Below are 111714 nucleotides of genomic sequence, written 5' to 3'. Positions count from 1 at the left end.
ATCTCACCGTCAACCGCATCGGCTTCGGCGCGATGCGGCTGACGGGCAGCGCGGCCTTCCACCACGGCACGCCGAGCGACCGGCAACGCTCGATCGCCGTACTGCGCAAGGCCATTGAGCTCGGCGTCAACCACGTCGACACGGCGGCCTTCTACTTCTCCTCGCTGCGCTCCGCCAACGAGATCATCAACAGCGCGCTGTCCCCGTACCCGGACGACTTGGTCATCGCGGCCAAGGTCGGGCCCTTCCGGGACTACACGGGGGAGTGGGGTACCTCTGCCCGGCCCGAGGACCTGCGCGGTCACGTCGAGGAGAACCTCCGCCAGCTCGGCCGCGACCACCTCGACCTGGTGTACCTCCGCCGGATGCGCCAGGAATCGGTCGCCGAGCACTTCGGCGCCCTGGCCGAACTGCGCGACAAGGGCCTGATCCGGCACCTCGGCATCTCCGACGTCGAGCCCCGGCACCTCGCCGAGGCGCAGGCCATCGCGCCGGTGGTGTCCGTGCAGAACCGTTTCGGGCTCGACTCCCGCAACCGGGTCACCGACGAGATGCTGCGGATCTGCGGCGAACAGGGCATCGCCTTCGTGCCGTTCTACGCGATCGCCGGGGACGCCGGACCCGAGGGCGCCACCACCGCCCACGACGAGGCGGTGCTCGCCGTCGCGCGGGCGCACGGCGCGACTCCCGCCCAGGTCCGGCTCGCCTGGACCCTCGCCCAGGGCCCGCACATCCTGGCGATCCCCGGCACCGGCAACCCCGACCACCTCGTCGAGAACATCGCGGCGGGCGCGCTGAGGCTCACGGACGACGAGCTGGACACCCTGAACTCACTGCATCAGAAGGCTGGTTGAGAGGTCATACGGCCCACACGCCGTCCTTCATGACGTGCCGTCCGCGCATCTCGTGCACGCCGTTGAGGGCCTGCACGGCGCGCGGACGCACCTGGAAGAAGGCGTAGGAGGCGCTGTCCTCACGTGGATCCCAGCCCGTCTTCGCCCGGAAAGTCTCGATCCCCGCGACCGGTACCTCCTTTCCGTCGTACGTCCGCACCTCCCCGTCGACGAGCACGACGTCCTGGGTGTCCCCGAACGCCAGCCGGACGCGTCCGCCGTCGCGCAGATTGCGGCCCGTGGGATTGGTGATCCGCGTGGACAGCCAGACGGACTCGCCGTCCCAGGCGAACCACAGCGCGACGAGACACGGCAGCCCGCCGGCGTCCGCCGTGGCCACCCAGACGTCCGTCTCGCGCTCCAGCCGGGCCAGTACATCGCGCTTGCGTTGCTCGAGGGTGCGGCCCTCGGTGATCGTCATGGCCGGGACGCTACCGGCCGCCACGCCCCGCCGCCTCGGTCCACGGCCCTACGACCGCGGACCGAGGCGCCGCCAACACCCGACCGTCGCGGTCCTGGTGAAGCAGATTCCCCGCCGCATCACGGTCACGGCCGGGCCGGCTAGTCCGGGGTGGCGCGCCGCGCAGCGGTCGACGGTCCGGTCGGTCACCTTGGGGCTGGACGTGCCGGACCTGGCAGGCTCCCGCAGCCTCTGTGGTCGGCCCGGTGGGTCATCGGGAGGCGCGGGGCTGGCCGTGCTCCGGAGGCCCCGGCTGCATTGTCGTCACGGCCGGGCCCGGCAGTCGGGGTCGCCCGCCGCGCAGCGGTCGACGGTCCGGCCCGCCGCCCTGCCGGAGGCGCGAGCCCGAGGTGGCTCCGATGGCCCGGCCGCATTGTCGTCATGGCAGGCCCGGCAGCTCCTGGTCGCCCACCGCGCACGGGTTGGCGGGCCGGCCCCGTCACCTCGCGGCTCGGTGTGCCGGACTCCGCAGGCGCCACCCGCGTGGTCCGCGCGGTGGACCATGCAGAAGGGGGCCCGACCGTCCTGACGGGCATGGCCGGATTGTCGTCACCGCTGAACCCGGCAGTTCAGGGCCGCCCGCCGCCGAGCGGTCGAAGCGCGGCCACCGCCACCTTGAGGCTGGGCCTCGGACTCCGCAGGCACCTCCAAGCCTCTGTGGTCCGCCTGGTGGACCATGCTGGGCACGTTCGGCACGACAGGACACCGTTGCTGCAACCGGCCCGATCCGCCGCAAGGTACCCCGCCTCACAGCCGGCCCGATCCAAAGGGCAGGCCCTACCCCAGCCGCTCGTGCAGGAACGGCACCGTCCTCTCCCAGGCGCGGGTGGCGGACTCGGGGTCGTGCGTCTGGCCCCCGTTGTTGAAGAAGGCGTGGTTCGCCGGGTAGAGACGCAGGTCCGGGGTGACCCCGGACTGGTCGCGGATCGCTTCGCGCAGAGCGTCGAGGCTCTCCGCCGGGATCGTCCGGTCGAGCTCGCCGTAGTGGCCCAGGATCTCCGCCTTCAGGCCCGAGAAATCGGGCAGCTCTCCCTGGATCACGCCGTAGAACGGTACCGCGGCGCTCACCCGCGGGTCCGCCGCCGCCAGGTACAGGACGAATCCGCCGCCCATGCAGAAGCCGACCGCGCCGACGGTGTCCGAGGTGACCTCGTCCAGCGACAGCAGGTGGTCGACCGCTCCGGAGAGCAGCTGCACGCCCCGCGAGACCGGCAGCTCCCGCATCATCCGCAGGGCCTCGGCGTTGTCATGGGCGACATTGCCGCCGTACAGGTCGGGCGCGAGGGCCACGAAGCCCTCCGCCGCCAGCTGGTCGGCGACGTCGGCGATGTGGTCGGTCAGACCCCACCACTCCTGGATGACGATGACACCCGGCCCGCTCCCGGACGGCGGCAGCGCCAGATAGCCGTGCGCGGTGGTGCCGCCGCTCGGGAAGGTGACGTTCTGGTGAGCGGGGGCTCCGGTCGACTTCGGAAGTTCGGTCATGGTGCGCCACTCCTGTGCGGCAGTCCGGTGAGGGGCGCCGGAGCCGTGACCCCGGCGTTGATCACCAGCCTGCCACGCGCCGTACGGCCCGCCCGCGGGACCCCCGCCAGAGCGGACTGGCGCCCCCCAGGTTTTACGTATAACCTCTCCCGTCAACCACCCGTCCCGAGAGGTTCCGATGAGACGCGTCGCCCTGGTCACCCTCGTCGTCGACGACTACGACGAGGCGATCCGCTTCTACACCGAGGCCCTCGGCTTCCGGCTCGTCGAGGACACCCCCCGCCCGGACGGCTCCCGCTGGGTCGTCGTACGGCCGGACGAACGCGAAGGCGGCACCGACCTGCTGCTCGCCCGCGCGAAGGGCGAGGCGCAGCAGGGCCGGGTGGGGAACCAGACCGGCGGGCGCGTCGGCTTCTTCCTGCACACCGACGACTTCGCCCGCGACCACGCCCACATGCTCGCCGCGGGCGTGACCTTCCTGGAGGAGCCCCGCCACGAGCCCTACGGCTCGGTCGCCGTCTTCCAGGACCTCTACGGAAACCGCTGGGACCTGCTCCAGCCCGCTGACTGATCCTCCCGCCGCCCCGTTCGACGTTCGAAGAAAGACCCCGCCATGACCGCTACGCGCGTAGACGCCGACCTGATCCGCCGCCTCCCCAAGGCCGTCCTGCACGACCACCTCGACGGCGGCCTGCGCCCCGCCACCCTGGTGGAACTCGCGGCGGAGGTCGGCCACACCCTGCCCACCACCGACCCGGACGAGCTCGCAGCCTGGTACTTCGAGGCCGCCGACTCCGGCGACCTGGTGCGCTACATAGCCACCTTCGCGCACACCCTCGCCGTCATGCAGACCCGCGAGGGCCTGCTGCGCACGGCCGAGGAGTACGTCCTCGACCTGGCCGCCGACGGGGTCGTGTACGGCGAGGTGCGCTACGCCCCCGAGCTGAACACCAACGGCGGGCTGGCCATGGCCGAGGTCGTCGAGACCGTCCAGGAGGGCCTGGCCGCCGGTATGGCGAAGGCCGCCGCGGCGGGCACCCCGGTGCGGGTCGGCACCCTGCTGTGCGGGATGCGGATGTTCGACCGGGTGCGCGAGGCCGCCGACCTGGCTGTGGCCTTCCGGGACGCCGGTGTCGTCGGCTTCGACATCGCGGGCGCCGAGGACGGCTTCCCGGCCGCCGACCACCTGGACGCCTTCGAGCACCTGCGCCGCGAGAACGTGCCGTTCACCATCCACGCCGGTGAGGCCCACGGTCTGCCCAGCATCCACCAGGCCGTGCAGGTGTGCGGCGCCCAGCGGCTCGGCCACGGCGTGCGGATCACCGAGGACATCCCCGACCTCGCGGGCGGCAAGCTCGGCCGGCTGGCGGGCTGGGTCCGGGACCGCCGTATCGCCCTGGAGATGTGCCCGACGTCCAACCTCCAGACCGGCGCGGCCACCTCGATCGCCGAGCACCCGATCACGGCTCTCAAGGACCTGGGCTTCCGGGTCACCCTCAACACCGACAACCGTCTCGTCTCCGGTACGACGATGACCCGCGAGATGTCCCTGCTGGTCGAGGAGGCGGGCTGGACGGTCGAGGACCTTCGCACGGTCACGGTGAACGCGCTCAAGAGCGCCTTCATCCCGTTCGACGAGCGCAAGGCCCTCATCGACGACGTCGTCCTGCCGGGCTACGCGCTCTGAAGGAGCCCCCGCAGGTAGGCGGCCTGTCCGACGTGCTGGAGATCGTCGGACAGGACGCTGACCAGCCGCACCGCCAGGGTGACCGGCGGATCCCAGTTCTCGTCCACGACGCGGTCCAGGTCCTCGGCGCTCAGCCCGCGCAGGGCTTCGAGACTCTGGGCGTGCACGGCGTCGTAGTAACCGGTCAGCAGGTCCGCGGAGTCGACCCGCACCTTGGCGACCTGCGCGGAGGTGTGCCCGTAGCCGATGTCCCGGGGCTTCAGATCGAGGCCGAACCGCTTCTCCCAGTCCTGCGTCAGCCACACCTGGTCGAGGCCGAGGGCGCCGGCCACGTGGTCGTCCTGGACGCGGGTGAGGTGCCAGACCAGCCAGGCCAGGGAGTTGGCGTCGGGGCCGGGACGGTGGTTGAGGTCGTCGGGGCCCAGGCCCTCGACGGCGGCGTGGACTTCTTCCTGGATGCGGCTGTAACCGTCGATGAGGATGTCCTTTGCATGCATGCCACCCACCATCGCGCATCACGCCGCGTCACGCGTCGGAATCCGGCCCTCGCGTCGGGCGCCGGACTCTGGCCCCCGGGTCAGGCGCCTGACTGCGGCCCCCGGCCCACGCGCCGGACTGCGGCCCTCGCGCCACGCGCCGGACTCCGGCCCCGGGCCACGCGCCGGACTCCGGCCCCGGACCACGCGTCAGGCGTCGGGAATCCAGCTCCCGTGGAAGCCGAGCGGCACCCGTCCCGGCAGATGGATCCGGGCCACCGGCTCGGCCGTGAAGTCCTGGGCCGCGAGGATCACCAGGTCGGAGGCCCCGCGATCGGGGTTGTGCACATACGCGATCGCATAGCCGTCGTCCTCGGCCGCCCTCCCGTCGCAGGGGTCGGACGGCACGAACAGCGCCTCGCTCGCCGCCGCGTCCCGCGGCAGCCGGTGCACCTGTGAGGTGCCGCGCAGCAGGTCGTGCTTGATGAGCGCGTTGCTGAACGCCCGGTCGGGCGGCGGGTTGCCGTCGACCGCCTGATAGGCCACCGCCATCTCCGCGGAGGCCGCCGAATAGCCGTAGCGGTGCCGGCGGGACACCAACGCCTCGTTGACGCGCGGGAATTCCTGGGGGCGGTCATCGAGGGTCCGCACCCGCACCCGCCCCTGACGCAGGTCGACCGTCCAGCGGTCCAGCCGCGGGGTACCCGCCGTGTACGGGCCTCCCGACCCGTTGCCCGCCACGAGGAAGGGTCCGTCGAAGTTGGTCGTGTCGATGACCAGGTTCGAGCCCTCCTCGTACGCGTTGAGGGTGTGCGAGTAGTACACCGGGTCGACCTCGAACCAGCGGACCGCACCTCCCTCGCGCGGCAGCACACCGATCCGGGCCGGATGCCGGTCGTTCCAGACGTAGGGCACGATGTCGCCGCGCTCGGCGCCCGCCGGATCGAAGGTGACCGGCATGTCGAGGATGATCACGTAGTGCTCGGTGAGCGCGAAGTCGTGGATCATCGGCGCGTCCGCCACCGGGATCCGTGTGCTGCGCGAGACGCGTCCCGCCGGGTCCACGACCAGGTGCCGGACGTGGTCCCAGGTCGGGTAGTAGGCGATCGCGTGCAGCTCACCGGCGTGGACGTCGAACTTGGTATGTGCGGTGAACGCGCCCTCCACGGTGCCCCGGAAGTCGTACGTGCCGACGGTGTTCAGCTCCTCGTCGAGCTCGTACGGCAGCGGCCCGCTCTCCTGGAGCGCGAGGATCCGCCCCCGGTACGGGATCACATGGGTGTTGCACGGGAAGTCGTCCGGCGGCACCGGACCCGGGTAGGGCTCGCCGAGCTTCTTCGCCACCTGGGAAGAGCGCACCCAGCGGTTGCGGTACCACTCGGCGCGGCCCTCGCGCAGCCGCACGCCGTGCACCATGCCGTCGCCGAGCATCCAGTGGTGGGCGCGCGGGTCCTCCAGGCCCAGGACGTTGGGGCCGTTGCGCAGATACCGGCCGTTCAGCTCGTGGGGGATGCGGCCGGTGACCGGCAGGTCGAAGGCCGTCAGCTCCTCGGTGACCGGCTTGAACGCGCCCTCCAGGAACGGGAAATGGCGTGCCGTCCCGGGCGCCGCCACGGCGGGCGAGGCACCTGCTCCGGAGCCGACGAGTGCGCCGGCCGCCGTGATCGCCGCCGCGCCGCGCAGTACGTTCCGTCGTGTGGGGTCCGTCATCTTCCCTACTCCTGACCGTGGTTGTCCTCGGGAACGGTCATGAGTCTGGTGCGCGGGACGGATCAGGTCACGAGGCGTGGGCCCCGTCCTGAGGTGTACTCAAGCCCCCTGTTTCCAGCAGGGACATCAGTGCCCGGGCCGCCGGGCTAGTGGCCTGTGAGGGGGGAAGCAGCGCGACCGTCTCGTACACGGTCTCGCCGGTGCCCTTGACCGGGAGCGCGGTCAGTGACTCCCGCTTGTGCCGGAAGTGGCGTGGTACGACGGCCACGCCGAGGTTCTCGTCCACCAGGTCGAGGAGGCTGTGCACGTCGTTGACCTCAAGGGCGACGTTCCGGCGCAGACCCGCGTCGGCGAAGGCGGCGTCGGTGGTGCGGCGCGGCCCCCAGTCCGGATGGAAGTCCACGAAGACCTCGCCGTCCAGGTCCTCGGGCGTCACGGCCGCGCCGATGGCCGCGAGCCGGTGGCTCGGATGGCACAGCACGGTCATGGGCTCGCTCGACAGCGGTACGACCCGCAGCTGGTCGGTGTCCTCCTGCGCCGCCCGCACGGCGAAGGCCAGGTCCAGGCGCCCGGCCGCCACCTCCTCCGCGAGCGCGGCCGACCCCGCCTGGCGCAGACAGATCTCCACGTCCGGATGCTGTCGGCGGAACGCGGCGAGCAGCCCCGCCACGTGCAGCCCGGCGATGCACTGCTCGGACCCGATCGCGAGCATCCCGCGCAGTACGCCCTGCACCGCGGCCACCGCCTCGTGCGCCGAGCGCACCTGCGCCAGGATCCGCTCGGCCTCGCCGAGCAGGGCCCGCCCGGCCGGGGTGAGGGTCACCCGGCGGGTGGTCCGCACGAACAGCGGTGTCTGCAGCTCGCGCTCCAGCGCCCGGATGGACGCGGACAGCCCCGACTGGGACACCAGGAGCCGCTCGGCGGCCCGGGTGAAGTGCTGGTCCTCGGCGACCGCCACGAAGTGCTGGAGATGGCGTAGTTCCATGATTGAGAAGCCTATCCGCTGAATTCCATCGGATTCTTCTGTTGGACCGATGCCCCCAGGTCGCGAAAGAGTGGACACAGGTCCAAGACCCTGGTTCCACCGTGCCAACCCCTCTGGAGTCGCGTTGTACACCGCACACCCCGACCGCTACGCGGAGATGCCCTACCGGCGCACCGGACGCAGCGGCCTGAAGCTTCCCGCGATCTCGCTCGGCCTGTGGCACAACTTCGGCCCGGCGGACCGTACCGTCGAGACCCAGCGGGCCATCCTGCGCCGCGCCTTCGACCTCGGCGTCACCCACTTCGACCTCGCGAACAACTACGGCCCGCCGCCCGGCGCCGCCGAGTCCGCCTTCGGTGAGGCGCTGAAGTCCGACCTCGCGGCGTACCGCGACGAGCTGATCATCTCCACCAAGGCCGGCTATCTGATGTGGCCCGGCCCGTACGGCGAGTGGGGCTCCCGCAAGTACCTGCTGTCCTCGCTGGACCAGAGCCTGACCCGGATGGGCCTGGACTACGTCGACGTCTTCTACTCGCACCGCCCCGACCCGGACACCCCCCTGGAGGAGACGATGGGGGCCCTGCACACCGCGGTCCAGCAGGGCAAGGCGCTCTACGTCGGCATCTCCAACTACTCCGCCGAGCAGACCCGCGAGGCCGCCCGCATCCTCGGCGAGCTCGGCACCCCGCTGCTCATCCACCAGCCGCGCTACTCGATGCTGGACCGGCGCCCCGAGGATGGCGGCCTGCTGGACGCGCTGGACGAGCTCCAGGTCGGTTCCATCGTCTTCTCCCCGCTGGAGCAGGGCCTGCTGACCGGCCGCTACCTCGACGGCATCCCCGAGGACTCCCGGGCCGCGAGCGACAGCCCCTTCCTGAACTCGGACGCGGTCACCGAGGACCTGGTCCAGAAGCTCCGTGAGCTCAACGACATCGCCAAGGGCCGGGGCCAGACCCTCGCCCAGCTGGCCCTGGCCTGGGTCCTGCGCGGTGGCCGCGTCACCTCGGCCCTCGTCGGCGCCAGCAGCCCGAAGCAGATCGAGGACAGCGTGGGCACGATCGCCAACCTGGACTTCGACACGGAGGAACTGGCGAGGATCGACGCGATCGTCAAGGCGTGACCGACCCGACCGCGACGACCGCGGCCAGCTGAACGAACCGGGCACCGGCTTCAGGCCGGTGCCCGGTCCCCGTCACCTCGGCGTCCCCACCACCACAGGGCGAAGGCGCATCCCGCACCTGCGCCTGCCGTGGGAGAGCTGGGGTACGACCCGATGGGACGGCCGCCGCCAGGCGGCCAGTGTCCGACGCGGTCGGACACGCAGGCCTGATCAACCGGTCCGCTCCTCGATGCGCACGGTCACCGTGTCGCCCGCCTCCTTGCCGATGGCCTTCCTCACCTCGGCCTTCACGGGCAGCATGTGGGTGCCGTCCCCGAGGGCCATGAAGGAGCCCCGGAAGGGGTGTCCGTCGATCGTCCCGCGGACCTTCACCAGTCCGCGGGTGCCGAAGAACTCGACGGAGGCGGGCCAGCGGACACAGGTCCAGCTGCCCTTCTCGGGGTTCCTGCTGAGGACCGCGGTGAACTCCGCGTCGACTTCTCCGGTCGTGGCCATGATGTTCTCCCTCGCCGACGGCTTCCTCTTCACGAGACCACCGGCGAGGGCAGAACTCATCGCGGACGTCCCTCAGGAACCGGTGGGCACCCGGTCCAGGAACCCCTGCACGGTCCTGATCCGGCCGTCCCCGGCCAGCGTGATCACGTCGGATCCGGCGACGGGTGCCGATCCGTCGGCCTCGCTCACGAGCTCCCAGGAGAAGCGCGCGGTGTCGTGATGCCCGTCGACGGCGCCGGTGATCCGGAAGGTGAAACCCGGGAACTGCTCGTGAGCCGCCGCGATCACCGCGGCGATCTCGTCGTGGCCGACCACGTCGGCCAGCGGGTCGGTGTACCCGCCGCCCACCGCCCAGGCGGCCGCCACGGCCTTCGTGCGTGCCTCGGGCTCACGCGCGTTCCAGGCTTCGAAGTAGCGGGCGACGGCAGTCTCATAACGGTCGGTGTTCGCGGGCATGGGAAATCAGCCTCCATCGAGGTCGTCTGTGCTGGTGGGACCTGGTGAGACAACCTTGCCCGCGGCGCCCGGAACCGTCGATTACCTCTCGGGTCATGACGTTTGAACGTGTACCCGTCAGATTTCGGCCAGGAGGGAGGGTGAATATGCCAAGAGACTGGCCAAAAAGACGTGGTGACAGTGTTTCAGTAGTGAACATACTCGACTGACAGGCCCTTCACATCGAGCGAGGTGCCCGTCACGTACAGCAGCAAGAACCGCGTACCGCACATGAGCCGCACGGAAAGCGAGGCCCTGCCGGCAGGCGAACGGAGCAAGCGGGGGAGTGGATCGTGCACGACGAATTCCTGTGCCATGTCACGGGGTACGGCATCTGCGACGGGCGGCGCATCGGCGTGCCCCTCGGAACCTACCGCGCGCCCACCCTCGCCCTCGCCCTGTGGTGGTTACGCGACCGGGCCTCGTGGATCGCCGACCGTTTAGACCCCCAGCCCGAGGCCGAGTACTTCCCGGCGGGCGCCCTCGCCCCCGTCGGCGACACCGTGCTCGACGTACCCGCCGTGATGCGGGCCTGGTGCGCCGATCTGTACCAACAGGAGCTGGTCGCCGACGAGTTGGCGGCCGGCCGGCTGGTCCGGATCGCCGCGAGCGACGACACCACGGAGTACGAACTGCTCGCCGAGTCCGTGGACGCCGTGAGAATGCACCGAATGGCCTCAGCACTCTTCACCCCGGTGGCGTGAGCCGCCTGCCGCTCCGCGTTCGGCGGCCTGGGTCGAGTCGCCCGTCCTGGCTCGGCTTGGCTGGACCGCGTTGCCGACCTGGCCCGGTGTGGGTCCGGGTTGAGTCGCATCCTTGCTCGCGTGGCGTGAGCCGCCTGCCACTCCGCGCTCGGCGGCCTGGGTCGAGTCGCCCGTCCTGGCTCGGCTTGGCTGGACCGCGTTGCCGACCTGGCCCGGCGTGGGTCCGGGTTGAGCCGCATCCTTGCTGGCGTGAGCCGCCTGCCGCTCCGCGCTCGGGGGGCTCGGACCGAGTCGTCGTAGTGACTCGGCGTGGCCTGGCTCGAGTCGCGTCCTCGCTCGAGTGGCCTGAGCCGACCACCACGCCGCACTCGCGTGCCCTGGCCCGAGTCGCCGTCCCGACTCGCCGTGGCCCGAGCCGAACCCACGTCCCCTGGACCCGGTCGCCGCCCCAACCCAGCGTGGCCCGAGCCGAACCCCCGTCCTCGCTCCCGTCCCCTGGACCTGGTCGTCGTCCCGACCGGCGTGGCCCGGGCCAGGCCGCGGCCCGTGGCCGCCCGAGCCGCCGCCCCCACTCCGGTGCGCCCCGCAGCACTCTCCGCCGCTCAGCCATGCCGTATCGCGTCACTCTCCGTTGTCCGATCCCGGTCGCCGGGCGGGCAAAGGGGTGAATCGGTAGAATTCTGGCATGGTGGAACGGCCGGTCGCACCGACGGCGCCCGAGCTCGTCCTGGAGACCGACACCGGCTCCACGGTGATGAGCCCGGGCCACGATTACCACGTGGGGCGCGACCCCTTGAGCGACATCGTCATCGACGATGCCCGGGTCTCCTGGCATCACGCGGTGCTGCGACCCGATGACGACCATTGGACCCTCGAGGACGAGAACAGCACCAACGGCACCTATGCCGACGGCCGCCGCGTCCACGAGTGGGACGTCGGCCCCGGCAGCGTGATCCGCTTCGGCAGCCCCTCCGACGGCCCCTGCGCGGTCCTGCTGGGCCTCCCCGCCCCCGAGCGCCCCTCCGCGGTCTCGATGCCGGGCCTGACCGGCACCTTCCGCGCGCCCACCGCGGTACGCCCGCTGCCCACCCGCACGGTCCGTATCGGCCGCGCCGAAGACAACGACCTCGTCATCGACGACCTGATCGTCTCCCGTCACCACGCCGAGCTGCGCGCCCTGCCCGACGGCTCGTACGAGATCGTCGACCTCGGCAGTCACAACCGCACCTACCTCAACGGCCTGCCCGTCACGAGCGCCCCCCTCGGGCCCGGGGACATCGTCGGCATCGGCCACTCGGCGTTCTGCCTGGTCGGTGAAACGCTCCAGGAGTACGTCGACACGGGCGAGGTCTCCCTCGACGTCCAGGACCTCACGGTCGCCGTCGACCGCGGCCGCAAGACCCTGCTCGACCAGGTGTCCTTCCCGGTGGGGGAGAAGTGCCTCCTCGCGGTCGTCGGCCCGAGCGGCGCCGGGAAGTCCACGCTCCTGAACGCCCTCACCGGTCAGCGGCCCGCCGACCACGGCACCGTCCTGTACGACGGCCGCGACCTCTACCGCGACTACGCCGAACTGCGCCAGCGCATCGGCCTGGTCCCGCAGGACGACATCCTGCACGCCCAGCTGACCGTCCGCAGCGCCCTGTCCTACGCCGCCGAACTGCGCTTCCCGCAGGACACGGCGAAGGCCGAACGCCGCGAACGGGTCGACGAGGTCATCCGCGAGCTGGGACTGGAGCAGCGCGCCCGGCAGCCCGTGCACAGCCTCTCGGGCGGACAGCGCAAGCGGGTCAGCGTGGCCCTGGAACTGCTGACCAAGCCCTCCCTGCTCTTCCTGGACGAACCGACCTCCGGCCTGGATCCCGGGATGGACCGCTCGGTGATGCACATGCTGCGCGGCCTCGCCGACGACGGCCGCACGGTCATCGTCGTCACCCACAGCGTCCTGAGCCTCGACGTCTGCGACCGCCTGCTCGTCCTCGCGCCCGGTGGGCGGATCGCCTACTACGGGCCGCCCGAGGACGCCCTCGCCTACTTCGGCTTCACCCAGTGGCCCGAGGCGTTCGAAGCCTTCGAACGCGACCAGGACCGCGACTGGGCGGGCGACTTCCGCTCCTCGGCCTTCCACCACCAGTACGTCGCCGAGGCCACCGCGCAGCCCCCGATGCCCCGCTCCGAGCCGGTCATCATCACGCCCCCGCCGAGGCCCCGCAGCCGCGGCGCCCAGCTCGGCACCCTGATCCGCCGCTACACCGCCGCCCTCGTCGCGGACCGCACCTTCCTCGCCATCATGATCGCGCTCCCCTTCGTCATGGGCGCCATGGCCCGGGCCCTCGCGGGCAGCCGGCTCACCCAGGACTCCGCGATGAACGCCCTGCTCATCCTGTGCGTCGGCGGCGTGCTCACCGGCGCCGCGAACGCGGTGCGCGAGCTGGTGAAGGAACGGGTCATCTACCAGCGGGAACGGGCCGTCGGCCTGTCCAGATCGGCGTACCTGATGTCGAAGGTGGTCGTCCTCGGCTCGATCACCGTCGTGCAGGCGGTCGTGCTGACCCTCGTGGCCCTCCTCGGCGTCGACCTCAACGCACCGGGCGGCGAAGGCGTGTTGATGCCGCCCCTTGCCGAGATCACGATCGCCGTCGCCCTGCTGGCGTTCACGGCGATGATGCTCGGTCTGCTCGTGTCCGCGCTGGTGCGCAAGGAGGAGGTGACGATGCCGCTGCTCGTGCTTCTCGCCATCGTCCAGGTCGTCTTCTGCGGCGCCCTGCTGAAGCTCGACGGCGTGCCCGGCCTGGAACAGCTGTCCTGGCTGGTGCCCTCGCGCTGGGCGCTCGGCGCGATGGCCGGCACCATCGGCCTCGCCCGGATCGTGCCCGGCGACCTCACCGGTGATCCGCTGTTCAAGCACTCGGCGGGTGTGTGGCTGCTGAACATCGGCATGCTCGTCGTCTTGTCGGTGTTCTTCGGATTCGTCGTCTCCCGGCTGCTGCGCCGCCACGAACCCGCGGTCATGCGGAAGTAGGCCGCCGATGACGACCCCCGGCTTCCGGCCCACCCATGTCGTCCCCGGGTACGGCATGCCCGCCTGGGAGGCCCCCGACCCCGCCCGCCCCACCGTGCCCCTCGACCCCCTCCTCCCCGTCCAGCTCGCCGAGCGGCGCGGCGACTGGGCGTACGTCCTGTGCGCCAACGGCTGGTCGGCCTGGGTCGACGGCCGCCTCCTGGTCGCCGTACCGCAGGACCCGCCCGCCCCCGAGAGCCCGCTCACCCGCGCCGCCGACCCGCGCCCCCTGCTGGCCCGCGCCGACGAGACCCTCGCCGGCTACCGGGCCGCGGTCGAGGAGCTGGCCCGCGGCGGCCTGGACGGGGAGACCTTCCGCGGCCGCACCCGGGGACTGCGGATCGGGGTGGTCGTCGACGGGGAGCACGTGTGGCTGTACGACGCCCAGCACGGACGCTGGGTCTACGCGGACGGGACCCGGCTCAGCACCTACGCCACCGACGATGCGCCCCGTGCGGCCGCCGACAGCCCCGGACACGCCCCCACCCAGGTGGTGACCCCCGATGGCCCATGAGACCAGCCTTTTCTCGGGACGCCCCTCCGAACTGGTCGGCCGCCAGGTCGCGACCTACCGCATCGAACAGGAGATCGGCCGCGGTGGCATGGCCGTCGTCTACCGGGCCCGGGACCTGCGCCTGGACCGCACGGTGGCGCTGAAGCTGCTGGCCCCCGAGCTCGCCCGCAACGACACCTTCCGCAACCGCTTCAGCCACGAGTCCCGGGTGGCGGCCGCGATCGACCACCCGCACATCGTCCCGGTCTTCGAGGCCGGCGAGACGGACGGCGTGCTGTACATCGCCATGCGGTACGTCGCCGGCAGCGATCTGCGCCATCTGCTGGACCGCCAGGGCCCGTTGCCGCTGCCGACCGCGCTGCGGATCGCCGCCCAGGTGGCCTCCGCGCTCGACGCGGCCCACGAGCACGGCCTGGTCCACCGGGACGTGAAGCCCGGCAACATCCTGGTCTCCCGCGGTACCGACAGCGACCATCCCGAGCACGTCTACCTCACCGACTTCGGCCTCACGAAGAAGTCCCTGTCGCTGACCGGGTTCACGACGGTCGGCCAGTTCGTCGGCACCCTCGACTACGTGGCCCCCGAGCAGATCTCCGGCCGCCCGGTCGACGGCCGCTGCGACGTCTACGGCTTCGCCTGTGTGGTCTACGAGTCCCTCACGGGCCACCCGCCCTTCCGCCGCGACGACGACATGGCCCTGCTGTGGGCCCACCAGTACGACGCCCCGCCCGCCCTCTCCGAGTCCCGCCCCGGCCTGCCCGCAGCGCTCGACGCGGTGTTCGCCAGGGCCCTCGCCAAGATCCCCGACGACCGCCACGACTCCTGCCTCGACTTCGTCGCCGACCTCCGCTCGACGGCGACGGGCGGCCACCCGCCGACGGAGGTCGCCCTCCGCACCGTAGAACCGCCGGAAACCCGCCCGAAGCCTCCACCGCGCTGGGCGGAGCCGGTGGTCCGGGGACGGTAGTCAGCCCTGGCCCAGGCCGTTCAACGGCAGCTTCCGCGCCAGCACCCTGCGGCGGCTGATCCGCCACTGCGCGCCGACGCGGACCACGGTGTCCTCGTAGGTGACCGAGCCGCACGAGCCGTCCGCAATGACGGCGAGACCCTTGGAACGGGCACGGCCCCGGTCGTCGGTGATCTCCTCGACGAACACGTTCGTGACGTGGTGGGCCAAGGGGTTCCCGGCGCCGAGCGCCAGAGCCGCCTCCCTGATCGCGGCGAGTCCGGTGAGTTCACCGTGGCCGAAGTCGGACACGTCGTAGACCACCTCCGCGGTGAAGACCTCGTGCAACCGGTCCAGCGCACCGGAGTCCACCAGATGGCCGTGCAGCGCGATCAACTCCGTGACGGCGAGCCGGTCTTCGAGAGCCGATGCCATGTGCAGCCCTTTCCTCGACTGAGCGCACTCTGTCATGCGCCGCGTCACCCGTCAGCCGGTTCGATCTCTCCTTTGCGCCGTACCGGTCGTGCCAGCAGTGCGCCCAGGAAACCGGTGACCAGGCCCCACAGGACGCCGAGGCCGACCGCGGACCACAGTTGCGGTGTGAGGAACAGCTTGCCGCCCAGGCCGCCGCCGAGGTCGCCGATGCCGAGTACCGACAGGCCGTAGTGGGCGGAGACACGGCCCATGAGGCAGATCATGAGGACCGTCAGGGCGAGGGCGAGCGCCAGGCGGACGGCGTGCTGCCAGGCGCGGACGCGGGCGGGGGAGCGGGCCGCCATCAGGAACGCGACCGAGAGCAGCAGGACCGCGTCGACGACCACCAGCCACCAGACCCGGCCGTCGTGCTCGGCGAGGGTGTGCAGATTGAGCGTGGCGGTGTCCTTGGAGCGCAGGACCTCGTCCAGGACGTGCGGCATGGGCAGTCCGAAGGGGCCCTCCACGCGGCCGTGCCAGGTGGCGCCGAGGCCGATGGTCAGGGTGAGCCAGACCAGGTTGGGCAGGCCCAGCAGGATCACCGCGAGGGTCTCGGGCGCATGCCCCCGGGTCACGGCGACCACCAGGGCGATGAGCGCGCCCAGGACGACGTAGGCGAGGAGGAGCACGACCATGGCGTGCGCCGCGGGCCGTACCGACTCCTGGAGGCGCAGCAGGTGCCCCGGCAGCGGAGCCCGGCGCGAGACCAGCAGGGCCAGCACCAGGACGCCGGCCATCCACAGGACGCCGAAGAAAAGGGTCTGCGGTACGTCCGTGGTGAAGCCGACCTCGGGGGAGACACCGAAGAGGTCGCCCAGGTCGCTCAGCGTGTCGTCACCGAGCGAGAGCTTGAACGTCTGACGGGCGGCTAAGGCCAGGGCGAGGAGCGCGAGGAACCACAGGACGGCGATCCGGGCGGCCCATCCGGCGAGTTCGCGGCCGCCGGCGACGGCCCGGTGCCGCAGCGGCCGCAGGAATCCCGCGCCGAGCATCAGCGCACCGGTCAGGGTCACGGAGAGGGGGATCACGGTGAGTCCGGCCTTGCTGCCGGCGAGCCCTCCCGCGCTTCCCGACAGCTTGACCGTGCCGCCGACGGCTGTGACGACGCTCGCCGCGACGACCCGGGGGAACGCGTGGTCCGGAAGGCCGGACGCGCCCGCCGCCCACAGCCCCAGCGCGGCCACCACCCCCATGGCGATCAGCGCGACCAGGACGGTGGCCAGGGCCTGAACCCAGCCGTGGCGAGCGACGACCGCCTGGTGGAAGGGGGTTTGCGGGTTCACCCTGCCACGCTAAGCAGCCCGGGGACGGCGCGCCTGCCGGGAGGTCCGTCCGCGTCCGCTTGCGGGCGGCACTCGACCGGAGCAGACAATAGGAGTGTCGCGGAAAATGCGGCTCAATCGGGGCAATCGGATCACGCGCCGCAGGAATCCCGCGTCGGGAAGAAGAACTCGTGAGCGTCGGACCGCCCTCGTCGGGCCGCCCCACCGGGCCGCCCTCCGGCCCGCTGTCGGGCCCCTCGCAGCCGCCTTCGGGCCCGCCCTCGCAGCCCCCGGGCAGCAGCGGTGGAGCACCCGAGCCGGAACCCCGCCGCCCCTGGTGGAGATCCGCGCCCCGGGTCGCGATCATCGCCGCCGCGGTCGTCGCCGCCGTGGTCCTCGCGGTCGTGTTCACCCGCTCCGACGGCGGCTCACCCTCGGCAGGCGGCAACGGCGAGGTCTTCTTGCAGGCCGCCGCCAAGACGGGCCCCGACCCCTTCACCGAGTCGACCGCGAAGGACAGCTCCGTGCCGCCGGTCTCCGCCTCCCCGACCGGCTCCTCCGAGCCCGCCAACGCCGTACGCGGCGTGGACGGCGCCGCTCCCGGTCTCTACGGCGGCACCCGCAACGTCTCCAGCTGCGACGTCGAGAAGCAGGTCAAGGCCCTTCAGGCGGACCCCGCGAAGAACAGGGTCTTCGCCTCGGTCGCCGGCGTCCAGCCGTCCGGGGTCCCCGCCTTCCTGCGCTCGCTCACACCCGTCCAGCTGCGCATGGACACCCGCGTCACCAACCATGGCTACCGTGACGGCGCCGCCACCAGCTACCAGGCCGTCCTCCAGGCCGGCACCGCCGTGCTCGTCGACGACCACGGGGTGCCCCGCACCCGCTGCGCCTGCGGCAACCCGCTGACCCCACCCATCGCGCAGCAGAGCACGCCGAAGACCACCGGCGACACCTGGGCGTCGTACAGCCCCTCGAACGTGGTCGTGGTCGCGCCCTCGACGACGGTCATCAACATCTTCGTGATCTACGACCCCGACCACCACGACTGGATCGCCCGGCACCGCGGCGACACCGGAGGCAAGGACCACAAGACCCACCCGCCGACCAGGCCCTCACCGCCGGTGAGCGTGTCCCCGACGGCACCGAGCACACCCCCGACCTCCGCGTCGCCCTGCGTCTCCACGTCGGCCGGAGCCACCGCATCCCCCTCGGGATCGGCGAGGCCGTGCCCGCCGGCCCCGATCTCCCCGTCCTCACCGGCCCCGAGCTCGCCCTCGCAGCAGCCGCCCAGCAGCGAGTCCTCGAGTGACGAGCCCGTCACACCCGGCTCCTCGGCACCGCCGCCACCCCTCACCTCCGGCACCACGCCGGAGACGACATAGTCGGCTTCCCTGTACGGCGTTCCGGTGTCCTGGACGGTGTGACGCGTCACCTGGAGTGCGAATCGCGGCTCGGGGTACGAGCACTGGTGCAGCAGCGTCCGGCCAGTCCGGCTTCCGAGAGAGAACGCATGATCGATCACCTGGACGGGGCAGTGATACCGACTGGTTTCGACGTGCCCGTGGAACCCCTACGGCAGGCGGCGCACTACACCGGCGAACCGGGATGCATCGCCGAGGCACGGTCGTTCGCCGCGGACTTCCTCGGCAAGCTCAGAACCGAGTGGTGTGCGTCCATCGGCGACCGTACCGAGGGCGAGGTGCTCCTCGTGGTGAGCGAACTCGTCACCAACGCCGACCGGCACAGCAACGGGCCGTACATCCTCGAGCTGGAGGGCACCGACGCCGCGGTCGTCGTCACGGTCTACGACAGCAGCGTGGCCCTGCCCCGCAGGTTCCCGCGGGATCCCGAGCGCGTCGGCCGGCACGGCCTGGAGATCGTGCACGTCCTGGCGCGGGAGGTCGCGGCGGAACGCGTACCGGTCGGCAAGCGCGTGAGGGCGGTGCTGGGCTTCGGCGGCAAGGAGTGAGGCGGCGCGGAGGGAGCGCACGCCGCGCCTGAACGTCTTCCTTCGGCCTGTCTTCATTCGACAGCTTCGTGTGAGCCCACCGGATCGCGAAAGCGGGTGCCGTCCACCAGGGACGACACCCGCTTATTTCGCTGTCCGTATGTGTCAGGCGCAGCCCAGCTCGCCCAGCATGCCCTCACGCAGCCGCGTGATGATCCGCTTGATCAGCCGGGACACGTGCATCTGCGAGCAGCCGAGCCGCTCACCGATCTCCGACTGGGTGGCCTCCTCCACGAACCGCATATGGATGATCTGCCGGTCGCGGTCGCTGAGCTCGGCCATCAGCGGGGCGAGTGACTGGAAGTCCTCGACGAGCCGCAGGCCCTCCTCCTCCACGCCGATGAAGTCGGCGAGCACCGCTTCGCCGCCCTCGGGGCCGTCGCCGGTCAGGGCGGCGTCCAGGGACGAGGAGTTGTAGCCGTTCGAGGCGATCTGCGCCTCGATCACCTCGCTCTCGGAGATGTTCATCAGGGTGGCGAGTTCGGCCACCGTCGGGTCGCGGTCCAGTCGGCTGCCGAGTTCCTCACGGGCCTTGGCCAGCTCGACACGCAGCTCCTGAAGGCGCCGCGGGACGTGCACGGCCCAGGTGGTGTCACGGAAGAACCGCTTGATCTCTCCGACGATGTAGGGCAGGGCGAAGGACGTGAACTCCACCTCGCGGGACACCTCGAACCGGTCGATGGCCTTGATCAGGCCGATCATGCCGGTCTGGACGATGTCCTCCATGTCGTCGCCGCGGCCGCGGAACCTTCCGGCCGCGAAGCGTACGAGCGACATGTTCATCTCGATGAGGGTGTTACGCGCGTACTGGTACTCGTGCGTCCCCTCTTCGAGCTCGGTCAGGCGCTGGAAGAACTGGCGGGACAGCTCTCGTGCGTCCCGCGGGGCGACGGACCGCGGTTCCTCGACTCCCGGCAGGGGTGTCTGACCCGTCCTGGTCCCGCTGGCGTGCTCGGCGACCTGTGCCTCCGAACGATTCACGGCGGTGACGGCGGTATGCATTACCTCTCCCACGAAAGTCACGGCTCGACGTCTGCCTCTTCGGCCTGGGTTGTCTCGGGTCCTGCGTGGCGTGCAGCCTGCCGTGTACCCGGAACGCGCTGACATATGCGTCCCTGGACCACCGGCCGACCGAACCGCCCGCAGCTCCCTCGCACTGCGCGTACCCGGGGAGTGACAACGCATGCCCACCAAGTTGACAGGTGGCGCGAAATCGTCGTTCCTCAGGGGGTGACGCGGGTCGCGATGATCAGTTCGTGCAGGTAGCGCTTGGTGACGCGGCCGCCGTGGCCGGACTCGATCAGGTCCCGGACACAGGCCAGCAGGCCCTCGCGGCGGGTGCTGTCGAGGGCCCGATGACCCGAATAGGTGAGGAGTACGTCGATGTACTGGTCGGCGGTGTGGGGGATGTCCTGTTCGAACCGGGTCACCGTGACGTCGCCGAGGCGCGGACAGTTCCGGAACTCCTCCAGGTCCGAGGGGATCTCGGAGGACGGCCGGAGCCGCAGCCCGGGCGGTGTGGCCGGATCCCAGCGTTCGTAGCAGTCCTGGGCCCGGGCGAAGAAGTCGGTCGTGCCGCCCGCCACATGGTGGGTGACGACGACCGCGAGGCGTCCTCCGACCCGGAGCGCGTCCGCCGCCTTCTCCACTCGGACGGCCGGGTCGATCCAGTGGAAGGCGGTGGCGCAGGCGACCAGGTCGAAGGGTGCCGCCGGCAGCGGCCAGCGCTCGAACTCCGCGTGCCGCACGTCGACCCGGGGAAACCCGGCGAGCCGCCGCCGGGCCACCGAGGCCATCGCGTCGCCCAGCTCCACCGCGGTGATGTGGCAGCCGAACCCGGCCAGAGCGTGGGTGAGCTGGCCGGTGCCGGGACCTATCTCCAGGACCCGGCTCTCAGGTCCGAGGCACGCCACCCGGGCCAACTCCCCGACCAGCGCAGGTGGATAACTCGGACGAGCCCTGTCGTACAGCTCCGCCGCTTCGTTGAACGTGTCGCGCAGCACCGGGCCCGCACCTTCCCGTCGTCGATTCCACCCAGGGCAGAATGCCGGACCCTTCCCATGGCGGCCATGGAATTTAGGCTGATCCGGTGAGCAACGAAGCGCCGAACCAAGCCCGCGTGATCCCCCTGCGCCCGCAGTCCGCGCGCCCGGGGTCCGTCCGCCCGGTGTCCGAACGCCCCGCCCCGACACCGCCGGGAAATCCCGCCGCCAGGGAGACAAGGGAACCCCTGTGGCGTGACCTCGTCGGAGACGTCCTGCGCCGTGAGCGCCTCGCCCAGGAGCGCACGCTCAAGGACGTGGCCGACGCGGCCCGGATCTCGATGCCCTACCTCTCCGAGGTCGAGCGCGGCCGCAAGGAGGCGTCCTCGGAGGTCCTCGCGGCCGCCGCCCAGGCCCTCGGTCTCGGCCTCGGTGATCTCCTCTCCCTGGCCCAGGGCGAACTCACCCGGCACTCCGCGCGCAGCCGTCGCGCGGTGCCGGGATCGCCGTACAACGGGATGTGCCTGGCGGCCTGAGGGGCGCGGCCGGCGCCTCAGACCGTCACCAGGCGCCGGCTCACCACCTCGTCGGCCAGCCCGTAGGCCACCGCCTCCTGTGCGGTGAACACCTTGTCGCGGTCCATGTCCGCGCGCAGGGTCGCGATGTCGTGGTGGGTGTGGCGGGCCAGTACCTCCTCGACCTGGGAGCGGATGCGGACCATCTCCTTGGCCTGCAGGGCGAGATCGGAGATCGCCCCGCGGCTGCCACCGGAGGCGGGCTGGCCGAGCAGCACGCGCGCGTGCTCCAGCACGAGCCGTCGCCCGGGATCCCCTCCGGCCAGCAGGACGGCCGCGGTGGAGGCGGCCTGCCCCACACAGAGGGTCGAGATCGGCGCCTGCACGTAGGTCATCGTGTCGTAGATCGCCATCAGTGAGGTGAACGAGCCGCCGGGGGAGTTGATGTAGATCGAGATCTCGTTCTCCGGCGCCGCCGACTCCAGATGCAGGAGCTGCGCGATCACCACGTTGGCCACCCCGTCGTCGATTTCGGTGCCCAGGAAGATGATCCGCTCGGAGAGCAGGCGGCTGAACACGTCGGAGGAGCGCTCGCCGTGCGCGGTGCGCTCGACGACGTAGGGAATCGTGTAGTTCGCCATGTCACAGCCCCATCCGTTGCCTGGAGGCGGCCGGGCGGACGTCCGCGAGGGACTCCAGGACCCGGTCCACCATGCCGTACTGCCTGGCCTCCTCGGCCGTGAACCAGCGGTCGCGGTCGCCGTCGTGCGCGATGGTCTCCGGCGTCTGGCCCGTGTTCTCGGCGAGGAGCCGCTCCATCGTCTGCTTGCTGTGGTCCAGGTTCTCCGCCTGGATCTCGATGTCGGCGGTGGTCCCGCCGATGCCCGCGGACCCCTGGTGCATCATGATCCGCGCGTTCGGCAGGGCGTACCGCTTGCCGTGGGTGCCGCCGCAGAGCAGGAACTGGCCCATGCTGGCCGCGAATCCCATGGCGAGTGTCGACACGTCGTTGGGGATCAGCCGCATCGTGTCGTAGATGGCGAGGCCCGCATACACGGAGCCGCCCGGGCTGTTGATGTACAGGCTGATGTCGGTGCGCGGGTCCTCCGCGGACAGGACCAGCAGCTGGGAGCAGACCCGGTTGGCGGACACCTCGTCGACCTGGGTGCCCAGCAGCACGATGCGCTGGGCGAGGAGCTGGGCGGCCAGTTGGTCGTCGAAGCGGGTGGGAGGGGTGTCGCCCTCCTCGGCCCGGATGGAAGTCATGGGCTGTCCTCGTGGTCGTAGGGGATGCCGTCGACTCCACTGTTGACCTCGGACGACGCCCCGAAGCGGTTTCTCTGCCGGTGGCAGATTCGCCACCGGCAGAGCGGGACCCGGCCGGTTGCTCAGCCCTCCGCGCGGAGTTGCCGGAAGAACGCCCGCACGTCGTCCACCAGCAGGTCCGGTTCCTCCATCGCCGCGAAGTGGCCGCCCCGGTCGAACTCGGTCCAGCGCACGATGTTGTCGGTGCGTTCCGCCTTGTGCCGCAGCGGGAGCTGGATCTCCGCCGGGAAGACGGCGAGAGCGGTCGGCGCGGTCGACGGTTCGGTGGGCCGGGCCGCCCGCCCGCCCGTGGCATGCGCCCGCTCGTAGTAGATTCGGGCGGCCGAACCCGCCGTCCCGGTCAGCCAGTACAGCATCACGTTGGTCAGCAGCCGGTCCCGGTCGACGGCCTCCTCGGGCAGTTCGGCGGAGTCGGTCCACTCCTGGAACTTCTCCACGATCCAGGCGAGTTGGCCGACCGGCGAGTCGGTGAGCGCGTAGGCCAGGGTCTGCGGCCGGGTCGAGTGCAGCACGGCGTACCCGGTGCCCTCGCCCGACCAGGCGCTCCACCGGCGCCACGACTCGACGGCCCGCTCCCGCTCCTCTGGCCCGAGCGCGGCGAGCTCCTCCTCGGTCGGTTCACGGGTGGCCTGTGCACCCGGCAGCAGGTTGAGGTGGACGCCGATGATCCGCTCGGGATGGGCGCGGCCCAGCTCCCGGGAGATCGCCGAGCCCCAGTCCCCGCCCTGGGCGCCGAACCGGTCGTAGCCGAGCCGCGTCATCAGCTCGGCCCACGCGTCGGCGATCCGGCCCGCCTCCCAGCCCGTGTCCGCGGGCGGCCCCGACAGCCCGAATCCGGGGATGCTCGGTACGACGACATGGAAGGCGTCGGCCGGGTCGCCGCCGTGGGCCGCCGGATCGGTCAACGGGCCCACCACGTCCAGGAATTCGACGATCGAGCCCGGCCAGCCGTGTGTGATGACCAGCGGGGTGGCATCCGGCTCGGGGGAGCGGATGTGGGCGAAGTGCACGGTGGTCCCGTCGATGACGGTCGTGAACTGCAGCCACTCGTTCAGCCGGGCCTCGGCCGCGCGCCAGTCGTAGGTGTGCCGCCAGTGGTGCGCCAGCTCGCGCAGATACCCGGCCGGTACGCCGTACGCCCAGCCCGTGGCCGAGAGGTCGTCGGGCCAGCGGGTGCGGTCGAGCCGGTCGTGCAGGCCGTCGAGGTCGCTCTGCGGAATGTCGAGGCGGAAGGGCCGGACGAGGTCCGTGTGCTCTGGGGGCGCAGACGTCATGCCCGGATGCTAGTTCGCACGGGTGTATCGGCCACCTGGATCAATCGGCCGTCCGACCGATGAGTTCCGTGGCGAGGATCGGTCGACACACACGACAGCGTTTCCACGCTCAGGAGGTAGGCATGGCCACCGACGGTTTCACCACGTGTCTCTGGTTCGACGGGCAGGCGGAGGACGCCGCCCACTTCTACGTCTCCGTCTTCAAGAACTCGAGCATCGGCGAGGTCGCCCGTTATCCCGAGGGCGCGCCCCAGCCCGCCGGCAGTGTGCTGACCGTCGAGTTCACGGCGAACGGCCACCGGTTCCTCGCGCTGAACGGCGGCCCCGAGTTCAAGTTCACCGAGGCGGTCTCCTTCATGGTCTTCTGCGAGAACCAGGAGGAGATCGACTACTACTGGAGCAAGCTCACCGAGGGCGGCGGTGAGCCCGGTCCCTGCGGCTGGCTCAAGGACCGGTACGGCCTGTCCTGGCAGGTGGTGCCGGACCGGCTCCAGGCCATGGTCACCGACCCGGACCCCGCGAAGTCGGCTCGGGTGATGAAGGCGTTCATGGCGATGAGCAAGTTCGACCTCGCCGCCCTGGACAAGGCCTACGCGGGCGAGTGAGGGCCCCGGGACCACGTGCTCCTCAGGACGAACCGACCACCCGCGTGATCTCCCGGGCGATCCGCAGGATTCCGGGGGAGCGGACCGGGCACGGCCTGGGCGTGGCCGTCGTGGGCGCCAGACAGAAGTGCAGATAGTCCTTGTCGAGGTGCAGGGCGGTGCGGTCGCGGTCCGGCTGGGTGCAGTAGTCGTGATGCTCGTGTTCGTAGGCGGTGCACGGCAGGTACTGCACCCAGGTGTAGCGGGATCCGGCGGGTGCCACCGTCGCGCCCGCGTCGGCGACGACGTCGCCCGAGGCGGCGGCCTGCTCCTCGTACAGCTCGTTCACGCGCCGGACCCGGTCGGGGGTGATCGGGTCCGGGCCCTGTGCCACCCACACGATCCGCGGCCGCCGTGCACCGCCCGCCGCCGCGATCTGGCCGGTCAGCCTTTTCAGGTCCGCCCGGTACCTGCTGAAGTACTTCTGCGGCGAGGTCGCATGACTGATCCCGTCCATGCACCACGTGTAGTACCACGCGTTGCCCCAGAACTGCAGCACCACGACGTCCGGGTGCAACGACCGGACCAGTGCCGCCGCCTTGTCCCGGTCGGGTACCAGCGACTTCTTCCCGGTGCCCTCCAGGTAGTCGCACGGTGTGGTCCCCGAGTACGGGGCGCTCGTGTAGGTCGCGCGCAGGTCGCGGCGCAGCTCCTGACCGAGGACCTGCTGGGCCTCCATGGCCAGCGAGTCGCCGAGATACAGCACATGCGGGGCGACGACGGCCGGGGAGGCGCTCGGGGAGGTCTGGGCGCGCTGGTGTGTCGTGGCCGCACGGGAGACGTCGGGGGTCGGTGGAGCCGTCTCCGGCCCGTCCGACGGGTCGGTGCAGGCACCGAGCAGCAGGACTGCGGTCAATAACCCCACGATCCACGGTTTCCGCATGCGCGACTCCCGCCCCGGTCGCCGAAAAACGGTTCCCCAGGCAAGCACAGCCGGTCCCAGGGGGGAAGACGCGCGGCATGGTTCGGTCGCCGCGAGACCGCCGAGGCCCCCTGGTCGGGAGTGCCCCTTCTGCCCGGATGGAGCGGAATCGTCCGTTCGGCGCGCGGTGGGGCGCACGCGTGGCTAGCGTGTGGAGACGAACCGACCACCGATTCGGGAAAGGCCGCGATCATGGCCGTACAACCTGAGGGAACCCCCTGTTGGGCCGATGCGATGTTCAGCGACGTCGAGGGAGCGAAGAGCTTCTACGGCGACGTCCTCGGCTGGACCTTCGGCGAGTCGTCGTCGGAGTACGGCAACTACACGCAGGCCTACGTGGACGGCAAGGCCGTCGCCGCGGTCGTGCCGCCGATGTCCGGTCAGGAGGGCCACTCGCAGTGGTGCCTGTACCTCGCGTCGCCGGACGCGGCAGCCACCGCCGGCAAGATCCGTGACAACGGCGGCGACGTGCTCATGGAGCCGATGCAGGTCGGCGACTTCGGCACGATGTGCCTGGGGCGCGACCCGAGCGGCGTCGTCTTCGGCGTGTGGCAGGGCGGCACCCACGAGGGTTTCGAGGCGCGGCCCGGGCAGGCCGGCGCGTACTGCTGGGCCGAGATCTACACCCGTGATCCCGAGAAGTCCGACGCGTTCTTCCCCGCCGTCTTCGGCTACAGCGCCAAGCAGATGCAGGACGACGCCATCGACTTCCGCATGTTCAACCTCGGCGACGACACCGTCCTCGGCCGTATGAAGATGACCGACGACTTCCCGCCTGAGGTGCCGGCGTACATCAACGTCTACTTCACGGTCCCCGACTGCGACGACGCCGTGGCCCGCGCCACCAAGCTGGGCGCCGTCCTGCGGTTCGGGCCGATGGACTCGCCTTTCGGCCGGTTCGCGGCCCTCAGCGACCCGCAGGGCGCGAGTTTCTCGGTCATCGACGTGACGACCACTCAGGGCGACATGCCCCAGATCTCCGACGTGCCCTAGATCGAGCCTCCCAGGCCGCCTGTCCGTGGACGCCGCGAGACAGAGGCGCGTAGGCGTCCGGTCGGACGGCACGCCGGGCAGCGCTGCCGTCGTCGGCGACCTCGCCGCAGAGCGCGAACCGGGGTGGTCCCGGCCGGCGTCGGCGTAGGCATGCTCGCCCCAGGCTGTTCGGGGCCCGCAGCTGCTCCTCGCCGACGTGGAGGACACGGCACCCGGTTCAGCGCTGCCGGACCTGCGACCGCGGCCACCAACGTCGTCGGCGACCTCGCCACCGCTCTGACCGACCTCTTCGGGACGATCGCTCTGCGGCGCCGGCGGAGGCCACGGCGATGGTGGCCGGCTGTCTCGTCGCCGAGCGCGAACCGGGGTGGTCCCGGCCGCCGTAGGCGTGGGGCAACGCACCTGCTCTTCGCCCACGTGGAGGACAAGGCACCCGGTGGCGAGGAGGTCCGCCAGGCCGTGGCCCCGGTCGTCGCGGTGGGGTGAACGGGCGCCCGTCCGCTCATGGCATGATCGAGCGCATGCGTGAACGACTGGTGGCCGCGTGCGACGGGGCTTCGAAGGGAAATCCTGGACCCGCGGCCTGGGCCTGGGTCATCGCGGACGAGTCGGAGACGCCGGACCGCTGGGAGGCCGGCCCGCTCGGCAAGGCCACCAACAACGTCGCCGAACTCACCGCACTGGAGCGGCTGCTCGCCGCCACCGACCCGGATGTGCCGCTGGAGATCCGGATGGACTCCCAGTACGCCATGAAGGCCGTCACCACCTGGCTGCCCGGCTGGAAGCGCAACGGCTGGAAGACCTCCGCGGGCAAGCCGGTCGCCAACCAGGACCTCGTCGTGCGCATCGACGAACTGCTCGACGGGCGCACGGTCGAGTTCCGTTACGTGCCCGCCCACCAGGTCGACGGTGACCCGCTCAACGACTTCGCCGACCGCGCGGCCAGCCAGGCGGCGATCGTCCAGGAGCCCGCGAGCAGCGAACTGGGTTCCCCGCAGCCGCCGCCGTCGCCGGACACCCCGAAAAAGACCGACCGCCCCGCCCGGGCCAAGTCGCCCAAGCGGAGCGGTGGTTCGTCTTCCCGTACGATCAAGGCCAAGTTCCCCGGCCGGTGTCTGTGCGGACGTCCCTACGCGGCGGGCGAGCCGATCGCGAAGAACGCCCAGGGCTGGGGGCACCCGGAGTGCCGTACGGAAACGGCCGGTTAGCGACCGGTCCGGGCGCGTCGGTCAGATGACCGCCCCGCGCCACTCGCCGGTCTCCTGACCGCGCTCCTCGATGAACGTCTTGAAGCGCTCCAGGTCGCCCTTGGTCTGCCGCTTCACGAACCCGAGCTTGTCGCCCACCTTCTCGGTGATGCTGTCCGGATGGAAGTCCATCTGCAGCATCACCTTGGTGTGGCCCTCGTCGAGCCGGTGGAAGGTCACCGCGCCGGCCTGCTTGGCCTCGCCGGCGATCGTGGTCCACGCGACCCGCTCGTCCGGGATCTGCTCGGTGATCTCCGCGTCGAACTCCCTGTGCACCCCGTTGACGTTGGTCACCCAGTGCGTGAGCGTGTCGGTACGCTGTTCGATGCGCTCGACCCCGCTCATGAACTCGGGGAACGTCTCGAACTGTGTCCACTGGTTGTAGGCGGTGTGCACCGGCACGCCGACCTCGATGGACTCCTCGACCTGCGACACGGGTGAATCCCTCCTTCGTCTTCTCGGTGTGTGCGGCGCGAGTACCGCGTGGCCCGCAGAGCAAACCGGCGCGAGACGACTCCTATTCGGTGTCGAAGGTGTAGTGACGGGTGTGGTCCAGCAGATCCGCGGGGCGTACGTCGTTCCACGGCTTCATGGTCTCGTCGAGATCGACGACCTCGGGCGTCCCGGCCGGCGGGACGTAGCGGGAGTCCGGATGCCGCCGCTGCCACCGGGCCCACAGCTTGTCCACGTAGGCGTGGTGGAGCCAGAACACCGGATCGTTGGGGGAGACCCCGGTCGCCATCTGCCCGCCCACCCAGACATGGACGCGGTTGTGCAGGTTGACCCCGCGCCAGCCCTCCAGATGGTTGCGGAAACCGTCCGACGCGCTGTTCCAGGGAGCCATGTCGTACGTCGCCATGGACAGCACCGACTCCACCTCGCCCGGGGTCGGCAACTCCCGTACGCCGCTCCCGAGCGAGCGGCGCAGATACGTACGGCCGTCGACCCGCACGGTGACCGGCCAGTTGCCGCTGTCCGCGGCGAACGGGCCGTCCATCACCCGCCCGTCCCGGCCGCGCCCGGTGCCACCGAGGAAGTCGGGTCCCCACAGTGAGGCACGCGGGGTGCGGTCGGTGCTCCAGTCCCAGTAGGGCAGTGCCACCGAGGCGTCCACCGACTGGAGGGCGCGCTCGAAGTCGAGCAGGAATCTGCGGTGCCAGGGCAGGAAGGAGGGCGAACGGTGGCCGGTGCGCTCGCCGTTGTCGGTGTCGGCCATGATGAAACCGTTGTGCGTGGTGACGAACGCGTCGTAGCGGCCGCTGCGCTTCAGCTCCAGGACGGCGGCGACGAACCGCCGTTTCTCGTCGGCGGTCAGGGTTGCCTGGTTCTTCCGGACGGTCATGTGCGGATGCTCCAAAGAGACGTACGGGGCGGTCAGTTGGCGGGGAACGGCAGCAGCTGTGCGCCCTGGAGCTCGTCGACGGCGGCCCGCGCGGCGGCACGCGGGGCGGGCACCGGGTCGTAGTGGCTGACGACGCTGATCCAGCTGCCGTCGGCGTTGCGCATCACGTGCAGCTCCACGCCGTCGACCGTCACCCGGTAGCCGCCGTGGTGGCCGCCGGCGGACCTGCCCTGTATCCGGCGGCCTTTGTAGACCTCGTCGAAGGGCTCCGGTGACCCGTGGTGGTGCTCCTCGGCTGAGGCGCGCGGGGCGGCGACGGCCCCTGCGGCGAGGGCGGCCGTCGCGGTGAGCGCGGTACGGCGGGTGAGTTCCGGCATGCGGTGTGCCTCCTGAGTCGACGGACTCCGCATGCCTATCCGCCGTGCCCGGAGGGGGAGAAATCGCTCGTGACCGGTTGGCTCTGATCCAGACAATTGCCCACATGTCGTACAGCGTTGAACAAAGATGATCTTGCTGTAGAGAGGGCTTTCCGGAACCCGGACGGAGGAATTCCTTCTCGCGCCGGCCGCGAATCCGATGATCCTTTGCGGGTGGACGTGCTGGCCGTGGCCCGTCTCACGCGCGGAAGGTGACCTGATGTGAAGCGAGGCCCCGCACTCCGGCTGCTACTCTGCGTTGCCAATTGACAGCTTTGGGTAATTTCTAGGGGTGCGTGTGAAGGTCGCCTGCGTCGGCGGCGGGCCCGCCGGCCTGTATCTCTCGATCCTGCTGAAACGGCAGGACCCGTCCCACGACATCACTGTCCACGAGCGCGACCCGGAGGGCTCGACCTACGGCTGGGGCGTCACCTACTGGCGCGGACTGCTCGACAAACTCCACGCCCACGATCCCGAGTCGGCCCGCGCCATCGAGGACGCCTCGGTCACCTGGCACGAGGGCGAGGCCCGGGTGCGCGACCTGGTCACCCGGCGCCCCAGCGACGAGGGCTTCGGCATCGGCCGCCACCGCCTGCTGGAGATCCTCGCCGCCCGGGCCCGTTCCCTGGGTGTGCGGCTGGAGTTCGAGCACGAGATCACCGAGAAAAACCTTCCCGCGGCCGACCTCGTCGTGGCCGCCGACGGCGTGCGCAGCGCCCTGCGGACCGGGCACGCCGAGCACTTCGGCGCCGCGACCGAAGAGGGCCGCAACCGCTACATCTGGCTCGGCACCAGCAAGGTCTTCGACTCCTTCACCTTCGCCTTCGTCGAGACCGACCACGGCTGGATCTGGTGCTACGGCTACGCCTTCAGCCCCGAGCGCAGCACCGTAGTCGTCGAGTGCGCACCGCGGACCTGGACCGGCCTCGGCCTCGACGGCGCCGACGAGGCCGACGGACTTGTCCTGCTGGAGAAGCTGTTCGCGGACATCCTCGACGGCCACCCGCTGATCGGCCGCTCCACCGGTTCGGGCAGCGCCCAGTGGCTGAACTTCCGCACCCTCACCAACCGCACCTGGCACAACGGCAACCTCGTCCTCCTCGGCGACGCCGCCCACACCACCCACTACTCCATCGGCGCCGGCACCACCCTCGCCCTGGAGGACGCCATCGCCCTGGCCGGCGCCCTGCACACGCACACCGGGCTTCCGCAGGCCCTCGCCCGCTACGAGCGGCAGCGCAAGTCGGAGCTGCTCTCCGTCCAGAGCGCGGCCCGCTACAGCGCTCAGTGGTACGAGAACCTGCCGCGCTACATCGACCTGCCCCCGGAGCAGATGTTCGCCCTGCTCGGCCAGCGCCACTCGCCACTGCTGCCCTATGTCCCACCCCAGCTGTACTACCGGATCGACAAGGCCGCCGGGCGTCTTGAGGCGCTGCGCAGGTTCAAGCGCTGGCTCGGGCCGAAGGTGGCGCGCGGTGTGCACGCGCGGGAGCTGGCTTCGCGCAAGTAGCCCCCGGGCCTCGGAAGCTGTTGGGTGAATGGCGATTCACCGCTAAAGTGAATTGTCATTCACCCACCGTTTTCCGTAGTGAATCCGGAGCACCGATGGATCAGCAGGGCCCGATATCCCCGCCACGCGGAAGTCTGCGGACCCGGCTCACCGTGCCGGTGCTGGCGATGTGCGGCACGCTCATGGCCGTCATGCAGACCGTGGTCGTCCCCCTGCTGCCGGACCTGCCCCGTCTGACCCACTCCTCGCCCGGCGCCGTGTCCTGGATGGTCACGGCGACCCTGCTGGCCGGAGCGGTCCTCACCCCGGTGCTCGGCCGCGCCGGCGACATGTACGGCAAGCGCAAGGTGCTGACGGCGTCCCTGGTCCTGATGACGGCCGGCTCGGTGATGTGCGCCCTGTCGTCCGACATCACCGTGCTCATCACGGCCCGCGCCCTGCAGGGGGCCGCCGCCTCCGTGGTGCCGCTGTCGATCAGCATCCTGCGTGACGAACTGCCGCCCGAGCGCCGGGGTTCCGCGGTCGCGATGATGAGCTCCACGGTCGGCATCGGCGCCGCGCTCGGCCTGCCGCTGGCCGCCATGGTCGTCCAGTACGCCGACTGGCACACCATGTTCTGGATGACCAGCGCCCTCGGCGCCCTCGGGGTCACGGCCGTGTCGTGGGCGGTGCGCGAATCGACGGTGCGCCAGCCGGGCCGCTTCGACGTGCCGGGCGCCCTGGGACTGGCCGTGGGCCTGGTCAGCCTGCTGCTCGGGGTGTCCCAGGGCGGGCAGTGGGGCTGGGGCAGCCCCCGGGTGCTGGGCTTGTTCCTGGTGTCCGTCGCCGTCCTGACCCTGTGGTGGTGGCGCCAACTGCGCACCGAGCAGCCCCTGGTCGACCTGCGGCTCGTCACCCGCCCGCGGGTGGGCCTGTCCCACGTGGCCGCCCTGCTCACCGGCTTCGCGTTCTACGCCAACTCCCTGGTGACGGCCCAGCTGGTCCAGGCGCCGAAGGCCACCGGCTACGGACTCGGCCTGTCGATCGTGGCCACCGGCCTGTGCCTGCTGCCGGGCGGCGTGACCATGCTCCTGTTCTCGCCTCTGTCGGCCCGGATCTCCGCGTCCCGCGGCCCGCGCATCACACTCGCCCTCGGCGCCGCGGTCATCGCCTGCGGCTACGCCGTACGTATCGCGGACAGCCGCGATCTGTGGATGGTCATCGTGGGCGCGACCGTGGTGGCCACCGGCACCACCCTCGCCTACTCGGCCCTGCCCACCCTGATCCTGCGCGCCGTCCCGGCCGAGCAGACGGCCTCCGCCAACGGCGTCAACGTCCTGATGCGCACCATCGGCCAGGCCACCTCCAGCGCTGCGGTCGCGGCGGTCCTGGTCCACCACACCAGCCTCGTCGGCGGCACGCCCATGCCCACCCTGCACGGCTACCTGCTGGCCTTCGCCATGGCGGGCGCCATCGCCCTCGCGGCCTGCGCGGCAGCGCTCACCATCCCCGGTGACTCCGCCCCCGAGGGAACCCGCCGGGCCAAGGGCCGCACCCGGGGCGCGCGGGACGAGGCGATGGAGGGAGCATGAGTGCTGTGAGCGCGATGCGCCCGCTCTCGGGTTGCGGGGGTGGTCGGGGTCGCCTGTCTCGGGGCGCGGTGCCGGCTGTCCCGGGCGCCTTCGTCTCCGAGGGGTCGCGCCGGGACCGGGGGCGTACCCGGGGGGCGCGGGACGAGGTGCTGGAGGGAGCATGAGTGCTGTGAGTGCGATGCGCCCGCTCTCGGGTTGCGGGGGTGGTCGGGGTCGCCTGTCTCGGGGCGCGGTGCGGGCCGTCTCGGGCGCTTTCGCCTCCGTGGGGCCGTGCCGGGACCGGGGGCGTACCCGGGGGGCGCGGGACGAGGCGATGGAGGGAGCATGAGTGTCGTGAGCACCACGCCCCCCACCGCCACGCCCGCCCGCCGGGACGCCGAGACGACGAAAGCCGCCATCCTGAAGGCGGCCCGCTACCTCCTGGCCCGCACCCCCCACGCCGACATCACCCTCAAGGCGGTCGCCGAACGCGCAGGCGTCAGCCCGCCGTTGATCGTGAAGTACTTCGGCAACAAGGACGCCCTCCTCGCCCGCGTCATGTCCTTCGAGTCCGATGCGGCGGCCCTGCTCGACGCCCCTCTGGACGAACTGGGCCGCCACATGGTCCGGCACGTCCTCACCGGCCAGATCGAACGCGGCGCCGACCCCCTGCTCCGGATCGCCTTCGCCCCCGTCCAGGGCGAACACGGCGACATCCTGCGCGTCAACTTCCGTGCCCAGGTGGTCGATCGCCTCGCGGAGCGCCTGCCGGGCTCCGACCCCGGCCTGCGCGCCGAACTGGCGGTGGGCACCCTCCTGGGCCTGGGCGTGATGTACGGCATCGCCCGCGCCACCGACCTGAGGGCGACCGCCGTGGAGGACCTGGTGGACCGCTACGCCCCCACGGTGCAGGCCCACTTGACGCCCTAACGGAAGAGGCGGTCCAGGAAGGCGTTGCCGAACACGCCGTGCGGATCGAGCCGGTCCAGCACGCCGGCCGCCTGCCCCCACACCGCCTCACCGAAGGACCCGGGGATCGTCGTCCCCAGCACCTCCTCGTCCGCCCACACGGCATCGTCCGTGTAGGCCCAGCCCTTGGACCACTCGACGCGCGTGCCCTCGTAGCCGTCGAACAGGAACCGCTCGATCTCCCGCAGGAAGGCCTCCGCGTACGGCGTCCCCGGCAGCGTCAGGATGTCCAGCCACACCGCGGTGTCCCGCTCGGGACGCGCCGGATCCGCCCGCAGCGCCGAAAGGAGCGGGGCCCGCGCCCCGGCCACCTCGGCCTCGGCCGGGTCGTCGAGCCCGGTCACCCTGATCTCCACCGTCCCGTTGACCGGGAACTTCCCCTGAGCGGTGTACGCGGCCAGCCGCTCCCGGTAGAAGTCCGTGAACTCGGAGACCACCCGCTGCACCTGGTCCCGGCTCGTCAGTACTGCGTAGCCGTTCGCGGTCACGCGCAGTGTCGTCGGCTTGATGTACAGCAGCGTGTTCTTGGACGGCCCCCAGATGTCTGCCGACAGCGTCGCCGTGAGCCCCACCGTCGCCACGTCGAGCTGCGTGTTCCCGAGCACCGGCGCCAGATACCAGGCCGCGTCCGACACCATCCGCCCGGCCAGATCCGCCACCACGGTCGGGACGTTGTCGGAGAAGGGGTAGTTGTACGGCGAGGTCACGCGCCGCGAGGTCAGCGGCTTGGTCGGCGCCACACTCCACACCTTCAGCCACGGGAACTCCGTGTAGGCGAACCAGATCGCCTCGACCCGCCCGGCCTCCTCCAGGAAGCTCGCGAAGGTCCGCCCGTCACCGCCGGGCGCCGCGAAGAGCTCGGCCGCCGGAATGTCGACCCGGCTGACACACCGCAGATTGCTGTCGGCGCCCACCCGCAGCACGACCTCGGTGACGAAGGTCCGCCCGAGATGGGTGAGCAGGGCCGCGCTGTCGGCCTCGGCGCGGCCGAAAGTGCGCAGGACATACGCCCCGCTGTCCTCGTCCCACACCACCGCCGTCAGCGACAGGATGCGATTGCTGAGCGAGCCGTACGTCTGTCCCGGCAGCCGCTTCTCCCCGTCGGCCGGTACGGCGGTGCCGTGCGCGTCGATCGCCAGGGCGCCGCCCAGGGTGAGGTCACCGGGCGCGGGCGCGGCGGTGACCCCGAGTCCGTGCCCCTCCAGATAGGTGAGCAGCGCCTCCAGCGTGACGCCGGTACTGGCCCGCACGGCGGAGGCGGAGTCCAGGGACAGGCCGGTGAGGTGGGAGGCGGTGTCGACGAGGAGGACGGGTGCGTCCGACGCGGTGCCCTCGGTGATCGTGAGGGGCGACCAGCCGTGCGAGGAGCCCCGCGCGCGGACCCGCCAGCCGTGCCGCCAGGCCCAGTTGACGACGTCGACCACCTGGTCCGGTCCGGTGGGCGCACAGGCCCACAGCCCGTCGGCGGTGATCTCGCCGACCCAGTTCCGGTAGGCCGAGCGGTGCAGGGCCACGTCCGCCGGGAAGCCGGGCAGCTCCTCGGCGGCGGCCGCCGGATCGGCCGGCAGCAGAATCGGTACGGCGGCGAGGCCGGCGGCGCTGAGGAGGAAGCCGCGACGGGACCAGGACGAGTCTTCCCGGGGATGGTTGCTCAAAGAACGATCAGTCACGGTGTCACGCTAGGCGGATGTTGACACGTGCATGCCCTACGTCGAAACGTGTCACCCATGTGAGTGAACAATTCACAGGCCCCGCCCCGGAGCCACCCGTTCCGCGCGGCTCGGCGACTGATGACAGACTGACGCCATGGACGAGCGCACATTCGGCAGGTCGCAGCAGCACGCATCCGTCGTCGGACTCGGCACCTGGCAGCTGGGGGCCGACTGGGGAGACGTCGACGACAAGGAAGCCCTCTCGGTGCTGGAGGCGGCGGCCGAGTCCGGGGTCACCTTCTTCGACACGGCCGACGTGTACGGCGACGGACGCAGCGAGCAGACCATCGCCACGTTCCTGAGCGGCAGGCCCGACCTGCATGTGCTGGTCGCGACGAAGATGGGCCGCCGCGTCGACCAGATCCCCGAGAACTACGTCCTCGACAACTTCCGTGCCTGGAACGACCGTTCCCGCCGCAACCTCGGCGTCGACCGCATCGACCTGGTCCAGCTGCACTGCCCGCCGACGCCCGTGTACTCCACGGACGAGGTGTTCGACGCCCTCGACACCCTGGTCGAGGAAGAGCGCATCGCCCATTACGGCGTCAGCGTGGAGACCGCCGAGGAAGCGCTGACCGCGATCGCCCGGCCGGGCGTGGCGAGCGTGCAGATCATCCTCAACGCCTTCCGCATGAAGCCGCTGCGCGAGGTGCTGCCCGCCGCACAGGAGGCGGGCGTCGGCATCATCGCCCGGGTCCCGCTGGCCTCGGGTCTGCTGTCCGGCAAGTACACCAAGGACACGGTCTTCCCGGAGAACGACCACCGCGCCTACAACCGGCACGGCGAGGCCTTCGACGTCGGCGAGACCTTCTCCGGCGTCGACTACACGACCGGCGTCGAGGCCGCCGCGGAGTTCTCCGCACTGGCGCCCGAGGGCTACACCCCGGCCCAGCTCGCCCTGCGCTGGATCATCGAGCAGCCCGGCGTCACCACCGTCATCCCCGGCGCCCGCAACCCCGAACAGGCCCGCGCCAACGCGGCCGCGGCCAAGCTGCCCCCACTGTCCGAGGACACCCTCGCGGCGATCCGCGACCTCTACGACCGTCGCATCAAGGATCAGGTCGAGAACCGCTGGTGAGGTCCGCAGGGCTCCGCGAGCGGCCGTCCGACCGCCCCCGGAGCCCTGCTGTTTGAACGATCAGGCACCGGATACACGGACCGCATGGTGGATACGGTGAGACGGACGGGCCGCGACGAGACCGAGGAAGAGCGCGCGGACCGCATGTGGGGCGAACTCATCCAGGAGATCCGCGTCGCACAGACAGGTGTGCAGATCCTGTTCGGCTTCCTGCTGACCGTGGTGTTCACCCCGAAGTACGCCCACCTGGCCCACACCGACCAGGTCATCTACATCGTGACCGTCGTCCTCGGCTCCTGCGCCACCGGAGCACTCATAGGACCGGTCTCCCTGCACCGTCTCGTCTCCGGGCGGCGCATCAAACCCCAGGCGGTGCGGATCGCCTCCCGCCTGACCTTCGTGGGCCTCGTCCTCCTGCTGACGACGATGACGGCGGCCCTGCTGCTGATCCTGCGGGTCGCGACCCACGACGCCTGGGTGCCCTGGCTCGTCACGGCAGTAGTGGCCTGGTACCTGCTGTGCTGGTTCGTCCTGCCTCTGTGGACCCGGCGCCGCTATACGACGCAGTGACGCCCGTCCCGTCCAGCTGCCGGTCGTGCAGGCGGCTCATGACCAGGACGGACACCGTGGCACCGATCAGCGCGCAGAACATGTCCCACTGGGTGTCCCACACATCGCCCTGCGTGGCAAGGAACGCGTCCGCCGCCTGACCCCCGGTCACCGCGGCCGCCCACTCCAGCATCTCGAAGACGGCGCTGAAGGCCAGGCACGCGCACACCGTCAGCGGCGCCAGCCAGCGACTGCCCCGCAGCGGTGAGGTACGGCTGAGCAGCTCCCGTACGAGAACCGCCGGCACGAAGCCCTGCATGAGGTGGCCGAAACGGTCGTACGGATTGCGCTCGAGCCCGAAGGTGTCCCGCACCCAGTCGCCGAGCGGGACCTGCGCGTAGGTGTAGTGACCGCCCACGATCAGCACGAGCGCGTGGACCGCCAGCAGACAGCACAGCAGGTCGGTCAGTGGGAAGCGGCGCCACGTCAGCACGATCAGCGGCAGCCCGACCAGGACCCACACGGTCTCCAGGAACCACGTGGTGCGGTCGCGCGGGCCCCAGGCGGACAGGGCCAGCGCTGCGACCACCGCCCAGGCGAGCAGGACCGGCAGGGGCCGTCGCACAGCGGTCATGAGGTGCTCCTTGTCGTAGGAGCCCTCATCGTCGGACAGGCAGGCGACGGCGGCATGAGTACGGCTACTCAGGCCGCGTACGCGCAAGCCCCTGTCTCAGCCGCCCGCGATGACCGAGGCGAGGAAGTCGTCCACCCTGACCTCTTCCCGCCCCGGCGGCACGATGTCGCGGGTCTCGCGCAGGAAGGACGCCAGCGCCGGGGCCCACGCGAAGACCACGGCGTGCTGTCGGCCCCCGTCGGAGCGGGCGTCGCCGAAGAACTCCATGCGCAGTTCCTCCCAGACACCGGTCGAGACGGGGCTGAGCCGCACGTCCCCGATCCCGACCGGACCGCGCAGGCCCTCGGCGAGCATCTCCCGGTCCAGCCGCCAGCGCGCCAGCACCCGGCCGTCATGGCTGAACACCGCGGTGACGGCGAAGGGGTCCGCCGCGTCGTAGCCCAGGTGGGCGAGCACGGGGCACCGGCCCGTGCCGCCCGCCTGGAGTTGCACGACCAGAGTCTTGTGCGCGGTTCTGGGGACGAAGGAGTTCACCTGGGGGCCTCCGGGAAGAACGACGTAGAGCCCTCTAGTACCCCTTCCACGGCCAAGATGCTCAGCCGACCGGGTGATTCCCCTTCGCGGTGCGCAAGGCCGTGATGCACGAGGCGATCGCCTGCTGGAGTTCCTCCAGCTGCTGGACCATGTCGTCCTCGTAGAAGTCCTGGGCGTCGTCGAAGGTCAGCTCCTCGAACACCTTGGTCGCCCTCTGGAGGCTGTTGTAGAACTTCGTCCGCCGTTCCTGGACCCGCAGTTCGGGGTCGGCCTCCACGGCCTCGGCGACCAGGGACTTCATCGTGTCGAACGCCTCGGCCGCCCACTCGCCGGTGTCCTCGTCCTCCTCCAGTTCCTCAAGAAGGGACAGGTGCCGCTCGGCCTCCTGCCGCAGGTCCACAGGCGCGTCGATCGTCTGCCCGGCCGGGGTCTTCACCTGCCCGGACTCGGCGATCTGACGGACGTATCCGATCCGGTCGGCCGCCCTGCTCTCGGTGGCCACGGCCTTCTTCAGGTCGTCCGTGCGCACCACGTCCCGGGCCAGCGAGGCCTGCAGCTCCGGGTCCTCCTTGATCCGGTCGAGCAGTGCGCTGCGCGCGGCCCGGGCGGTGGAGGGGTCGGCGAGGATCGCGGCGCGCAGCGCGGTCGGGTTCTCGGCGACCTCCAGGGCCTTTGTCGGCCGGATGCCCTCGGCCTCCGCGGCCTCGGCGATGGCGGTGCCGCGCTCGGAGGTCGCGCTGTTGCGCGAGACGTAGTAGTCGAGCCACACGTCCGCGTCCGGCAGCTCCACCTCCTGGCCCGGTGCCAGCGCCTCGAAGTGCGGGACCATGCCGTCGTCGGCGGCCCGGTCCCAGGCCTTGTAGTAGCGCATGACGCGCTCGGGCGAACAGCCGGCGAGCTCGGCGAACTCCTTCGCGGACACCTTCGGCGTCTCGTCCGCGCTCTGGCCGCCGGGCCGCACGCTGCGCGCCACCATCAGGCCGAAGGCCCAGCCGCCGGTCCGCGCGTACACCCCGAACTCGCGGGCGTCCCGCGCGACGAGGTCGGACAGGGGCGCGCCGGACGTCTTGGCCGGGGCCTCGGAGGTCGTGTCGGACTGGTCGATCGCTAGAGTCACGGGTGCTTCTCCTGGGCAGGCTCGGTCGGACCGCACGCTGTGCGGCTCGGAAGCCTATTGCACCCCCGGGTGCCGCCCCGGCACCTGGCCCGCTCAGGCGAACGCGTCGCGCAGCGCGGGCAGCAGCGTCTTCTCCGACCAGTCCAGGAACCCGGGTTGGGACTCGCCGCCGATCTGCACCAGCGCGATCTCGGTGAAGCCGGCCTCCGCGTACGGACGTACGGCTTCGACGAAGGCGTCGGGGTCGTCGCCGCACGGGATCGACGCCGCCACGTCGTCGGGGGTGACGAACTGGGTGGCCGACTCGAACGCGTCGGGGTGCGGCAGCTCGGAGTTGACCTTCCAGCCGTTGCCGAACCAGCGGAACTGGGAGTGCGCCCGCTTGATCGCCGTGTCCCGGTCGGGGTCGTAGCAGACGGGCAGCTGCCCGACCCGCGGCTTGCCCTCGCCGCCGTTGCGGTCGAACGCCTCGAGCAGGCCCGCCTTGGGCTCCGTGGCGATGACGAGGTCGGCGAGGCGGCCCGCCAGCGCGCACGACTGCTCGCCGGAGACGGCCAGTCCGATCTGCGGGGGCTCGTCCGGGAGGTCCCACAGCCGGGCCGACTCCACGTCGAAGTGGGTTCCGCGGTGGTTCACATGACCGCCCTCGAAGAGCGCGCGGATGATCTCCACCGCCTCTTCCAGCATCTCGTGCCGGACGTCGGCCGACGGCCAGCCGCCGCCCACCACATGCTCGTTGAGGTTCTCGCCCGAGCCCAGTCCCAGCCGGAAGCGGCCCTCGGAGAGCAGCTGCATGGTCGCCGCCTTCTGGGCCACCACCGCCGGGTGGTAGCGGAAGGACGGACAGGTCACGTACGTCATCAGCGGAATGCGCGAGGTCGCCTGGGCGGCCGCCCCGAGCACGCTCCACGCGTACGGCGAGTGTCCCTGCGAGCGCAGCCACGGGAAGTAGTGGTCCGAGGTCACCGAGAAGTCGTAACCCACCTCCTCGGCCCGCACCACATGGCCCACCAGCTCACGGGGCCCGGCCTGCTCGGTCATCATCGTGTATCCGATTTGCACCATGGGGTCCGGGTCCCCGGTGACCGGAGGGGAAAACGGGCTTCCCAGACCCTCTCGATCAAGACCGGCGAACGGGGGAGGATGCGCGTATGAGTTCCCTGCCCACGAGCACCCCCGCCGCCCAGGGCGTCGACGCGGCCGGCATCCGGGCCTTCCTCGACGCCCTCCAAGCCGAACCGCACCTCGAGCCGCACAGCCTGATGCTGCTGCGCCACGGCCAGGTCGTGGCCTCGGGCTGGTGGGCCCCGTACGCCCCGGACCGGCCCCAGCTGCTCTACTCGCTCAGCAAGAGCTTCACGGCCACGGCCGCCGGGTTCGCCGTCGCCGAGGGGCTGATCCGGCTGGACGACCCGGTGATCTCGTACTTCCCGGAGTTCGAGGCCGACATCACCGACCCGCGCAGCCGCGCGATGCTCGTCCGGCATGTGGCGTCCATGGCCAGCGGTCATGCGGAGGAGACGCTGGACCGGGCGCGCGCCCAGGACCGCGACGAACTCGTCCGGGGCTTCCTGCTGGTCCCGCCGGACCGGGACCCCGGCACCGTCTTCGCCTACAACCAGCCCGCCACCTACACCCTCGCCGCGATCGTCCAGCGCGTCACGGGCCAGAAACTCACCGAGTACCTGCGGCCCCGGCTGTTCGACCCGCTCGGCATCGGCGAGGTGGCCTGGATCCCCGACCGCGGAGGCCGCGAGCTCGGCTTCAGCGGGCTGCACGCCACGACCGACGCGATCGCCCGGCTCGGCCTGCTGTATCTGCGGGGCGGGGTGTGGGAGGGCGAGCGGCTGTTGCCCGAGTCGTGGGTGGCCGAGGCGACGCGGGTCCAGATCGCGCACGAGACACCGCCGCTGGGCGACTGGCCGGACTGGCAGCAGGGCTACGGCTTCCAGTTCTGGATCGCCCGGCACGGCTACCGCGGGGACGGGGCCTACGGGCAGTTCTGCGTGGTGCTGCCCGAGCAGGACGCGGTGCTCGCGATCACCTCGGAGACCGTGGACATGCAGAAGGTCCTGGACCTGGCCTGGAAGCATCTGCTGCCCGCCTTCGGCGCCGACCCGCTGCCCGGCGGTGCGGCGGCGGACGCGGCCCTGGCCGACCGCCTGGCGGGGCTCGCCGTGCCGCCCGCGGAGGGCAAGCCCGCTCCCGCGGACCGGGCGGAGGACTGGAGCACCGCCGCATTCACGCCCCAGGGCGGTACGTGCTCCGGCCAGCCGACCCTGACCGCGATCGAGGTGGATCCGGGCGGCCGGGTGACCCTGGTCGACGACGGCGACCGGCTGGAACTGGGGTTCGGTACCGGGGAGGGGGGCTGGACGGTTATCGACGAGCCCCTGCCCGTCGCGGTGAGCGGCGGCTGGACCGACGCGGCGACCCTCGTCGTCGACCTGGCGTTCCTGGAGACCCCGCACCACCTGCTGGTGACATGCTCGCTCGAGGACCGGACGTTCACCGCGCGCTGGCGCACCCAGCCCCTGCACGCCGGCCCGCTGCGGCGGATGCGGGCGCCGCGCTCAGTCTGACGGCACGCGCAGGGTGCTGAAGAAGGTGTCCAGGGCCTGCCGGTTGGCGGCGTCGTTCCAGTCGGCCGCCGGGGTCGTCCAGCGCAGTGAGTAGCCGCGGCCCCCGCCGATGAGGAAGCCGCGGCCGAAGGTGCGCACCCGGGTGCCGTCGACGTCCTCGACCCACTGCATGTCGGCGGCCTCGCGGCCCTGGTAGGTCGTCGCGCGGATGTCACCGAGGCGCTCGTAGCCCGGGTGGTCCTTCAGTTCCGGTTCCACGTCGTCGCGCCACACGGCCACGGCGTCGGTGCCGACGGCCTTGCTGTAGGTGACGGCGAGCGTGCGCGGGTCGCCGGAGGCGCCGAAGGTGACGCGGTACGCGAGGCCGGCCTGGCGGGAGGTCTCCAGCGGCTTCCAGCCCTTGGGGAGGGCGAGGGAGAAGCCCTCGGGGGAGCGGTACCCGGCGTATCCGGGCGGCAGCCCCGTGCCCGCGGTGGGGGTGGCCGTCCTGCTCGGCGTGGGTGTGGGGGCCGGCGTCGGGGGCGCGCCGGAGCTCTCGTCGGTGCGGCTGCCGGGGGCGGAGACCGACGGGGTGGGGGCCGGCGGCGCCGGGGCGGGCGCGGAGGCGGAGGCCGACGCGGACGGAACGGGCGCCTCACCGGTCGCCGAACTGTCGCCGTCGGGCAGCGCCTTGGTGACCGTGAGGACGGCGGCGGCCACCGTGACGACGGCCAGGGCGGTCCCCGCGATGAGCAGCCGGCTGCCGCGGCCCGGGGCCACGCCGGGCAGGACGCGCAGCCGGGACCTGTGCTCCTCCGGCGGGGCCGCGCCGGGATCCTCGTCGAGGACGCGGAGGAGCGCGGTGCGCACGGCCGTGCGGCTCAGCCGTTCCTGGGAGCTCTTGCGCAGCAGCCCCTGCACGGTCGGGGTGAGAGGTCCGGCCCGCACCGGCGCCCGCAGCGGGAGCCGGTCGACCCCCTTCAGGGTGGCCGCGGGACGGTCGCGGTCACGGAACGGCGGACGTCCCTCGACCAGCGTGTAGAGGATCGCGCCGAGTGCCCACAGGTCGGCGGCCGGCCCGATGCGCTCGTCCCGGGCCTGTTCGGGGGAGGCGTACGACGGTGCCGACAGCCGTGGGGCGAGGGTCGCGCCGGCCAGGCCCCAGCCGGTGACGACGACCGAGCCCCGGTGGTGCACGAAGACCTGGCCGGGACTCAGCTCGCCGTGGGTGATGCCCTCGCCGTGCGCCGCCTCCAGCACCTCCAGCAGCTCCAGGCCGATGCGGGCCGCCCGCACATGGTCGAACGTCCCCTGCCGGCCGAGGAGTTCGCCCAGCGGGATGCCGTCGACCGGCTCGGTGACGGTCCACAGCGTGCCTTCCTGCGCCACGGCGTCCACGACCGCGGCGATCCGGCCGGGGGAGAGCAGCCGCATCGTCTTGGACATTCGGACGACTCCCGCGGCGGTGCGCAGTGAGGTCTCCTCGTCCGTGCCGGCGGGCAGACCGATCTCGGTGAGCAGGCAGGGGCGTTCGGTCGAGGCGTCCTCGCCGTACCAGCAGGTCCGGTTGGTCTCGCGGTGCAGGACGTCCAGGGGCCGGTACCGTCCGGCGATCCACTCGTGTGTGGAGACGTGCGCCTTGACCATGTCATCCCTCGCTGAACCCCTGGCTCTCACCTTTCACAGAGGTACGGCGGGTGCGGCGGGGTGTGTTCAATCAAAACGGCAACCGATGGAATCCGCTTTCTGATTGTTCATTTTCTGACTCAGGAGTCAGTAGAACGAGCGGAGTCGGCCACCTCTCTCACCGCAGCCCGAACCGCCCGGCCCAGGCCATGACGTCGGCGGTGGTCGCGTTGCCGCCGCACACGACGAGGCCCAGCCGGCAGTCGTCGCCGACCCGCTCCAGCACCGTCCGGGCGGCGGGCAGGAGACATCCGGCCGCGGGTTCGCCCCACACCTTGGCGTGGTCGGCGAGGTCGAGGCAGCCCCGCACGGCCTCCCGGTCGGGGACCACGAGGACCTCGGTGACCAGAGCCGCCACATGGTCGTAGGTCAACTGCGCGACGGACGGGGCGCTCAGCGTGGACACGACGGAGGACAGCGGGACCGGCACCGGTCCGCCCGCGGCGAGCGCCCGGGACATGGCCTCGGCACCCTCGGTCTCCACACCCCAGACCCGGACACCGGGACGACGCGCGCGCAGCGCCGCCGCGACCCCGGCGATCAGGCCACCGCCCCCGACGCTGACGAGGACGTCGGTGAGGTCGCCCGCGTCGTCGGCGAACTCCAGCCCGACCGTCCCCTGGCCCGCGATCACCAGGGGGTCGTCGAAGGGGTGGACCAGTGTCAGCCCCTCGTCCCGCAAGCGGTTCACGAGCGAGAAGGCACCGTCCATGTCGTCCGTCAGCCGCAGCGACGCCCCGGCCGCCGTCACGATCTCCACCGACCGGGCGGGCGCCGAGCGGGGCATCACGACCGTCGCCTTGATGTCGAGGGCCGCCGCCATGTGGGCGAGAGCGATCCCGTGGTTACCGCCGCTGACCGCCACGACCCCGGCCGCCCGCTCCGCCTCGCTCAGCGACAGCAGCTTGGCCGTCGCCCCGCGCGCCTTGAACGAGCCGGTGCGCTGGAGGAGTTCGAGCTTGACGGTGACGGGCGCACCGAGCAGCGCGGACAGACCGGGGCTGGGCAGGGTCGGGGTGCGTACGACGTGTCCGGCGATCAGCCCGGCCTGTTGCTCGATGTCCGTGATCCCGATCAAGACGGTTCCTTCCGGCGAGGAGAGCTCCTGTCGACCCTGTCCCCGCGGACCGTGCAGGTCAACTCGGTATCAGAGATCGCGCCGCAGGAGGTAGTCCAGCAACGGCCGCAGCTCGTACGCCGTCTCCGCGGACGCGAGGTGACGGCGTGACTCGGCGAGCGCGGCCGATCTGCCGCCGCACTCCTCGACCAGGGCCGCGATCTCCTGTGGGGCCCCGTCGGACTCCAGGAGCCGTGCCAGGCGCCCCGCCGCGGGAGTCGGCGAGTCGAGCGCGGCGAGTACCGGGAACGTCTTCTTCCGCTCCCGCAGATCGCCGTGCACGGGTTTGCCCGTGACCAGGGGATCGCCCCAGATGCCGAGGACGTCGTCGACGATCTGAAACGCGACCCCCAGATGCCGTCCGGCCCGGTCCAGCGCGGCCACCGTGGCCGGGGGCGCCCCGCCGAGCAGAGCGCCCAGCGCCGCCGCGCAGCCCAGCAGCGCCCCGGTCTTGTGCTCGGCCATGGCCCGGTACTCGTCCGGCCGCACCCGTTCCGGTCCCGTCCAGGGGCGCGTGGCGAACAGCAGGTCGTCCGCCTGCCCCCGCACCAGCTCGGACAGGGCCGCGGACAGGAGCCGTACGGCGTCGGCGCCGGCGTCGGCCAGGGTCTCGACGGCGAGGGCGAACAGGGCGTCGCCCGCGAGAACGGCCGGCCCGGTGCCGTACGCCTTCCACACGGTGGGGCGGCCGCGCCGGGCCGGGTCGCCGTCCATGATGTCGTCGTGGAGCAGCGAGAAGACGTGTACCAGCTCCACCGCGACCGCCGCGGGCACCCCGGCCCGCCCGGGCGCACCGGCCGCCTCGGCACCCAGCACGGCGAGCGCCTGCCGCACCCCCTTGCCGCCGGACGCGACGGCCGGAGCGCCGCCCACTTCGCACCAGCCGAAGGAGTAGGCGGCCATCTCGCTCACCCAGGGGTGCAGTCCGCTGACGGCCTCCTGGAGGGCCGGCTGGACCAACTCGCAGCTGCGAACGAGGACTTCGGGAGCGACAAGGGTGGTCACCGTACCGCCTCCGCCCGCACACCCAACTCCTCCTGGGCCCGGGTCACCATCTCCCGTGCGTGCCGCAGCCCGGTCCGCTCCAACACGCGCGCCAGATCGTCCAGTTCGGCCGCGGTCTCGGCGCGGTCGCGGCCCAGGCGGGCCAGTGCCTTGGCGAGCCCGAGCCGGGCCAGGGCCTCACCGCGCGGTTCGCTCATGGCGCGAAACTCGGCGAGCGCCTGCTCGTACAGGTCACGGGCCTCGGAGTAACGCCCGGCCCGGTAGAGGACGTTGCCGCGCATCTTGTGGTTGTAGGCCAGCGCGCTGGACAGGTTCATCTCCCGACACGTGGTCTCCGCCTCGGAGAGCAGGGCGAGGGCCCGTTCGGTGTCGCCGTCGCGCACGGAGGCGAGGTCGGCCAGCCCGCGCAGCGCCCAGGCGTGACCGCGCCGGTCGTCGGCGCCCGCGGCGATCTGGGCCGCCTCCTCGAACATCGCGAACGCGGTGTCGTAGGACCCGGTGTTGCGGTGCATCTGCGCGATGCCCGACAGCGCCCACACCGTGTGCCGTGCCTCACCGCGCCGCCTGGCCTCGGCCAGCAACTGTTCGTGCAGCCGGCCGACGGCCTCGTAGTCCCCCTGGATACGGCCGGTCTCGGCCAGCCCCGCCAGTGAGTAACCGCGCACCACGACATCCCCGCCACGCTCACCGAGCTCGGCCGCGAGCCTCAACAGCCGTCGGGCCAGAGCGAATCCGCCGCGCTGGCGGGCCAGCGTCCCGCCGCTCCACAGCGCCCAGGCCATGCCCGCGGTGTCCCCGGCCCGGCGGGCGGCCCGGTAACTCGCCTTCCAGGCCCGGTCGGCGTCGGCGACCCGGCCGAGCCTGCGCTGCGCCTCGGCGACCGCGAGTCCGGAGCGCGCGGCCTCCTCGTGCCGTCCGGCCCGCTCGGCCGCCCTCAACTGCTCGGTGCCGGCGGCCAGTACGTCGTCCAGCGAGGAGTTCACGGAGAGATCGGTGAGCGCGCCCTGGTACTCCGGGGCGAATGCCTTGCCGTACATGTATGCCTTTCCGTCCGTATACACCTCATCTATACGTGCTGTGTATACATGGCGTGCATAGTGCCTCGAAAATGAGCCCCGGCCCGGAGGCCGGGGCGTCATCCGTTGCCGGTCAAGACGAGGACGGAGCCGGACGGGTTGCCTGTGAGGCGCAGATCACTGCCCGGGGTGTCAGTGCTGCTGAGCCTTCTGCGGGGTCACCTCGCTCGGCCGTACGACGACGAATCCCGAGCCCTGCAGCATCAGCTGCACCGCCTCCCCGGAACCGCCGCGCAGCATCGACCCGATGGACTGCGAACGGTGCAGCGAGGTGCCCAGGCCCGCCGTCCAGCCGACGACCGCGTCCGTGTCGACGAACACCGGGAACTCCGGCGAGACCGGGATCACCAGCGGGTTGCCCTCGCACACCAGGCCGAGCCTGCCGTGGCCCGTGAAGACACTGTTGAACAGACCGCCGCCGGCGATGCCCGCGCCTTTCACGGTCGATATGCGGTAGGCCAGCGAGGCGTCGAAACACAGGACGTTGCGGCCGTTGACCGTGAACTCGTCACCCGGTTCGACGTCGACGATGAAACAGTTCTGGGCCTCGTGCGCGAACCAGGCCTCACCCTGTCCGCGCACCGCCATCAGCGGCAGTCCCTCGCCGGTGACGGCCCGCTTGAGCATGCCACCGACGCCCTGGCCCTTGCGCTCGAACTGGAGACTGCCGCGGTAGGCGACCATCGCCCCCTGGCGGGCGAGCATCTCGCCGTGCACCGCGTACCTGATGCACTTGGAGTTCTCGACCGTCATGCCCGGCTGCGTGGCCGGCTGCACCATGTGCTCACTGGAAAAGAGGTCACCCTTCATGGGGGCATCCTGGCCCGGAGGGATTCCCTCCGCCAAGATCGCGGACCGACTTGCGTCGGTGGGGCCGGTCTCAGGCCCCGAACAGCTGTGTCCAGTACGTGCCCGCCGGGCCGCCGCCCGCGAACCCGATCCCGATGTGGGTGAAGTCGGGCTTGAGGATATTGGCGCGGTGCCCGGGGCTGTTCATCCAGCCCTCGACGACCTCGTCCGCGGAGCGCTGGCCGCACGCGATGTTTTCCCCGATCGAGCGGCGGGTGGAGCCCGCGGCGGCGGCCCGGTCCCAGGGCTGGGTGCCCTCCGGCGAGGTGTGGGAGTAGAAGGCGCGGACCGCCATGTCGGTGCTGTACGCCTGCGCGGCACGGGCCAGGAGCGGGTCGACGCCCAGGGGTGCCAGGCCCGCCCGGACGCGCTCGCGGTTGGTGAGGCCGACGACCTCGTCGGCGGTCCGTGTCAGGTCCGCGGGCGTGAGCGGCCGGGCCCACAGAGCCGTCCAGTACGTGTCGCCGGAGCGGCCTTTCGTGGCGTGTGCCAGTCCGACGTGACTGAAGGCCGGGGCGTGCAGGGTGCGCCGGGGCTGCTCGGTGCGCAGACAGTACTCGACGAGCTCGGACGGGTTGCGCGGGCCGGAGACGAGGTGCTCGCCGACGGTGACATACGCGTATCCGGTGGCCGTGAGCCGCTGGAAGACGGAGACGCCGTCCGGCCCCTCCACACCGAGCCGGCCCGCGGAGGCCATGGCCGAGGCGTGAGCGCGGGCAGCGTCGGTGAGCCGGGGGTCGAGCGCGACCGGGGGTGAACCGGCCGTGGAACGAGCCGAGTTGACCAAGGTGAGGAAGCCGGCCAGGTCGGGGGAGGGGGTCGACGCGGGGCTGGTGCGGGGTATGGGGGCGGGGCGGCTCGGAGGCGGCGGGTGGGCGGGGGAGTATGCCGCGGGTGTCCGCGCGGCGGGAGGAGTGGCAGGGGGTGTCCCGGGTGTCGTGGGTGTCCGGGCTGTGGGGGGAGCCGCAGGGGGTGTCCCCAGTGCCGTGGGTGTCCGCGTGGCGGGAGGAGTGGCAGGGCGCGTTCTCGGCCCCATGGGTGTCCGGACGGTGGGGGGAGCTGCAGGGGGCGTCTCCGGTGGCGTCGGTGTCCGCGTGGCGGGAGGAGTGGCAGGGCGCGTTCTCGGCCCCATGGGTGTCCGGACAGTGGGAGGAGCCGCCGGGGGTGTCCCCGGTGGCGTCGGCGTCCGGACAGTGGGAGCGGCCGCGGGGCGCTCACCCGCTGCCGTGGGCGTCCGGACCGGGGGAGCAGCGGCCCGACGTGTCCCCGGTGCCGTGAGCGACGCGGAAGGCGCCGCGGGCGTCGGCGTGTCGTCCACGACGTCCACCCCGAAGTCCCGTGCCAGCCCCGCGAGTCCGTCCGCGTACCCCTGCCCGAGCGCCCGCAGCTTCCAGCCGTCGCCGCGCCGGTAGATCTCCGCGAGCAGCAGCACCGTCTCCTGCCGGATCGGAGGTGGCGTGAACCGGGCCAGCATGCGACCGCCCGCACCCGTGACCTGAAGGACCGGGGCGGGCAGTCGGCCCAGGGGGGTGCCGGGGTCGGCAGGGGTGACGACCACCGTGACCCTGGTGGCGCCCGCGCGCAGTCGCCGGGGGTCGACGGTCAGCGTGTCGCCGGAGAGGCGGGCGCCGGAGGCGGAGGGCTGGTTGTAGAACACGAAGTCCGCGTCGCCCCGGACCTTGCCGCCGTCGTCCGTGACGAGGGCGGACACGTCGAAGGGGCCGGGCACCCGCACGGCGACGGCCCCTGCGGGGAGGGGAACATTGCCCCCGGGAACCAACTCGCTCATCGTGCCGCCCTGATGTCGTCGTTCGCCCGGAAAACGCACACCGGGGCGCAGGGGTTCCCGGCGTGCGCTCAGTCCAGCGTGAGCGCCGGAGCCACGTCCTCGTGCCGCTCCATGGGAGCCTTGCCGCGCGGAGCCCTGACCGCCTTGACCGCCTTGCCGCAGAACGCGGAGTCCAGGGTGCGCAGCATCGTGTTGAGGACCGTGCCGTTGTTGGACGTGTTGGCGACCGCCGCGAGCGCGCGTTTGCCGTCCTTCGAGGCGAACGCGTAGGTGTAGAAGCCCTGTACGGCACCGGTGTGGCCGTACACCGAGATCCCGCACGACAGATCGCGGCGGCGCAGCCCGAGGCCGTACGCCTGGCCGCTGCCCGACGCCGGCATCCACCGTTCCATCTGCGCCAGTTGCGCGGCCGAGGTGAGCCGGCCGCCGAGCAGGGCGGACAGGAAAGTGTTCAGGTCCCGAGTGCTGGAGATGAGCGCACCCGCGCTCTGCGCCCACGACACGGTCTGTTCGGTCGCGTCGACGAGCGGGGCGCCGGCCTGGTCCGGGGTGAGATAGCCACGGGCGTGCGGGCCGGGGATCTTCATGTCCGGGTGCACATAGAACGTGTCGCGCAGCTTCAGCGGCTCGATGATCCGGTTCTGGTACTCGGTCCGCACCGGGTTCCCGGTCAGCTTCTCGATGAGCATTCCGGCGACCACGAAGTTGGTGTTCGAGTACGAGTACACCGCGCCCGGCGCGTTCGTGCGCGGTCGGCCGAGGGAGCGCTTCACCAGTTCCCGGGGCGTGAAGACCTGCTTGCGGACCGCCTCGAACCCCGGAACCGTCTTGGCGAACATGTCGTTCGTGTAGTCGTACAGGCCGCTCCGGTGGCTCAGGACGTGCCGCACCGTGATCCGGTCGTCCGGCAGGAGCCCGGGCAGATAGCGGTTGACCGGCGCGTCCAGCTCCAGCTTCTTCTCGTCCACCAGTTGGAGCAGGACGACGGCGGTGAAAGTCTTGCTGACGCTGCCGATACGGAACCGGTCGGCGTCGCCCATGGCCCGCCCGCTCCCGCGGTCCGCGACGCCGGCCGCGGCCCGGTACACCGTGCGCCCGTCGTCGATCCGGGCCATGGCCCCCGGCGCGCCCTGCGCCAGCGCGGAGCGCAACACACCGCGCAGACCTGCGAGATCCACCGCGGGGGCGGTGGGCGAATCGGCGTGGGCGGGGACCGCGAGAAGGGGCAGCAGGACCGCTGCGGCCACCGTCCCGACCACCACTCGTGCTGATGCCATCCGGCTGATCTCCTGTCACTTCGTCAGTTCCGGTACGAATGCGGAGAGTATGGCCATGAAGAGCATCAAAAGTGATGATTGACCGCCCCGGTCGGCACAGAAGTCTCTTCAGGAACGCACAGCCGATGCTGCTTCTTTTATTGACGAAGGAAAAGAATCCCTCTAAGTTCCCGGCCATGCGCCCCACCCCTCGCGCCGAGACGTTTCCCGCCAACACACCCGCCGCCTCCCAGGTGTTCACCACCGTCCTGTCCCAGGGCCCCCTGCCCCGCCTGGAGGTGGCCCGGCGCGTGGGCCTGTCCCCGGCCGCCGTCACCAAGGCGGTCCGGCCGCTCATCGAGGCCGGTTACCTGATGGAGGGTCTGGACGAGGAGGCCCGCCCGGCGCTCGGCCGGCCCGCGAACCTCGTGCGGGTCGACGGCGGGCGGGCCCTGTTCATCGGCGTCAAGGTCACCGGCGACGAGATCATCGGGGTCCTCACCGATCTGTGCTGCCGTATCCGCGTCGCCCGCCATCTGCCGCTGCCCGGCCGGGACCCGAGAACGGTGCTCGCGAGCATCACGGAACTCGTCCAGCGGCTCCTCGCCGAGGCGGACGACTCCACGGCCGCCGTGCTGGGACTGGGCATCGCGGTCTCCGGCGATGTCGACCGGGCCGAGGGCACCGTCCGCTACTCGCCGTTCCTGGAGTGGCGCGACGTCCCGCTCGCCGAACTCGCCACCATGACCACGGGGTTGCCGGTCACCGTCGACAACGACGTACGCGCCCTGACGGTCGCCGAGCAGTGGTTCGGCGCCGGGGTGGGCCTGTCCGACTTCGCCGTGGTCACCGTGGGCGCCGGCATCGGCTGCGGCCTGGTGGTGCACGGCCGTGTGGTCGCCGGGGCGCACGGAGTGGCCGGGGAGATCGGCCATGTGACCGTCGATCCCACCGGCCCGCCCTGCCACTGCGGCAACCGCGGCTGCGTCGAGGCCATCGCGGGGGAGGCCGCCATCGTCCGGCAGATCCGCGAGGCCACCGGCGTCGAACTCCCCGACGCCGAAGCGGCCCTGGCCCTGGCCCGGGGAGGCGTCGCCGGGGCCCGGGACGTGTACGCGCGCGCGGGGGAGGCGATCGGCCGGGGCATCGCCACCGTCGCCAACCTCCTAGGACCCGAACGCGTGATCATCTCCGGCGAGGGACTCGCCGCCTACGACCTGTTCGCCGAGCAGATCCGTGACGCCTTCGTCGCGGCCGCCTTCGGCTCCGCCGCACAGTGCGACGTCCGCACCCACCCGCTGCCCTTCGACGAGTGGGCTCGCGGAGCCGCCGCCACAGCCATCCAGTCCTTCATCGCCCCGGACACGAGCCGATAGAACCCGCACCCCACCCGCACCCCATTGGAGGTACGACCCATGCGGTCATCCTCGTACTTCGCCATGCCCGCCAGAACCCTGCTGGTGCTCGCCCTCACCGCGGTCGCCGCCCCCACCGCCCACGCCGCCGACACCCCGGCACCCGCCCTCGCCGCCAAGCCCTACATGGGCTGGTCGAGTTGGAGCATGCAGTCCTCCAAGTACCCCGGCCTCAACCCGGACGGCGACTACAGCTACCTCACCGAGGCCAACGTCCTCAAGCAGACCGACGCCCTGGCCGCCAAGCTGAAGAAGTACGGCTATGAGTACGTCAACATCGACGCGGGCTGGTGGATGGACAAGACCTGGAAGTCCGGGTTCGACCAGTACGGCCGCCAGAAGCCCGACCCGGTCCGCTTCCCCAGCGGCATGAAGGCCGTCGCCGACCGCATCCACGCGAAGGGCCTCAGGGCCGGCATCTACCTCCCGGCCGGCCTGGAGAAAGGGGCGTACGGCCAGGGGAAGACGCCGGTCTGGAACGCCGACGGCTGCGCCACCGCCGACATCGTCTACGACGACCTGCGCACCACCAACGGCTGGGACAGCGCGTACAAGCTCGACTTCTCCAAGCCCTGCACCAGCAAGTACATCGATTCCCAGGCCCAGTTGATCGCCGGCTGGGGCTACGACTTCCTCAAGCTCGACGGCGTCGGTCCCGGTTCCGGCAAGAGCGGCGACCAGTACGACAACGTTGCCGACGTGGCCGCCTGGAACAGGGCCATAGCTGCGACGGGCCGCCCGATCCACCTCGAAGTCTCCTGGTCCCTCGACATCGGGCACGCCGCCGACTGGAAGAAGTACTCGCAGGGCTGGCGCATCGACACCGACGTCGAGTGCTACTGCAACACCCTCGTCAGCTGGGAGAACTCGGTCGACGACCGCTGGGACGACACCCCTGCCTGGACCCGGCACGCCGGACCCGGCGGCTGGAACGACCTCGACTCACTCGACGTCGGCAACGGACAGATGGACGGCCTCACCAAGGCCGAACGGCAGAGTTACGCCACCCTGTGGGCCATCGCCAAGTCCCCGCTGTACACCGGCGACGACCTCACCCGCCTCGACTCCTACGGCCTCTCCCTGCTGACCAACCGCGAGGTCATCGCGATCGACCAGGGCCCCAACCCGCCCGCACAGCCGGTCACCCCGTCCGACCCGCAGCAGGTCTGGGCCGCGAAGAACGCCGACGGCACCTACACCGTCGCCCTGTTCAACCTCGCCGACGCTCCCGCCGCCGTCACCGCCGACTGGACCACCCTCGGCTTCAACGGCAACGCGTCCGTCCGTGACCTGTGGAACCACGAGAACCTCGGCACCTACAAGAACAAGGTCACCCAGGCCCTGCCCGCCCACGGCTCCCGCCTGTTCACGGTCACCCCGCGCGGCACCGCGCTCACCTACAGCGGCTACGAGGCCGAGTCCGCCACGAACACCCTCGGCGGCAACGCCTCCGTCGCCGGCTGCTCCGCCTGCTCCGACGGAAAGAAGGTCGGCAACTTGTACCTCGGCGGCAAGCTCACCTTCAACGACGTCGTCGTCGCGAAGGCCGGCACCTACCAGATCAAGGTCTCCTACATCAGCGGTGATGCCCGCTCGGTGGACATCACGGCCAACGGCGGCGGCGCCACCCGCCACAAGCTCCCCGCCACCGGCGACTGGTCCACCGTGGCCAGCGTGTACGTGCCCGTGACACTCAAGGCCGGCGCCAACACGATCACCTTCGACAGCGGCACCGGCTACGCGCCGGACATCGACCGGATCGACGTACCGAAGTCCTGACCGAGCCTCCAGGAGCCGCCATGACCCCCGCCACCCCCTCCAGACGCGGTGTCCTCGCGCTGACCGCCGCGCTCGCCGCCCTGCCCACGTTCACGGCGATCGCAGCACCGCAAAGACCCGCTGACTCACCCGCGCTCGACACCGACGCACGCCATCAGCTGTGGTGGCAGGCCCCCGCCGACGAGCACTCGATGATCGAACAGGGCCTGCCCGTCGGCAACGGCCGTCTCGGCGCCCTCGCGTCCAACGACCCCGGCCGTGAACTCCTCCTCGTCACCGACGCCACGATGTGGACCGGCGGCCTGAACGACACCCTCGACGCCGACGGCCAGTTCCCGTACGGCCGAGCGGACTTCGGCTCCTTCACCCTGCTGGCCCGGCTCACCGTGGACATCCCCGACCACGACCTGTCCGCCGTCTCCGGCTACCGCCGCACCCTCGACCTCGACCGGGGCGTGAACACCACGTCCTACGTCCGCTCCGGCGTGACCTACCGACGGGAGATCTTCGCCAGCCACCCCGACGACGTCATCGTCCTCCACTTCACCCAGAGCGGGGGAGGCCGGTACACCGGCACCATCACATTGGAGGGGACGCATGGCGAGGAGCCCGCGGTCTCCTTCGGAGCCACCCTGCCGAACGGTCTGCGATACGGGGCCGCGGTCACGGCGTACGGCTCCGGCGGCAGCGTCAGCGTCGACGGCCCGCACATCGGCTTCAGCGGGTGCAGGGAACTCACCGTCGTCCTGAGCGGCGGCACCAACTACACGCCTGACGCCGCCGCCCGCTTCCGCGACCCGTCCCTCGACCCGCCGAAGCTCGCGCGCACCAAGGTCCGCGCGGCCGCCCGTCACTCGGCGAACACCCTGCTCCGCACGCACACCGCCGACCATCACGCCCTGTTCGGGCAGGTGGACGTCTCGCTCGGCACCTCCTCCGCCGGGCAGCGCTCCCTCGACACCTGGGAGCGGATCCGCGCACGCGCCAGGGACGGGGCACCCGACCCCGAACTGGAGTCCCAGTACCTCCAGTTCGGCCGCTACCTGATGATCGCGGGCTCCCGCGGCAGCCTGCCGCTGGGCCTGCAGGGGCTGTGGCTCGACGGCAACGACCCCGACTGGATGGGCGACTACCACACCGACATCAACATCCAGATGAACTACTGGGCGGCCGACCGCGCGGGTCTGTCCCAGTGCTTCGACGCCTTCACGGACTACTGCGTCGACCAGCTCCCGTCCTGGACCGACCTCACCCGCAGGCTGTTCAACGATCCCCGCAACCGCTACCGCAACTCCACGGGCAGGAACGCCGGCTGGACAGTCGCCATCTCCACCAACCCCTTCGGTGGAGGCGGCTGGTGGTGGCATCCGGCGGGCAACGCCTGGCTGTGCAACTCCCTCTGGGAGCACTACGAGTTCACCACGTCACGGACCCATCTGGAGAAGATCTACCCGCTTCTCAAGGGCGCGTGCGAGTTCTGGGAAGCACGCCTGCTGACCATGACCCTCCCGGGCACCTCACGGGAGGTCCTCGTCGCCGACAGTGACTGGTCGCCCGAGCACGGCCCCCTCGACGCCAAGGGCATCACCTACGCCCAGGAACTCGTGTGGGCCCTGTTCGGCAACTACTGCACGGCCGCGGCCGAGTTGAAGAAGGACACCGGCTTCGCCGCCACGATCGCCGGCCTCCGCAAACGCCTCTACCTCCCGCAGGTCAGCCCCACCACCGGCTGGCTGGAGGAGTGGATGTCCCCCGACAACCTCGGCGAGACCACCCACCGCCACCTGTCCCCCCTCGTCGGCCTCTTCCCCGGCGACCGCATCCGCCCAGACGGCTCCACCCCGGCCGAGATCGTCAAGGGCGCCACCGCCCTGCTCACCGCACGCGGCATGGAGAGCTTCGGCTGGGCCAACGCCTGGCGCGCCCTGTGCTGGGCCCGCCTCAAGAACGCCGACAACGCCTACCAGCTCGTGGTCAACAACCTCCGCCCCTCCGACGGAGGCAGCAACGGCACCGCCTTCAATTTCTTCGACATCTACCAGGTGGAAAAAGGCCGCGGAATCTTTCAGATAGACGCGAATCTGGGTACCCCTGCGGCGATGATCGAGATGCTGCTCTATTCCCGCCCCGGCCACCTGGAACTCCTGCCCGCCCTGCCCGACGCCTGGGCCGCCTCCGGATCGCTCAGCGGAGCGAACGCCCGCGGCGGCTTCGTCGTCGACCTACGCTGGCGGGATGGGAAACCGACCGAAGCGCGGATCCGCAGCGTCGGCGGCCGCACCACGACGGTCGCCCACGCCGGAAGCGCGCGCACGGTGACACTGAAGCCGGGAGCCACGGTCACCCTGAAGGGCTTCGGCCGATGAGGCGCCGGACCGCCCGCCGGGCCCGGCTGCTCGCGGTCACGGTCGTGGCCGCGGCCCTCCAGGCCACGCCCGCACCGGCCGCCGTCAGCCCTCCCGACGGGGTGATCACCTGGGGCGCGAGCGCCTACCCCATCGGCGACTCGGCCGCCGACCGCGGCTACCGCATGGTCGTCCACACCAGCGTCGGCGGGCGCGACGCCCGCGTCCGGCTCTCCAACGCGTTCGGCCACCAGCCGGTCACCTTCGACAGCGTCTACGCCGGCCTCCAGCTCAAGGACGCGGCGCTGGTGCGCGGCACCAACCGGCGGCTCACCTTCGACGGCTCCTCCTCCGTCACCGTGGAACCCGGCGCCACGGCGTACAGCGACCCGCTGCCCGGCACGCTGGCCGCCGGATCGAACCTGGTCGTCAGCCTCCACACCCCGGACGCGGCGGGGCCGGTCACCGGCCACTGGATGGCCCTGCAGACGTCGTACGCCACCCAGGGCGACCACACCGCCGAGGAGAGCGGCGCCCACTGGGCCGAGAGCATCGGATCGTGGTTCTACCTCGACGCGGTCTCGGTGCGCACGCCCGCGGCCACCGGTGCCGTGGTGGCGCTCGGTGACTCCATCACCGACGGGTGGCAGTCCACCAGCGACCACAACCGCCGCTGGCCCGACTACCTCGCCCGCCGCCTGCAGAAGGTGCACACCACGGTCAAGGGGGTGGCGAACGAGGGGATCTCGGGCAACAAGGTGCTGGCCGACGGCGCCGGTCCGAGCGCCCTGAACCGGCTGGACCGGGACGTGCTCTCCCAGCCGGGCGTGCGCACCGTGTTCCTCCTCGAAGGGGTCAACGACCTCAAGGCCCACAGCGGTGTCACGGCACCGGACCTGATCTCCGGCTACCGCGAGATCGTCGACCGGGCCCACGAGGCGGCCAAGTGCGTGGTCGTGTCCACCATCGCCCCCTTCAAGGGCTGGCCCGAATGGGATCCGGCCGCCGAGGCCGTGCGACAGGAAATCAACGACTTCATCAGAAGCCACGGCGACGAGTTCGACGCGGTCACCGACTTCGACCGCGTCCTGCGCAGCCCCTACGACCAGGAGCGGATGCTGCCCGTCTTCGACGGCGGGGACCACATCCACCCCAACGACAAGGGCATGCAGGCCATGGCGGACTCCGTCGACCTGAACAGCCTGGACTGCGCCCGCCACTGACAGGGCGTCAGCTGTGGGCCGTCGTCTCCGGGGTGATCAGCCCCTCGCGGTAGGCGACGGCCACGGCCTCGGTGCGGCTCGCCGCGCCCAGCTTGGCCAGGATGTTGGAGACGTGCACGCTGGCCGTCTTGCCGGTGATGAACAGCTCCTCGCCGATCTGCCGGTTGCTGCGCCCGCGCGCGAGCAGCCGCAGCACGTCCTGCTCGCGGGCCGTGAGCGGCGACGCGGTGGGCGGGGCCTCGGCCAGCCGGCCGCGCCGGATCAGCTCGTCCGTCCGCTCCAGCAGCACCGTGGCCCCCAGCCGGGCGAACACCTCACGCGCCGCCCGCGCCTCGGTCGCGGCCTCCTCACGCCGGTCGGCGGCGAGCAGTGCCTCGGCGTACCGCAGGCGGCAGCGCGCCGGTTCGTACACGTCACCGAAGTCGAACGCGGCGACCGCCTTCGCCCAGGCCTCGGCGTCCGGCCCCGACACGGCCCGGGTCCACTCCGCCTCGGCCCGGGCCAGCCAGGCCTGTCCTTCGGGGCCCTGCGGCACTCCGCCGTGCACGGCGAGGGCCCTGGCCGGCGCCAGCAGCTCGGTCGCGGTCTCCGCCCACCGACGGGCTCCCTCCTGGTCTCCTCCGAGACGCAGATCGGTGGCCCGGTCGGCGACCGCGGACAACGCGAGGGCGGCCAGCCGGACCGTGACGTCGGGAGGCGTGCCGGTGTCGTCGGTGAGGAGCGTGACGGTGGACCGCATCCGCTCCACGGCCGCCTCCGCATCACCCCGCAGGACCGCCGCCTCGGTCAGCGCGATGCCCGCGACGAGCGTGGCCATCCAGTCGAACGGCCCCTCCAGCAGCGTCCGGGCCCGGTCGGCGGCACTGAAGTCACCGCGCGCGAGCGCCACGTAGAGCGCGGGCGCGACCCGGTACCCACCGGCCACGGGCAGCACCTCGGCATCGGTGCTCGCCGTCCGGACACACTCGTCCCAGCGGCCCAGGGTGTACAGCACCAGCAGATGGAGATAGCGCATCTCCATCGGATACGGCGACGACAGCAGCCCGGCCCTGCGGGCGCGGTCCAGTCCCTCCGTGATCCAGGGCAGACAGTCGTCCAGGTGCCCGGACTCGAAGGTGCCGATGGCGAGATTGAACAGCGCGCGCATCTCCACCGGCGCGTTGCCCGAACTGCGGGCCAGCTCCCGCGCCCGCCGCAACCGCCCCCGGCCCGCCACCGACCGGCGGCCGCCGCCCTCGACCACGGCGAGGGAGATCAGCAGGTCCGCCTGGGCGTCGGTCACGCCCAGCTCCTCCGCCGTGTCCAGGGCCTGGCGCGCGACCCGCAGCGCGGTCTCGTTCTCCCCGACGTGGCGGGCCGCCAGCACATGTGTCGCCGCGGCCCACACCCAGGTACGGGACGGGGGATCCGCGGGGATCATGTCGAGGGCCTCGCTGCTGTAGGCGAAGGCCGCGGTGAGGTTGTCGACGGTCATCAGGTTCCCGGCGAGTGTGTAGCGCACCCGGGCGGCGAGCTCGGAGTCCGCCTCCTGGCCCACACCGGCGAGCGCCGCGCGCGTGAGGGAGACCGCCCGGTGCAGTTCGCCGGTGTGCGCGGCCGCCGACGAGGCCCGCAGCATCAGCCGTACCCGGTCGGCCCCCTCGCCCGAGGGCCGCGCGGAGGGCTCGACCGCCGACCACAGGTCGAGGGCCGCTTCCAGGTGCCGTAGCTCCTCGGCGGGCGCCCCCACCCGTTCGGCGTGGTCCGCGGCCTCCAGGGAGGCGGCGAGCGCGGAGGCGAGGTCATGGCTCTCGCGGTAGTGATGGGCCCGCTCCGCCGCGCTCTCCGCGCGATGTCCCCGCCCGTCGAGCAGCCGGGCGAACGCCCCGTGCAGCCGCGCCCGCTCGCCGGGGAGCAGATCGGCGTACACGGCCTCACGGGCGAGGGCGTGCCGGAACGCGTACGTGTCCCCCTGACCGGGCACCAGAAGCTGCCGCCCGATGGCCTCGCGCAGGGCGGTTTCCAGCTCCTCCTCGGGCAGTCGTACGGCCTCCCGCAGCAGCTCGTGCTCGACGCGCCGCCCGGCCACGGCGGCGGTGCGCAGCACCTGCTGGGCGGTGTCGGACAGCTGCTCGAACCGGATCAGCAGCACATCGGCGAGCCCGCTGGGCACCCCGCCCTCCCCGCTCCCGGTGGCGGCGAGCAGTTCCTCGGCGTAGAACGCGTTGCCCTCGGCCCGCTCGACGATCCGCCGCACGGTGGTGTCCGGCAGCGGCCCCTCGCGCAGGGCCCGCACCAGCCGGGCCACCTCGGCGTCGGCCATCGGCCGCAGCTCCAGCCGCTCCACGGCGGGCAGCCGCACGAGTTCGGCGAGCAGCGGCCGCAGCGGATGACGCCGGTGCAGGTCGTCCGCCCGGTACGAGGCGAGGACGGCCAGCCGGTGCGTGGGCGCCCCGCCCGCCGACCGCTGGAGGATCCCCCGGCTGAGCAGGAACCTCAGCAGATCCCGGGACGACTGATCGGCCCAGTGCAGATCCTCCAGGACGAGCAGCAGGGGAGCGATGTCCGAGAGATCGGCGAGCAGTCCGGCGATCCCCTCGAACAACCGGAGCCGCCCACCGGAGTCACCGGCGGAGCCGCCGCCCAACAACCGCTCCACCACCGGATAGGCGGCGAGGGTACCGGTGAACCGCTCGTCCTGCGCGAGCGCCCCGAGCACCTCGGTGAACGGCAGGTACGGCAACCCGACGTCACCGAGATCGACACAGTGCCCGGTGAGCACGGTCATCCCGGCCGCCGCGGCCCGCCCTGTGACTTCTTCCAGCACCCGCGTCTTGCCGACGCCGGCGTCTCCGGCGACGAGCACGGCCCGAGCTTCCCCGCCCCGGGCCCGCCCCAGCACCCCGGAAAGCCGGGCAAGCTCGTCGTCCCGCCCGATGATCGGCGTACTGATGGAGATCTGCGACACGACTACCCCAGGGGCGCGGGGAACTGCGCGATCAACCACAGACGGCCCGCATCCGCCGGCAGACGGACCGCACCGAGCTCCTGGGCGCTCAACGCCGCAACACCCGCGCCCAGTCGGAAGGCACCCGCCCCTCAGGACCCGGCGCCGGCTGGCCCGCGGGATGACTTCCCGGCCCCGCCAGCTCCGGCCCCGCCTCGAACATCTCGTTCGTCTCGAAGTTCCAGAACCACTCCTCACCCGGCTCGAAGCTCTGCACCAGAGGATGTCCCGAGTCCCGGAAATGCCCCGTCGCGTGCTGCCCGGGTGAGGAGTCGCAGCACCCCACGTGCCCGCACTGCGCGCACCGCCGCAGATGGAACCACCAGCCACCCGCGGCGTCGCACTCCGCGCACCCGTCCCCGCTGGGCGGCACGCTCGGGTCGATGCCCTTGATGTCGGTCATTCCGGCTCCTCGGTCGAGTTGTCCACGGCGGTCAGCGGAAGCAGCACCTGGAAGCGGGTGTCGCCCGGCGAGGACTCCACCTGGAGCGTCCCGTGGTGCTTGTTGACCACGATCCGCCAGGAGATGTCGAGTCCGAGCCCCGTCCCCTCGCCCACGGGCTTGGTGGTGAAGAAGGGATCGAAGATCCGCCCGCGGATGTCCGGCGGCACCCCGGGCCCGGTGTCCCGGAACTCCACCAGCAGCCGGTCGTGGTCGAGCGCGGTCCGGACGGTCAACGTCCCTTCCTCACCTACGCTGTTGATGGCCTGCACCGCGTTGTCGATCAGGTTGGTCCACACCTGGTTGAGCTCGGCGGGGTAGGCAGGGATCCTTGGCAGCGTCCGGTCGTAGTCCTTGACGACCTTGATCTGCTGCCCGATCTTCCCCGACAGCATCAGCAGCGTGCTGTCGAGGAGTTCGTGCACGTCGGCCACCTGATAGGGCGCCCGGTCCAGCTGGGAGTACTGCTTGGCCGCGTCGACGAGGTGCGAGATCCGGGCCGTGGAGTCGTTGATCTCGTCCATCAACAGCTCGGTCTCGACGGTGTAGTTGAGCCAGCCGATCGCGTTCGGCAGGATCTCCTCGCCCACGGTCGCCGCGACCTGGTCGAGCCAGTCCTCGTCGAGGCCGCCCTGCACGAAGGTCGGCGCGATCCGCCAGCCGTCCTGGATGCCGTGGTCGTCGAGCCAGTCGCTGAGCAGGTCCTCCCGGTCGGAGGCCTCCAGCGGGCTCAACGCGGGTGCCTTGGCGACGCGTTCGGCCGTGCGCTCCTGCATGTCGATCAGGTTGGCCATCACCTCGGGGCTGTAGGAGCCCTGGGCGATGACGGCGAGCTTGTGCCGCATCTTGCCGACCCGCTCCCGCAGCGTCGCCGTGGCCCGTACGGCCGCCGCGGCCGGGTTGTTGAGCTCGTGCGTGAGACCGGCCGACAACGAGCCGAGCGCCAGCAGTCGCTCCCGCTGCCCGATGGCCCGCTGGGTGTTCTTCGAACCGAAGAAGAGCCCTTCCAGCAGATGGACCGCCATCGGGAACCATTCCTGCATGAAGGCCGCGAACGTCTCCGAGGGCAGGACGAAGAACCGCGAGGGTTCCGTGACCCGCATGGAGCCGTTGTAGGTCTGCTGCACCCGGTCACCGAGGTACGCCTGCATGGACCCGGCGTACACGCCGCGCTGCGAGGTGCGGTTGATCTCCACGTCGTCGCCGCCGACCCGGCGGGAGAGCACCACCGTGCCTTCCAGCATGACGTAGAAGCAGGTGGCGGGTTCACCCTCGGTGTAGACGGGCCCGGGCTCGAACCGCTCCACCCGGCCCGCGCTGCACAACTGCCCGAGCTGCTCGGGGGAGAGCTTCTCGAACAGGAACAGCGAACCGATCTCCCCAGGACTGCACGGCATCGGCTGCCCGCTCACGACTGCTCCAGATACCGGTGGACGAGCATCACTGCCATGGCTCCCTCTCCGACGGCGGACGCGACCCGCTTCGCGGACTCGGCACGCGCGTCGCCCGCGACGAACACGCCCGGAACGTTGGTCTCCAGGTGGTACGGCGGCCGGTCCAGCTCCCAGTCCGCCGGCGGCCGCCCGTCGGGGGTGAGGTCGGGCCCGGCCAGGATGAACCCGTGCTCGTCCCGCAGCACCGTGCCGTCCAGCCAGCCGGTCAGCGGGGCCGCGCCGATGAACACGAACAGCCACTGCGCGTCGACGAGTTCGGTCTCCCCGGTGTCGACGTCGCGCAGGGTCAGCTGCTCCAGGTGGTCGGAGCCGTGCGCGGCCTCGACGACGGTACGCGCGCGGACCGAGATGTTGGGAGCTTCCTCGATCTGCTGGATCAGGTAGTGCGACATCGACGCGGACAGGTCCGGACCGCGCACCAGCAGGGTCACCGACTTGGCTCCCCGGGACAGGTACATGGCGGCTTGCCCGGCCGAGTTGGCGCCGCCGACGATGTAGATGTCCTGCCCCTGGCAGCCGGCAGCCTCGGTCAGCGCCGAGCCGTAAAACACCCCGCACCCGGTCAGGTCCTTGCAGCCCGGCGCGTCCAGCTGCCGGTACGACACACCGGTCGCCAGGATCACGCTGTGCGCGGCCACCGCCGACCCGTCCGAGAAGCGCACGGTGCGGGCCGCGCCGTTGACCTCCAGACCCGCCACCTCACGGGCGGTGAGGATCTCCGCCCCGAACTTCGTCGCCTGCCGACGGGCCCGGTCGGTGAGCTGGCCGCCGGACACACCGTCGGGGAAGCCCAGGTAGTTCTCGATCCGCGAACTCTGCCCTGCCTGCCCGCCGGTCGCCGAGCGCTCCACGAGCACGGTCCGCAGCCCCTCCGAGGCCCCGTACACCGCGGCGCCGAGCCCTGCCGGACCGCCGCCGATGACGACGAGGTCGTAGAAGTCGGCGGTCGGGGTGGTGGCGAGGCCCACGTGGGCGGCCAGGTCGGGTGCCTCCGGCTCGACCAGCGGTTCGCCGTCCGGGGTGATCACCACCGGTAGCCGCTGCCCGTCCTGCCCCGCCGCGGCCAGCAGCCGCTGCCCCTCGGGCTCGTCCCTGGAGTACCAGCGGTACGGCACCTGGTTGCGGGCCAGGAACTCCCGCACGTCCGAAGATCGCGCCGACCAGCGGTGTCCGATCACCTTCGTGGCGGGCACCGGCCGGTAGTCGCTGCACCGCCACGCCTCCAGCAGGTCGTCCAGGACCGGGTAGAGCTTCTCCTCGGGCGGGTCCCACGGCTTGAGGAGGTAGTGGTCGAGGTCGACGACGTTGATCGCGTCGATCGCCGCGCTGGTGTCCGCGTACGCCGTCAGCAGCACGCGGCGGGCGCCCGGATACACGTCCAGGGCCTGTTCCAGGAACTCGATGCCGTTCATCTGCGGCATGCGGTAGTCGGCCAGGATCACCGCCACGAGGTCGCCGCGCAGCTTCAGCTCCCGCAGCGCCTCCAACGCGGACTCACCGGACTCCGCACGCACGATCCGGTACGACTCGCCGTAGCGCCGCCGCAGATCGCGGGCGACGGCACGGGACACCCCCGGGTCGTCGTCCACGGTCAGGATGACGGTCCGCGCCGATTCGGCGGCCTGTGCCATGCGTCTCCCCACCCGGGCGGTCGGTCGGGGCACGGCGCCCCCCGTGGTCACCGGCCCGGTCCCGCCCATCGTATGTTCGATCGCCCGGCTACGCGCAGGTATGGCTGACCCTGCCGGGGTCAGGCTCGGCGCTCGCCCAGCACGCAGAACTCGTTGCCCTCGGGATCCATGAGCGTCACCCACGGCTGCTCGCCCTGGCCCACGTCCGCGTGCCGAGCGCCCAGGGCGAGGAGACGGGTGACCTCGGCGTGCTGGTCGTCCGGACGGAAGTCGAGGTGGAGCCGGTTCTTGACGCTCTTCGGCTCGGGCACCGGCACGAAGAGTAGCCCCGGCGTGCGGTCCTTCTCGGGGCGGATCTCGAACTCGTCCGGGGCGTCCCCGACCACCACCCAGCCCAGCGCCTCGGCCCACCAGCGTCCGAGGGCGGCGGGATCCGCCGAGTCCACGATGACTTGCTCCCATTCCAAGGCCATGGAACCAGCGTAGTGAAGACTGGACCTCACGCACGTGACCGCGAACAGGGAGGCCACCGCATGACCCGCCCGATCACCGCAGGGATCGACGGAACCGAGGAGAGCCTCGCCGCGCTGGGCCGCGCGGGAGGCGGTCCGGCGAGGCGTGGCGCTACGGGTGGTGCACGCGTGGCGGTTCCAGCCGTACGAGGGGATCGACGCGGGGGACCGGGACACCCAGGAGGGCTGGGCGCGGGACGCCATGGCCGAGGCGGTCCGGGCCGTCACCGGGCTGCACACCGGGCTCGACGTGGACACCGACCTGGTGGAGGGCGGCAGTGTGGACGTGCTGCTCGCCGCCGCGGACGACGCCGGACTGCTGGTCCTGGGTTCCCGCGGGTACGGCCCGGTGGTCGGCTTCCTGCTGGGCTCGGTGGGCCAGCAGGTGATCGCCGAGGCGACGCGGCCCGTGGTCCTGGTGCGGGCCGGTGACCAGGCCACCGCGGAGGTCTCGGGGCGCGAGATCGTCGTGGGCCAGGAGGGTGACCCGCAGGACAGCGCCGAGGTGCTGCGGTTCGCCTTCGAGACGGCGGCGGCACGGGGAGCGGCCGTGCGTGCCGTACGGGCCTGGACGCTGCCGCCGGTGTTCGCCTACAGCCCGGGCTCGCTCAAGCTCCTCGACGAGGCCGGAGGGCTGGAGCCGTACGAGAAGAGGGCCCTGGCCGCGGCGCTCCAGCCGTGGCGGGACCGGTTCCCCGACGTGCCGGTCGTCGAGCACGTGGAGATGGGCAGCGCGGGCCAGGTGCTGCTGTCGGTGACCGCGCGGGCCCAGCTGATGGTCGTCGGCCGCCGGGCCCGCCGTACCGCGGTGGGGGCCCGGATCGGGTCGGTCGCGCACGGGGTGCTGCACCACGCGGACTGCCCGGTGGCCGTGGTGCCGCCCGCCTGAGTCAGTCCGCCGTGGCGGGGGTCGGCTGGAGCGTCTCCCTGGCCTTGGGAAGGATGTTGGTGATGTAGTCGTCGACCGCCGTGTCGATCCCGATGTCGTGCTGGGCCCGCTCGGACAGGTACCAGCGGTGCTCCAGGAGCTCGTGGTAGATCTCGGCCGGGTCCATCGACCCGCGCATCTCGAGCGGCACGGCCCGCACGGTGGGCCGGAAGACGTCCCGCACCCAGCGGTGGGCGAGGACCTCCGGGCGGGCGCCGAGCGGGTCGCCCGGGGCGTAGTCGTCCTGGGTGGCCATCCAGCTCTCCAGGTCGTTCAGCAGCCGCCGGGCCTGGTTCTCCTCGGTGTCCAGGCCCGTCAGGCGCAGGAGCTGGCGCTGGTGGTGACCCGCGTCCACGACCTTCGGCACGAAGGTGACCGTGTCGCCGTTCGGCGCGTGCTCGATCTGCATCTCGGCCACGTCGAAGCCGAGTTCGTTGAGCCGGCGGATCCGGCGCTCGATGAAGTGGTACTTGCCCGCCGGATACACCGACCTGCGGGTCAGCTCCTCCCACAGGCTGCCGTAGCGCGAGCAGATCTCCATGCCGAACTCGATCGCGTCCACCGAGGGGTGCAGCGCCCCGGAGGCCTCCAGGTCGAGCAGTTCGCCGCTGATGTTCACCCGGGCGAGGTCCAGGTCGTAGTCCCGCTGCCCGGGGCTGAGCTGCGGGTGCAGGTCACCGGTCTCGGCGTCCACCAGGTAGGCGGCGTAGGCGCCCGCGTCGCGCCGGAACAGGGTGTTGGACAGGGAGCAGTCGCCCCAGGCGAACCCGGCCAGGTGCAGCCGCACCAGGAGGACGGCCAGCGCGTCCATCAGGCGGTGCATGGTGGCGGGCCGCATGGTCGTCTCGAACATCGAGCGGTACGGCATCGAGCCGCCCAGATGCCGGGTGACCAGCACCGACTCCAGCGGGGCGTCCTCGGCGTCGGTGCGCCCGGTGACCACGGCGAGCGGGTCGACGGCGGGTATGGCGAGCCGGTCGAGGTCCCGCAGCAGCTCGTACTCGCGCAGCGCCGGGCGCTCGGCGAGCTCCTTCACGGCGATGACCTCGTCGCCGGCGCGGGCGTAGCGCACCACGTGGCGGGATATACCGCGCGGCAGCGGAACCAGGACCTCTTCCGGCCACTGCTCCAGCGGCAGATGCCACGGCAGTTCGAGCAGGAGCGCGGGGTGCTCCGGGTTCGTCGCGCTGATCTGCAGGGCCATGGCTGGTCTGTCCTTGTCTCGCCGGTGATCGTCACCTCACCTTAGAGCGCGCGGTCCCTGGCCTGAAGTGCCGCTTCACGGACTGGACCGCGGTGCACCGGTCCGTGCCCCGGCAGCAGCACATCGCCCTCCAGCTCCGCGAACACGTCCAGCGACGCCACGGCACGCGCGCGTTCGTGGTGGAACATGTCCGGAAGCAGCTGGGGCCCCTTGATCCGCGAGGTGGGGTGACCGCTCACCAGGCCGTCGCCGGAGATCACCACGCCGCGTTCGGGGAGGTGGAAGGCGCAGTGCCCGTCGGTGTGACCCGGTGTGTACACGGGGACCGGGCGGCCCGGCAGATCGAGGGCGCCGTCCGCCGGGAAGGGCTGCGGGGAGACGACCGGAACGTGGGCCGTGCCGCCCACGCGGATCGCGTGCACCGCCCACGGCAGCACACCGGGGCGCCAGCCGTTCTTCAGGACCGTCCCGACGGAGACCTGGTGCAGGAACTCCCGCCGTGCGTGCGGCACTTCGGCCTCGTGCAGGTAGACCGGCGTGCCGTAGGCGGCGCGCAGGTACTCGGCGGACCCCAGGTGGTCGTTGTGGGCGTGCGTGATGAGGACCGCGGTGAGTGCCTCCGGCGAACTCCCCACCTCCGCGAGGGAGGCAAGCAACTGCTCCCGGTCGCCCGGGTAGCCGGTGTCGACCAGCGTGGCGGAGCTTCCCTCGGTCAGGATCACCCAGTTGGTGTTGCTGCCGTGCACCAGATAGGTGCCGTCCGCGACTTGCTGCACGCCCGCGCTCATGATCGCCCCGCCCGCTGAGTCCCTGCCCGACGGCACACAGCAAAGCAGACGCTCAGACGATCCGGAGCGGCGGGTACCGGTCTTCCAACGGTCAACTTCCAGCGGCCAGTTCAAGCGCTCGACCACCATGGTGACGGGGCTGCCTCCGGCACCGTCCGCGTGGCTGCCGTGCCTGGCGCGCGGCACGGTAGGTGAGGGGGAGGCGTCTTTCGTCAGCCGTACTGACACCACGCGGCTTTTCGCCGATTCTCCCCGTCCGACCCCCGGGGGGACGGGGCTGCCTCCGGCACCGTCCGCCGGAGGCAGCCCCCGCGCGCGGCCGAAGCAGCCGCCTCTCTGCCTCAGCGCACGCCGTGCGGGCGGAATTGGATGCTGATGCGCGGCCCCGTCGCGCGCGTGGACTTCGGCACGCAGTGCTCCCAGGTGCGTTGGCAGGAGCCGCCCATCACGATCAGGTCGCCGTGGCCCAGCGGCCGCCGCAGGGTCTCCCCGCCGCCGCGAGCGGGCCGCAGCAGCAGATCGCGCGGCGCGCCCACGGAGAGGATCGCGACCATGGTGTCCTGGCCGGCGCCCCTGCCGCCCCGGTCGCCGTGCCAGGCGACGCTGTCCCGGCCGTCGCGGTAGTAGCAGAGCCCGGCCGTGGTGAACGGCTCGCCGAGCTCGTCGGCGTAGTGCGCGGTGAGCGCCTCGCGGGCCTCGGTGAGCACGGGATGCGGCAGTTTGTCGTCCACGCCGTAGAACGAGAGCAGCCGTGGTACGTCGACGACGTGGTCGTACATCGTGCGGCGCTCCGCGCGCCACGGCACCTCGGCGGCCAGCTGTTCGAACAGAGCGTCCGAGCCGCCGAGCCATCCGGGCAGGACGTCGATCCAGGCGCCGTGGGCGAGCCCGGTACGGCGGATTCCGTCGAGCGGGCCGAGCCGGAGCTGGTCGGTCTGGTCGAACAGGGAGCCCTGGAGGTGCGCGGTCATGGATCCAGCCTACTCCTGATTCGAAAATCTGTTCCCATGAAGTGCGCCGAGGTGTTCGACCCTTTCGATACATCGATGTATCGGATACATTCCTGTATCGAACGGAGGGCCGGAGGTGACGGTGGAGAACACGACCAGGCGTGTGACCAGGCGTCGGGTCCGCACGCGTGCCAATCTCCTGGACGCGGCCTTCGCGGTGTTCGCCGCCAAGGGCTTCGGCCGGGTGTCGATCGAGGAGGTCTGCGAGGCCGCCGGATACAGCCGCGGTGCCTTCTACTCGAACTTCGACAGCCTCGACGAACTCTTCTTCGCGCTCTACCAGCAGCGCGCCGACCTCATCGCCGACCAGGTCTCCGGGGCCCTCGCTCTCGACGGGCCCGGCCTCGACGTGCCGGCCGCCGTCGACCGGGTCACCGACGTGCTGCTCCTGGACCGGGACTGGCTCCTGGTGAAGACCGACTTCCTGGTACACGCCGCCCGCGCCCCCGAGGTCGCCCGGACCCTGCTCGAACACCGGGCCCGGCTCAGGCGGGCGATCGCCGACCGACTGGCACGCACGCGTGGGCACGCCGAACTGCCCGCCGTCCTGGGCGACGTCGACAGTGCCGCCCACGCCGTGGTCGCCGCCTACGACGGGGTCACCGTCCAACTGCTGCTGGACGCGGACGTGGAGCGGGCCCGCGTCTGGCTGAAGCAACTGCTCACCGCGCTGCTCACCGACGGCAGCGACACCACCGTATGAGGGAAGGGACGGTCGCCATGGATGCCGACGTCATCGTCGTCGGAGCGGGGCTCGCGGGCCTGGTCGCCGCGCACGAGCTCACCAGCCGCGGCAGGAGGGTCGCGCTGGTCGACCAGGAGAACGCCGCCAACCTCGGCGGCCAGGCGTTCTGGTCGTTCGGCGGGCTCTTCCTCGTCGACTCCCCGGAGCAGCGGCGCCTGGGCATCAAGGACTCCTTCGACCTCGCCTGGAGCGACTGGCAGGGCAGCGCCAAGTTCGACCGCCTCGACGACGAGGACTCCTGGGCGGTGCGCTGGGCGCGTGCCTACGTCGAGTTCGCGGCGGGGGAGAAGCGGTCCTGGCTGGAGGGGCACGGCATCAAGTTCCTGCCCACCGTCGGCTGGGCCGAGCGCGGCGACCTCACGGCCCACGGCCACGGCAACTCCGTGCCCCGCTTCCACGTCACCTGGGGCACCGGCACCGGAGTGGTCGAGCCGTTCGTCGACCACGCCAAACAGGCCGCGCGCGACGGATTGCTGACCTTCTACCACCGCCACCAGGTCGACGAGCTCGTCGTCGAGGAGGGCGCCGCCCGCGGCGTGCGCGGCACGGTCCTCGCCGAGGACAACTCCGCGCGCGGGGTCGCCTCCAACCGCGACCGCGTCGGCGACTTCGAACTCACCGCCCGGGCCGTCGTCGTCACCACCGGCGGCATCGGCGCCAACCACGACATCGTCCGCCGCTACTGGCCCGAACGGCTCGGCACTCCGCCCGCCGAGATGGTCACCGGCGTCCCCGCCTATGTCGACGGCCGGATGCTCGACATCAGCGCGGGCGCGGGCGTCCGCCTGGTCAACCGCGACCGCATGTGGCACTACACCGAGGGCATCCAGAACTGGGACCCGATCTGGCCCGGCCACGGCATCCGTATCCTCCCCGGCCCCTCCTCGATGTGGTTCGACGCCCTGGGCCGCCGACTGCCCGAGCCGTACCTGCCCGGCTACGACACCCTCGGCACCCTCAAGCACCTGCGCACCACCGAGGACATCGCGGAGCACGACCACTCCTGGTTCATCCTCACCCAGAAGATCATCGAGAAGGAGTTCGCGCTCTCGGGCTCCGAGCAGAACCCCGACATCACCGCCAAGGACCGCGCGGGCTTCCTCAAGGAGCGCATCCTCGGCAAGGGCGCGCCGGGACCGGTGGACGCGTTCCTGCGCAAGGGCGCGGACTTCGTGACCGCCCCCGACCTGGAGCAGCTCGTCGAGAAGATGAACGGCCTGACGGACAAGGCGCTTCTGGACGCCGCCTCGATCCGCCGCCAGATCGAGGCCCGCGACCTGCAGATCGCGAACTCCTACAGCAAGGACGCCCAGGTCCAGGGCATCCGCAACGCCCGCCGCTACATCGGCGACCGCCTGGGCCGGGTCGCCACCCCGCACCGCATCCTCGACCCGGCCGCCGGTCCCCTGATCGGCGTCAAGCTGCACATCCTCACCCGCAAGACGCTCGGCGGCATCCAGACCGACCTCGACTCCCGCGCCCTGGGCACCGACGGCAAGCCCCTCGACGGTCTGTACGCGGCGGGCGAGGTCGCCGGCTTCGGCGGTGGCGGTGTCCACGGCTACAACGCGCTGGAGGGCACCTTCCTCGGCGGCTGCCTCTTCTCCGGGCGCGCGGCGGGGCGGGCGGCGGCGAAGCAGGTCGGCTAGGGCCTGTCCGGCGGATCATGCCGGCGTCGCGGGGCCGGGCACGCCCGTCTGCCGCGTTGTCGTCACTCGCCGACGCTCCGCGTCGACTCCCTCCTCCGCCTTGCAGCCAGACGCACCCAGCCCCGCTCACCTGCACCGAGCAGCACCGTTTCTTGCAGCCGGCCTGATCCGCCGGACAGACCCTAGGGCGTGTCCGGCCACAGGTCCTGAGCCGCCGCCACGGCTGTCACCAGCACGGCCACCGTTGGATGATCCGGTAGCGCGGCTCCCACGGCGGCGCGGACCGCCCGGGCCACGTCCAGGGCCCGGCGGTCCGTGCCCACCGCCAGTTCGACGCGGACATGGCGGCGCGGCAACGAGCCGTCCCCGGTCGCACGGTCCGAGATGTGCACCGGCGGCCCCAGCAGACCGGTCAGCCGGCCCACCCCGGGCACCGCCAGCGCGGCGACGGCGGCGAGGGCCTCGTTGCCGTGCTCCGTCTCCGCGGGACGCGGCGGCTCGGGCGCCGGTACGGGGGAGGGCGCCGCGTCCTCGTCCAGCAGGGCCGTCACGCGCAGGTCCACCTCGCCGAGTTCCAGCCCCAGCGCCCCGGCCGCCGCCCCGGCGAGCGCCGTGCGCAGCCGCTCGGCCGTCACCGGCAGCGGTTCCGCGGGCGTGGCCCCGAACTCCGCCGCGAGCCGCAGCGGGCCCGGCGGCAGTGCGCCGGGAGGCGGCGGGACGGCGGGCTCGTGCGTGTCCTGCGGATCGGCGAGCCCGATGCGCACCGTGTCCAGCCGTACGCCCCGAAGACCCGCGGCGGCATTCCACAGCACCGCCCGGGCCGCCTCCTCGGAGATCCACGCGCCGTCACGCGGCCCGCCCAGGGGCAGCAGTCTGCCCAGCCCCAGCTGATGCCGCACGCTCCGTGCCCATTGCTCCGCCGTCATTACTCCAGCCTGCCGCATCTCCGGCGCGCGATCGCGCAACCGCGCTTACGGTGGTCGAAGGAGGACGAGCGAAAGGGGTGACGGCGATGACCGACATGACGCAGGGCACCGAGGTGGACCCGCAGGCACAGGTCCGGAAGACCACCAGGCGCGGCGGCGGCGACCCGGCGACCCGCGGGCGTACCACCATCGCCGACGGGGTCGTCGAGAAGATCGCCGGACTCGCGGCCCGCGACGTCCTCGGTGTCCACGCCATGGGCAGCGGACTGAGCCGCACCTTCGGGGCGGTGCGGGACCGGGTGCCCGGCGGTTCCAAGTCCGCCACACGCGGGGTCAAGGTGGAGGTCGGCGAGGTCCAGACGGCGCTCGACCTGGAGATCGTCGTCGACTACGGCGTCTCGATCTCCGACGTGGCCAAGGCGGTGCGGGAGAACGTCATCGCCGCGGTGGAGCGGATGACCGGCCTGGAGGTCGTCGAGGTCAATGTCGCGGTGAGCGATGTGAAGCTGCCCGACGAGGAGGACGAGGAGCCGGAGTCCCGGCTCCAGTAGCCGCACCACATCTGAAGGACCTTTAGGGAGCGCACGATGAGCATGGCCGTGGTCGGCATGATCGCCGGCATGGCGCTGGGCTTCGCAGGGTATTTCGGCGGGTTCGGCGCCTTCCTGCTGGTGGCGGCGCTGGGCGCCATCGGCTTCGTCGTCGGCCGGTTCCTGGAGGGGGACCTGGAGATCGGCGACTTCTTCCGTACCCGTGACGACCGCCGCGACCGGCGGCCATGACGTCCGTGAGCAGTGAGAACGGCAGAGCGGTCGAGCTCCGCGGGCCCCTGACCGCGACCGCCGTCGCGCCCGGGGACCGAGGGGCGACGAGGATCGCCGACCGGGTGGTCGCGAAGGTCGCGGGACAGGCGGCCCGCGAGGCGCTCGGAGAACTCCCCACCGAGGCCGAGCCTCCCTACGCCACCGTCGTCGTCCTTCCCCACTCTCGGCTTCGCTCTAGCGGGGGGACCCCCACCGAAGTGGCGCGCGTCCGCATGCACCTCGAACTCGACTACCCCTGCGACATCGGAGCGCGTTGCCGAGAGGTGCGTCAGCAAGTGGTCGAGCGGGTAGTCGCGTTGGTGGGCATGGAGGTGTCGGAGGTGACGGTCCAGGTGGAGCGGCTGCATCCGGCACAGGCGCACGGCGCGGCACAGGGGAGGACGCGATGAGCGAGCCCCAGGGCTCCGAAGGCACCACACAACGACTGCCGGTCATCGAGAAAGAGGCGGAACCGGACCAGCGCGACCAGTCCGCGTCGGCGGCCGCGTACGGGCCACCACCCGTCCCCGAGGACGGGGCCGGCGGCGGCGAACGCCGTTTCTGGTCGGCGCGCCGGGTCCCGGCCGGCATCGTCGCCCTGCTGCTCCTGCTCGTCGCGGCGATCTTCCTGTACGACATCGCGGCCGTCCGGGCCCACCGGCCGGCCATGCACTGGCGCCGCGAACTCTCCCGGCAGCTCGCCGAACGCCCCCTGGACGACACCTGGGTCCTGATCGGCGCCGGCGTCGCCGCGGCCCTGGGCCTGTGGCTGCTCGTCCTGGCCATCACGCCGGGACTGCGCAGCCTTCTCCCGATGCGCCGCACCCACCCCGACGTCCGCGCCGGTCTCCACCGGGACGCGGCCGCCATGGTGCTGCGCGACCGGGCCATGGAGGTGGCCGGCGTCCAGGCCGCACGCGCACGGGTGAGCCGGAAGAAGGCCGACGTCCGCGCGGTGTCCCACTTCCGTGAACTGGACGACGTACGCGCCGACCTGGACGTGACCCTCACCGAGGCGATCAGGGGACTGGGCCTGGCCCGGCCCCCCGCCCTGTCGGTGCATGTGGCGCGGGCGACCCGGAAGAAGGGCTGAGGCCGATGCTCAGGACCGTCAACCGCGTACTGATCGGCCTGGTGGGGCTGGTACTGCTTCTCGTCGGCGGCTCGGTGCTCGCCGTGGGCCTCGGCCTGAACCCGCCGTCCTGGTGGATCCACGACGGCCAGCACGACGTCCTCCTCAGCGACGCGGAGCGCACCCGCTGGGACGGTGAGGGCTGGTGGTGGCCGGCGGTCATCGCCGCACTGGCACTCGTGGTGCTCCTGACCCTGTGGTGGCTGACGGCCGTACTGCGCAGGCGCCGGCTCACGGAGGTACGCGTCAACACCGGCGACGGTGAGGGCGCGCTGCTGCGGGGCCGGGCGCTGGAGGGCGTACTCGAAGGCGAGGCAGCCGAGTTGGACGGCGTCCACCGGGCCCACGCCCACCTGACCGGTCGCCCGGACGCCCCCGGGACCCGCGTGCGACTCCTGCTGGAACCCCACGTGGACCCGGGAACGGCCCTGAACCACCTGACGACAGCGGCGTTGACCCACGCCCGCAACTCGGCAGGCCTCGACTCACTGCCGGCGGAGGTCCGCATGACCGGCGTCAAGCACAAGGCGGAAAGGGTCAGTTGAGGAACCCGGCTAGAAGCCGTGCCTCATACCCCCGTCGACCGGCAGCATGACCCCGGTCAGATAGGAAGCAGCCGGCGACAACAAGAACGCCGCCACCCGCCCGAACTCCTCGGGCGCCCCGTACCGCCGCAACGGAATCCGGGACTCGTTCGCCGCCCGCGTGGCCTCAGGATCGGCCGACATCCCGTCCAGCTCGCGCACGCGATCCGTGTCGATACGGGAGGGCAGCAACCCGACGACCCGGATCCCCCGCGGCCCCAACTCGTCCGACAGTGACTTCGCGAACCCGGCGAGCCCGGGCCGCAGCCCGTTGGAGATCGTCAGCCCCGGGATCGGCTCATGCACCGACCCCGACAGCACGAACCCGATCACGCCCCCGGCCTCCAACTCCGCCGCGGCCGCCCGAGCCAGCCGGACCGCCCCGAGGAACACGGACTCGAACGCGGACTGCCACTGCTCGTCCGTGTTGTCCGCGACGAAGCCGGGCGCAGGGCCGCCCACGCTGATCAGTACGCCGTCGAAGCCGCCGAAGTTCTCCCGCGCGGCGGCGATCAACCGCTCCGCCGTCGACGGATCGGCGTTGTCGACGCCCACGCCCACCGCGTTCGGCCCCAACTCCGCCGCCGCGGCCAGCGCACGCGTCTCGTCCCGCCCGGTCACCACGACCTTCGCCCCGTCCGCGACCAGCGAACGCGCGGCCGCGTTGCCTAGCCCGCGGGTCGCTCCGGTGACGACGTACACCCGGTCCTTCAGTCCAAGATCCATGGCCCCTATCCTGCCTCCTCGCCCCCGAACAGAGTGAGGGCGGTGTTCACCAGACCGATGTGGCTGAACGCCTGCGGGAAGTTGCCGAGCTGCGCGCCGGCCACGGGGTCGTACTCCTCGGACAGCAGGCCCACGTCGTTGGCCAGCCCCAGCAGCCGTTCGAAGAGGTCCCGGGCCTCCTTCGTACGGCCCGTCATGTGGAGCGCGTCGGCGAGCCAGAACGAGCACACCAGGAAGGTGCCCTCGCCGCCGGGCAGCCCGTCGACGGGGGTCTCGTCGGCGCTGTACCGCCGTACCAGTCCGTCGTGGTCCAGCTCCGCGCGGATCGCGTCGATGGTGCCGACGACACGGGGATCGTCGGGCGGCAGGAAGCCGGTGCGCGGGATCAGCAGCAGGGAAGCGTCGAGTTCGCGCGAGCCGTAGTACTGGGTGAAGGTGTTGCGTTCGGGGTCGTAGCCCTTCTCGCAGACCTCGCGGTGGACCTCCTCGCGCAGCGCGCGCCAGCCGTCGAGGTCGCCGCTCAGATCCGGGAAGGTCTCCAGGGAGCGTACGGCGCGGTCGGCGGCGACCCACGCCATGACCTTCGAGTGGACGAAGTGGCGGCGGCCGCCGCGCACCTCCCAGATCCCCTCGTCCGGCTGCCGCCAGGAGGACCGCATGAAGTCCAGCAGAACGCTCTGCAGGGACCACATGTGCGCGATGGCGGGCAGGCCCGCCCGCCGGGCCAGCGACAGCGAGTCCATGACCTCGCCGTACACGTCCAGCTGGAGCTGCTTCACGGCCTCGTTGCCGATGCGTACGGGCCTGGAGCCGCCGAAGCCGGACAGCCACGGCAGCTCGAACTCGGGCAGCCGGCGCTCGCCCGCGACGCCGTACATGATCTGGAGGTCGGCCGGGTCGCCGGCGACCGCGCGCAGCAGCCAGTTCCGCCAGGCCTCGGCCTCCTCCAGGTAGCCGCACTGCACCAGGGCGGCCAGGGTGAGGGTGGAGTCGCGCAGCCAGCAGTAGCGGTAGTCCCAGTTGCGCACCCCGCCCATCTCCTCCGGCAGCGAGGTGGTGGCCGCGGCCACGATGCCGCCGGTCGGCCGGTAGGTGAGCGCCTTCAGGGTGATCAGGGAACGGACCACGGCGTCCCGGTGCGGACCGTCGTAACGGCAGCGCGCCGCCCACGCCTGCCAGTCGGCCACGCTGCTCTCCAGCGCCTCGAAGGGATCGGTCAGCGCCGGGCGCGGCTCGTGCGAGGGGTGCCAGGTGAGGACGAACCCGACCTTCTCGCCCGCCTCGACCGTGAACTCCGAGAGCGTCGCGAAGTGCTCGCCCCAGGTGCGTACCGGGGGCTCGCTGCGCAGCCACGTCGCGTCGGGCCCCGCGACGGCCACCCGCTGCCCGTCCGACCTGCGCACCCACGGCACGATCGAGCCGTACTCGAAGCGCAGCCGGAGCGTGCTGCGCACGGTGACCCGGCCGCTGAGCCCCTCCACGACGCGTACGACGTCGGGGGCGACGTCGCGCTGCGGCATCAGGTCGGTGACGCGCACCGCGCCCTCGTCGGTCTCCCACTCGGTGTCCAGGACGAGGGTGCCGGGGCGGTAGGCGCGCCTCGTGCACCGGTCCGCGTTCTTCGGAGCGACCCGCCAGTGGCCGTTCTCCTCGTCCCCGAGCAGCCTGGCGAAGCAGGCCGCCGAGTCGAAGCGGGGCAGGCACAGCCAGTCCACGGAGCCGTCCATGCCGACCAGGGCGGCGGTCTGCTCGTCGCCGATGAGGGCGTAGTCCTCGATACGGGGGTGCACGCAGTGCGGTTTCCCGGCAGGCCGGGCGGGCAATCAGGGGTGGGGCCGGGGGAGTGACGCCGCCGTGCCCGTTCCGGTGTTCGAGAAGATCACCCCCGGGTGAGCGGGGGCCTGGTTCAGTACCCACAGTCCGATCAGCGTCGCCAGCGCGAACACGACCGCGATGAGCACGGCGAGGACGAGCCGTCGGCGGCGCTCGCGGCGCAGCCAGTCGCCGCGCGCCGTGCGATAGGCGTCGGGGGCCGCGTGCACCCCGCCCGCCAGCGCGGCGAGGGCCTCCTGGAGTTCCCGCTCGGTGCGGTCCGGACTCGCGTCGTGCGAGGGAGTCGCGTCTCGGTGCGTCATCGCCGGGCCTCCATCGCCTGGGTCAGGGCGGCCAGGCCGCGTGAGGTGTGGGTTTTCACGGAGCCGCGGGAGATGCCCATCGCCGAGGCGATCTCGCTCTCCTTCAGCCCGAGCCAGTGCCTGAGCACCAGTGCCTCGCGCTGCCGGGCGGGCAGCTCCTGGAGCGCGTCGATGAGGACGCGCTGGTCGTCGTGGAGGAGCGCGGTGCTCTCCGCGGAGGCGACCAGTTCGGTGGAGGGCGCCTCGACGTGCCTGCGCGCGACCTGGAGGTGCCGTATCCGCATCCGGGTCAGATTGCAGACCGTGGAGCGCAGATAGGCCTCCGCCGCCTCGGCGTCCCTGAGGCGCCGCCACTTCCGGTAGATCTGGTAGTAGGCCTCGGCGACCACGTTCTCCGGGTCGTCGGCGCCGAGCAGCACGGCGAGGCGGAGCATCGAGGCGTAGTGCAGCTCGAAAAGGCGGGCCACACCGGCCTCGCGTTCCAGCTCGGCCGGGTCGGCCGCGGCGGGGGCGAGCGGGACGGGCACGGGGGTGCCCGGTCTCAGATGCTGTCTCACGGGTTGTTCGCTCCCGTCTCGGGGCGCCGCCTGACGGTCAGGCGCGACGGTAGGTCGGTCAGGTCGGCGCCACGCGGGACGCCGAGCCGTTCGAGGGCCGCGGTCCCGGCCAGGGCGACGGTCAGATTCAGCAGGAGGGCGACGAGACCGGCGTAGATCTGGAATGGTCCAGCGCCGATCGACGAGAAGCCCTCGCGGACGACGAGGAAGGTGCCGGTCAGCATGCCCGCGCCCCATCCGGTGAGCAGAGCCCGCGGATGCAGCCGCCCGGTGAACAGGCCCACGGCGACGGCCGGGAAGATCTGCAGGATCCAGACCCCGCCGAGGAGCTGGAGGTTGACGGCGTCCTGGTCGCGCAGCCCGAACACGAACGCCACCGCGCCCACCTTCGCCGTCAGCGACACCGCCTTGGCGATCCGCACCTGCCGCTTGGGGGTGGCCGTGGGGTGCACGTACTCGACGTAGACATTGCGGACGAAGCTGGTGGCCGCCGCGATCGACATGACCGCGGCCGGGACCAGCGCCCCCACGGTGATCGCGCCGAACACCAGTCCGGCCAGCGGCCCCGGCATCAACCGGTCCACCAGCATCGGTACGGCGGTCTCGGCGCCGCCCTCCGGCGCCCGCACCCCGGCCGCGAGTGCCGCGATACCGAGGAACCCGAAGAGCGCGAGCAGCCCCGTCCAGGCGGGCAGCGCGACGGCGACCTTGCGCAGGGTGCGCGGTCCGTCGGCGGCGAACCCTGCGGTCAGGACGTGCGGGTACATCAGCAGGGCGAGCGCGGAGCCGAGGGCGAGGGTGGCGTAGGCGGGCTGCTGCGCGGGGGAGAGGAGCAGGGCCGGGGCGCCCAGCCGCTCGGCGGCCCCGTCGAACACCGCGCCCGGTCCGCCGAGCCGCTCCAGGACCAGCCAGGTGACGGCCGTGAGGGAGACGAAGACCGCGACCGCCTTGAGCGCGGAGATCACGGTGGGCGCCCGCAGCCCGTGCCGGTAGGTGGCCACCGCGAGTCCCGCGAACAGCGCCACCATCACCAGGTCACCGCTCGCGCCCCGCGGGTACACGCCCCCGGCGGTCAGTACCGCCCGTATCCCGAGCAGTTGCAGCGCCAGGTACGGCATCGTCGCCAGGATCCCGGTCAGCGCGACCACCAGGGCCAGCGGCGGCGAGCCGTAGCGGCCGCGCACGAAGTCGGCGGCGGTGATGTAGCCGTGCCGCCGGGCCACCTCGCCCAGGCGGCTGAGCAGCACGAAGGCGATCGGGCAGACGATCACCGTGTACGGCACCGCGAAGAAGGCGGCCCCGCCGTTGCCGTACGCGAGGCCCGGTACGGCGGTGAAGGTGTAGGCGGTGAAGATCGTGCCGCCGAGCAGCAGCCAGGTCCACACCGGGCCGAGGCTGCGGTCGGCCAGCGCCCAGCCCTCCAGGGACGGCAGCCGGTCGCTCGGGCGCAGCCGGCGCGCGGTCACGGCGAGCAGCGACGCTCCGCCGATCACGGCGAGGAACGTCGCGGTCATGGCGCTGTCGGCCATGGTCACCGTCCTTGGTGTGCCCCGGGTGTGCTCGCGGGGATGGCTGTGCCCTCGCGCATTAGTTGCGCGGGCCGCCGGTTCGGATGACGGACACCGGCGAGAAATCTCCTCGGAATTGGCTGTCAACCGTCCGCGGGAGGTGGGCAACTCTTGCACAGACCGACAGCGATGGGGAGAGGAGCGCAGGTCATGGCACGGACCGGTCATCACCGGCTACGGCGCGTCGCGATCGCCGTACTGCTTCTCGCACCCGCCGCGGGACTGCTGTGGGTCCCGATGTACGCCGGTGCGGAGCCGCGCCTGGCGGGCACACCGTTCTTCTACTGGTACCAGCTCGCCTGGGTGCCGGGGTGCGGTCTGTGCCTGCTCGCCGCGTATGCGCTGTCGGACCGACATCGCCGCTGAGCCCTTCTTGCACCGTCTGATCTTGCACCGTTCCTGGTGAGGAGCCGCCATGCCCGAAACCGTCCTTCAGCCTGCCCTCGAGGCGCCTGAAAAGTCCCGTATGTCACATCGGTCGATCCTTTTGTGGGCCGTCGTCGCGCTGCTCGGCGCGGTCGCCTGGGGCGTGCTCGCGCTGGCCCGGGGCGAGAAGATCTCCGCGGTCTGGCTGGTCGTCGCCGCGCTCGGCTCGTATGCGATCGCCTACCGCTTCTACTCCCGCTTCATCGCCCGCCGCGTCCTCAAACCGGACGACCGCCGCGCCACCCCGGCCGAACGCCTCGAAGACGGCGTCGACTTCCACCCCACCGACAAGCGGGTCCTCCTCGGCCACCACTTCGCCGCGATCGCGGGCGCCGGACCCCTGGTCGGCCCGGTCCTGGCGGCCCAGATGGGATACCTGCCCGGCACCCTGTGGATCGTCGCCGGAGTGATCTTCGCGGGCGCGGTGCAGGACATGGTCGTGCTGTTCCTGTCGATGCGCCGGGACGGCACGTCGCTCGGGCAGATGGCCCGGGACGAGATCGGCCGCGCGGGCGGCGCGGCCGCGCTGATCGCGGTCTTCGCCATCATGATCATCTTGCTGGGTGTGCTGGCCCTGGTCGTGGTCAACGCCCTCGCCCACTCCCCGTGGGGCACCTTCTCCGTCGCCATGACCATCCCGATCGCCCTGTTCATGGGCTTCTGGATGCACCGCATCCGCCCGGGCCGGGTCGTCGAGACCAGCTTCATCGGCGTCGCGCTGCTGCTGCTCGCGATCGTCGGCGGCAGCTGGGTCCAGAACTCCTCCCTGGCCTCCGCCTTCACCCTCAGCCCGACGACCCTGGTCTTCTGCCTCGTCGGCTACGGCTTCGTGGCCTCGGTCCTGCCGGTCTGGATGCTCCTGGCCCCCCGCGACTACCTCTCCACCTTCATGAAGATCGGCACGATCGCGCTGCTCGCGGTGGGCGTCGTGGTCGCCGCCCCGGTGCTGCGCGCGGACGCGGTGAGCGACTTCGCGACCTCGGGCGCCGGGCCGGTGTTCGCGGGATCCCTGTTCCCCTTCCTGTTCATCACCATCGCCTGCGGCGCCCTGTCCGGCTTCCACGCACTGGTCTCCTCCGGTACGACACCGAAACTGATCCGGAAGGAGTCACAGGTCCGCATGATCGGCTACGGCGCCATGCTGATGGAGTCGTTCGTCGCGATCATGGCGCTGATCGCCGCGGCGACCCTGGAGCCCGGCCTGTACTACGCGATGAACGCCCCGGCGGGACTGCTGGGCGCCACGGCCGAGTCGGCGTCCCACGCGGTGGCCGGCCTCGGCTTCACCATCACCCCCGACCAGCTGACCCACGCGGCCAGGGCGGTCGAGGAACAGTCGCTGATCGCCCGCTCCGGCGGCGCCCCGACCCTCGCGGTCGGCATGTCGGAGATCTTCTCCGGGGTGTTCGGCGGTACGGCCATGAAGGCCTTCTGGTACCACTTCGCGATCATGTTCGAGGCGCTGTTCATCCTGACCACGGTCGACGCGGGCACCCGGGTCGGGCGCTTCATGCTCCAGGACATGCTCGGCAACGTGTGGAAGCCGGTCGGCCGGGTCAACTGGAAGCCGGGCATCTGGCTGTGCAGCGCCCTGGTGGTCGCGGCCTGGGGTTACTTCCTCTACACCGGCGCCACCGACCCGCTCGGCGGGATCAACCAGCTCTTCCCGCTCTTCGGCATCGCGAACCAGCTGCTGGCAGCGATCGCGCTGGCCGTCTGCACCACGGTCCTCGTCAAGTCCGGGAAGCTGCGCTGGGCGTGGGTCACCGGGATCCCGCTGGCCTGGGTGGTCGCGATCACCTTCACCGCGGGCTGGCAGAAGATCTTCTCCGACGATCCGCGGGTCGGGTTCTTCGCCCAGCGCGCCAAGTACGCGGACGGCATCGACGCGGGCCAGGTGCTCGCACCCGCCAAGACCCTCGACGATATGCACACGGTGGTCACCAACTCCACCGTCGACGGGGTGCTGATCGCGGTGTTCCTGCTGCTGGTCGCGGTCGTGCTCGTCAACGCGGCGGTGGTGTGCGTGCGGGCGGTCCGGGCGCCGGGGGCCCTGCCGACCACCGAGGCGCCGTACGTCGAGTCCCGGATCGACGTGCCCGCGCGGGCCGGTGAGGAGCTCGTGGGAGTGCGTTCGTGACCGTGACCGTTACGGCGGCGGTGGCGGTACGGCGGTGGGCGGGGGGCGTCCGGTGGTACCTGCGGGAGCTGACCGGGGAGGCGGAGTACGACCGCTACTGCGGGCGGCACCGGCGCCACCATCCGCTCGCGCCGGTACCGACCCGGCGGGAGTACGAGGTGCTGCGCACACGGCACCGGGAGGCCCATCCGCAGGGGCGGTGCTGCTGACGCCGTTCGACGCCGATGGCGCCTTTTGCCGCGGCTCGCGGGGCGGGCGCACCGCCCGCCCCGTACGCCCTCGAGACTCACCCCGGGACCGAGATGCTCAGACGCCGCCGTCACTCCCTGCTGGTCCGCCCCGCCCTCGACGACGACGCGCTGCACGCGACACTGACCGAGTTGCGGCCCACGCCCCAGCTGCACGGCCTCGGCGCGGGCTCCAGCCGCCCGCTCTGGCAACCGGTCGCAGAGCTGCTGCGGGACACGGGGCGGGACTGGGACCGCCGGTGGCACCGGATGTCCGTACTCGCGGACCGGTTGCCGGTCTCGGTGTGCGAGCGGTGGATCACCGAACGGCCCGGTGACGGGGACGCGCTGGTGCTGTGGGCCTGTGTCCGGTGCGTGCGGCGCGCGACCGCCTCAGGGCGGTCCGCCGTCCAGGACGCCGAACGGGCGTGTCTGCGTGCCGCCGAGGCCTGCCCCGGGGACCCGACGCCCTGGCTGGCCCTCCTGGGGCTGATGCACTCCCTCGCCGTGCCGCCCCGCGACGCCGTGCCCGTCTGGACCGAGGCCGTCACCCGCGCCCCGTGGCACCGGGGCGCCTACCACCGGCTGCTGAGCTATCTGTCCCCGCGCGGACACGGCTCGGTCGCCGACATGATCGACTTCGCCGGGCACGGCGCGGCCCGGGCCCCCCACGGCTCACCGCTCGCCCTGCTGCCCGTGGCGGCCCGCGTCGAACTCGTCGCCCACCGGCAGCGGCAGATGTCCTTCGGGGCCGACAGCCACTGGAACGAATCCCGGGCCGGTGCCGAGATCGAGTCGGCCCTGGCCGAGTGGTTCCACACCGCCGCCGCGCCGCACGCCGAGGCGGTCGCCGACCTCAACATCCTGGCCTTCGCACTCGTCCGCGCCCACCGCCCGGCCGACGCGGCACCCGTGTTCCGGCGGATCGGCCGCCATATGACCCCGCATCCATGGGACCTGCTGCCCGAGCCGGAGCGCACGTTTCTCTACTGGCGGGACCGTCCGGACACCTGAGGGTCACACGGTGGCCGGCTCGGCCTCCGTCGCGCCTTCCTGCTCCGCCTTCTCCCGGCGGTCGCGCAGCTCGCGCCGCACCATGACGACCCACCCGATCGGAACACCGACGGAGAACAGCCACCACTGGAAGGCGTAGGCGTAGTTCAGCGCGGCGTCCTCCTTGCCGGGGTTGCCGCCGATCAGTTCCGGACTGTCACCCTTCGGCTCGGGTGCCGTCTGGGCGATGTAGCCGCCGAGCACGGTGGCACCCAGCCGCTCGGCCTCCTGCTCGCTGTTGATCAGCATGACCTGCCGGTCCGGCAGCCCCTTGAGGTTCTTGATGCCGCTCGCCGCGGTCGTCTCGTCGGGCATCAGCCGCCCGGTGACGGTGATCTCGCCCTTCGGGGGAGCGGGGATCTTCGGGAACGCGGTCTGGCTCGGACCGTTCGCGGGGATCCAGCCCCGGTTGACCAGCAGCACCTTGCCGTCGTCGAGGACGAAGGGGGTCAGGACGTGGTAGCCGACCTCGTCGTCGGAGTTGGTGCGGCGCCGGACGACGACCTCGGCCTCGGTGTCGAAGTGCCCCTTCGCGGTCACCTTGCGGTACCGGTCGTGCGTGGTGACCGTGTGCCCCGGCGAGGTCATCTTCTCCACCGGCACCGGCTCGGCGTTCAGCGCGTCGGTCACCAGCTGGTTGCGGGCGGTGCGCTCCTCGTAGCGGTGCATCTGCCAGATGCCCAGCCTGATCATCGTGGGGATGAGGAGGAGGGCGACCAGCGTGAGGATCACCCACTGCCGGGACAACAGGAAGCGGTACACCCCACGACCGTACAACTCGGACCGCGGGGTGTACGCACAGGGGTGTGGTCGGACCCGGCCGACGACCCCACCCGAAGGGGCGCCGTCGGCTTGCGGGTGCCGGCCCCGCCCTTGACGATTCGGCTTATGACACGTTGCGAAGTGTGTGGGAACGACTACGACCTGGCGTTCACCGTCGAGACCCGGGACGGGGCCCGCCACGTCTTCGATTCGTTCGCCTGCGCGATCCACCGCATGGCCCCGATCTGCGAGCACTGCCGGGTGCAGATCATCGGCCAGGGCGTCGAGGTGGACGGTCACTGGTTCTGCGGCGCGCACTGTGCCCGAGCGGAGGGCAAGACCGGCATCGTGGACAAGGTCGGCTCCGCTGTGTAGCCGACGCCCACGGGTGCGACTGTACGGTCATCCCTCCGACGCCGGCTCCACATCCCGGAGCAGCTGCCCGAAGGCCGCCTCGTCGACGACCGGTGTGCCGAACTGCCGGGCCTTGACCACCTTGGACGTGCCCGAGTCCGGGTCGTTGGTGACGAGCAGACTGGTCAGCCGGGAGATGCTGGTGGCGACATGCAGCCCGGCCTCGATCGCCCGGTCCTCCAGGAGGTCGCGCTCGGTCGAGGTGTCCCCGGAGAAGGCGATCCGCATGCCCTGTTTGAGCGGCCTGCCGTCCTCGTACCGCCCCGGGTTGGGGTAGGGGCACGCGGGCCGCTTGCGGGTGGGCCGCCAACTGGTCGGCCGGTAACTGCCGTAGCCCGTCGACTGCCGGGGCACCGCGCGGTCCGTCCACTCGGTCAGCGGCCGGCACTCGTGCAGCGGCAGCCGCACGCTTCGCGCGGCGGCGGCCCGCAGGCTCGGCCGGAACGCCTCCGCGAGCACGCGCGCGTCGTCGAGGGCATGGTGCGCCCGCTGCTGTACGACGCCGAAGTGGGCCGCCAGCGACTCCAGCTTGTGGTTGGGCAGCGGCAGGCCGAGCTCCTTCGACAGGACGATGGTGCACAGCCGTTGGCTCACCGGCGCCACCCGGCCCGCGCGCGCGTACTCGCGGGCGATCATCTGCCAGTCGAAGACGGCGTTGTGCGCGACGAGCACCCGACCGTCGAGGCGCGCCGAGAACTCGTCGGCGATGTCCTGGAAGAGCGGGGCGCCTTCGAGTGCCTCGCTCGTCAGCCCGTGGATCCAGACGGGGCCCGGGTCGCGCTCCGGATTGACCAGCGTGTACCAGTGGTCCTCGACCTCACCGAGGGCGTCCAGCCGGTAGACGGCGGCGGAGATTATCCGGTCGTCGCGGGCCAGGCCGGTGGTCTCCACGTCGACGACCGCGTATCCCTGCGGATACGCGGTCGGCCACGTCGTGGGGGAGGACGCTGCGGTCGTCTGGTCTTCGAGCATGGTTCATGAGGATACGGGCCATGACTGACAGTCCCTCACGGCGGCGCCGGTGCACGGCTCGAGACGGCCGGGGTGCGATCCTCCGGGCATGACCGAAGAGGGTGCGACCGGACCGGCGCACGGTGAGGCCCATGGCGGTGGGCTCGGCGCCCGCCTCAACTGGCTGCGCGCGGCGGTCCTCGGAGCGAACGACGGCATCGTCTCCACCGCGGGCCTCGTCGTGGGCGTGGCCGGCGCGACGGGCGACCGCGCGGCGTTGCTGACGGCGGGTCTGGCGGGCCTGCTGGCCGGCTCGATGTCCATGGCGGCCGGGGAGTACGTGTCCGTGTCGACCCAGCGCGACTCCGAGATGGCCGCGCTGGCCGTGGAGAGACGGGAGCTTCGCGAGCAGCCGGAGGCGGAGCTGGAGGAGTTGACGGAGCTTCTGGAGGAACGGGGCCTGTCCCGGGACGTGGCCCGTGAGGCGGCGGAACAACTGACGGAACGTGACGCACTCCGGGCGCACGCACGCGTGGAGCTCGGCATCGACCCGGACGCCCTGACGAACCCCTGGCACGCGGCCTGGGCGAGCTTCCTGGCGTTCACGGCGGGAGCACTTCTGCCACTGCTCGCCATCGTGCTGCCACCGGCGGGCTGGCGGGTGCCGGTGACCGTGGTGTCGGTGGTGGCGGCGTTGGTCCTGACCGGTTGGAGCAGTGCGCGACTGGGGGCGGCAAACGCGGGGCGGGCGGTGGTACGCAACGTGGGGGGCGGGGTGTTGGCGATGGGGGTCACCTACGGGGTGGGGGTGCTGCTGGGGGCGGCGGGGGTCGGTTGACGCCCCGGCACGGCAACGGGCCCGGCGATCGCCCCCGTTCTCCCCGACCCCGGAACCCCTTGGCGGAGATCGCCAAGAAGCAAGCGCGTACCACCGTTAATACTTGTGGGTAACAACGTCTAGCCGTGCCCCACCGGCGGTTCTACGGTGCTCGCATGCCGAACCTCCCCGACGTCGTGGTCTGGTCCATACCCGCCTTCGTGCTGCTCACCGTCATCGAGATGATCAGCGTCCGCATCCATCCCGACGAGGACGCGGCGGGCTACGAGACGAGGGACGCCGCCACCAGCATCGGCATGGGACTCGGCAGCCTCGTCTTCGACTTCCTCTGGAAGATCCCGATCGTCGCGACCTATACGGCGATCTACGAACTCACTCCGCTCCGCGTCCCCGTCCTGTGGTGGACGGTCCCGCTGATGCTGCTCGGGCAGGACTTCTTCTACTACTGGTCCCACCGCGGCCACCACGTCATCCGCATCCTGTGGGCCTGCCACGTCGTCCACCACTCCAGCCGGAAGTTCAACCTCACCACCGCGCTGCGCCAGCCCTGGACGACCCTGACCGTCTGGCCGTTCTACGTCCCCCTCGTCGCCGCCGGTGTCCACCCGGCCGCGCTCGCCTTCTGCTCCTCCGCGAACCTCGTGTACCAGTTCTGGATCCACACCGAGCGCATCGACAAGATGCCCCGCTGGTTCGAGTTCGTCTTCAACACCCCGTCCCACCACCGCGTCCACCACGCCTCCCAGGGCGGCTATCTGGACCGCAACTTCGGCGGGATCCTCATCGTCTGGGACCGGCTCTTCGGCTCGTTCGTCGCCGAGACCGAACGACCCGTCTACGGGTTGACCAAGAACATCAACACGTTCAACCCGATCAAGGTGGCCACCCATGAGTACGTAGCGATCCTCAAGGACGTCAAGAGGGCACGGAGTTGGCGCGAGCGAGCCGGGCGGGTGTTGGGCGGGCCGGGGTGGCAGCCGACGCCCGTGGACCGGCCGGCTGTGGCGGAAGAGCCGACTCCGGAGCCGGCCGCCGCCGAGGGGACCGCTGCCGCGTGACGGGGCGCGACGAACAGCAGCCCCACCCGCGTGCACCACGCACCGCCCCTTCGCAGCCCCGCACACCCGCAGCGCGTACGACTCCTCCCGGGTCCGGCACGCCTGCGGCGAGCGTGCTCCCCTCCCGGCTCCACACCCGTGCCCCGCGCACAGCGGCTGCCTCCCCCCTCCGGCCCCGCGCGCACTTGCCCACCCTCCTGCTCGCCGCCCTCGCCCTGGCCGCCCTCGCCGACCTCGTCTCCCTGGCCGTCGACTTCCACCCGGGCCACGCCGTCGCCAAACCCCTCCTCATGCCCCTGCTCGCCGCCGGCGTGGCAGTCCGTGGCGCGTCCCGGCTCCTGGTCGCGGCGCTCCTGTGCGGCTGGGGCGGTGACGTCCTGCTGCTCTCCGACGCGGACACCGCCTTCCTCGTCGGCATGGCGTCCTTCGCCGCGGGCCACATCTGTTACGTCACCCTCTTCCTGCGGCACGGCCGATACGCGCGAGGCGGCCGCCGCGCCACGCCACGCACGCGTGCCCTTCTCCTCGCCCCGGCCTACGCCGCCGCCCTCGTCACCACCATCACCCTGCTGTGGCCGGATCTGCCCGCGGACCTCCGCGTCCCGGTGGCCGGCTACAGCGTTTTGCTGGTGGCCATGGCGTACACCGCCGCCACCCGGTTCGGCCCCGTCACCGGACTCGGCGGCGCGCTCTTCCTCCTCTCGGACACCCTCATCGCGACCGGCGTCGCCGACTGGCCCCAGCTCCCACGACCCGACCTCTGGATCATGCTCACGTATGTCGCCGCGCAGTTCCTGCTGGCCAGTGGCACCCTCCGAACCCTCCGAGCGCGCCCGGGACCGATGGCGACGTACGGTGAGGTGCGCTCGACCACCCCCTGAGCGCCGCCACGATCTCGCACGAGAAGGACCCTCGCCATGCGCGCCACCACCATCCACGCCCCCTACGACATGCGCGTGGAAGACGTGCCCGAACCCGTGGTCCAGCTGCCCACCGACGCCGTGCTCCGCGTACTGCGCGCCTGCATCTGCGGCAGCGACCTGTGGGCCTACCGCGGCGAGGCGGCCCGGCAGCCGGGGCAGCGGATCGGCCACGAGTTCCTCGGCGTCGTGGAGGAGACCGGCTCCGAGGTCGCCACCCTCAGGCGGGGTGACCTCGTCGTCGCGCCGTTCATGTGGTCCGACGGCGTCTGCGACTACTGCCGCGAGGGCCTGACCACCTCCTGCGAGCACGGTGGGTTCTGGGGTTCCGTCGGCTACGACGGCGGCCAGGGCGAGGCCGTCCGCGTCCCCTTCGCCGACGGCACCCTCGTACGGCTGCCCAAGGAGGCGGCCTCCGACGACCGCCTGCTGTCCTCGCTGCTGACCCTCTCCGACGTCCTGGGCACCGGGCACCACGCGGCCCTCGGCGCCGGAGCCCGCCCGGGCGCCACGGTCGCCGTCGTCGGCGACGGCGCCGTCGGCCTGTGCGCGGTGCTCGCCGCCAAGCGGCTCGGCGCCGAGCGGATCATCGCCCTGGGCCGCCACCAGGTCCGCACCGACATCGCGCGCCGTTTCGGTGCCACCGACGTCGTCGCCGAGCGCGGAGACGCGGCCGTCGAGGCCGTCCGCGAACTCACCCGCGGCCAGGGCGCGCACGCCGTCGTCGAGGCCGTAGGCACCGAACAGTCCATGCGTACGGCTGTCGGCGTCGCCCGCGACGGGGGCGCCATCGGCTTCGTCGGCGTGCCGCACGGCAGCGGCACGGGCGTCGACCTCGGCGTCCTGTTCGACCGGAACATCGCCCTGCGAGGCGGGGTCGCGCCGGTCCGCGCCTACATTCCCGAGCTGCTCCCCGACGTCCTGGACGGCACCGTCGACGCCTCACCCGTCTTCGACATGACCGTCGACATGGAGGGCGTCCCCGACGGCTACAAGGCGATGGACGAGCGCACCGCGCTCAAGGTCCTCGTCACCAACTGACGCTCACCGAGCGGCTTCACCAGCGGATCGGCAGCGGCAGCGCCGTCAGCAGCCCCGACACCACGACCACCAGCCCCAGGGCGACGACCTCCACGCGCGCGGGGGCACAGGCGGTCAGGGGGTCGGGGGCGCGGCGCAGCCGGGTCCGGGCCCACAGGGCGAGCGCGGCGACGACCGCCACGAGGAGCACCTTGGCGAGCAGAGTGCGTCCGTACGCCGTGTCCGTCAGCTGCTCCAGGATCGTGTCGGGCGGCATCCGGCGCAGCGAACTCCACACACCGGTCGCGGAGACGGCGGCAAGCAGAACGGCCGCCACGCGCGCGTAGAGTCCGAGCAGCGCCGCGCCCGGCTCCGCGGGGCCCCAGCGGCGCAGCGTCCGCAGCACATGCAGCAGGCCGCCCACCCACAGCGCCGCGCACGTCAGGTGAACCACCGTCAGCCCGGAGCCCACCAGCGCACTGTGCTCGGCCGCGGGATGCGCGCGCAGCGCCTCCGCCGCCACCACGGCCGACAGGGGCCACACCTGGAGGGCCGGGCGGCCCGAACGGGCGCACAGAGCGGCCACCAGGAACGCGTTGACCTCCAGGAGGGCCACCTGGCCGTCGCGTGACGCGTACAGGCCGCCGACGTCGATCCCGGAGAGGCTGTGGGGCACCAGGTTGCCGGTCGCCACGACCGACGCCAGGCCCAGCGCGGCGACGAAACCGGCGGCGGTCGCGTAAGGAGCCCAGGAGCGCGGAACGGCCAGGTCGTCCAGGGGAGCGCCGGGCACCGAGCGGGCCAGCCGGCCCACGAACAGCTCACCCAGGGGCACACACAGCGCCGCGAAGAGCACCGCCCGCAGCAGGGCCACCCCGCCGGCCCCGGGCGCGGCGGCCTCCCCGGTGCCGTGCAGCGCGGCGGACGGCCCGAACAGCGGTATCGCCAGGGCCAGCAGCGCCAGCACGAGGACGGCGACCGCCCGGCCGGTGCCGGGACGCCGCCGACGGCCACCCGCGTCGGTCATCTCGGAGGGGGGTCTTATCAGGGTCACCCCACGATCTTGGCCACAACGGACAGAACCGGGCAACTGCAGGGAAACAAGTGGTGCTACGGCAGTCCACCCATACGGACGTTTCCGATGCCGCTGTCGGTTCAGGCCCGCTCAGCGCCAGCGCGCGGCATCGGTGCCCCACGGCACCGGCGGCCGGACCCAGTCCACCGGGCCGCCCTCGAAGGCGACCGGCGACAGTGCGTACCGCAGCCGTCCGAGTCCACTGTCCGTCTCCGCCAGCCAGGGCCCGGGACCGTCGTAGGGGCCGCTCTCGGTGTCCCCCGAGGCCATGCCGCCCATGCCGTCCCCACCGCTCGTCAGCCACCAGGCCGTCCGCGCGAGCGCCAGCTGCACGAACCGGCTCCCGCCCTCGTACGACTGCTCGGTCAGCGCCCGCAACACGGCCGCCGCCAGCAGATAGCCCGTGCCGTGGTCGAGGGCCTGCGCGGGCAGCGCGCCCGGCCGCTCCGTCGAACCCTCCAGCACGGCGATCCCGGTGGCCGCCTGTACGAGGCTGTCGAAGCCCCGCCGTTCACGCCAGGGCCCGTACGCGCCCCACGCCGACAACTGCGCGACGACCACCCCGGGCCGCCGCTCCGCCAGCGCCTCGGCGGACAGCCCGAACCGGTCCAGGGCGCCCGGCCGGTACCCGGTGACGACCACGTCCGCCTCCGCGAGCAGCTCCTCGAAGGTCTCCCGGCCGGTGGCCAGGTCGAGCGTCGCCGACCGCTTCCCGAAGCCCGTGTCGGCGTGCTGGTCCGGCAGTTCGGGGAGCCCGGGCGGGTCCAGGCGCAGGACGTCCGCGCCGAGCAGGGCGAGTGTGCGGGTGGCGACCGGGCCCGCGAGCACCCGGGTCAGATCCAGGACGCGCAGACCGGCCATCGGCAGCAGGGGAGAGGTGGCGATCGGTTCGAAGGTACGTGCGCGTGCCGTGTCCAGTCGTCCTCGTTCGACCAGCGGCCGTTTCGCCACCTCGGCCGCCTGCGGGTGCGAGGCCCACTCCTCGGGTGAGCGCAGGGCGACGGCGAGACCCCCGGCCGCGTACACGGCTTCCTCGACGTCCAGCGCGGACCGCTCGGCGAGCGCCGCCTCGACGGCCGCCGGGTCCTCCGGCACTCCCAGCGCGTCGAGCAGCCGCGCACGGTGGTGCGGGTAGTTCGCGTGCGTCCGCACCCACCCGTCCGCCGTCCGCCAGAACCGGGACAGCGGTGCGAAGCTGACCGGCGCGCGACCGTCGATCGACAGATGGCGCTCACTCAGGAAGGCGGTGGCGACCGCCCCGTCGTCCACCCGCACCGCCGGCACCTCGGCGAGTCCGGCCCGCCGCGCCCCGAGTTCCGCGGCGGCCGACGCGCACTCGCCCACACAGGCTCGCGCCGGCCGCTGCACGGGAAGGCGCCCCTGCAGAGCACCCTCCCGCACCACAAACTTGATTCCAGTCATGACTGCACTATGCAGTATTGACTCGATCAATATATGGAGGTGTCTTGATCGTTCTGGACCGCTACTTCGTCACCGCGTCCAGTGCGTCCACGGTGCCCCAGCCGTAGAAGCCGTTGCGGTTCTTGGACCCCTCGCACACCGCGTCGACCTTGCCGTCGCCGTTGATGTCGTACGGGTCCGTGCACGGCGTGGCGTCGGCTTCGGCGTACAGCAGCGCCTTCACCAGGGCCGACGGGGCGTACGGGTGCGTCGACTTGATCAGGGCGGCCACGGCCGCGACGTGCGGCGAGGCCATCGACGTACCGGCCATGTAGCCCCACTTGCCGCCGGGCAGCGTGCCCAGGATCAGTCCGCTGGTCGCGGGGGGCGCGGGCGTCTGGTAGGCCGTCGAGTCACCGCCGGGCGCGGCGACGTCGATGACGCCCAGGCCGTAGTTGGAGAAGGACGACTTGATGCCCTTGGCGCCGGTCGCCGCGACCGTCACGACACCCGGCAGCTGGGTCGGTATGTCGAAGCACTCCGACGGGTCGATCACCCGGTCCGAGGGCGTGCCGTCGTTCGGCGAGACCGGGTCGGTGATCTCGTCGGCCGCGAGGTCGTAGTTCTCGTTGCCGGCCGCGGCCACGTTGACCACACCCCGCTTCTCCGCGTACCGCGAGGCCCGGGTGACCGCGTCCACGAGGGCCTTCTGGTCCGGGTCGTCGGTGCAGTTGAAGTACCACGGGTCGGTGTAGTAGCTGTTGTTGGTGACGTCGACGCCATGCGTGGCCGCCCACATGAAGCCGCAGACCACGGCCTCCGTGTAGAAGTAGCCGGCGGTGGTCGCCACCTTGATGCCCGCCACCTTCACACCCGGTGCCACGCCCGTCATTCCGACGCCGTTCTTGGCGGCCGCGATCTCACCGGCCACGTGCGTGCCGTGCGGGCTCTCCGCGGCGCTCGGCCGCCACGCCCCGTCGGTGGTGTCCGGCTTGCCCGTCACGCAGTTGACGGAGGCGGCCCGGTCGAAGTTCGGCGCGAGGTCCGGGTGGGTGTCGTCCACGCCGGTGTCGATCACGGCGACGGTCACCTTGCTGCTGCCGAGCGACTTCTCGTGCGCCTTGTCCGCCTTGATGGCGGGCAGGTCCCACTGCAACGACTCCAGCGGGTCCTGGCCGGCGTCGGCGGCCGACTGCGCCGCGGCCATCTGCGCCGCGCTGAGCGCCTTCGGCGTCCCCTCGTCGGTCGTCGACTGCGCGGGCAGCGGCGCGTTGCGCGTGTTGCCCGCCGACTCGACCCCGCGGACCTTGCGGATCGTCTTGGCGAAGTCGGGGTTCGACGAGTGGACGACGATCACGCCGATCTGGTCGTACGACGTCACGATCGTGCTGCCGGCCTGGGCGACGGCCTTCTTCACCTGGGCGGAAGGACCCTGCCCGGGGCGGACGTTGACGACGTAGCTGAGCGCCGTCCCGTCCGCGTCGGCGGCGGCGAGGATGTCACTGACGGAACCGGTGGCGCCGGCAGCGGTGCCGGACAGGCCGGTCGCGGACGCGGTGGCGCCCGGCAGGAACGCCATGGCCGTCGCGATGGCCATACCGAGCGGGATCGCGAGCGTGCGCCGATAGCGCGCGTGAGGCCCAGTCATGATGAGAATCTCTCCAGTTCGTTCTCGGTGCAAGCGGTCCGTGCGGGTGGTGCATTCGTGCGAAGTCACTTGACCGGCGGGTCACTTGACCGCGCGCAGCGCGTTGACGATGCCGAAGCCGTAGAACCCGTTGGCCCGGGTGCCGCCCTCGCACACCGCGTCCTGCGTGCCGTCGCCGTCCTGGTCGTAGGAGGCCGGGCAGCTCGTGGCGTCCGCCTGCGCCTTCAGCAGCGCCTGCAGCTGGGCGGGGCTCGCCTTGGGGTGCGTCGACTTCAGCAGCGCGGCGACGCCCGAGGCGTGCGGGGAGGCCATCGAGGTGCCCTGCAGGAAGCCGTACTCGCCGTTCGGCAGGGTGGACAGGATGCGGCCGTTCTGCGACGGCGTGTCCGGGATCTGGTAGAGCCGGTCGCCACCGGGCGCCGCGACGTCGATGACGCCCTTGCCGTACGAGGAGTAGTACGACTTGAGGTTCTTGACGCCCGTCGCGCTGACCGTGACGACGCCCGGCAGCTGCGTCGGCACGTCGAAGCACTCGTGCGGGTCGACGGTCCGCTCCACCGCGGTGGAGTCGTCGGGGCTGGAGGCGTCGACGATCGCGTCGGAGTCCAGGTCGTCGTTGGAGTTGCCCGCCGACGCCAGGCTGAGCGTGCCCTTCTTCTGGGCGTACAGCTGCGCCCTATTGACTGAATCAACAATGGCCCGCTGATCCGGATCGTCCATGCAGTTGTACAGCCATGGATCAACGTAGTAGCTGTTGTTGGTGATCTCGACGCCGTGGTCGGCGGCGAACACGAACGCGCACACGACGCTCTCCGGGTAGAAGAGGCCGTTGCTGCGGTCGGTCACATTGATGGCCGACACCTTCACGCCGGGCGCGACCCCGGCCACGCCGATGCCGTTGCGGGCCGCGGCGATCTCACCGGCCACATGCGTGCCGTGGTAGTCGGCCGCGGTGTACGGCCGCCAGGCGCCCGGACTGGTGTCCGGGACACCGCCGTCGCAGTTGGCGGACTGGGCGGCGGAGAAGTTCGGCGCGATGTCGGGGTGGGTGTCGTCGACGCCGGTGTCGATCACGGCGACGGTCACCTTGCGGCTGCCGGGGTTGATCCTGGCGGCCTTGTCGGCGCCTATCGCGCGCAGGTCCCACTGGTCGGCCTCGAGGGGCTCGCTCTCCGGCGCGGCGGCCGAGGCCCTCGCGACCTTCGCGGCCTGCGCGTCCGACAGGACCTGGACCGCGCCCTCGTCCGTTGTGCCCGCCGGTGTCAGCGCCGAGGTGCGGGTGGCGCCGGCCGACTGCACCCCGCGCACCGTGCGGATCTTCTGGGCGAAGTCCGGCGCGGAGGAGTGGACGACGATCACGCCGATCTTCTCGTACGCGATCACGACGGTGCCGCCGGCCGTGGGGATCGCCTTCTTCACCGACGCGATCGTGCGGTGGTCCACCTTGGTGTTGACGACGTACGACAGGTTCGTCGCGTCCGCGGCCTGGGCCGTGGTCTGCGCGGAGGGCGCGGCCGAGGCGGCCGAGGGCAGGAAGCCGAGCGAGGCCGTGAGGGACAGCACGACGGGCACGGCGAGCGCGAGGCTGTGTTTTGAACGTATCGAACGTCTCGAACGTCTGGAGCGCGGCTGGGACATGGGGTCTCCACATCATCCGGAAACGAAACCGGCCCGAGACACAGGTGTCGCTCGGGCAGGTACATGACGGGTGGTGCAGGCCGAAGCTATCTCCCGGAGTCGCTGGCCAGCAATGACTTCCCCAAGACGAGTTCGGAAAGAAGCAAAGCGAGTTGAACCGGGGCCAGCGCGGCGCCGTGACCTTGAACAGGGAACGCGAGAACACTCGCCCCCGATCCCCGTCACAACCGCACCCGCAACGCGAGGAGACTCCGTGGCCACCGACGCACCGCCACCCGCGAAAGAGACGCACAAACTCCCCACCACCGAGGAGTTCACCGAGGTGCAGGAGAGCGCGGAGTTCGGTGAACTGCGCCGCTCCTACCGCTCCTTCGCCTTTCCGCTGACCGTCGGCTTCATCGCCTGGTACCTGCTGTACGTCCTGCTGTCCAACTATGCGGGCGACTTCATGGGCACCAAGGTCGTCGGCAACATCAACGTCGCTCTGGTCCTGGGCCTCGCCCAGTTCCTCACCACGTTCCTCATCGCCTGGTGGTACGCGCGGACCGCTGCCGCCCGCTTCGACCCCAAGGCCGACGCCATCAAGTCCCGGATGGAGGGCGGCGCATGAGCCCCGCGATCACCCTGGCGGCCGGCGAGGCCGGCGAGCACCGCCCGCTGATCATCAGCCTGTTCGCGGTCTTCGTCCTCGCGACCCTCGTCATCACGGTCTGGGCCGGACGGCAGACCAAGGACGCGGCCGACTTCTACGCGGGCGGACGCCAGTTCACCGGCTTCCAGAACGGCCTCGCCGTCTCCGGCGACTACATGTCCGCCGCGTCCTTCCTCGGCATCGCGGGCGCCATCGCCCTCTTCGGCTACGACGGCTTCCTGTACTCCGTCGGCTTCCTGGTCGCCTGGCTCGTGGCCCTGCTCCTGGTCGCCGAACCGCTGCGCAACTCCGGCCGCTACACGATGGGCGACGTCCTCGCCTACCGGATGCGCCAGCGCCCGGTGCGTACCGCGGCCGGCACCTCCACCATCGTGGTCTCGATCTTCTACCTGCTGGCCCAGATGGCGGGCGCGGGCGTCCTGGTCTCCCTGCTCCTCGGCATCACCAGCGACGCGGGCAAGATCGGCGTGGTCGCCCTCGTCGGCGTCCTGATGATCGTGTACGTGACCATCGGCGGCATGAAGGGCACCACCTGGGTCCAGATGGTCAAGGCGGTCCTGCTGATCGCGGGCGCCCTGCTGCTGACCTTCCTGGTGCTGCTGAAGTTCGACTTCAACGTCTCCGACCTGCTGGGCTCCGCCGCCGACAACAGCGGCAAGGGAGCGGCCTTCCTGGAGCCGGGCCTGAAGTACGGCGCCACCGGCACCACCAAGCTGGACTTCATCTCGCTCGGCATCGCCCTGGTCCTCGGCACCGCCGGTCTGCCGCACATCCTGATCCGCTTCTACACGGTGCCCACCGCCAAGGCCGCCCGTAAGTCGGTCATCTGGGCCATCGGCCTCATCGGCGCCTTCTACCTGATGACCCTCGCCCTCGGCTTCGGCGCCGCCGCGCTCATCAAGCCGGACGAGATCATCGCCTCCAACAAGGCGGGCAACACGGCGGCGCCCCTGCTGGCCCTGCATCTGGGCGGCGTCGACTCCAACTGGGGCGCGATCCTGCTCGCCACCATCTCGGCGGTCGCCTTCGCCACCATCCTCGCCGTCGTCGCCGGCCTCACCCTGGCCTCCTCCTCGTCCTTCGCGCACGACATCTACGCGAACGTCATCAAGCGGGGGCAGGCCACCGAGAAGCAGGAGATGAGCGCGGCCCGCTGGGCGACCGTCGGTATCGGCGCGGTCTCCATCCTGCTGGGCGCCCTCGCCCGCGACCTCAACGTCGCCGGCCTCGTCGCCCTCGCCTTCGCGGTCGCCGCCTCGGCGAACCTGCCCACGATCATCTACAGCCTCTTCTGGAAGCGGTTCACCACCAGCGGCGCCCTGTGGTCGATCTACGGCGGTCTCGTCACGGCGGTCGGCCTGGTGCTGTTCTCGCCGGTCGTCTCCGGCAAGCCCAGCTCGATGTTCCCGGACGTCGACTTCCACTGGTTCCCGCTGGAGAACCCGGGCATCATCTCGATCCCGGTCGGCTTCCTGCTCGGCATCATCGGCACCTACCTCTCCAAGGAGGAGCCGGACAAGGGCAAGTACGCGGAGCTGGAGGTCCGGTCGCTGACCGGTACCGGAGCCCACTGACACGCCCCTCGAGCGGCCGCCTCGTAGATCCCTACGAGGCGGCCGCTTCGTACGTGGTGGGAACGGGCACTGTCGTTGTCAGTGACGTCACGTAGGCTCGCAGGTGTCGGAAGAAGATGAGGCCGGCACTTATCCGCGACGAGGGAGGGGGCCCACGTGCTCATCGACACCTATGGCCGGCAGGCCACCGACCTGCGCGTCTCGCTGACCGACCGGTGCAATCTGCGGTGCACCTACTGCATGCCGGAAGAGGGCCTGCAGTGGCTGGCCAAGCCCGACCTGCTCACCGACGACGAGATCGTCCGCCTGATCGACATCGCCGTCACCTCCCTCGGGATCGAGGAGGTCCGCTTCACCGGTGGTGAGCCCCTGCTGCGCCCCGGCCTGGTCGGCATCGTGGAGCGGGTGGCGGCCCTGGAGCCGCGCCCCCAGATGTCCCTGACGACGAACGGCATAGGTCTCAAGCGCACCGCGCCCGCGTTGAAGGCGGCGGGCCTGGACCGGGTCAACGTCTCCCTCGACACCCTGCGTCCGGACGTCTTCAAGACCCTCACCCGCCGCGACCGCCACCGGGACGTCCTGGAGGGCCTGGACGCCGCCCGCGAGACGGGCCTGACCCCCGTCAAGGTGAACTCCGTCCTCATGCCGGGGCTCAACGACGACGAGGCCCCGGACCTGCTGGCCTGGGCCGTGGAGCACGACTACGAACTGCGCTTCATCGAGCAGATGCCCCTGGACGCCCAGCACGGCTGGAAGCGCGACGGCATGATCACCGCCGGGGACATCCTGACCTCCCTGCGCACCCGCTTCGAGCTCACCGAGGAAGGTGCCGAGAAGCGCGGCTCGGCCCCCGCGGAGCGCTGGCTGGTCGACGGCGGCCCGCATGTGGTCGGCGTCATCGCCTCGGTCACCCGCCCGTTCTGCGCGGCCTGCGACCGCACCCGCCTCACCGCCGACGGCCAGATACGCACCTGCCTCTTCGCCCGCGAGGAGACCGACCTGCGAGCAGCACTGCGCTCGGACGCCGGCGACGACGAGATCGCGCGTATCTGGCGCGAGGCGATGTGGGGCAAGAAGGCCGGCGCGGGCCTGGACGACCCGACATTCGTCCAGCCGGACCGGCCGATGTCCGCGATCGGAGGCTAGGCCCCCTCGGGCGCCCGCCAGTCCTCGAACTTCACGACGTCCTTGAGGAAACCCCGCACCCCGAGGAACTGCGACAGGTGCTCCCGGTGCTCCTCACAGGCCAGCCATGTCTTTCGCCGCTCCGGCGTGTGGATCTTCGGGTTGTTCCACGCGAGCACCCACACGGCGTCGACACGGCAGCCCTTCGCGGAGCACACGGGAGAGTCGGGTTCGGAGCCGGGAGCATTCAGATTCACGCCGACGACCCTAACCGAGGCCGGCGTCACGCATTCCGAGCGGTCGCCCGACGCCCGGACACCAACACCTCGACGACCTGCCGCAGAATCCCCATCGCGCGAAACGCGCTCGGGTGGCGTGACGTGGGCAGCACCAGAACGGCCAGGCCGAGCACGAGCAGGGTGAGGCACACGAAGGCCAGGGGGACGAGCACCGTGACTGCAGTGACAAACCTGACATTTTGCCAGATTGTGAGCATACGAATCCTCCTGGCGCATGAGCAGTGGGGGATGCGGAGGTGCGTCCAAGCGTGACAGTCAGCCGGAAGCCGTCAGCTTGAAAAGGCGACGCCGAGCAGCCACGGGGGGAGCTGCCCGGCGTCGGTCTGTCGCTCCGACGGGGGATGCGGAGCGCGTACGAAGTATGTCACGGGTAACCCTTGGCCCGGCACTGGAACAACATGATTGATCTGAGCTTTTCTTGAGCTTGGCGCCCAGCAGACCTGTCACGTCCGCTCGCGCGATTCACCCCGGGCACCCGACGCCGCCCCGCCCGCACCGTCTTCCGGAGCGGGTTCCGCGAAGTCCCCGTCCGCGCGCGGCGGCATGATCATCGGCCGGGTCGGAGCGGTCACGAAGGTCGAGGGCAGCGAAGGCGCGTTCTCGCGCCCCGCGTTGGCGATGACGACGGCGATATAGGGCAGAACGGCCCCCAGTACCAGCGCGACGATCGCGACGTGCCGTTCGACGTTCCAGAGCGTGGCCGCGAGCACCACCGACAGCGTACGGACCGTCATCGAGATGACGTACCGGCGCTGACGTCCGCGCACGTCCTCCTGGAGGCTCGTCCGGGCTCCGGTGATCCGGAACACCTGGGCGCTGCCGCCGCCATGCTGCTTCCGCATCACATTCCACCATCCGCCCGCATCGGACTCTCCCCGCTCCACATCCGCTCCGTACCCGCTGGAGGTACCGGACCCGGACAACTACCACGTTACGCCGCGCCTGCGCCGCCTACGAGACCGGGGCCCCTGCCGCCAGGGCCAACGGCCTCGCTCCCGGCACGTACAGGCGTACCCGACATGCGGCGTAGTGCGAACGGACCGACACTGGCCGTAATGCTCACGTAGAGCCGTACGAGGAGGCAGCCATGGGCTGGTTGTGGGCGATCATCGTGGGATTCGTGCTGGGCCTGATCGCGAAGGCGATCATCCCCGGCAAGCAGCACAGTCCCCTCTGGCTGACCACCATCTTCGGCATGCTCGGCGCCATCGCCGGCAACGCCATGGCTCGCGGGTTCGGCGTGGACGAGACGCCCGGCATCGACTGGAGCCGCCACGCCTTCCAGCTCATCGCCGCGATCATCATCGTCGCCGTCGGCGACATGCTCTACGTGGCGACGCTGGGCAAGAGGAAACAGCGGCGGGCCTGAGAGCCGTACGACGAAGGGGGCGCCCTCTGTGAGGAGGGGCGCCCCCTTCTGCCGTGCCGAGACCTAAGCGGACGTGACCTCGACCGCGGCCAGGTTCTTCTTGCCCCGGCGCAGCACCAGCCAGCGACCGTGCAGCAGGTCCTCCCTGGCGGGTACGGCGTCCTCGGCCGCGACCTTGACGTTGTTCACGTAGGCCCCGCCCTCCTTCACCGTGCGCCGCGCGGCCGACTTGCTGGCCACCAGGCCGACCTCGGCGAACAGATCCACCACCGCACCGAGCTCGGAGACCTGGATGTGCGGTACCTCCGAGAGCGCGGCGGTCAGCGTCCGCTCGTCCAGTTCCGCCAGCTCACCCTGCCCGAAGAGCGCCTTCGAGGCGGCGATCACCGCGGCCGTCTGGTCGGCGCCGTGCACCAGCGTCGTCAGCTCCTCCGCCAGCGCCCGCTGGGCGGCCCGGGCCTGCGGACGCTCCTCGGTCTGCTTCTCCAGCTCCTCCAGCTCCTCGCGGGACCTGAAGGACAGGATGCGCAGGTACGTCGAGATGTCCCGGTCGTCCACGTTCAGCCAGAACTGGTAGAACGCGTACGGCGTCGTCATCTCCGGGTCGAGCCAGACGGCGCCGCCCTCGGTCTTGCCGAACTTGGTGCCGTCCGCCTTGACCATCAGCGGCGTGGCCAGACAGTGCACGGAGGCGTCGGGCTCCAGCCGGTGGATCAGGTCCAGCCCTGCCGTGAGGTTGCCCCACTGGTCGCTGCCGCCCTGCTGGAGCGTGCAGCCGTACCGCCGGTACAGCTCGAGGAAGTCCATGCCCTGGAGCAGCTGGTAGCTGAACTCCGTGTAGCTGATGCCCTCCTGGGACTCCAGCCGGCGTGCGACCGAGTCCTTGGTGAGCATCTTGTTGACGCGGAAGTGCTTGCCGATGTCCCGCAGGAACTCGATGGCCGACATCCCGGCCGTCCAGTCCAGGTTGTTCACCATGACCGCGGCGTTCTCGCCCTCGAAGGACAGGAACGGCTCGATCTGCCCGCGCAGCCGGGTCACCCAGTTCGCGACCGTCTCCGGGTCGTTCAGCGTGCGCTCCGCGGTGGGGCGCGGGTCGCCGATCTGGCCGGTCGCCCCGCCCACCAGCGCCAGCGGGCGCAGACCGGCCTGCTGGAGCCGGCGCATGGTGAGGACCTGCACCAGGTGGCCGACGTGGAGACTGGCCGCGGTGGGGTCGAAACCGCAATAGAACGTGACGGGACCGTCCGCGAGCGCCTTGCGCAAAGCGTCCTCGTCAGTGGACAGGGCCCACAGCCCACGCCACTTCAGCTCGTCGACGATGTCCGTCACGGTTCTCGTATCTCCTCGAAAGGTCCTCGGGCAGTCGAGTGACTACCGGCTACGAGGTTATACGCCCTGACTGACAGAACTCATATTGAAATCCGGTACCCGCAGCGCCGGCATGGCGGCCCTCGTGAAGTAGTCGCTCCACTCCCTCGGCAGCGTCTTCTCCGTCCGCCCCGCCTCCGTCGCCCGCCCCAGCACGCCGACCGGCGACTCGTTGAACCGGAAGTTGTTGACCTCGCCGGTCACCTCGCCGTTCTCGACGAGATACACGCCGTCCCGGGTCAGCCCGGTCAGCAGCAGCGTCGCCGGGTCGACCTCGCGGATGTACCAGAGGCAGGTCAGCAGCAGCCCGCGCGTGGTGTTCGCGACCATCTCCTCCAGGGAGAGGTCCGAGCCGCCGTCGAGGACGAGGTTGCCGGCCGCCGGGGCGACGGGCAGCCCGGTCAGGCCCGCGCCGTGCCGGGTGGTCATCAGATGCGCCAGCTCGCCCTCGCGGATCCAGTCGGTGGCCGCGACCGGCAGACCGTTGTCGAACACCGACTGGTCGCCCCCGGAGGAGTGCGCGACCACGAAGGGCGCGGACTCCAGGCCGGGCTCGTTCGGGTCGCTGCGCAGGGTCAGCGGCAGCTCGGTCAGCCTCTCGCCGACCCGGGTGCCGCCGCCGGGCTTGGAGAACACCGTCCGCCCCTCGGTCGCGTCCCGCCCGGACGCGGACCACAGCTGGTAGATCAGCAGGTCGGCGACCGCGGTCGGCGGCAGCAGCGTCTCGTACCGCCCCGCGGGCAGCGGGACGCGCCGCTCGGCCCATCCGAGGCGTACGGCGAGCTCGGCGTCCAGCGCCGCCGGGTCGACGTCCTTGAAGTCCCGCGTGGAGCGTCCGGCCCAGGCCGAGCGGGTGCGGTCCGGTGACTTGGCGTTGAGCTCCAACGTGCCGTTCGGCTGGTCGTGGCGCAGCCGCAGCCCCGTGGACGTGCCCAGGTACGTCGAGACGAGCTCGTGGTTGGCGAAGCCGTACAGCTCGCGGCCGCCCGCACGCGCGCGTGCGAAGGACTCGCCGAGCGCCGGCGCGAAGTCGGCGAAGACGGCCGAGGAGGTCTCGGTGGGCGCGTCCGTGAAGTCGGGGGACTCCGGTACGCCCGTGACCAGCGGCTGAGCGTCCTCGGCGGGCGCGGCGCCGCGCGCGGCGGCCTCGGCGGCCCGCACCAGCGGCTCCAGCTCGTCCGCGGTCACCGCGGACCGGGAGACGACACCGGAGGCGGTGCCCTCCTTGCCGTCGACGGTCGCGATGACCGTGAGCGTGCGCCCGCGCGTGACGCCGTTCGTGGTGAGCGCGTTGCCCGCCCAGCGCAGGTTGGCGGTCGACTGCTCATCGGCGATCACGACACAACCGTCGGCCCGGGACAGCGCGAGTGCCTGCTCGACGATCTCGTGCGGCTTGTTGGTACGCGGGCTCATCGACCGGCCTCCTGCGTGGTGTTCAGAATGTTGACGCCCTTGAAGAGGGCCGAGGGGCAGCCGTGCGACACCGCCGCGACCTGTCCCGGCTGGGCCTTGCCGCAGTTGAAGGCGCCGCCGAGCACGTAGGTCTGCGGGCCGCCCACGGCGGCCATCGAGCCCCAGAAGTCGGTGGTGGTCGCCTGGTAGGCGACGTCCCGCAGCTGCCCGGTGATCCGCCCGTTCTCGATCCTGAAGAACCGCTGACCGGTGAACTGGAAGTTGTAGCGCTGCATGTCGATCGACCAGGACCGGTCCCCGACGACGTAGATGCCGCGGTCCACGCTGCCGATGAGATCCTCCGTCGACATGCCCGCCGGGTCCGGCTGCAACGACACGTTGGCCATGCGCTGCACCGGGACATGCTCGGGGGAGTCGGCGTAGGCGCACCCGTTGGACCGCTCGAACCCGGTCAGCTTCGCGATCCGCCGGTCCAGCTGGTAGCCGACGAGGGTGCCGTCCTTCACCAGATCCCAGGACTGGCCCTCGACGCCCTCGTCGTCGTAGCCGATGGTCGCGAGGCCGTGCTCGGCGGTGCGGTCACCGGTGACGTTCATCAGCTCGGAGCCGTAGCGCAGCTTGCCGAGCTGGTCGAAGGTGGCGAAGGAGGTGCCGGCGTAGGCGGCCTCGTAGCCGAGGGCGCGGTCCAGCTCGGTGGCGTGGCCGATGGACTCGTGGATGGTCAGCCACAGGTTGGACGGGTCGACGACGAGGTCGTACAGCCCCGCCTCGACGCTGGGCGCCCGCATCTTCTCGGCGAGCAGCTCCGGGATCTGCTCCAGTTCGCTCTCCCAGTCCCAGCCGGTGCCCGTGAGGTACTCCCAGCCGCGTCCGACCGGCGGCGCGATGGTCCGCATGGAGTCGAACTCGCCGCTGGACTCGTCGACCGACACGGCGGTCAGCTGCGGGTGCAGCCGGACCCGCTGCTGCGTGGTCACCGTGCCCGCGGTGTCGGCGTAGAACTTGTTCTCGTGCACGGTGAGCAGCGAGGCGTCGACATGGTTGACCCCGTGCGCCCCCAGCAGCCGCGCGCTCCAGTCCGCGAGCAGCGCCGCCTTCTCCTCGTCGGGCACGGAGAACGGATCGATCTCGTACGAGGAGATCCAGGTCCGGTCGGCGTGCACGGGCTCTTCGGCCAGCTCGACGCGCTCGTCGGACCCGGCCGCGCGGATCACCTGGGCGGAGAGCTTCGCCATGGCCACGGCCTGCGAGGCGACCTTGGCGGCGGAGTCCAGCGTCAGGTCCACGCCCGACGCGAAGCCCCAGGTGCCGCCGTGCACGACCCGCACCGCGTACCCGAGGTCGGTGGTGTCCGAGGACCCGGACGGCTTGGCGTCCCGCAGCCGCCAGGACGCGCTGCGCACCCGCTCGAACCGGAAGTCCGCGTGCTCGGCCCCGAGCGCACGCGCGCGTGCCAGCGCGGCGTCGGCGAGGGCACGTAGGGGAAGCGCTGTGAAGGCTTCGTCGATCGTATGAGGCACCTGGGTCTCTTCCTGTCCTGTTGTAGTGAGCGTCCGGCATGAGGGTGGGCGACGGCTGCTCCGATCATGTCGCGGTGACCGGCGCGCGGACCACACGTTTGGGACCGCTGCCGGCATCTTTCTGTAGGGACCCGACAGCGAGTCCCGTAAGCCACTGTCGGTGCCCGAATGTCCTCGGGAGGGAGTGGCCCGATAGGTTTTCGGAGAAGCCGCCTGCCATCCACGGTGTTCGGGCGGGTGTCAGACCCCTATGGAAAGGGTGATCCGTTGAGCCGCTCGGTTCTCGTCACCGGAGGCAACCGGGGCATCGGCCTCGCCATCGCCCGCGCATTCGCCGATGCCGGCGACAAGGTCGCCATCACGTACCGCTCGGGTGAGCCGCCGGCCGCCCTGACGGAATTGGGCTGCCTGGCCGTCAAGTGCGACATCACCGACACCGAGCAGGTGGAGCAGGCATACAAGGAGATCGAGGCCGAGCACGGCCCGGTCGAGGTCCTGATCGCCAACGCCGGCATCACCAAGGACCAGCTCCTGATGCGGATGTCCGAGGAGGACTTCACCTCGGTCGTCGACACCAACCTCACCGGCACCTTCCGCGTGGTCAAGCGCGCCAACCGCGGCATGCTGCGCGCCAAGAAGGGCCGGGTCGTCCTGATCTCCTCGGTCGTCGGCCTCTACGGCGGCCCCGGCCAGGCCAACTACGCCGCCTCCAAGGCCGCCCTGGTCGGCTTCGCCCGCTCGCTCGCCCGTGAGCTGGGCTCGCGCAACATCACCTTCAACGTCGTCGCGCCCGGCTTCGTCGACACCGACATGACCAAGGTGCTCACCGACGAGCAGCGCGAGGGCATCGTGAAGCAGGTGCCGCTCGGTCGTTACGCGCAGCCCGAGGAGGTCGCCGCGACGGTGCGGTTCCTCGCCTCGGACGACGCCTCGTACATCACTGGAGCCGTCATCCCCGTTGACGGCGGACTGGGAATGGGTCACTGAACACCATGAGCGGAATTCTCGAGGGCAAGCGCGTCCTGATCACCGGTGTGCTGATGGAGTCCTCCATCGCCTTCCACGCCGCCAAGCTGGCCCAGGAGCAGGGCGCGGAGATCATCCTGACCGCGTTCCCGCGGCCCACGCTGACCGAGCGCATCGCCAGGAAGCTCCCCAAGCCCACCAAGGTCATCGAGCTCGACGTGACCAACGACGAGCACATGGGCCGCCTGGCCGACGTCGTCGGCGAGGAGCTCGGCGGCCTCGACGGCGTCGTGCACTCCATCGGCTTCGCGCCGCAGGATGCGCTCGGCGGCAACTTCCTGAACACGCCGTTCGAGTCGGTCGCCACGGCCATGCACGTCTCGGCGTACTCCCTGAAGTCGCTCACCATGGCCTGCCTGCCGCTGATGCAGAACGGCGGCTCGGTCGTCGGCCTCACCTTCGACGCGCAGTACGCGTGGCCGCAGTACGACTGGATGGGCCCGGCCAAGGCCGCCCTGGAGGCCACCAGCCGTTACATCGCCCGTGACCTGGGCAAGCAGAACATCCGCTGCAACCTCATCTCCGCCGGTCCGATCGGCTCCATGGCCGCCAAGTCCATCCCGGGCTTCAGCGACCTGGCCGCCGTGTGGGACGACCGCTCCCCGCTGGAGTGGGACCTCAAGGACCCGGAGCCGGCCGGCAAGGGCATCGTCGCCCTGCTGAGCGACTGGTTCCCGAAGACCACGGGCGAGATCATCCACGTGGACGGCGGCCTGCACGCGATCGGCGCCTGACGCGTCCGTGGAGGCGCTTCCGCTGGGGCACTTCTGCTGAGGGCCCGCACCTGTCACGGGTGCGGGCCCTCACCCGTTCGGCCCACCAGGCCGGGCGCGCACCTGCCACAACTGGGCACGCTGGATCACGCGTTCACCCGTGATTCCCTCCCCAGTACGGCCGAGGAGGTCCCCTTGTGCGCCTGTCCCGCAGTCTGGCCTCAGTGACCGCAGCCGTCTGTCTCGTGATGTCCATGTCGTCCGAAGCGATGTCGGACGAAGCGACGTCGCACCCACGCGTGGAGGCGCCCGGAGCCGCCGCTTCGGAGCTCTTCGGAGCCTCCTGCCGCAGCAGGGTCACCGGCTCCCATGTGACCACCTACTGCCACAACCCCTATCCGCGCACCGACGGCGTCCGCCTGCACATCGAGTGCGACCGCTGGTGGGACCTCGACACCGACGGCGCCGAGGTCGGGGTCGGGCCCGCGCAGACCGTGCGGCTGACCGGCCGGTGCTGGAAAGAGGTCCGCTCGGTGTGGGTCAGCCACCGGAAGCTGGCGCGCTGAATCGTCCCGGACGGCACAGGAAGGGATAGCCGGCCGCCTCCTCGGCAGCCGCCGAAGCGTCGCCCGCGCGGATCGCGTCGACGAGCCGCGTGTGGTCCATGTACGTCTCCGGGGTCAGCTCCTCGCCGACGTCCTCGCGCAGCCAGTCCCGCAGCACCTCTCCGAGGTCCGCGTACATCTCGGTCATCACGTCGTTGTGCGAGGCGGCCACCACGGCCAGGTGGAAGGTGGCGTCCGCCGTCACGAAGGCCTCCGCATCGCCCGACTCCCAGGCCTCCTCGCGCCGCACCAGGAGCGCGTCGAGCTGCTTGAGGTCCTTCTCGGTGCGCCGCTCGGCGGCCAGCCGCGCGGCGGACGACTCCAGGGTGGAGCGCAGCTCGGCGATGTGCCGGGGGTCCGCGTCGGCGAACCTGCGGTGCATCACGCCCGCCAGCTCACTGGTCGCCACGACGTACGTCCCCGAGCCCTGGCGGATGGCCAGCAGACCGTTGTGCGCGAGTGCCCTGACGGCCTCGCGGACGGTGTTGCGGGCGACCCCCAGCTGCTCGACCAGCTCGGGCTCCGTCGGGATCCGGGAGCCGACCGGCCACTCACCCGAGGTGATCTGGTTGCGCAGCGCGGCGATGACCTGCTCGGACAGCGCCGAGCGACGCGGATGGCTCAGGGGCATGGCACACCTTCGCACGGGCGGGACGACGGCGGACGTCCCGGGGATGGACAACCAATCATCCCATGATTCTATGATGGGGGACATGGCAAGCGAGGAAACCCGGACAGTGAAGTCCACGAGCGCACGCATATCCGCGACCCCACCCGGAGAAGCACCTCTGGCGCCCGCCACACGCGCGTGGGCGGTGCGCCTGGTCGTCGTCGGCATCGTGCTGTCCGCCCTCAACCTCCGCCCCGCCATCACCAGCCTCGGCGCCCTCCTCGAAGAGGTCCGTGACGGACTCGGCATGAGCGGCAGCATGGCCGGCCTGCTCACCTCGGTGCCCCCGCTGTGCTTCGCCGTCTTCGGCGTCACCGCACCGCGTCTGGCCCGCCGCTTCGGCGCGGGCGCGGTCGTGTGCGCGGGCATGGTCGCCATCACCGCGGGCCTGCTCATACGGCCGTACACGGGCTCCACGGCGGGCTTCCTGGCCGCCAGCGCCCTCACCCTCATGGGCATCGCCGTCAGCAACGTCCTGATGCCGGTCATCGTCAAGCGCTGGTTCCCGGACCGGGTCGGCTCCATGACCGGCCTGTACTCGATGGCCCTGGCCCTCGGCACCGCGTCGGCGGCCGCCGTGACCGTTCCGGTGACCGAGGCGCTGGGCGGGAGCTGGCAGTCCGGGCTCGCGGTGTGGGCGGGGCTGGCCGCGGCGGCCGTACTGCCGTGGATTCCGCTCGTACGGGACCGGGGGCCCGCGTCGACGGAGCCGAAGGCGGACCGGAGCGTGCACACGCGTGTGGACGGCGCCGGACCCGTCCGGCACGTGCACGCACGCGTGGAGCCGCCCGTGCTGCGGATCACCCGGAGCCGGACCGCCTGGGCGCTCGCCGTCTTCTTCGGGCTCCAGGCCACCGCCGCCTACATCACCATGGGCTGGATGGCGCAGATCTTCCGGGACGCGGGTGTGCCCGCGAGCACCGCCGGCCTGCTGCTGGCCGTCACGATGGTGATGGGCGTCCCGCTGGCCTTCGTCATCCCGCGCGTGGCCACGAGGCTGCCGCACCAGGGCCCGATCGTGATCGCGCTCGGGGTCTGCGGACTCGTCGGATACGCGGGCCTGTACCTCGCCCCCGCCGCCGGTGCCTGGGCCTGGGCCGTCCTGCTCGGCGTCTCCAACTGCGCCTTCCCACTGGCCCTCACCATGGTCGGGATGCGTGCCAGAACGGGCGCGGGCGTCGCCCAGCTGTCCGCGTTCGCGCAGAGCACCGGCTATCTGATCTCCATCCCGGGACCGCTCCTGGTGGGCGTGCTCTACCAGCACAGCGGCGGCTGGGGCCTGCCGATCGCGCTCATGATCGGCCTGATGGTCCCGCAGATGGCGGTCGGTGTGCTGGCGGGCCGCGACCGTACGGTGGAGGAAGAGGCGGCCCGCTGAGCTCACCCCGGCAGGCTGGGTAAGAGACCGGGGTGCGAGACTGGCCATATGCCAGTGCTCGACCCGAACCCCCAGAACGGCCAGAAGAAGATGCTGCTGGTCTTCGGCTCGTTCTTCGCCATCTTCATCATCATCGCGATCATCGCGACGATCGCCTCGCCCTGACCCGGCCACCCGCTCCCCGGTGCGACGGTGGGGTTAACCCCCCTGTCCCCTAGGGGGCGAGTGTCAGGGTCAACTGGGTGGATCACCGGATGGGTTGAGGGCCGCCGGTTCCGTAACTTCGAGATGTGACCGCGAGAAGCGGATCACGGAGGACTCGAAGACCAGCGGAGGCATTCATGTCGGCCCCTACGCACACCCCGCCCCACCCGGCGTCCCGGGGCGGCGTCGACATCCGGCTGCCCTGGTGGGCGCTCGCACTGCCGACGCTCGCCTTCGTCGTCCTCCTGGCGCTCATCCTCAACCCCTCCGACGCGCACGCGGCCTCCGGTGACCCCGTCGTCACCCAGTTCCTGGAGCGCGTACAGCAGCTCATAACGCGCTGAGCACCCGCGAAGCCGCCTGCCAACTCCCTGCGCCCCATGGCCTGTTTCATGCGAAGCTGGATCCCATGAGCGTCGCAGATCCCCGCAGGATTGTCCTTTTCCGGCATGCGAAAGCCGACTGGCCGCAGGTGGCCGACCACGAGCGGCCGCTCGCCGACCGGGGCCGAAAAGATGCAGCGGAAGCCGGACTACGGCTGGTCGACTCCGGCATCCCCTTCGACCTGGCCCTCTGCTCCACCGCGACCCGGACCCGTGAGACCTGGAAGCTCGCCGTGCAGGAGTTCCCGCACCGGCCGAAAACGGTCTACGAGGAGCGGATCTACGAGGCCTCCCCCGGCGAGCTGATCGCCGTGCTGAACGAGACGCCGGACGACCTGCACAACGCCGTCCTGATCGGCCACAACCCGGGTGTGCAGGGCCTCGCCGACATCCTCGCGGGCGCCGCCGAAGGGGACGCACGCCAGCGGATGAGCAGCCGGGGCTTCCCCGCCGCAGCCTTCGCCGTCCTGACGTTCAGCGGCCCCTGGAAGGCCCTGGAGCCCGGCGTGGCCACCCTCGTCGACTACTGGGCGCCGACCGACTGACGACGACCCCTCACTCGCACGCGACACGGCTGGGCCCGGCACCGTGGTGGTGCCGGGCCCAGCCGATCCGTCGTCCTGCTGATCGGTCGTCCCGCCGATCCGCCGTCGGGGGTCAGTCCTCCTCGTGCGCGTCCGCCGCCTCGACCTCTTCGCGGGTGACGCCCAGCAGATACAGCACCGTGTCGAGGAAGGGCACGTTCACCGCGGTGTGCGCGGCCTCCCGCACCACCGGCTTGGCGTTGAAGGCGACCCCGAGCCCGGCCGCGTTCAGCATGTCCAGGTCGTTGGCGCCGTCACCGATCGCCACCGTCTGGGACAGCGGCACCCCCGCCTCGGCGGCGAACCGGCGCAGCAGCCGCGCCTTGCCCGCGCGGTCCACGATCTCCCCGGTGACCTTGCCGGTGAGCTTCCCGTCGACGATCTCCAGCGTGTTGGCCTGGGCGAAGTCCAGCCCGAGTCGTTCCTTCAGATCATCGGTGACCTGGGTGAACCCGCCCGAGACGACACCGACTTGGAAGCCGAGCCGCTTCAGCGTACGGATGAGGGTGCGCGCGCCCGGCGTCAGCCGTACTTCGGAACGCACCTTGTCGACGACCGAGGCGTCCAGCCCCTCCAACAGCGCCACGCGCGCGTGGAGCGACTGCTCGAAGTCCAGCTCACCGCGCATTGCGGCCGCGGTCACCTCGGCGACCTCGCCCTCGCAGCCGGCGTGCGCGGCGAAGAGCTCGATCACCTCGTCCTGGATGAGCGTGGAATCCACGTCCATGACGACCAGCCGCTGGGCCCTGCGATGCAGACCGGCGGCCACGACGGCCACGTCCACGCCGAACTTGGCGGCGTCCGTCACCAGGGCGGTGCGCAGCGGCTCGGTCTCCACGCCGGACACCGCGAACTCGACGGCCGTCACCGGGTACTTGGCCAGCCGGAAGATACGGTCGATGTTGCCGCCCGCCTTGGCGATCTTGGCGGCGATCGCTGCGGTGGCCTCCGCGGTGAGCGGGTGACCGAGCACGGTGACCAGGGAACGTCCCAGCCCTCGGGGCCGGTTGTCACCGAGACCGGAGATGATCTCCGCCTGCATCTTGATCGACTCGGCCCAGCTGTGGACGGTCGCCCGCAGATCGCCCTCCAGCGCGCGCGGCGGCGCGGTCACGAGCGCGCACAGCACCATCCGGCCACGCGTGACGACCTGCTCGATGTCGACCACGTCGACGGAGTAGGCGGCGAGGGTGTCGAAGAGGCCGGCCGTGATGCCCGGCCTGTCCTTCCCGAAGATCTTGACGAGAAGGGTGGGGACGTCGGAGGACGAGGTCTGCTCAGCGCTCATGGTGCTCCCACCGTATCCGGCACCCAGTGCCTTCTGCTCGCGCGGTCCGTCTGACGGACACGGAACACTCGGTGTCGAGCGGGTGGCGAGATCCTTACGGGCGGGCCACCGTGCCGGGTCAGCGCCGCCCCTTCGGCTTCCCGGGTGGCGGTGGCGGTGGGGGTGGGGGAGGAGGAGGCGGTGGCGGCGACTGCCGGCCCTCGTCCCCGGAGGACGGTCGGCGGGCGCCGGGCCGCTGCCTGGGAGGTCGTTGCGGTGGACGAGGGGGCTGGTCGATCGGGCGGGCCATCGTCGGGGCGCCGTAGACGTCGTCGTTGTCGGGCGGCGGTGCACCGTCAGGCCGACGTGGTCCGTCCCAACGCCGAGCGCTCTCCTCCGGAGGCCGGCCGCTGCCCTCGGCCCCCTCCTCCTGCCCGTACCCACCGGACGATCGCGGCGTCTGCCCAGGCGGCACTCCACCCGCCGCTCCAGAACCTCCCGGTCCCGGCTCTCCTCGACGATTCTCACCGCGGCCCCCGCGTCCACCGCTCTCCGCTTCCGGCTCCCCCCGATGATCCTCACCGCGCGGCCCGCGCCTGGCCCCCTCACGACCCGGCGCCCGCCGGTCAGCTCCGGGCGCTCGCCCGTCGCCACCGGGCCGCGCATCCTCCGGCTCCCGCAACTCCTCCGGGACCCGCAGGTACGGGTTGGTAGCCGGATTGGGTGGCCGATAAGACGCACCGGGCACATACGGCCCGGCCTCACCGCCGTACGCCGACGCCTCACCCCCGTATGGCCCACCCTCACCGCGACCCCTCCCGGCTTCAACGCTCCCCGACTCCACCTCGCCACCGGGCCGCCCGGCGTGGCCGCTTTGCGCCTGTGCGTCGTCACTGGGCCACGGTGTCTCGCCGGGGTAGGCCCTGGCCTCGCCACCGGGCCGCCCGGCGTGGCCGCTTTGCGCCTGTGCGTCGTCACTGGGCCACGGTGTCTCGCCGGGGTAGGCCCTGGCCTCGCCACCGG

Annotated in this window: 109 protein-coding genes and 1 pseudogene (1 of these 110 only partly in view); 52 read left to right on the top strand and 58 right to left on the bottom strand. The window is 71.4% G+C overall.

The window, feature by feature from the left end:
• Positions 1–854, top strand: the 3' portion of a protein-coding gene (locus ABZT06_RS06715; protein WP_355735896.1) for an aldo/keto reductase. The gene continues 52 nt to the left of window position 1, outside the view; 854 of the gene's 906 nt are visible here — the last part of the coding sequence; its start codon lies beyond the left edge, outside the window; the stop codon is at positions 852–854.
• A 4-nt stretch (positions 855–858) separates the two neighbouring features.
• Here ABZT06_RS06715 and ABZT06_RS06710 read toward each other — a convergent pair whose 3' ends face one another.
• Both ABZT06_RS06710 and ABZT06_RS06705 read right to left on the bottom strand, forming a co-directional pair.
• A complete protein-coding gene (locus tag ABZT06_RS06710) occupies positions 859–1314 on the bottom strand; it encodes a pyridoxamine 5'-phosphate oxidase family protein (protein ID WP_355735893.1) in 456 nt (151 codons plus the stop codon).
• Positions 1315–2130: 816 nt separating this feature from the next.
• Positions 2131–2838: a dienelactone hydrolase family protein gene (locus tag ABZT06_RS06705; RefSeq protein ID WP_355735890.1), complete on the bottom strand. Its 708-nt coding sequence runs from the start codon at positions 2836–2838 to the stop codon at positions 2131–2133.
• A 178-nt stretch (positions 2839–3016) separates the two neighbouring features.
• On the opposite strand from ABZT06_RS06705, the gene ABZT06_RS06700 reads away from it, so the two are divergent.
• Complete coding sequence (locus ABZT06_RS06700) at positions 3017–3409, top strand: VOC family protein (protein WP_355735887.1); 393 nt, start codon at positions 3017–3019, stop codon at positions 3407–3409.
• Between the two features lie 42 nt (positions 3410–3451).
• Positions 3452–4525, top strand: a complete 1074-nt coding sequence (locus tag ABZT06_RS06695; RefSeq protein WP_355735884.1) for an adenosine deaminase — start codon at positions 3452–3454, stop codon at positions 4523–4525.
• On the opposite strand, the gene ABZT06_RS06690 is transcribed toward ABZT06_RS06695, so the two are convergent.
• The 3 genes from ABZT06_RS06690 to ABZT06_RS06680 form a co-directional block, all read right to left on the bottom strand.
• Positions 4513–5022 carry a DUF664 domain-containing protein gene (locus ABZT06_RS06690; protein WP_355735881.1) on the bottom strand — a complete coding sequence of 170 codons (510 nt, stop codon included), beginning with the start codon at positions 5020–5022 and terminating at the stop codon, positions 4513–4515. The genes ABZT06_RS06695 and ABZT06_RS06690 overlap by 13 nt on opposite strands.
• A 189-nt stretch (positions 5023–5211) precedes the next feature.
• Complete coding sequence (locus ABZT06_RS06685) at positions 5212–6711, bottom strand: carotenoid oxygenase family protein (RefSeq protein ID WP_355735879.1); 1500 nt, start codon at positions 6709–6711, stop codon at positions 5212–5214.
• 67 nt (positions 6712–6778) lie between these two features.
• Positions 6779–7696, bottom strand: coding sequence for a LysR substrate-binding domain-containing protein (locus ABZT06_RS06680; RefSeq protein WP_355735877.1), 918 nt, complete (start codon positions 7694–7696; stop codon positions 6779–6781).
• 124 nt (positions 7697–7820) lie between these two features.
• Between ABZT06_RS06680 and mgrA the strand changes: the two genes are divergently transcribed.
• Positions 7821–8816, top strand: coding sequence for an L-glyceraldehyde 3-phosphate reductase (gene mgrA, locus ABZT06_RS06675; protein ID WP_355735875.1), 996 nt, complete (start codon positions 7821–7823; stop codon positions 8814–8816).
• A 210-nt stretch (positions 8817–9026) separates the two neighbouring features.
• Here the strand turns inward: mgrA and ABZT06_RS06670 are convergent, their stop codons facing one another.
• Both ABZT06_RS06670 and ABZT06_RS06665 read right to left on the bottom strand, forming a co-directional pair.
• On the bottom strand, positions 9027–9311 hold the full coding sequence (locus ABZT06_RS06670; protein ID WP_355737020.1) for a DUF1905 domain-containing protein: 285 nt from the start codon (positions 9309–9311) through the stop codon (positions 9027–9029).
• 72 nt (positions 9312–9383) lie between these two features.
• On the bottom strand, positions 9384–9767 hold the full coding sequence (locus ABZT06_RS06665) for a nuclear transport factor 2 family protein (RefSeq protein ID WP_355735872.1): 384 nt from the start codon (positions 9765–9767) through the stop codon (positions 9384–9386).
• 332 nt (positions 9768–10099) lie between these two features.
• Here ABZT06_RS06665 and ABZT06_RS06660 point away from each other — a divergent pair, with 332 nt between their 5' ends.
• The 4 genes from ABZT06_RS06660 to ABZT06_RS06645 all read left to right on the top strand — a co-directional run bounded on the left by ABZT06_RS06660 (position 10100) and on the right by ABZT06_RS06645 (position 15049).
• Positions 10100–10510, top strand: a complete 411-nt coding sequence (locus tag ABZT06_RS06660; RefSeq protein ID WP_355735869.1) for a hypothetical protein — start codon at positions 10100–10102, stop codon at positions 10508–10510.
• Between the two features lie 685 nt (positions 10511–11195).
• Complete coding sequence (locus ABZT06_RS06655) at positions 11196–13529, top strand: FHA domain-containing protein (RefSeq protein WP_355735867.1); 2334 nt, start codon at positions 11196–11198, stop codon at positions 13527–13529.
• A gap of 7 nt (positions 13530–13536) precedes the next feature.
• Positions 13537–14082: a hypothetical protein gene (locus ABZT06_RS06650; protein ID WP_355735865.1), complete on the top strand. Its 546-nt coding sequence runs from the start codon at positions 13537–13539 to the stop codon at positions 14080–14082.
• Positions 14072–15049: a serine/threonine-protein kinase gene (locus tag ABZT06_RS06645; RefSeq protein ID WP_355735861.1), complete on the top strand. Its 978-nt coding sequence runs from the start codon at positions 14072–14074 to the stop codon at positions 15047–15049. The genes ABZT06_RS06650 and ABZT06_RS06645 overlap by 11 nt, the downstream gene beginning before the upstream one ends.
• On the opposite strand, the gene ABZT06_RS06640 is transcribed toward ABZT06_RS06645, so the two are convergent.
• Positions 15050–15463: a nuclear transport factor 2 family protein gene (locus ABZT06_RS06640; RefSeq protein WP_355735858.1), complete on the bottom strand. Its 414-nt coding sequence runs from the start codon at positions 15461–15463 to the stop codon at positions 15050–15052.
• A gap of 44 nt (positions 15464–15507) precedes the next feature.
• A complete protein-coding gene (locus ABZT06_RS06635; protein ID WP_355735855.1) occupies positions 15508–16785 on the bottom strand; it encodes a streptophobe family protein in 1278 nt (425 codons plus the stop codon).
• A gap of 170 nt (positions 16786–16955) precedes the next feature.
• Between ABZT06_RS06635 and ABZT06_RS06630 the strand changes: the two genes are divergently transcribed.
• Positions 16956–18146 carry a DUF6777 domain-containing protein gene (locus ABZT06_RS06630; RefSeq protein WP_355735852.1) on the top strand — a complete coding sequence of 397 codons (1191 nt, stop codon included), beginning with the start codon at positions 16956–16958 and terminating at the stop codon, positions 18144–18146.
• Positions 18147–18274: 128 nt separating this feature from the next.
• The gene (locus ABZT06_RS06625; RefSeq protein ID WP_355735850.1) at positions 18275–18733 is read left to right on the top strand and encodes an ATP-binding protein; all 459 of its coding nucleotides are present in this window, start codon (positions 18275–18277) and stop codon (positions 18731–18733) included.
• Positions 18734–18877: 144 nt separating this feature from the next.
• Here the strand turns inward: ABZT06_RS06625 and ABZT06_RS06620 are convergent, their stop codons facing one another.
• Together ABZT06_RS06620 and ABZT06_RS06615 are read right to left on the bottom strand one after the other, a co-directional pair.
• Positions 18878–19774, bottom strand: coding sequence for an RNA polymerase sigma factor SigF (locus ABZT06_RS06620; RefSeq protein ID WP_355735847.1), 897 nt, complete (start codon positions 19772–19774; stop codon positions 18878–18880).
• A 221-nt stretch (positions 19775–19995) separates the two neighbouring features.
• Positions 19996–20775 (bottom strand): class I SAM-dependent methyltransferase, encoded by a 780-nt coding sequence (locus tag ABZT06_RS06615; RefSeq protein ID WP_355735844.1) that lies wholly within the window; start codon positions 20773–20775, stop codon positions 19996–19998.
• Positions 20776–20861: 86 nt separating this feature from the next.
• Between ABZT06_RS06615 and ABZT06_RS06610 the strand changes: the two genes are divergently transcribed.
• Complete coding sequence (locus tag ABZT06_RS06610; RefSeq protein WP_355735841.1) at positions 20862–21290, top strand: helix-turn-helix transcriptional regulator; 429 nt, start codon at positions 20862–20864, stop codon at positions 21288–21290.
• Positions 21291–21307: 17 nt separating this feature from the next.
• On the opposite strand, the gene ABZT06_RS06605 is transcribed toward ABZT06_RS06610, so the two are convergent.
• From ABZT06_RS06605 to ABZT06_RS06595, 3 genes are all read right to left on the bottom strand, one after another.
• A complete protein-coding gene (locus ABZT06_RS06605) occupies positions 21308–21910 on the bottom strand; it encodes an ATP-dependent Clp protease proteolytic subunit (RefSeq protein WP_355735839.1) in 603 nt (200 codons plus the stop codon).
• Position 21911: 1 nt separating this feature from the next.
• A complete protein-coding gene (locus ABZT06_RS06600) occupies positions 21912–22535 on the bottom strand; it encodes an ATP-dependent Clp protease proteolytic subunit (protein ID WP_355735837.1) in 624 nt (207 codons plus the stop codon).
• A gap of 122 nt (positions 22536–22657) precedes the next feature.
• Positions 22658–23869, bottom strand: coding sequence for an epoxide hydrolase family protein (locus tag ABZT06_RS06595; protein WP_355735834.1), 1212 nt, complete (start codon positions 23867–23869; stop codon positions 22658–22660).
• 122 nt (positions 23870–23991) lie between these two features.
• On the opposite strand from ABZT06_RS06595, the gene ABZT06_RS06590 reads away from it, so the two are divergent.
• Positions 23992–24474 (top strand): VOC family protein, encoded by a 483-nt coding sequence (locus ABZT06_RS06590; RefSeq protein ID WP_355735831.1) that lies wholly within the window; start codon positions 23992–23994, stop codon positions 24472–24474.
• Positions 24475–24496: 22 nt separating this feature from the next.
• On the opposite strand, the gene ABZT06_RS06585 is transcribed toward ABZT06_RS06590, so the two are convergent.
• Positions 24497–25396 (bottom strand): SGNH/GDSL hydrolase family protein, encoded by a 900-nt coding sequence (locus tag ABZT06_RS06585; RefSeq protein ID WP_355735829.1) that lies wholly within the window; start codon positions 25394–25396, stop codon positions 24497–24499.
• Between the two features lie 231 nt (positions 25397–25627).
• Here ABZT06_RS06585 and ABZT06_RS06580 point away from each other — a divergent pair, with 231 nt between their 5' ends.
• Together ABZT06_RS06580 and ABZT06_RS06575 are read left to right on the top strand one after the other, a co-directional pair.
• On the top strand, positions 25628–26428 hold the full coding sequence (locus tag ABZT06_RS06580) for a VOC family protein (RefSeq protein WP_355735826.1): 801 nt from the start codon (positions 25628–25630) through the stop codon (positions 26426–26428).
• Positions 26429–26937: 509 nt separating this feature from the next.
• Positions 26938–27636 carry a ribonuclease H gene (locus tag ABZT06_RS06575; RefSeq protein WP_355735823.1) on the top strand — a complete coding sequence of 233 codons (699 nt, stop codon included), beginning with the start codon at positions 26938–26940 and terminating at the stop codon, positions 27634–27636.
• A 21-nt stretch (positions 27637–27657) separates the two neighbouring features.
• Here the strand turns inward: ABZT06_RS06575 and ABZT06_RS06570 are convergent, their stop codons facing one another.
• The 3 genes from ABZT06_RS06570 to ABZT06_RS06560 all read right to left on the bottom strand — a co-directional run bounded on the left by ABZT06_RS06570 (position 27658) and on the right by ABZT06_RS06560 (position 29394).
• Complete coding sequence (locus ABZT06_RS06570) at positions 27658–28110, bottom strand: SRPBCC family protein (protein WP_007379788.1); 453 nt, start codon at positions 28108–28110, stop codon at positions 27658–27660.
• 82 nt (positions 28111–28192) lie between these two features.
• A complete protein-coding gene (locus ABZT06_RS06565) occupies positions 28193–29017 on the bottom strand; it encodes a tyrosinase family protein (RefSeq protein WP_355735819.1) in 825 nt (274 codons plus the stop codon).
• A 32-nt stretch (positions 29018–29049) separates the two neighbouring features.
• Positions 29050–29394: a tyrosinase cofactor gene (locus tag ABZT06_RS06560; RefSeq protein ID WP_355735816.1), complete on the bottom strand. Its 345-nt coding sequence runs from the start codon at positions 29392–29394 to the stop codon at positions 29050–29052.
• A gap of 331 nt (positions 29395–29725) precedes the next feature.
• Between ABZT06_RS06560 and ABZT06_RS06555 the strand changes: the two genes are divergently transcribed.
• From ABZT06_RS06555 to ABZT06_RS06545, 3 genes are all read left to right on the top strand, one after another.
• Complete coding sequence (locus tag ABZT06_RS06555) at positions 29726–30943, top strand: FAD-dependent monooxygenase (RefSeq protein ID WP_355735813.1); 1218 nt, start codon at positions 29726–29728, stop codon at positions 30941–30943.
• 95 nt (positions 30944–31038) lie between these two features.
• Positions 31039–32514: an MFS transporter gene (locus tag ABZT06_RS06550; RefSeq protein WP_355735811.1), complete on the top strand. Its 1476-nt coding sequence runs from the start codon at positions 31039–31041 to the stop codon at positions 32512–32514.
• Between the two features lie 324 nt (positions 32515–32838).
• Complete coding sequence (locus tag ABZT06_RS06545) at positions 32839–33423, top strand: TetR family transcriptional regulator (RefSeq protein WP_355735807.1); 585 nt, start codon at positions 32839–32841, stop codon at positions 33421–33423.
• On the opposite strand, the gene ABZT06_RS06540 is transcribed toward ABZT06_RS06545, so the two are convergent.
• Positions 33420–35117 carry a cholesterol oxidase substrate-binding domain-containing protein gene (locus ABZT06_RS06540; RefSeq protein WP_355737017.1) on the bottom strand — a complete coding sequence of 566 codons (1698 nt, stop codon included), beginning with the start codon at positions 35115–35117 and terminating at the stop codon, positions 33420–33422. The genes ABZT06_RS06545 and ABZT06_RS06540 overlap by 4 nt on opposite strands.
• Before the next feature lie 151 nt (positions 35118–35268).
• Between ABZT06_RS06540 and ABZT06_RS06535 the strand changes: the two genes are divergently transcribed.
• Together ABZT06_RS06535 and ABZT06_RS06530 are read left to right on the top strand one after the other, a co-directional pair.
• Positions 35269–36252, top strand: a complete 984-nt coding sequence (locus ABZT06_RS06535) for an aldo/keto reductase (protein WP_355735804.1) — start codon at positions 35269–35271, stop codon at positions 36250–36252.
• Between the two features lie 84 nt (positions 36253–36336).
• Entirely contained in the window at positions 36337–36822 is a 486-nt protein-coding gene (locus tag ABZT06_RS06530) for a DUF6328 family protein (RefSeq protein WP_355735801.1), read from the top strand.
• Here ABZT06_RS06530 and ABZT06_RS06525 read toward each other — a convergent pair.
• The 4 genes from ABZT06_RS06525 to ABZT06_RS06510 form a co-directional block, all read right to left on the bottom strand.
• Positions 36743–37435 (bottom strand): DUF2238 domain-containing protein, encoded by a 693-nt coding sequence (locus ABZT06_RS06525; RefSeq protein WP_355735799.1) that lies wholly within the window; start codon positions 37433–37435, stop codon positions 36743–36745. The genes ABZT06_RS06530 and ABZT06_RS06525 overlap by 80 nt on opposite strands.
• Positions 37436–37531: 96 nt before the next feature.
• Complete coding sequence (locus ABZT06_RS06520; RefSeq protein WP_355735796.1) at positions 37532–37969, bottom strand: SsgA family sporulation/cell division regulator; 438 nt, start codon at positions 37967–37969, stop codon at positions 37532–37534.
• A gap of 61 nt (positions 37970–38030) precedes the next feature.
• Positions 38031–39086 (bottom strand): hypothetical protein, encoded by a 1056-nt coding sequence (locus tag ABZT06_RS06515; protein WP_355735793.1) that lies wholly within the window; start codon positions 39084–39086, stop codon positions 38031–38033.
• Between the two features lie 93 nt (positions 39087–39179).
• A complete protein-coding gene (locus ABZT06_RS06510) occupies positions 39180–40151 on the bottom strand; it encodes an LLM class F420-dependent oxidoreductase (RefSeq protein WP_355735790.1) in 972 nt (323 codons plus the stop codon).
• Positions 40152–40237: 86 nt separating this feature from the next.
• Here ABZT06_RS06510 and ABZT06_RS06505 point away from each other — a divergent pair, with 86 nt between their 5' ends.
• Positions 40238–41668: a serine hydrolase domain-containing protein gene (locus ABZT06_RS06505; protein WP_355735788.1), complete on the top strand. Its 1431-nt coding sequence runs from the start codon at positions 40238–40240 to the stop codon at positions 41666–41668.
• Here the strand turns inward: ABZT06_RS06505 and ABZT06_RS06500 are convergent.
• The 7 genes from ABZT06_RS06500 to ABZT06_RS06470 form a co-directional block, all read right to left on the bottom strand.
• Positions 41660–43294, bottom strand: a complete 1635-nt coding sequence (locus ABZT06_RS06500) for a serine/threonine-protein kinase (RefSeq protein WP_355735785.1) — start codon at positions 43292–43294, stop codon at positions 41660–41662. The genes ABZT06_RS06505 and ABZT06_RS06500 overlap by 9 nt on opposite strands.
• A 157-nt stretch (positions 43295–43451) precedes the next feature.
• Entirely contained in the window at positions 43452–44411 is a 960-nt protein-coding gene (locus tag ABZT06_RS06495) for a threonine/serine dehydratase (protein ID WP_355735783.1), read from the bottom strand.
• Positions 44412–44480: 69 nt separating this feature from the next.
• Positions 44481–45455 carry a polyprenyl synthetase family protein gene (locus tag ABZT06_RS06490; RefSeq protein ID WP_355735782.1) on the bottom strand — a complete coding sequence of 325 codons (975 nt, stop codon included), beginning with the start codon at positions 45453–45455 and terminating at the stop codon, positions 44481–44483.
• Positions 45452–46492, bottom strand: a complete 1041-nt coding sequence (locus ABZT06_RS06485; RefSeq protein ID WP_355735778.1) for a tetratricopeptide repeat protein — start codon at positions 46490–46492, stop codon at positions 45452–45454. The genes ABZT06_RS06490 and ABZT06_RS06485 overlap by 4 nt, the downstream gene beginning before the upstream one ends.
• 171 nt (positions 46493–46663) lie before the next feature.
• On the bottom strand, positions 46664–47341 hold the full coding sequence (locus ABZT06_RS06480) for an AIM24 family protein (protein ID WP_355735775.1): 678 nt from the start codon (positions 47339–47341) through the stop codon (positions 46664–46666).
• Positions 47342–47411: 70 nt separating this feature from the next.
• Positions 47412–49169: a CAP domain-containing protein gene (locus ABZT06_RS06475; RefSeq protein WP_355735772.1), complete on the bottom strand. Its 1758-nt coding sequence runs from the start codon at positions 49167–49169 to the stop codon at positions 47412–47414.
• 68 nt (positions 49170–49237) lie between these two features.
• Positions 49238–50431: a serine hydrolase domain-containing protein gene (locus ABZT06_RS06470; RefSeq protein WP_355737014.1), complete on the bottom strand. Its 1194-nt coding sequence runs from the start codon at positions 50429–50431 to the stop codon at positions 49238–49240.
• Between the two features lie 191 nt (positions 50432–50622).
• Here ABZT06_RS06470 and ABZT06_RS06465 point away from each other — a divergent pair, with 191 nt between their 5' ends.
• The 4 genes from ABZT06_RS06465 to ABZT06_RS06450 are packed head-to-tail and all read left to right on the top strand — an operon-like array spanning position 50623 to position 57187.
• The gene (locus ABZT06_RS06465; RefSeq protein WP_355735769.1) at positions 50623–51801 is read left to right on the top strand and encodes an ROK family transcriptional regulator; all 1179 of its coding nucleotides are present in this window, start codon (positions 50623–50625) and stop codon (positions 51799–51801) included.
• A 39-nt stretch (positions 51802–51840) separates the two neighbouring features.
• Positions 51841–53619 carry a carbohydrate-binding protein gene (locus ABZT06_RS06460; RefSeq protein WP_355735765.1) on the top strand — a complete coding sequence of 593 codons (1779 nt, stop codon included), beginning with the start codon at positions 51841–51843 and terminating at the stop codon, positions 53617–53619.
• Between the two features lie 20 nt (positions 53620–53639).
• A complete protein-coding gene (locus ABZT06_RS06455) occupies positions 53640–55985 on the top strand; it encodes a glycoside hydrolase N-terminal domain-containing protein (RefSeq protein WP_355735762.1) in 2346 nt (781 codons plus the stop codon).
• Entirely contained in the window at positions 55982–57187 is a 1206-nt protein-coding gene (locus ABZT06_RS06450) for an SGNH/GDSL hydrolase family protein (RefSeq protein WP_355735760.1), read from the top strand. The genes ABZT06_RS06455 and ABZT06_RS06450 overlap by 4 nt, the downstream gene beginning before the upstream one ends.
• A 7-nt stretch (positions 57188–57194) precedes the next feature.
• Here ABZT06_RS06450 and ABZT06_RS06445 read toward each other — a convergent pair whose 3' ends face one another.
• The 5 genes from ABZT06_RS06445 to ABZT06_RS06425 all read right to left on the bottom strand — a co-directional run bounded on the left by ABZT06_RS06445 (position 57195) and on the right by ABZT06_RS06425 (position 64173).
• Positions 57195–60134, bottom strand: a complete 2940-nt coding sequence (locus ABZT06_RS06445) for an AAA family ATPase (protein WP_355735757.1) — start codon at positions 60132–60134, stop codon at positions 57195–57197.
• Positions 60135–60222: 88 nt separating this feature from the next.
• Positions 60223–60576 carry a UBP-type zinc finger domain-containing protein gene (locus ABZT06_RS06440; protein ID WP_355735754.1) on the bottom strand — a complete coding sequence of 118 codons (354 nt, stop codon included), beginning with the start codon at positions 60574–60576 and terminating at the stop codon, positions 60223–60225.
• Positions 60573–62027: an ATP-binding protein gene (locus ABZT06_RS06435; protein WP_355735751.1), complete on the bottom strand. Its 1455-nt coding sequence runs from the start codon at positions 62025–62027 to the stop codon at positions 60573–60575. Before ABZT06_RS06435 ends, ABZT06_RS06440 begins: the two co-directional genes overlap by 4 nt.
• The gene (locus tag ABZT06_RS06430) at positions 62024–63700 is read right to left on the bottom strand and encodes an FAD-dependent oxidoreductase (protein WP_355735749.1); all 1677 of its coding nucleotides are present in this window, start codon (positions 63698–63700) and stop codon (positions 62024–62026) included. Before ABZT06_RS06430 ends, ABZT06_RS06435 begins: the two co-directional genes overlap by 4 nt.
• Before the next feature lie 119 nt (positions 63701–63819).
• Complete coding sequence (locus ABZT06_RS06425; protein WP_355735746.1) at positions 63820–64173, bottom strand: VOC family protein; 354 nt, start codon at positions 64171–64173, stop codon at positions 63820–63822.
• Positions 64174–64233: 60 nt separating this feature from the next.
• Here ABZT06_RS06425 and ABZT06_RS06420 point away from each other — a divergent pair.
• Positions 64234–65101 (top strand): annotated as a pseudogene (locus tag ABZT06_RS06420) (universal stress protein).
• 1 nt (position 65102) lies between these two features.
• Here the strand turns inward: ABZT06_RS06420 and ABZT06_RS06415 are convergent.
• The 3 genes from ABZT06_RS06415 to ABZT06_RS06405 form a co-directional block, all read right to left on the bottom strand.
• Entirely contained in the window at positions 65103–66344 is a 1242-nt protein-coding gene (locus ABZT06_RS06415; protein WP_355735743.1) for a DUF4032 domain-containing protein, read from the bottom strand.
• A 41-nt stretch (positions 66345–66385) separates the two neighbouring features.
• The gene (locus ABZT06_RS06410; RefSeq protein ID WP_355735741.1) at positions 66386–67132 is read right to left on the bottom strand and encodes an MBL fold metallo-hydrolase; all 747 of its coding nucleotides are present in this window, start codon (positions 67130–67132) and stop codon (positions 66386–66388) included.
• Positions 67133–67473: 341 nt separating this feature from the next.
• On the bottom strand, positions 67474–68103 hold the full coding sequence (locus ABZT06_RS06405) for an alpha-ketoglutarate-dependent dioxygenase AlkB (RefSeq protein WP_355735738.1): 630 nt from the start codon (positions 68101–68103) through the stop codon (positions 67474–67476).
• A 115-nt stretch (positions 68104–68218) separates the two neighbouring features.
• On the opposite strand from ABZT06_RS06405, the gene ABZT06_RS06400 reads away from it, so the two are divergent.
• Both ABZT06_RS06400 and ABZT06_RS06395 read left to right on the top strand, forming a co-directional pair.
• The gene (locus ABZT06_RS06400) at positions 68219–68845 is read left to right on the top strand and encodes a TetR/AcrR family transcriptional regulator (protein ID WP_355735735.1); all 627 of its coding nucleotides are present in this window, start codon (positions 68219–68221) and stop codon (positions 68843–68845) included.
• A 17-nt stretch (positions 68846–68862) separates the two neighbouring features.
• Entirely contained in the window at positions 68863–70536 is a 1674-nt protein-coding gene (locus tag ABZT06_RS06395) for an FAD-binding dehydrogenase (RefSeq protein ID WP_355735732.1), read from the top strand.
• Between the two features lie 182 nt (positions 70537–70718).
• On the opposite strand, the gene ABZT06_RS06390 is transcribed toward ABZT06_RS06395, so the two are convergent.
• Entirely contained in the window at positions 70719–71462 is a 744-nt protein-coding gene (locus ABZT06_RS06390; RefSeq protein WP_355735729.1) for a nucleopolyhedrovirus P10 family protein, read from the bottom strand.
• Positions 71463–71548: 86 nt separating this feature from the next.
• Between ABZT06_RS06390 and ABZT06_RS06385 the strand changes: the two genes are divergently transcribed.
• Genes ABZT06_RS06385 through amaP form a run of 5 tightly spaced genes read left to right on the top strand, consistent with a single transcriptional unit; the run spans position 71549 to position 73942 of the window.
• Positions 71549–72013 carry an Asp23/Gls24 family envelope stress response protein gene (locus ABZT06_RS06385; protein WP_355735727.1) on the top strand — a complete coding sequence of 155 codons (465 nt, stop codon included), beginning with the start codon at positions 71549–71551 and terminating at the stop codon, positions 72011–72013.
• 36 nt (positions 72014–72049) lie between these two features.
• Positions 72050–72244 (top strand): hypothetical protein, encoded by a 195-nt coding sequence (locus ABZT06_RS06380; protein ID WP_020121359.1) that lies wholly within the window; start codon positions 72050–72052, stop codon positions 72242–72244.
• Complete coding sequence (locus ABZT06_RS06375) at positions 72241–72675, top strand: Asp23/Gls24 family envelope stress response protein (protein WP_355735724.1); 435 nt, start codon at positions 72241–72243, stop codon at positions 72673–72675. The genes ABZT06_RS06380 and ABZT06_RS06375 overlap by 4 nt, the downstream gene beginning before the upstream one ends.
• Positions 72672–73358 carry a DUF6286 domain-containing protein gene (locus ABZT06_RS06370; protein WP_355735722.1) on the top strand — a complete coding sequence of 229 codons (687 nt, stop codon included), beginning with the start codon at positions 72672–72674 and terminating at the stop codon, positions 73356–73358. The genes ABZT06_RS06375 and ABZT06_RS06370 overlap by 4 nt, the downstream gene beginning before the upstream one ends.
• A 5-nt stretch (positions 73359–73363) precedes the next feature.
• Positions 73364–73942 carry an alkaline shock response membrane anchor protein AmaP gene (gene amaP, locus ABZT06_RS06365; protein WP_355735719.1) on the top strand — a complete coding sequence of 193 codons (579 nt, stop codon included), beginning with the start codon at positions 73364–73366 and terminating at the stop codon, positions 73940–73942.
• A 9-nt stretch (positions 73943–73951) separates the two neighbouring features.
• On the opposite strand, the gene ABZT06_RS06360 is transcribed toward amaP, so the two are convergent.
• The 5 genes from ABZT06_RS06360 to ABZT06_RS06340 are packed head-to-tail and all read right to left on the bottom strand — an operon-like array spanning position 73952 to position 78928.
• Entirely contained in the window at positions 73952–74707 is a 756-nt protein-coding gene (locus tag ABZT06_RS06360; protein WP_355735717.1) for an SDR family oxidoreductase, read from the bottom strand.
• A gap of 5 nt (positions 74708–74712) precedes the next feature.
• Positions 74713–76497 carry a glycoside hydrolase family 15 protein gene (locus ABZT06_RS06355; RefSeq protein WP_355735714.1) on the bottom strand — a complete coding sequence of 595 codons (1785 nt, stop codon included), beginning with the start codon at positions 76495–76497 and terminating at the stop codon, positions 74713–74715.
• Between the two features lie 33 nt (positions 76498–76530).
• Positions 76531–76842 carry a hypothetical protein gene (locus tag ABZT06_RS06350; RefSeq protein ID WP_355735711.1) on the bottom strand — a complete coding sequence of 104 codons (312 nt, stop codon included), beginning with the start codon at positions 76840–76842 and terminating at the stop codon, positions 76531–76533.
• On the bottom strand, positions 76839–77399 hold the full coding sequence (locus ABZT06_RS06345; protein ID WP_355735708.1) for a sigma-70 family RNA polymerase sigma factor: 561 nt from the start codon (positions 77397–77399) through the stop codon (positions 76839–76841). Before ABZT06_RS06345 ends, ABZT06_RS06350 begins: the two co-directional genes overlap by 4 nt.
• A complete protein-coding gene (locus tag ABZT06_RS06340; protein ID WP_355735705.1) occupies positions 77396–78928 on the bottom strand; it encodes a sodium:solute symporter family protein in 1533 nt (510 codons plus the stop codon). The genes ABZT06_RS06345 and ABZT06_RS06340 overlap by 4 nt, the downstream gene beginning before the upstream one ends.
• Positions 78929–79117: 189 nt before the next feature.
• Between ABZT06_RS06340 and ABZT06_RS06335 the strand changes: the two genes are divergently transcribed.
• From ABZT06_RS06335 to ABZT06_RS06320, 4 genes are all read left to right on the top strand, one after another.
• A complete protein-coding gene (locus tag ABZT06_RS06335) occupies positions 79118–79333 on the top strand; it encodes a DUF3311 domain-containing protein (RefSeq protein ID WP_037708068.1) in 216 nt (71 codons plus the stop codon).
• Positions 79334–79382: 49 nt separating this feature from the next.
• A complete protein-coding gene (locus tag ABZT06_RS06330) occupies positions 79383–81533 on the top strand; it encodes a carbon starvation CstA family protein (protein WP_355735701.1) in 2151 nt (716 codons plus the stop codon).
• Complete coding sequence (locus ABZT06_RS06325; protein ID WP_355735698.1) at positions 81530–81742, top strand: YbdD/YjiX family protein; 213 nt, start codon at positions 81530–81532, stop codon at positions 81740–81742. The genes ABZT06_RS06330 and ABZT06_RS06325 overlap by 4 nt, the downstream gene beginning before the upstream one ends.
• A 93-nt stretch (positions 81743–81835) precedes the next feature.
• On the top strand, positions 81836–82774 hold the full coding sequence (locus ABZT06_RS06320) for a hypothetical protein (protein WP_355735696.1): 939 nt from the start codon (positions 81836–81838) through the stop codon (positions 82772–82774).
• Positions 82775–82777: 3 nt separating this feature from the next.
• Here ABZT06_RS06320 and ABZT06_RS06315 read toward each other — a convergent pair whose 3' ends face one another.
• On the bottom strand, positions 82778–83575 hold the full coding sequence (locus ABZT06_RS06315) for an SURF1 family protein (RefSeq protein WP_355735693.1): 798 nt from the start codon (positions 83573–83575) through the stop codon (positions 82778–82780).
• Positions 83576–83701: 126 nt separating this feature from the next.
• Here ABZT06_RS06315 and ABZT06_RS06310 point away from each other — a divergent pair, with 126 nt between their 5' ends.
• Positions 83702–83950, top strand: coding sequence for a hypothetical protein (locus tag ABZT06_RS06310; RefSeq protein ID WP_355735691.1), 249 nt, complete (start codon positions 83702–83704; stop codon positions 83948–83950).
• A gap of 27 nt (positions 83951–83977) precedes the next feature.
• On the opposite strand, the gene ABZT06_RS06305 is transcribed toward ABZT06_RS06310, so the two are convergent.
• The gene (locus tag ABZT06_RS06305) at positions 83978–84961 is read right to left on the bottom strand and encodes a DEDDh family exonuclease (protein ID WP_355735689.1); all 984 of its coding nucleotides are present in this window, start codon (positions 84959–84961) and stop codon (positions 83978–83980) included.
• Positions 84962–85049: 88 nt separating this feature from the next.
• On the opposite strand from ABZT06_RS06305, the gene ABZT06_RS06300 reads away from it, so the two are divergent.
• The 4 genes from ABZT06_RS06300 (at position 85050) to ABZT06_RS06285 (ending at position 88797) form a co-directional block, all read left to right on the top strand.
• Positions 85050–85778 carry a VIT family protein gene (locus ABZT06_RS06300; RefSeq protein ID WP_355735686.1) on the top strand — a complete coding sequence of 243 codons (729 nt, stop codon included), beginning with the start codon at positions 85050–85052 and terminating at the stop codon, positions 85776–85778.
• 155 nt (positions 85779–85933) lie between these two features.
• Positions 85934–86836: a sterol desaturase family protein gene (locus ABZT06_RS06295; protein WP_355735684.1), complete on the top strand. Its 903-nt coding sequence runs from the start codon at positions 85934–85936 to the stop codon at positions 86834–86836.
• A 185-nt stretch (positions 86837–87021) separates the two neighbouring features.
• Positions 87022–87717, top strand: coding sequence for a lysoplasmalogenase (locus ABZT06_RS06290; RefSeq protein WP_355735681.1), 696 nt, complete (start codon positions 87022–87024; stop codon positions 87715–87717).
• A 36-nt stretch (positions 87718–87753) separates the two neighbouring features.
• On the top strand, positions 87754–88797 hold the full coding sequence (locus tag ABZT06_RS06285) for a zinc-dependent alcohol dehydrogenase family protein (protein ID WP_355735678.1): 1044 nt from the start codon (positions 87754–87756) through the stop codon (positions 88795–88797).
• A gap of 16 nt (positions 88798–88813) precedes the next feature.
• Here the strand turns inward: ABZT06_RS06285 and ABZT06_RS06280 are convergent, their stop codons facing one another.
• The 4 genes from ABZT06_RS06280 to ABZT06_RS06265 all read right to left on the bottom strand — a co-directional run bounded on the left by ABZT06_RS06280 (position 88814) and on the right by ABZT06_RS06265 (position 94538).
• Positions 88814–89830, bottom strand: a complete 1017-nt coding sequence (locus tag ABZT06_RS06280) for a CopD family protein (RefSeq protein ID WP_355735676.1) — start codon at positions 89828–89830, stop codon at positions 88814–88816.
• 111 nt (positions 89831–89941) lie between these two features.
• Positions 89942–91273 (bottom strand): CoA transferase, encoded by a 1332-nt coding sequence (locus ABZT06_RS06275; RefSeq protein ID WP_355735674.1) that lies wholly within the window; start codon positions 91271–91273, stop codon positions 89942–89944.
• 61 nt (positions 91274–91334) lie between these two features.
• Entirely contained in the window at positions 91335–92900 is a 1566-nt protein-coding gene (locus ABZT06_RS06270) for a S8 family serine peptidase (protein WP_355735672.1), read from the bottom strand.
• An 81-nt stretch (positions 92901–92981) separates the two neighbouring features.
• On the bottom strand, positions 92982–94538 hold the full coding sequence (locus ABZT06_RS06265; RefSeq protein WP_355735669.1) for a S8 family serine peptidase: 1557 nt from the start codon (positions 94536–94538) through the stop codon (positions 92982–92984).
• 253 nt (positions 94539–94791) lie between these two features.
• Between ABZT06_RS06265 and ABZT06_RS06260 the strand changes: the two genes are divergently transcribed.
• From ABZT06_RS06260 to moaA, 3 genes are all read left to right on the top strand, one after another.
• The gene (locus ABZT06_RS06260; RefSeq protein ID WP_355735666.1) at positions 94792–95148 is read left to right on the top strand and encodes a DUF485 domain-containing protein; all 357 of its coding nucleotides are present in this window, start codon (positions 94792–94794) and stop codon (positions 95146–95148) included.
• A complete protein-coding gene (locus ABZT06_RS06255) occupies positions 95145–96764 on the top strand; it encodes a cation acetate symporter (protein ID WP_355735663.1) in 1620 nt (539 codons plus the stop codon). The genes ABZT06_RS06260 and ABZT06_RS06255 overlap by 4 nt, the downstream gene beginning before the upstream one ends.
• A gap of 156 nt (positions 96765–96920) precedes the next feature.
• Entirely contained in the window at positions 96921–97910 is a 990-nt protein-coding gene (gene moaA / locus ABZT06_RS06250) for a GTP 3',8-cyclase MoaA (RefSeq protein ID WP_355735660.1), read from the top strand.
• On the opposite strand, the gene ABZT06_RS06245 is transcribed toward moaA, so the two are convergent.
• From ABZT06_RS06245 to ABZT06_RS06235, 3 genes are all read right to left on the bottom strand, one after another.
• Positions 97907–98146, bottom strand: a complete 240-nt coding sequence (locus ABZT06_RS06245; RefSeq protein ID WP_355735657.1) for a hypothetical protein — start codon at positions 98144–98146, stop codon at positions 97907–97909. The two genes, moaA and ABZT06_RS06245, sit on opposite strands and share 4 nt — an antisense overlap.
• Before the next feature lie 26 nt (positions 98147–98172).
• Entirely contained in the window at positions 98173–98385 is a 213-nt protein-coding gene (locus ABZT06_RS06240; RefSeq protein WP_355735654.1) for a hypothetical protein, read from the bottom strand.
• A 246-nt stretch (positions 98386–98631) separates the two neighbouring features.
• A complete protein-coding gene (locus ABZT06_RS06235) occupies positions 98632–99030 on the bottom strand; it encodes a DUF3099 domain-containing protein (protein ID WP_355735651.1) in 399 nt (132 codons plus the stop codon).
• A gap of 245 nt (positions 99031–99275) precedes the next feature.
• On the opposite strand from ABZT06_RS06235, the gene ABZT06_RS06230 reads away from it, so the two are divergent.
• Positions 99276–99557: a GlsB/YeaQ/YmgE family stress response membrane protein gene (locus ABZT06_RS06230; RefSeq protein ID WP_355735648.1), complete on the top strand. Its 282-nt coding sequence runs from the start codon at positions 99276–99278 to the stop codon at positions 99555–99557.
• A gap of 63 nt (positions 99558–99620) precedes the next feature.
• Here ABZT06_RS06230 and tyrS read toward each other — a convergent pair whose 3' ends face one another.
• From tyrS to ABZT06_RS06215, 3 genes are read right to left on the bottom strand one after another with little or no spacing between them, the layout of a single operon-like run.
• Positions 99621–100889, bottom strand: coding sequence for a tyrosine--tRNA ligase (gene tyrS / locus ABZT06_RS06225; protein WP_355735645.1), 1269 nt, complete (start codon positions 100887–100889; stop codon positions 99621–99623).
• A gap of 57 nt (positions 100890–100946) precedes the next feature.
• Positions 100947–102341, bottom strand: a complete 1395-nt coding sequence (locus ABZT06_RS06220; RefSeq protein WP_355735642.1) for a metallopeptidase TldD-related protein — start codon at positions 102339–102341, stop codon at positions 100947–100949.
• Positions 102338–103861: a TldD/PmbA family protein gene (locus ABZT06_RS06215; RefSeq protein ID WP_355735639.1), complete on the bottom strand. Its 1524-nt coding sequence runs from the start codon at positions 103859–103861 to the stop codon at positions 102338–102340. Before ABZT06_RS06215 ends, ABZT06_RS06220 begins: the two co-directional genes overlap by 4 nt.
• Positions 103862–104128: 267 nt before the next feature.
• Between ABZT06_RS06215 and fabG the strand changes: the two genes are divergently transcribed.
• The 3 genes from fabG (at position 104129) to ABZT06_RS06200 (ending at position 106166) form a co-directional block, all read left to right on the top strand.
• On the top strand, positions 104129–104848 hold the full coding sequence (gene fabG, locus ABZT06_RS06210) for a 3-oxoacyl-[acyl-carrier-protein] reductase (protein ID WP_355735636.1): 720 nt from the start codon (positions 104129–104131) through the stop codon (positions 104846–104848).
• A gap of 5 nt (positions 104849–104853) precedes the next feature.
• A complete protein-coding gene (gene fabI, locus ABZT06_RS06205; protein ID WP_355735633.1) occupies positions 104854–105621 on the top strand; it encodes an enoyl-ACP reductase FabI in 768 nt (255 codons plus the stop codon).
• A gap of 176 nt (positions 105622–105797) precedes the next feature.
• Positions 105798–106166, top strand: a complete 369-nt coding sequence (locus tag ABZT06_RS06200; protein ID WP_355735630.1) for a hypothetical protein — start codon at positions 105798–105800, stop codon at positions 106164–106166.
• On the opposite strand, the gene ABZT06_RS06195 is transcribed toward ABZT06_RS06200, so the two are convergent.
• Entirely contained in the window at positions 106141–106836 is a 696-nt protein-coding gene (locus tag ABZT06_RS06195; protein WP_355735627.1) for a FadR/GntR family transcriptional regulator, read from the bottom strand. The genes ABZT06_RS06200 and ABZT06_RS06195 overlap by 26 nt on opposite strands.
• Before the next feature lie 70 nt (positions 106837–106906).
• On the opposite strand from ABZT06_RS06195, the gene ABZT06_RS06190 reads away from it, so the two are divergent.
• The 4 genes from ABZT06_RS06190 (at position 106907) to ABZT06_RS06175 (ending at position 109385) form a co-directional block, all read left to right on the top strand.
• A complete protein-coding gene (locus tag ABZT06_RS06190; RefSeq protein WP_355735624.1) occupies positions 106907–108253 on the top strand; it encodes a CynX/NimT family MFS transporter in 1347 nt (448 codons plus the stop codon).
• Positions 108254–108301: 48 nt separating this feature from the next.
• Complete coding sequence (locus ABZT06_RS06185; protein ID WP_352390406.1) at positions 108302–108418, top strand: SGM_5486 family transporter-associated protein; 117 nt, start codon at positions 108302–108304, stop codon at positions 108416–108418.
• 176 nt (positions 108419–108594) lie between these two features.
• Complete coding sequence (locus ABZT06_RS06180) at positions 108595–108801, top strand: hypothetical protein (RefSeq protein WP_355735620.1); 207 nt, start codon at positions 108595–108597, stop codon at positions 108799–108801.
• Between the two features lie 65 nt (positions 108802–108866).
• Complete coding sequence (locus tag ABZT06_RS06175) at positions 108867–109385, top strand: histidine phosphatase family protein (protein WP_355735617.1); 519 nt, start codon at positions 108867–108869, stop codon at positions 109383–109385.
• Positions 109386–109497: 112 nt separating this feature from the next.
• Here the strand turns inward: ABZT06_RS06175 and serB are convergent, their stop codons facing one another.
• Positions 109498–110712 (bottom strand): phosphoserine phosphatase SerB, encoded by a 1215-nt coding sequence (serB, locus tag ABZT06_RS06170; RefSeq protein WP_355735615.1) that lies wholly within the window; start codon positions 110710–110712, stop codon positions 109498–109500.
• Positions 110713–111714 lie beyond the last annotated feature (1002 nt).

The sequence above is a fragment of the Streptomyces sp. NPDC005483 genome (genome assembly GCF_040606035.1).
GTDB lineage: Bacteria > Actinomycetota > Actinomycetes > Streptomycetales > Streptomycetaceae > Streptomyces.
This window is presented reverse-complemented; position numbering and strand designations above follow the sequence as displayed.

Excerpts from the sequence above, each read along its gene's own strand:
- ABZT06_RS06195 (WP_355735627.1), bottom strand. The coding sequence starts at position 106,836 with ATGCCCCTGAGCCATCCGCGTCGCTCGGCGCTGTCCGAGCAGGTCATC.
- ABZT06_RS06600 (WP_355735837.1), bottom strand. The coding sequence starts at position 22,535 with ATGACTTCCATCCGGGCCGAGGAGGGCGACACCCCTCCCACCCGCTTC.
- ABZT06_RS06265 (WP_355735669.1), bottom strand. The coding sequence starts at position 94,538 with ATGTCCCAGCCGCGCTCCAGACGTTCGAGACGTTCGATACGTTCAAAA.
- ABZT06_RS06530 (WP_355735801.1), top strand. The coding sequence starts at position 36,337 with ATGGTGGATACGGTGAGACGGACGGGCCGCGACGAGACCGAGGAAGAG.
- ABZT06_RS06480 (WP_355735775.1), bottom strand. The coding sequence starts at position 47,341 with ATGAAGGGTGACCTCTTTTCCAGTGAGCACATGGTGCAGCCGGCCACG.
- ABZT06_RS06465 (WP_355735769.1), top strand. The coding sequence starts at position 50,623 with ATGCGCCCCACCCCTCGCGCCGAGACGTTTCCCGCCAACACACCCGCC.
- ABZT06_RS06590 (WP_355735831.1), top strand. The coding sequence starts at position 23,992 with ATGGCCACCGACGGTTTCACCACGTGTCTCTGGTTCGACGGGCAGGCG.
- ABZT06_RS06175 (WP_355735617.1), top strand. The coding sequence starts at position 108,867 with ATGAGCGTCGCAGATCCCCGCAGGATTGTCCTTTTCCGGCATGCGAAA.
- fabI (WP_355735633.1), top strand. The coding sequence starts at position 104,854 with ATGAGCGGAATTCTCGAGGGCAAGCGCGTCCTGATCACCGGTGTGCTG.
- ABZT06_RS06640 (WP_355735858.1), bottom strand. The coding sequence starts at position 15,463 with ATGGCATCGGCTCTCGAAGACCGGCTCGCCGTCACGGAGTTGATCGCG.
- ABZT06_RS06500 (WP_355735785.1), bottom strand. The coding sequence starts at position 43,294 with ATGGTCAAGGCGCACGTCTCCACACACGAGTGGATCGCCGGACGGTAC.
- ABZT06_RS06585 (WP_355735829.1), bottom strand. The coding sequence starts at position 25,396 with ATGCGGAAACCGTGGATCGTGGGGTTATTGACCGCAGTCCTGCTGCTC.
- serB (WP_355735615.1), bottom strand. The coding sequence starts at position 110,712 with ATGAGCGCTGAGCAGACCTCGTCCTCCGACGTCCCCACCCTTCTCGTC.
- ABZT06_RS06645 (WP_355735861.1), top strand. The coding sequence starts at position 14,072 with ATGGCCCATGAGACCAGCCTTTTCTCGGGACGCCCCTCCGAACTGGTC.
- ABZT06_RS06650 (WP_355735865.1), top strand. The coding sequence starts at position 13,537 with ATGACGACCCCCGGCTTCCGGCCCACCCATGTCGTCCCCGGGTACGGC.
- ABZT06_RS06680 (WP_355735877.1), bottom strand. The coding sequence starts at position 7,696 with ATGGAACTACGCCATCTCCAGCACTTCGTGGCGGTCGCCGAGGACCAG.
- ABZT06_RS06485 (WP_355735778.1), bottom strand. The coding sequence starts at position 46,492 with ATGTACGGCAAGGCATTCGCCCCGGAGTACCAGGGCGCGCTCACCGAT.
- ABZT06_RS06360 (WP_355735717.1), bottom strand. The coding sequence starts at position 74,707 with ATGGATCTTGGACTGAAGGACCGGGTGTACGTCGTCACCGGAGCGACC.
- ABZT06_RS06625 (WP_355735850.1), top strand. The coding sequence starts at position 18,275 with ATGATCGATCACCTGGACGGGGCAGTGATACCGACTGGTTTCGACGTG.
- ABZT06_RS06415 (WP_355735743.1), bottom strand. The coding sequence starts at position 66,344 with ATGGCCCTGCAGATCAGCGCGACGAACCCGGAGCACCCCGCGCTCCTG.
- ABZT06_RS06390 (WP_355735729.1), bottom strand. The coding sequence starts at position 71,462 with ATGACGGCGGAGCAATGGGCACGGAGCGTGCGGCATCAGCTGGGGCTG.
- ABZT06_RS06330 (WP_355735701.1), top strand. The coding sequence starts at position 79,383 with ATGCCCGAAACCGTCCTTCAGCCTGCCCTCGAGGCGCCTGAAAAGTCC.
- ABZT06_RS06385 (WP_355735727.1), top strand. The coding sequence starts at position 71,549 with ATGACCGACATGACGCAGGGCACCGAGGTGGACCCGCAGGCACAGGTC.
- ABZT06_RS06550 (WP_355735811.1), top strand. The coding sequence starts at position 31,039 with ATGGATCAGCAGGGCCCGATATCCCCGCCACGCGGAAGTCTGCGGACC.
- ABZT06_RS06455 (WP_355735762.1), top strand. The coding sequence starts at position 53,640 with ATGACCCCCGCCACCCCCTCCAGACGCGGTGTCCTCGCGCTGACCGCC.
- ABZT06_RS06525 (WP_355735799.1), bottom strand. The coding sequence starts at position 37,435 with ATGACCGCTGTGCGACGGCCCCTGCCGGTCCTGCTCGCCTGGGCGGTG.
- ABZT06_RS06685 (WP_355735879.1), bottom strand. The coding sequence starts at position 6,711 with ATGACGGACCCCACACGACGGAACGTACTGCGCGGCGCGGCGGCGATC.
- ABZT06_RS06605 (WP_355735839.1), bottom strand. The coding sequence starts at position 21,910 with ATGGCGAACTACACGATTCCCTACGTCGTCGAGCGCACCGCGCACGGC.
- ABZT06_RS06335 (WP_037708068.1), top strand. The coding sequence starts at position 79,118 with ATGGCACGGACCGGTCATCACCGGCTACGGCGCGTCGCGATCGCCGTA.
- ABZT06_RS06565 (WP_355735819.1), bottom strand. The coding sequence starts at position 29,017 with ATGACCGTCCGGAAGAACCAGGCAACCCTGACCGCCGACGAGAAACGG.
- ABZT06_RS06255 (WP_355735663.1), top strand. The coding sequence starts at position 95,145 with ATGAGCCCCGCGATCACCCTGGCGGCCGGCGAGGCCGGCGAGCACCGC.
- ABZT06_RS06690 (WP_355735881.1), bottom strand. The coding sequence starts at position 5,022 with ATGCATGCAAAGGACATCCTCATCGACGGTTACAGCCGCATCCAGGAA.
- amaP (WP_355735719.1), top strand. The coding sequence starts at position 73,364 with ATGCTCAGGACCGTCAACCGCGTACTGATCGGCCTGGTGGGGCTGGTA.
- ABZT06_RS06700 (WP_355735887.1), top strand. The coding sequence starts at position 3,017 with ATGAGACGCGTCGCCCTGGTCACCCTCGTCGTCGACGACTACGACGAG.
- ABZT06_RS06575 (WP_355735823.1), top strand. The coding sequence starts at position 26,938 with ATGATCGAGCGCATGCGTGAACGACTGGTGGCCGCGTGCGACGGGGCT.
- ABZT06_RS06545 (WP_355735807.1), top strand. The coding sequence starts at position 32,839 with ATGAGTGTCGTGAGCACCACGCCCCCCACCGCCACGCCCGCCCGCCGG.
- ABZT06_RS06295 (WP_355735684.1), top strand. The coding sequence starts at position 85,934 with ATGCCGAACCTCCCCGACGTCGTGGTCTGGTCCATACCCGCCTTCGTG.
- ABZT06_RS06375 (WP_355735724.1), top strand. The coding sequence starts at position 72,241 with ATGACGTCCGTGAGCAGTGAGAACGGCAGAGCGGTCGAGCTCCGCGGG.
- ABZT06_RS06560 (WP_355735816.1), bottom strand. The coding sequence starts at position 29,394 with ATGCCGGAACTCACCCGCCGTACCGCGCTCACCGCGACGGCCGCCCTC.
- ABZT06_RS06370 (WP_355735722.1), top strand. The coding sequence starts at position 72,672 with ATGAGCGAGCCCCAGGGCTCCGAAGGCACCACACAACGACTGCCGGTC.
- ABZT06_RS06655 (WP_355735867.1), top strand. The coding sequence starts at position 11,196 with ATGGTGGAACGGCCGGTCGCACCGACGGCGCCCGAGCTCGTCCTGGAG.
- ABZT06_RS06710 (WP_355735893.1), bottom strand. The coding sequence starts at position 1,314 with ATGACGATCACCGAGGGCCGCACCCTCGAGCAACGCAAGCGCGATGTA.
- ABZT06_RS06460 (WP_355735765.1), top strand. The coding sequence starts at position 51,841 with ATGCGGTCATCCTCGTACTTCGCCATGCCCGCCAGAACCCTGCTGGTG.
- ABZT06_RS06240 (WP_355735654.1), bottom strand. The coding sequence starts at position 98,385 with ATGCTCACAATCTGGCAAAATGTCAGGTTTGTCACTGCAGTCACGGTG.
- ABZT06_RS06440 (WP_355735754.1), bottom strand. The coding sequence starts at position 60,576 with ATGACCGACATCAAGGGCATCGACCCGAGCGTGCCGCCCAGCGGGGAC.
- ABZT06_RS06270 (WP_355735672.1), bottom strand. The coding sequence starts at position 92,900 with ATGACTGGGCCTCACGCGCGCTATCGGCGCACGCTCGCGATCCCGCTC.
- ABZT06_RS06235 (WP_355735651.1), bottom strand. The coding sequence starts at position 99,030 with ATGCGGAAGCAGCATGGCGGCGGCAGCGCCCAGGTGTTCCGGATCACC.
- ABZT06_RS06665 (WP_355735872.1), bottom strand. The coding sequence starts at position 9,767 with ATGCCCGCGAACACCGACCGTTATGAGACTGCCGTCGCCCGCTACTTC.
- ABZT06_RS06395 (WP_355735732.1), top strand. The coding sequence starts at position 68,863 with ATGGATGCCGACGTCATCGTCGTCGGAGCGGGGCTCGCGGGCCTGGTC.
- ABZT06_RS06340 (WP_355735705.1), bottom strand. The coding sequence starts at position 78,928 with ATGGCCGACAGCGCCATGACCGCGACGTTCCTCGCCGTGATCGGCGGA.
- ABZT06_RS06310 (WP_355735691.1), top strand. The coding sequence starts at position 83,702 with ATGACACGTTGCGAAGTGTGTGGGAACGACTACGACCTGGCGTTCACC.
- ABZT06_RS06230 (WP_355735648.1), top strand. The coding sequence starts at position 99,276 with ATGGGCTGGTTGTGGGCGATCATCGTGGGATTCGTGCTGGGCCTGATC.
- ABZT06_RS06350 (WP_355735711.1), bottom strand. The coding sequence starts at position 76,842 with ATGACGCACCGAGACGCGACTCCCTCGCACGACGCGAGTCCGGACCGC.
- ABZT06_RS06185 (WP_352390406.1), top strand. The coding sequence starts at position 108,302 with ATGCCAGTGCTCGACCCGAACCCCCAGAACGGCCAGAAGAAGATGCTG.
- ABZT06_RS06320 (WP_355735696.1), top strand. The coding sequence starts at position 81,836 with ATGCTCAGACGCCGCCGTCACTCCCTGCTGGTCCGCCCCGCCCTCGAC.
- ABZT06_RS06620 (WP_355735847.1), bottom strand. The coding sequence starts at position 19,774 with ATGCATACCGCCGTCACCGCCGTGAATCGTTCGGAGGCACAGGTCGCC.
- ABZT06_RS06535 (WP_355735804.1), top strand. The coding sequence starts at position 35,269 with ATGGACGAGCGCACATTCGGCAGGTCGCAGCAGCACGCATCCGTCGTC.
- ABZT06_RS06505 (WP_355735788.1), top strand. The coding sequence starts at position 40,238 with ATGAGTTCCCTGCCCACGAGCACCCCCGCCGCCCAGGGCGTCGACGCG.
- ABZT06_RS06190 (WP_355735624.1), top strand. The coding sequence starts at position 106,907 with ATGATGGGGGACATGGCAAGCGAGGAAACCCGGACAGTGAAGTCCACG.
- ABZT06_RS06430 (WP_355735749.1), bottom strand. The coding sequence starts at position 63,700 with ATGGCACAGGCCGCCGAATCGGCGCGGACCGTCATCCTGACCGTGGAC.
- ABZT06_RS06595 (WP_355735834.1), bottom strand. The coding sequence starts at position 23,869 with ATGACGTCTGCGCCCCCAGAGCACACGGACCTCGTCCGGCCCTTCCGC.
- ABZT06_RS06380 (WP_020121359.1), top strand. The coding sequence starts at position 72,050 with ATGAGCATGGCCGTGGTCGGCATGATCGCCGGCATGGCGCTGGGCTTC.
- ABZT06_RS06580 (WP_355735826.1), top strand. The coding sequence starts at position 25,628 with ATGGCCGTACAACCTGAGGGAACCCCCTGTTGGGCCGATGCGATGTTC.
- ABZT06_RS06405 (WP_355735738.1), bottom strand. The coding sequence starts at position 68,103 with ATGACCGCGCACCTCCAGGGCTCCCTGTTCGACCAGACCGACCAGCTC.
- ABZT06_RS06180 (WP_355735620.1), top strand. The coding sequence starts at position 108,595 with ATGTCGGCCCCTACGCACACCCCGCCCCACCCGGCGTCCCGGGGCGGC.
- ABZT06_RS06285 (WP_355735678.1), top strand. The coding sequence starts at position 87,754 with ATGCGCGCCACCACCATCCACGCCCCCTACGACATGCGCGTGGAAGAC.
- ABZT06_RS06670 (WP_355737020.1), bottom strand. The coding sequence starts at position 9,311 with ATGGCCACGACCGGAGAAGTCGACGCGGAGTTCACCGCGGTCCTCAGC.
- ABZT06_RS06300 (WP_355735686.1), top strand. The coding sequence starts at position 85,050 with ATGACCGAAGAGGGTGCGACCGGACCGGCGCACGGTGAGGCCCATGGC.
- ABZT06_RS06275 (WP_355735674.1), bottom strand. The coding sequence starts at position 91,273 with ATGACTGGAATCAAGTTTGTGGTGCGGGAGGGTGCTCTGCAGGGGCGC.
- ABZT06_RS06695 (WP_355735884.1), top strand. The coding sequence starts at position 3,452 with ATGACCGCTACGCGCGTAGACGCCGACCTGATCCGCCGCCTCCCCAAG.
- ABZT06_RS06220 (WP_355735642.1), bottom strand. The coding sequence starts at position 102,341 with ATGAGCCCGCGTACCAACAAGCCGCACGAGATCGTCGAGCAGGCACTC.
- ABZT06_RS06410 (WP_355735741.1), bottom strand. The coding sequence starts at position 67,132 with ATGAGCGCGGGCGTGCAGCAAGTCGCGGACGGCACCTATCTGGTGCAC.
- ABZT06_RS06510 (WP_355735790.1), bottom strand. The coding sequence starts at position 40,151 with ATGGTGCAAATCGGATACACGATGATGACCGAGCAGGCCGGGCCCCGT.
- ABZT06_RS06705 (WP_355735890.1), bottom strand. The coding sequence starts at position 2,838 with ATGACCGAACTTCCGAAGTCGACCGGAGCCCCCGCTCACCAGAACGTC.
- ABZT06_RS06305 (WP_355735689.1), bottom strand. The coding sequence starts at position 84,961 with ATGCTCGAAGACCAGACGACCGCAGCGTCCTCCCCCACGACGTGGCCG.
- ABZT06_RS06450 (WP_355735760.1), top strand. The coding sequence starts at position 55,982 with ATGAGGCGCCGGACCGCCCGCCGGGCCCGGCTGCTCGCGGTCACGGTC.
- ABZT06_RS06425 (WP_355735746.1), bottom strand. The coding sequence starts at position 64,173 with ATGGCCTTGGAATGGGAGCAAGTCATCGTGGACTCGGCGGATCCCGCC.
- ABZT06_RS06475 (WP_355735772.1), bottom strand. The coding sequence starts at position 49,169 with ATGAGCGAGTTGGTTCCCGGGGGCAATGTTCCCCTCCCCGCAGGGGCC.